Genomic DNA, 115,343 nt, shown 5'->3' with positions numbered 1-115,343 from the left:
AATCAAATTCCGACGAAGTTTTGCTTAGACCGCTTCTCATTCTTTAAATAAGAAATATTATGATTTTATCTCAACACTACCCGATACTACATCTTTGATGGGAATAACAAATTTTCCTTTTTTGGTTACCAAAGTCAAGCTATTGTTCTCTATGGCCTCTATTGTTCCTGAAGTTTCCCCAATAACTACTTTATCGCCAACAGCATACGTTCTTCTTGTGTAAAAAGAACGTAAAAGATCGGTGATGATTTCTCTAGATCCCAGCCCAAGACCTATGGCAAATGCTAACAGAAAAGAACCAAGGATAAGGGTAATATTGTTGGTGATGATGGTTGTGTCTATTCCTGCTTGGTTTAGAGCGGTGATGGAAATAAAGATTACTATGATATAGAAGAGCATATTACTGACAATATTGGACCCACTGAATTCCAATGAATCAAACAATTTTTTCACGGTTGTTTTAATAAAGTTGCCGATGTAAAGTCCTATCATCACCAATGCCAAAGCACTAAAAAGCCTAGGTAAATAGCGAAGAAGGTTCCCTATTTCCGTAGAGATGATTTCCCAGCTTAATATATCTGCCGCAACAATCAAGAATACCAATATCAATATCCATTTTACAAACCCAAGAATTACTTTAATGATGTCGATTTTAAAGTCCCCTTTGCCAAAAAGGTCCATTTCATTTATCTTATCGCTCAACGTATTGACTTTGGCAAGCTTCAAAACTTTTCCCAATAGGAAAAGGACAATTTTGGTAATCAACCATCCTATGATAAGAATGATCAAAGCCCCGATAATTTTAGGCAAGGCCAATGCCACGTCCCTACCCATAGCAGACAAGGAATTGAATGTCAATGTCTTCCACTCATTAATTGTTTCCATAATTATAGTTTTATAGTGTTGTATTAATTATTTTTTTCTGTTTTGAAAAGTTTGCGCAAGGCCGAACCGATATTAAAGGAGAAGAGTGACGCCAAATCCATAATCAATTTAGCGGCCGCTATATCGTTCATCACTTTTTTCTTCATTCCAGGGGGTACTTCCCGTAACGAAGCTTCCAGTTCTTTAAATGGGTTTCTCTTTTGCTTAGCCATCTATAACGTATCGTAGATTTCAACTAATTTCTTCTTTGCCCTTTTCAATCGCATTTTTACTGCACTATCGCCAATTTCCATTAAGGCCATGAGTTCTTTTATGGTTGCGCCATCTTGGTATTTCAACAATAAGAGTGACCTTTCTTCGGCAGACACCAGTTCCATTGCATCTTTTAGTTTGCTTGCCTTCATTTCGTAAAGACTTTGATCGGATATTTCATCCGTCAGCTTATACTCTGAATCATTGACAGGAACTGATTTATCACTCATCTTTCGTTGCTTACTTCTATTTACATAATTCACACAAAAATTATAGGTAAAAGAATATAACCAAGTGGAGAACTTGGATTTTCCCTTAAAAAGTTTCAGTTTAATGAAAAGCTGTAAAAAAACATCTTGTGTTAAATCTTCAGCTTCATCTTGTGATCTGGAAAACCCATAGCATTTATTGTAGACCATTTTAGCATAGCGGTCGTACAACTTCCCAAATAACAAAGGATTGTTGTTCAATACTATCCGCTCCACCAATTCCTCATCCGATAAATGGGCATACGGATCATCTGCCTGTGATAATTTCTTGTCCAGGTCGTTTACAAGGATAAGAAACAGCTTTTTAAAAAAAGTCACTTCCTGGGCATTTTGAGGTTCAATTGTAATTCTTTGTAGAAACGGACTACAAGATAATTTAAAATGCCATTATATTTGGAATAAATTCGCATTATGAAATTTATCTGTCTTTTTACATTCTCATTGTTTTTGATGGTTATCTCGTGTAAGACCGAATCAAAAAAAGCTGAACCGGAAACAAGCAAAGAAATCACTATCCTTGAAAAAATTGCAAATGCACATGGTTATGAAAACTGGAAATCTGTCAAAAAATTCACTTTTACATTCAATGTGGACAGGGACACGACCCATTTTGAACGGACCTGGGTCTGGAAACCGAAGCTGAACCACGTCACTGCTATTTTTCAAAATGATACGTTGACCTATGATAGAAAATCAATGGACAGTATCGCGGAAAAGACCAATGCAGGATTTATAAATGACCGGTATTGGATTTTAGCTCCGTTCAATCTTGTCTGGGATGCAAATAACTTTACCCATGAACATTTTAAGAACGAAACTTCCCCAATAAGTCAAGAACCAATGCAAAAACTGACAATCTTATATGGTAAAAAAGGAGGTTATACCCCTGGAGATGCATACGACTTCTATTTTAAAGATGACTTTATTATTCGTGAATGGGTATTTAGAAAAGCAAATCAAACTGAGCCTTCAATGACTACTACATGGGAGGATTATGTAGATATAAAAGGTTTAAAATTGGTTCGGGAACATAAAAAAGCGGAAGGCGGCTTCAGTCTTAACTTTACTAATTTGAATGTACAAATGGAATAAAGCTTCTAGGTATTTCTTTTCAAGACAAAAGTCGTCAATAAAACAAGTATTGTGCAACCCAATAGTAGAATAAAGCTAAGTTTTAGAGAAGCGGTTTCTGCAAGAAAACCGAGAATTACAGGACCAAGTAAAAAACCGGTATATCCAGTGCCTGCTATAAAAGAAACGCCTTGGGCAGAGTCAACTCCCTTTACATTTCCTCCAATCCTGAACAATTCCGGAACTATTACGGAAAATCCAAGCCCATTTAAAGCGAAACCGATTATTGCTAAAATTGTCTCTTCTGAAAGTACTAGCAAATAACCTAAAATGGCAATCAATGAGCCAAGGGCAACTATCTTTATGGAGCCTATTCTGGCGCTAATCCCGTCACCTAAAAATCTACCTAAGGTCATTGCTGTAGAGAATGCCAAAAAGCCTGATCCAATTAGAACTTCCGGTGCCAAGGTCACTTCCTTTAAATAAAGTCCGCTCCAATCAACAATAGCTCCCTCACTGCCCATTGCCATAAAACCGATGATACCCAACAGAAACAGTGGTTTAAACAATTTTAAGCTAAATGGCTCTTTATCAACAGGGGCAGAAACGATATTCTTATAGTTTTTGCAAACTAAAAGATTAATTAAGAAGATAATCGCCACGGTGACACCCATATGCAAAGCAGGATTTCCTATTATCGGAATTAAAAAACTTCCAAGACCCACTATTACGCCTCCCAAGCTAAAAAAACCATGAGCAGCAGACATAAAGTTCTGCTTATCCTCTTTCTCTATTTCCGTAACCAGTGTATTCATGGAAATATCCGTGAGACCGTTAGAAATGCCAAACAGAAAAAGAGAAACCATCAACAAGTAGTAATTGGGCACCAATAGCGGGAACAATGCAGTAATACTGCTCAAAACCACTCCCAACCAAGTAGCCTTACCTACACCAAGCTTGTTTATAATTTTTGATGCCAAAGGAAATATGGCAAAAACGCCCAAAGACAGACAGAAAATAGCAATTCCCAAATCAGCTTTGTCAATATCCAATTTATCTTTTACGGTTGGAATATATATGGCCCAAGTACCAAACCAAATATTTAAACTGGCAAAAACCCAAGCAGGGGCAAAATACCTTGGATCGGAAAAAATGAGCTTTAGTGACTTCATAAGGACTAATCTTCTTACAAATTAACTAAGTGCAGTATAGATTTTCTAGAATAAACTATTCCATAAATAAGACATTTTATTCTAATTCCAGTTATTTAAAAAACTATTTGGATAGTTTTACTATATGAAACCAATGTTAGAGGCAATCAATGTAGCCACAAATACTTCTTTTAAAATAGAGACTTATAGTGCAACCAGCTATTGTGAGTCCACTGGATGGCATATTCATCCAGAATTTGAACTGGTCTATGTTAAAAACGGATCAGGTCAACTCCATATCGGTTCAAAAAAAAGACAGTATACCAATGGTGTTCTTGTGCTGTTGGGAGGAAATATTCCACATGCAGATTTTGGCAATAAGGACTTTAAAGATAACCTAGAAGTTGTCGTTCAATTCAAAAAAGATTTTTTGGAAGAAAGATTGAAAGCTTTTCCAGAATTGGAAGGAGTCAAACAGCTGATCGAAAAATCGAGACATGTGCTAATTTTTGATGAAGAAACCAAAAATATAGTGTCGGACAAGTTTGAAAATTTTCACAATCTCGAAAACCAAGGAAAGTTGGTCAACCTGCTTTCTATTTTTGATTATTTATCCACTTATGGTGTTTCCAGAAATTTATTCGATACAATTCCCCTAAATAAGTATAGAAAAGATGAGATATGGAGATTGGAACAAGCTTTTGAATACGTAAACGGAAATTATAACAAGATAATTTCAGTCATGGAAATATCAGCTAAATTAGGCCTTACGCCCAACTCGTTCTGCAGATTTTTCAAAAAAATGACCCATCGCAATTTTATAGATTTTGTTAATGAGTTTAGAATTGAAAAAGCAATCGAACATTTTAATGCCAATAACACTGTCATTGCCGAAGCCATGTATAAGTCGGGGTTTAATGACCCCTCTTATTTTACCAGACAATTTAAGAGATACCAAGGCATTACACCTACAAACTACCTAAAATTAAAATATGGTGAAAGTTCATAGTACTGTTTGATGGCTTAAAGAACATCAAAAAAATATGGGCAAGTGTTTAATGTAAAAAAGAGGATGTTCAAAAGTAGTTTAAAGAGTCAATATTATAATGACTAAAAATGAACTGTATTCAAAACATCCCCTCTATTTTATAACCAGACAATTTGTCTTAGAGTTAACCCCAGTTATTATTAATTACATCTTGTTATAAAATTCCATCTGGTAAAATCCCTTTCGTACAAACTTCCAAAATAGGTAACTCTGTCCCCTACAGAATATCTTGTAGAACTAGACCATTCGGCCACACCGTTACAAGGGTCTGTGGGATTGGGATTCGTAGCGGGGTATAATGAATTTGTACCCTGAATGTCCAAAGCAGAAATTCTTGCCTGTCGCTGTGGCAACAAATTACCGTTTAAATCCGTGATGGTGGGCTGTCCATTTTTACTAAATGTAAAACTACCGTACATCATGGTCGAATTTATATCGAATTGACCTGTAAGGAATATGGCCGAATTACTTTTAAAAAATTGATCTTCTGCACCATTCTGGATGTTTTCAAAGTTAATAATGACAAAATCGTCCCGATCCGAGCGATTTTGCTCGTGGATATAGCCTAAGGTATGTCCAATTTCATGGATAATGACTACTGCGGTTGCCCTGGTACCCAATCGGATAAAACCTCTTGAGCCGTTCATTCCCAGTGTGGCAACACCAGAATTACTGTTGGCTCCCGAAGAAGAAATGGTCACGTAATTGGACTGATTTGTCCTTTCTTTGAAAGTGACGTTGGTTTTGCTCGTCCATTCATCAAAAGATCTTTGAAGTTCGGAACGTACCGAAGAGCTCAATCCATTGATCACGTAATACACTACACCATCGGTCCATTTTCGGACACCACCACCCAATGCCAAATCGGATTGACTTGCATCTGGTTTTGGATTTATCTCAAAAACATCTGGACTATCCGATAGTTGTTCTTCGAACAATCTTAAATCACTCCCCGCAAGACTGTAGGTTCCGTCTTCTTCGAGTTTCACTTTTACTTCGGTTCCCAAAAAGTATTTGGTGATAAAATCAGTATCCTGATCGATCGTGGACACTTCTTCATTTGGGGATGTAGCATTTTGGTCTTCATCAACATCATTTGTTTCACAGGAAACGATGGACGAAACCACGGTCATTGCTAAAACCAGCATAGTGTTCAGGCTGGTTTTTAGCCTCTTTTTTTCATTTTTAAATTTCATGTTCATATAAGTTTTTGGGGTTAAAACTTAAATATGTACGTAAGAAAAACAATTATGGTAAGTGACTACTGCATCTTTTCGATAAACCGCTTGTATTTATTTTATTGCAGTGCGATATATTGGAAGTAGTACCGTATACGTTGAAGAATATTAATTTTGATTCAAAAGAATTCCTTCTTTCAAAATCTGACCAAAATTGTACATGTCCTCAAATGAACAATAGAAGGGCGCTGGAGCCAACCGTATTACATTGGGTTCTCGCCAATCGGTAATTACACCATTTTTCATAAGATAGTCAAATAAGGACCTCCCCTCCCCATGTAAAAAAACCGAAAGTTGACATCCCCGCTCCATCGGCGTAATGATTTCAAAAGAACTTTCTACTTCTTTGTCAATTTCAGCTAAGATAAATTCAAGATAGGCTACAATTTTCCTTTGCTTATCGATCAAGGTATCCATCCCTACTTCATCAAATAATTCCAAGGAAGCTAGATAAGGTGCAATTGATAGAATAGGAGGATTGCTTAATTGCCAAGCATCAGCAGTTTCAATAGGGTCAAACTCTGGCTGCATTAAAAAACGAGTATCTTTTTTTGTACCCCACCAGCCTTCAAAACGGGGAATATCTTTTTTGTCCAGATATCTTTCGTTCACAAAGATTCCCGAAGCGTTCCCTGGTCCGCTGTTCATGTATTTGTAACTGCACCACGCCGCAAAATCGGCATTCCAATCGTGCAGCTTCAATTTCACATTACCAACAGCATGTGCCAAATCCCAACCCACAAATGCACCTACAGATTTCCCTACTCTTGTTATGGCTTCCATATCAAGCACTTGGCCATTATAATAGTTGACTCCGCCCAACAAGACCAAAGCTAGCTCGTCTCCTACTTCGTTGATTTTATCAAGGATATCCTCAGTCCTCCAAGCATGCTCTCCCTCTCTTTTTTTTACCTCGATGATAGCGTCACTTGAATCAAAACCATGAAATTTTACTTGACTTTGCAACATATATTGATCAGAGGGAAATGCTTTTTCCTCGCAGATAATCTTGTAACGCTTTTTATTTGGTCTATAAAAAGACACCATCAATAAATGAAGATTAACTGTCAACGTATTCATGACAGAAATTTCATGGGCACCTGCCCCTACAACCTTGCCCAAACCTTCTGCCAAAAGTTCGTGATATTCCCACCAAGGCTTTTCTGCATAGAAATGACCTTCTACAGCCAACTCCCGCCAATCTTTCATAACCTCATCCACAAATTTTTGGGTACGTTTGGGTTGCAATCCCAAGGAATTTCCCGTAAAATAGATTACATCCTTTTTATTTACTTGTGGGAAATGGAATTCTTGCCTGTATTTTGATAGTTTATCCTCAGCATCCAATTGCTGTGCAAATTCTAGGGAATTTTGAAAAATCATAGCTTTTCTACTTCAAAAAGTGTTATTTGTAAAGCTACTCGTTCTCTGTGGATTATTCCAAACGCATTTCCACTAAATGACTTTTAAAGCCTACTTTCCCATAGGCCCTTATAGCAGGAACATTCTCTGCGTAGACAGTCAATCGTATTTCTTTGAACCCCCTTGCATGTGACCAGTGCTTCAATTCCTCCACAATTTTGGAATTTATTCCTTTTCCCCTATGGTCAGGATGCGTGTACATAAAACCCAAATAAGCATAATATTCATGATTAAGATAATGCCTTGCTTTTTTTCGTATGGCATACCCTGATGAAATAATTTTTCCATCTGTTTCGGCGACAATAACTTTGGAATCTTCATCCAAAATCATCTTTTTTATGTCATAATAACTAATTGGGTCGTTTCCCAAAGTAACATCGAAGGGTCTTTCTGCCTTTATCAACTCTTGTTCAAATTCAAGGAGTGTCGATAAGTCTTCCAAAGTTGCATTTCTTATTATTAAATCAGATGAAGCCATGATTTGTATTTAAATGAGAACTGAAATTCTAATGTAGTTCTTTTCTATATTTTTACGAAAATTTACACATGCATTTCCTATCTGAATCCTTAGAAAATTATATAAATAATAATTCTGAAACAGAACCCGATATTTTAAGGGAATTGACCAGGGAAACCCATTTAAAAGTGGTTCAGCCCAGAATGATCACAGGACATTTTCAAGGGAGGGTCTTAAGTCTGCTTTCAAAAATAATTTCCCCAAAACATATTTTGGAAATTGGGACCTACACGGGCTACTCTGCAATCAGTTTGGCCGAGGGGCTGAAGGAAAATGGAGCATTGCATACTATAGAAATCAATGAAGAGCTCTATAAAATGCAACGGAAGTATTTTGATAAAAGTGGTTTTGGTTCGATGATAAAACAACATACTGGTGATGCGCTGGATATTGTCCCAAAATTGGATATTTATTTTGATCTAATATTTATCGATGCCCAAAAAATAAATTATGATGCCTATTTTGAAGCTGTAATCAAAAAGACAAAGCCTGGAAGTGTAATTCTTTCTGACAATGTGTTGTGGTCCGGAAAAGTTATTGAACCTGTTTCAAATTCCGATAAAGCGACTGCCGCTTTAATTGCTTACAATCAAAAATTAAAAAATGACCCGAGGGTCGAAACTGTTATTCTACCCGTGAGGGACGGGTTGACTTTAAGTAGGGTGGTATAAAACGATTGTACAGCTTATAAAAAAGCAATCCAGAAAAAATACCTACCAGCGCACCAACAATAATATCGACCGGATAATGAACGCCTACGTAAATTCTACTGGTAGCGAACAACATCGGCCAAATAAAAAACAAGACGACCCACTTCAATTTTTTCCGAAGGAAAAGAAATATAAGAACGGTTATCGAAAATGAGCTGGCCGCATGTCCTGAGAAAAAACTAAAGTCCGTAGGGCTTTTAAGTATACGAATCAGTGTATTGATTTCCTCTGTATTGTTGGGACGGAGCCTTGCAACGGCTGTTTTGGTCAAATCTGTAATGAATATAATAAAAGCCACAAGACATAAAACGGTAAGCAGTTTATACAGTGCTTCCAAAATAGGAAATTTTAAAAAAAGAAGTGCGATGAACAATATGAAGAGGGGAATCCAAGTAGTGATACTTGTTACCGTGGACCAAAAGACATCGTAATCTTCAATGCCCAAACTATTGAGATAGACGAACGTGTCCCTGTCCCATTCAAGAATTTTTTTTAACATACGCTATTTTGTACTTCTTTTTACAGCCCCGGTCACTTCATCAACATTTTTCTTTACTTCTTCCAATTCTTTCCTGATGTCTTTTGTAAAATCTGTATCAATGCCTTGTTTGTCAGCACTTTTCTGAATTTCGCGCTTAATGTCATCGGTCGCATCCCTTAATTGTCGCATCCCTTTTCCCAGGCCTTTGGCAATACCGGGAATTTTATCCGCACCAAATACCATGACCACAATAAAGAGGATGAAAAAGATTTCTGCGCCGCTTATAAATAAAAAATGCATGGACAAATATAATCAGAAGTTGGTTGGAAAATAAAAAGAGCCTGTCTAAAAAGGTATATTTTAAATAAAATGTCACATCGAGCGGAGTCGAGATGTATTCAAAATCAAGATGTTAAAGTTCTTGACTCCGCTCGAATTGACAGTGGAAACATCTTTTTAGATGGCCTCCTTAGAAACTTCACTGTATTTTTTATTCGCCCTTGATATTTTCCTTGAATTTATCAAAGTCTGATTTTTCTTCCTTCATCGGCCAAGAATTATTGGTTGTATCGATATCCGCAGTCTCCAGTTTAGGATCTATTACAATCCCCACCAACTCTTTTTGTGAAGATATAACGCGGCTTACCTCAGCATCGTTCTTTCTCCATATTTCTGCAGGATAGGTTATATTTTCCTTGCTACCATCGGCATATGTATATTCAACTATCAGCGGCATGGGCATACCTCCCGGCTTATCAAAAGTAACTTCGTAAAAGTATTTTGGTTCTTTGACCTGTGCTCTTTCTGATTCAGTCATGTTGTCCATCATAAATTCTTTCAAATTTTTAGACGTTTCTGTTGGTGATTTTCCCTTAAGTTCGGGTGTAAAATCCTCACTGTCCTCCTCTGCCAAGTATACTAAGGGCGGCATATCGGCCTCAGTTAAGTTTCTGTCGGCCATATACTTTTCCATTTCTTTGGTAGGAGTATTGGAAACATAGTATTTTTTGACTCCTTTTACACCTATATCAACGTAATCAGTAGTATAGAACCATCCCCTCCAAAACCAATCAAGGTCTACAGCGGAAGCATCTTCCATGGTTCGGAAAAAATCCTCTGGTGTAGGGTGCTTAAATTTCCAGCGCTGGGCGTAAGTTTTAAATGCATGATCAAACAGTTCCTTGCCCATCACCGTCTCACGTAGAATGTTAAGGCCGGTTGCCGGTTTTCCATAGGCATTGGGTCCCAGTTTGTATACGTTTTCTGGATTGGACATGATGGGGGACATAAAATCTTGGTCTCCGCTCATATATGGAACTATTTTTTCCGGAGCGCCTCTACGTGACGGATAATTCGCATTGGGAGCAATCACATCGGGATAATTTTTACCAAACTCTTGTTCGGCCAAATATTGCATAAAGGTATCAAGGCCCTCATCCATCCATCCCCACTGGCGTTCATCGGAATTTACGATCATTGGAAAAAAGTTATGACCGACCTCATGGATAATTACACTGATCATCCCATATTTGGTTCTGTCAGAATAGGTACCATCCTCATTGGGCCGTCCGTAATTCCAACAAATCATGGGATATTCCATACCTTGATTTTTTGCATGGACAGATATCGCTTTGTGATAAGGATAATCAAAAGTATGTTTGGAATATGTTTCCAACGTTTGTACAACAGCCTTTGTGGATTGTTCTTCCCAAAGTGGATTTCCTTCTTTTGGATATAGCGAAACCGCCATGACATCTTTACCTCCAACTTTCACGGCCTGCATGTCCCAGATAAATTTTCTGGAAGTGGCAAAACCATAATCACGCACATTCGTCGCCTTGAATTTCCATGTTTTTTTCTTATCTGAAAATCCTTTTTCAGCAGCTTCAGCTTCAGCCTGCGATACAATGATAACGGGTTTATCATAGGATTTTGAAGCTTCCTTGTAACGCTTCATCATTTCTTTTGAAAAGACCTCGTCCCTGTTCTGCAACACTCCCGTTGCATCCAAAACATGATCGGCGGGAACGGTAATGTTTACATCATAATTTCCAAACGGTAGCGCAAATTCACCACTTCCCCAGAACTGATGGTTTTGCCAACCTTCAACATCGCTGTAAACTGCCATTCTTGGAAAGAATTGTGCGATAACATAGGCACGATTACCATCTTTTGCAAAATATTCGTAACCTGAGCGGGCCCTATCCACAGTATGGTCAGGAATGTTGTACCACCACTTAATGGAAAAGGACATTTTTTCACCACTTTTTAGCGGTTGGGGAATGTTCAAACGCATCATGGTCTGGTTTATCGTGTATGATAAAGGTTTACCATTGCTATCTTTCACAAACTCAATATTGAAACCACCATCAAAAGGGCCAGTTACATATGTTTTGGCAAAATTTCCCGCAGTGTACGCAAAATTTACGCCATCGCCATTTCGCAAAAGGGATTTTGAATCTTTGGTACGTACATTTTGATCCAATTGCACCCAAAGGAATTCCAGATCATCAGGTGAATTATTGTGGTACGTAATAGTTTCCTCTCCATAGATTTTGGCATTTTTATCGTCCAATTCTATGTTCATTTTATAATCTGCCTGTTGCTGGTAGTAATCCGGTCCTGGTGCTCCAGAAGCAGAACGATAAGTGTTGGGAGTTGAAAACTCCTCGTACAACTGTTTGAATTTGCTTTGATTATAGTGGCCGGGCTTGCGCTCTTCTTTGGCTTCTCCTTCTTCCTGCGCTATGGCCATAGCACCAAAAAGGAATAATAAAGAAGCAAAACAATACTTGATTTTGTTCATTTTTGTTCGATTTTTAAAACTTTGAAAAATAACTTTTTTTTAACTAATTTTTAGGGTAGGTTATAAGTTTAACATTCCTTTATTATTCTCCCTAAAGAGCACAAAACTTCTCTTTTGCCCATTCCATTTTAAATGGACAATGTTTTGTTGTTCTTCGAACATGTCGGTTAAAATTTCATTTTGAACAGCAATAGATTCCAAATTTGAAAGTTCAATGTCCGTCATTTCCATATAACAGATGACAACATCATTATCATATTCTTTTCCCAGAAAGGTATACTTTACGGCTTCCCCGTTCAATTCCACAACAAATTTTGCCCTAAGGTATTTCTCTATATATTCATTTGCCACCTTTGTTTCGTTTTTGGTACCCAGTGCTGTAGTTACTCCATAGCGTTCTTCCAAAACTTCCTCCAAATCATCGATAAAAATGCGACTTGTTATCTGAAATGAACTATTCTTCTCGGAGTAGGCCATATTGGTAACACTTAGATAGAATTTATGGGAAGTAAAGCTTAATAATGGAAGAATAAGAAATATAATTACAATTAAACTCTTTTTCATTCTTTTAATTTTTTCTGGTCAAATGTAAACAAACCTTATGCCAATATATGACCATATTTGATATCATGATTGTTCCAAAACCGTTCGGGTTTGATCAATCCAAATTATTGACTTCTCGGTATACCCTACTTCTTGATATTAGATAGTCCAATATTTTCAGTCGGTCTTTTGAGTCGACCGTTTGTTGAAATTTCTCGTCCACTTCACAGAAATACATAAAATCATTTATTTTTTCAGCAGGAATTTTAAAAGTGGTCACAAAAAGGGAGTCAATATATACATCCTGTACCCTTTGGGTACGCGCGTAGGCTTTATCGACCTTAACTCTGTTCTTCAACATTTTTGTACGCCCCGTGATTGCATTTATTATAGGATCCAACGGAGGGGCGAGTATCATTGAAGGGTTAAACTTTCCAAAAGTTGACTGCTGTAACTTACGTTCACTTTGGGTTGGTATTTTTCTATGGGCATTGGGCAGACCCAGAGCTTCGGCACTTACATTTTTTTCAAGCTCCAATCCTCCTAAATCTTGTCCCAGATCACCGGACAGGTTAAAAGGTTTTACAACAACTTCTTTTAATTCGTTTACAAATTCTTCCAGAATAACAGTAACGGATTTGGTATTAAGGAGTTCTTCTGTAACAGGCAATAGCTTTCTTTTAAATTGAACCGCGGAAAATATCAAAGTATCGCTCAATTTTGCCAAAATGGAAAAATTTCCATCAATACCTGTTATAACAGCACTATTGGAGGTAATGTTCTGTACCACTACGCCTACAACATCTTTATCTTTGCTGTAAACTTTACCTTTTATTTCTTTTTGATTACTTTTTTGAGCATTGGATGCAAAGATTACTGCAACCGACAAGAAGAAAAAAAGCTTACTCCTCATTTAATTCCGCTAAAAAAGTTTTACTGTGTGTAACCAAAAAATCTATCAACTGGAACTCGTTCTCTTTCCGCAAAAGTGTTTGCGAGGGCACTTTATCATCACAATAAATCAAGAAGGCATCTATTTTGTCCTGGGGCAACTTTAAATCCACAACAAAAAACTGATCGTCATAAATCTGTCGTAGCACTTCACTTACTTTTAGAGGCTCCTGGTCAACTCCGTCATTTCTATTGGAATTAAACATCGCCTTGAATATATTGACAAAATTGAGCCCGTCGCGCATTCCCCTTGTCGTCTGGGATTCTGCAATATTTTCCACTTCGGTAGTTCTGTCTATTTCATACTCAAACTGCTTAAAATTCTCGTTTTTTACTTCGAGAAATTTTTTCTGGTTTTCTGGGGTAATGACCACTTCATCCAATCGGGTCACTTTTTCGGAGACCTCTACAACAAGTCTGTTATTGTTCAACATTTCCGGAGTAACCGTAATAACTTCCAATTGAAAATTTACAGCGGTAAAAACAAGCTGGTCACCTTCTTTGACCAAGATGGAAAACTGCCCATCATCATTGGTTATGGTAGCGGTTTCGGCAGTAGAATTAATTACATTTTCATTGGGCACATTGCCTCCTTTGTACAAAACCTTACCGCGTAAGACCTGTCTGTTGTCCTGTGCGAAGGATATGCTTGTAAATGCCAATAAAATTACTAATAGGATAGTGTTTTTCATGTAAAAGCTATTTAGCTTAAGTTAAAGAAAGTCTTTGATATGCACATAAAAAAATAAAGCTGTTCTAAACTTTTGTTAATTCTCTAATTTAAACTCGTCCGTTCACCATAGAACTAAGGTATTTTGACGGTAATTCTTAGAATAACCATAGGATAGACTTAGCTTTGTTATTTACACTTTTTGAAAAACCCTGAAATATCAAATACTGTGAAATCTCAAATAATATATTTGATTGTTGGCCTACTTATAATCACTTCTGCAAATGGCCAAATAAAAATCGGTGAAAATCCCCAGAATTTAGACCCAGCTTCTGTTTTGGAATTGGAAAGTACCTCTAGGGCCCTTGTCATCACCAGGGTCACAGATACACAGATGAACAATATTGTACCACTACGGGGGGCGTTGGTCTATAATACGGACCAAGAGTGCATCCACTACTACAATGGTATTGGATGGGTCAATATCTGCGAAGCATTGGACAACTCTTTTACCACCACCACAGAGGCCATTGTTAATACTGCTTCTGAAGATAACACCATTGCCATAACCCAAGTAGATGATAATTATAATTTTGAAGTAAACCAGATAAGAGGTGAAAATGTTGTACCAAGAACTTTGTTCGGAAGCAACCTTGCAATTGAATCCATCACCGATCAAGAATTGCAAAATGGATCTGTTACAAGGGCAAAATTAGCAGAAGGAAGCACAGGAATATCCGGAGAACTCCTACGTTGGGATGGTGCCGTTTGGACCTTAACTAACGAGAATTCTTTAAATATTAGTGAAGTAGATGGGGAAATAGGGAATGAAGTTACTGGTCCTGCTGATGGAACATTGGAACTTTCTGGTGGCGGCATCACTGGCAACCCTTTTCTCTTGGATGTTAGCCCAGATGGTATTACTAATGCTGAATTAGCTGATAATGCAGTAACTTCTAATAATATTTTTGATGGAACTATCCTCGATGCCGATATAGCAGCCGCCGCTGCGGTACAGGGAACCAAGATAGCACCGGATTTCGGAGCACAGAACGTGAGCACAACGGGGACATTGAACTCCGGCAGCGCAACAATCGCTGGGACGATTTCATCAACGGGAACAGCGACAGTGGGCGCCAATACGATAACGAACATTGATGGCGCCAACGGGCAGGTACTGACCACGGACGGTGCAGGGAACGCCACTTGGCAGAATACAAGTTCAGCAGCCGTGCAAACCACCACAGCTATTGACGGGAATGGTCTTGCAGCCACGCCCTTAGATTTGGCCGACAATGCAGTCACCTCTGTAAAAATAGCCGACGGAGCCATCCTCGATGCCGATATAGCAGCAGCCGCCGCGGTACAGGGAACCAAGATAGCACCGGATTTCGGAGCACAGAACGTGAGCACAACGGGGACATTGAACTCCGGCAGCGCAACAATCGCTGGGACGATTTCATCAACGGGAACAGCGACAGTGGGCGCCAATACGATAACGAACATTGATGGCGCCAACGGGCAGGTACTGACCACGGACGGTGCAGGGAACGCCACTTGGCAGAATACAAGTTCAGCAGCCGTGCAAACCACCACAGCTATTGACGGGAATGGTCTTGCAGCCACGCCCTTAGATTTGGCCGACAATGCAGTCACCTCTGTAAAAATAGCCGACGGAGCCATCCTCGATGCCGATATAGCAGCCGCCGCCGCGGTACAGGGAACCAAGATAGCACCGGATTTCGGAGCACAGAACGTGAGCACAACTGGGACATTGAACTCCGGCAGCGCAACAATCGCTGGGACGATTTCATCAACGGGAACAGCGACAGTGGGCGCCAATACGATAACGAACATTGATGGCGCCAACGGGCAGGTACTGACCACGGACGGTGCAGGGAACGCCACTTGGCAGAATACAAGTTCAGCAGCCGTGCAAACCACCACAGCTATTGACGGGAATGGTCTTGCAGCCACGCCCTTAGATTTGGCCGACAATGCAGTCACCTCTGTAAAAATAGCCGACGGAGCCATCCTCGATGCCGATATAGCAGCAGCCGCCGCGGTACAGGGAACCAAGATAGCACCGGATTTCGGAGCACAGAACGTGAGCACAACGGGGACATTGAACTCCGGCAGCGCAACAATCGCTGGGACGATTTCATCAACGGGAACAGCGACAGTGGGCGCCAATACGATAACGAACATTGATGGCGCCAACGGGCAGGTACTGACCACGGACGGTGCAGGGAACGCCACTTGGCAGAATACAAGTTCATCAACCGTGCAAACCACCACAGCTATTGACGGGAATGGTCTTGCAGCCACGCCCTTAGATTTGGCCGACAATGCCGTAACTCTTCCAAAAATAGCCGATGGTACGGCTGCTGGACAACTCATGCAATGGGACGGAATAAATTGGGTACTTATTGATGACGGAGCTCTTGATGTAACAGATGAAATAGTTTTCAAAGGAAGAGTATTGGCCGCGTCAGGCGTCACTGGAGCATATACTATAAACGACCCTACAATAACAGCAACTTCTATTATTCAACTAACAGTAGAAGAAAATCCCTCTGGAAATCCAATAATTATTCAACTTACCAATCAAGGTTTAGGAACCTTTTCTGTTCAAATTAATGAATTTACTGGACCTGGTTTTACAGAAATTAATGCAAATTGGCAATACATAGTTGTAAACCCGTAAAATGAACCCCCCCCTCTACATACCATTCCTCCTACTCTTTGGATTCACCCAAGCCCAAAACGCATTGTACAACAGTGGGAACATTCGTATTCACCCTAATGGAAATCTAGGTTTCCATACCAACTTGATCAACGATACCGCTTTTGACCAAAACGATGGCTTGGCAGGTTTCTATGGCAATGCTACCCTACAAGTGGAAGGGAGTATTTCACCAATATTCAATGATGCAGAATTTATGGTTTCCAACGATATTTTTTTACAAAATTCTGTCAATGTGCAGAATAATGTAAATTTTGTCGAGGGCAATGTGCTATCACCACTTAACGACCAGACCATTAATTTAAACTTTACGAGCAATGGATTTTTTACGGGTGAAAACGATGCTAATAAGGTAACGGGATTTGCTGCAATAACCGATCGGCAATTTTTCTCTTTTCCCGTTGGCGATGAAAATCAGTTGCGGCCTTTAATGTTGGATTCCCAAAGTGATACACCGTTGGCTTTTTGTGCCTACTTTTTTGAAAATCCTTCCAATCCTATATCTATTGCAGAAAGTTATAACGTAGAAGAAAAAGTAAGGGATATAGGAACTGTAAACAACAAAGAATTTTGGATCGTTCAAAGTGACGTTCCAGCAACCGTGACGGTAAGCTGGAACCAAAGAAGCGCACTGGGCGCAATCCCAAACACTACTTTGGATGCAATAATTCTCGTGGGATGGAGCAAACAATCAAACCAATGGGTCGCCATAGGCAATTCTGCACAGAGCGGAGATGAAAACCAAGGATTTTTGACCTCGCAAACCTTTGTTCCCAGCGATTATGAAGCCATTACTTTTGGTACGGTTCCACTGCCAACGGATACTTTTGCGGTTAATAACCCAACTTTGGGCAATTACTTTTTAAGTCCCAATGGAGATGGTACCAATGACTTTTTGGTTATTGAGGGAATGTCAGAATCACCGAATAATGCACTGCGTATATTTAATAGATTTGGACAAAAGGTTTTTGAAAAAATCAATTACGTGGATGAATTCTCTGGGTTTACAAATTCGGGGAGTTTCTTGTTGAACAAAGATATCGGACTCCCAGAGGGCATCTATTATTATCTCGCTACCTTGGATGATTTAAATTTGGAATATCAAGGTTTTATTTTTCTGGACAGATAGAGAAATCCTATTATATTTCGCTCGTTCATTTACCAAAAAAACCGCTGTTTAGAAAAAATTTTTAATTTTACTACGGTAAATGCTTGTTACACAACATTTACTTCCAGCACACCCCACGTAAACGTACTTTTGTACTGACCCCAAGAATTTAATCATACTTTGAATGAAAAAGATAATACTCTTATTCACATTATTTGCCCCTATATTAATTTTTTCGCAAGTAAAAGTCGGATCTAATCCGAACACCATTGATTTAGCATCCATTTTGGAATTGGAAAGTTCCAACAAGGCCTTGGTCTTAACAAGGCTGACGTCGGCCCAAATGCAAAGTATTGATCCTTTAAATGGTGCTTTGGTATATAATACTGAAACATCTTGTGTCCATTTTTACAATGGAATGCAGTGGATTAATCTATGTGATGGCTCCAATACTTCAAACTTCACTTTTGTAGATAATAATGATGGTACGTTTTCTATTTTCGAAAATGGGGAGCTAGTACTTACCTCATCTAATTTAACTGGACCCGAAGGGCCACAGGGAGAACAGGGAATTCAAGGAGAGATTGGACCCGACGGACCTCAAGGCGAGCAGGGAATCCAAGGAGAGATTGGACCCGAGGGACCACAGGGCGAGCAGGGAATACAAGGAGAAATTGGACCTGAAGGACCACAGGGCGAACAGGGAATACAAGGAGAACAGGGAATACAAGGTGAGATTGGACCCGAGGGACCGCAAGGACCGCAGGGCGAACAGGGCATCCAAGGCATACAGGGAGAAGTTGGACCAGAAGGGCCGCAGGGTGAGCAGGGAATCCAAGGAGAACAGGGTGAAGTCGGACCTGAAGGACCTCAAGGCGAACAGGGAATTCAAGGAATACAAGGTGAAATCGGACCAGAAGGGCCACAAGGACCCCAGGGCGAACAGGGCATCCAGGGAGAACAGGGCATTCAGGGAGAGATTGGACCAGAGGGACCGCAAGGACCCCAAGGCGAACAGGGAATCCAAGGAGAAATCGGACCCGAAGGGCCGCAGGGAGAACAGGGAATACAAGGAGAACAAGGAATACAAGGTGAAGTCGGACCCGAAGGACCCCAAGGTGAGCAGGGAATTCAAGGAATTCAGGGAGAAGTCGGACCCGAAGGACCGCAAGGACCGCAGGGCGAGCAGGGAATCCAAGGAGAACAGGGTGAAGTCGGACCTGAAGGACCTCAAGGCGAACAGGGAATTCAGGGAGAAATCGGACCCGAGGGACCACAGGGCGAGCAGGGAATCCAAGGTGAAGTTGGACCCGAGGGACCGCAAGGGCCGCAGGGCGAACAGGGCATCCAAGGCATACAGGGAGAAGTTGGACCAGAAGGGCCACAAGGCGAGCAGGGTGAACAAGGAATCCAAGGTATACAAGGTGAGATTGGGCCTGAAGGACCCCAAGGCGAACAGGGAATCCAAGGTGAAGTCGGACCCGAAGGACCGCAAGGGCCGCAGGGAATCCAAGGAGAGATAGGACCCCAGGGCGAACAGGGAATTCAAGGAGAAATCGGACCCGAGGGACCACAGGGCGAACAGGGCATCCAAGGCATACAGGGAGAAGTTGGACCAGAAGGGCCACAAGGCGAGCAGGGTGAACAAGGAATCCAAGGTATACAAGGTGAGATTGGACCTGAAGGACCCCAAGGCGAACAGGGAATTCAGGGAGAAGTCGGACCCGAAGGACCGCAAGGACCACAGGGAATACAGGGTGAAATCGGACCGCAAGGACCCCAAGGCGAACAGGGAATCCAAGGCGAGCAGGGAATACAGGGTGAAATCGGACCCGAAGGACCGCAAGGACCACAGGGCGAACAGGGCATCCAAGGAGAAGTTGGACCAGAAGGATCTCAAGGCGAACAGGGCATCCAAGGCATACAGGGAGAAGTTGGACCAGAAGGGCCACAAGGCGAGCAGGGTGAACAAGGAATCCAAGGAGAACAGGGAATCCAGGGTGAAATCGGACCCGAAGGACCACAAGGACCTCAGGGAGAACAGGGAATTCAAGGTGAGCAGGGAATCCAAGGAGAACAGGGAGAAGTCGGACCCGAAGGACCACAGGGCGAGCAGGGTATCCAAGGCGAGATCGGACCCGAAGGACCGCAAGGACCTCAGGGCGAACAGGGAATTCAGGGAGAAGTCGGGCCCGAAGGACCACAGGGCGAGCAGGGAATCCAAGGAGAACAAGGAATACAGGGTGAAGTCGGACCCGAGGGACCACAAGGGCCGCAGGGCGAACAGGGCATCCAGGGTGAAATCGGACCCGAAGGACCCCAGGGCGAACAGGGAATTCAAGGTGAAGTCGGACCCGAAGGACCGCAAGGACCCCAAGGTGAGCAGGGTATCCAAGGAGAAATTGGACCTGAAGGACCACAGGGCGAACAGGGAATACAGGGAGAGATCGGACCCGAAGGACCGCAAGGACCCCAAGGTGAGCAGGGTATCCAGGGTGAAATCGGACCCGAGGGACCGCAAGGTGAACAGGGAATCCAAGGAGAAATCGGACCACAAGGACCCCAAGGTGAGCAGGGAATCCAGGGAGAGATTGGACCCGAGGGACCGCAAGGTGAACAGGGAATTCAAGGAATACAGGGTGAAGTTGGACCCGAAGGACCACAGGGAGAACAAGGAATACAGGGTGAAGTTGGACCCGAAGGACCACAGGGAGAACAAGGAATACAAGGAGAGATTGGACCCGAGGGACCGCAAGGACCGCAGGGAGAACAGGGAATACAGGGAGAAATCGGACCTGAAGGGCCACAAGGACCCCAAGGCGAACAGGGAATCCAAGGTGAACAGGGAGAAGTCGGACCTGAAGGAGCTCAGGGAGAACAGGGAATTCAAGGAATACAGGGTGAAATTGGACCCGAGGGACCGCAAGGACCCCAAGGCGAACAGGGTATCCAAGGTGAAATTGGACCTCAGGGAGAACAGGGCATTCAGGGAGAGATTGGACCAGAGGGACCGCAAGGACCGCAGGGAGAGATTGGACCCGAAGGACCGCAAGGACCTCAGGGCGAACAGGGTATCCAAGGTATACAGGGTGAACAGGGAATCCAAGGAGAAATCGGACCCGAAGGACCGCAAGGGCCACAAGGCGAGCAGGGTGAACAAGGAATCCAAGGAGAAATCGGACCCGAAGGACCACAGGGCGAACAGGGAATCCAAGGTGAAATCGGACCCGAAGGACCACAGGGCGAACAGGGAATCCAAGGTATACAAGGTGAGATTGGACCTGAAGGACCCCATGGCGAACAGGGAATCCAAGGAGAAGTCGGACCCGAAGGGCCACAAGGGCCGCAGGGCGAACAGGGAATCCAAGGTGAAGTCGGACCACAAGGTGAACAAGGAATCCAAGGAGAAGTTGGACCCGAAGGACCTCAAGGACCCCAAGGCGAACAGGGAATCCAAGGAGAAGTCGGACCCGAAGGGCCACAAGGTGAGCAGGGCGAACAAGGTATACAAGGAATTCAGGGTGAAATCGGACCCGAAGGGCCACAAGGTGAGCAGGGCGAACAAGGACCTGTAGGCCCCCCACAAACGCTTAGTAAATCTGGAAATACGTTTTCTCTAAGTGACGGCGGAGGTTCGGTTGATGAAACAATTACCAGTTTTTCACAGAATAATACCACGGGAGTAATCACTTACTCCAACGAAGAATCTACTGATCAAACAGCAAATACAGTAGGTGCGGAAACAAACAATAGTATTTCCGTCGGGACCAATGGAGGAGCTTTTTACGAGAGCCCCATTAAAGCTTTTGGAAAAATTAGTTCTGGAGGGGGTGTAATTAGAGTAACGCCAGGGGTCACTGTCACTAAACTTGGAGGAAATGGATATTACAGGGTAAATCTTCCTTTAGGTCTGGTAAGCGATGGGAACTATATCATTCAATTAGCCCAACCAAGTCGCGATGGGTCTGGTAATGACGATCCTGGAATTTCTTATCGTAATCAAACCAGCTCAAGTTTTGAAGTTATTATCGGTGATAACGACAATGGGGGAACAGATAGAAATCGGTTCAACTCAGAATTTATGTTCACCATTTTAGATCTATAGTGCAAAAAGATGAAAAAAGTCATAATATTAGGTTTACTATTTTCATTTTTCAAAGTAGTTGCCCAAACACCAACAGCAGGAGATTTAGTGGGAATACACAATGTAACGACATTGGAAATGAATTCCATTACAAACCCTATTGAAGGATCAATGGTTTTTAATACCACTACGAGCAGCATGCACTTCTATAGTAATGCTGCTTGGGTAGAAATTCCTAATGTGGCAAATGTTTACGTCGGTGCATTTCAGATTACTGGCACAGGGAATCAGGTAATCAATGGGCTTCCTTTTGAACCCAGTAGTATTACATTTACAGCATATGCCAATGTAGAGAGTCTCAATATCAATTCAGATAATGGCACAAATAACAATAATAATGGAATTGCGAATTCCTTTGGTTCCATGAACGGTTTTGCCAGAAATGATAATGGAAGTATCTCAGAACAGGTAATTTATGTTGGAGGTAGTGGTAATTCCATCAATGATATTTCAAGGTATGCGTCCAGTTCGCATAGTATAGGTCTACGGTATGGAAATCAAAATGGTGATAATCTAGGGGTGACCTCGGCTACTGTCACAAGTTTTAACAATGATGGGTTTACGCTCAATACAGACAGTTTTGCTGACGGTATAGTGGTTTTATTTCAAGCATATAGATAAGAATGTTCAAAAACAATCAACATAGAGGATTACGGGTTTTGGGGCTCATGTTTATGATTTTCAACCTAATGTCAGGTCAGGACGCTTTCCATAATTTTGGAAATCTTCAATTTCATGGAAATACCTCCGTAGGTTTCCATATTGACTTAATCGATGATGGCGTTTTTGATGAGAATCTTGGCCTTACCGGTTTTTATAGCGAAAATCAATTAAATATTTCAGGAACATCCAATCCGGTATTCAACGATATTGAAATAGTTACTGAAAACGGATTGTATTTAAACACATGGGTGGGTATCAAAAACAATGCAAACTTTATTATCGGAAATGTGTTGACCGACAAGAGTTCATCCGGAAGTTATCTAAATTTTATTGACGATGCATTTTTTACAGGTACTGGGGAACTTACCCATGTCAATGGTTATGCAGGTGCTACAAATAAGGAGTTGATAACTTTCCCGGTCGGTGACGGGCAGCAGTTGAGATATCTGACATTGACATCCGATGCCATAAACAGTCTGGCGCGCTGCGCATATTATCGTGAAGATCCCAACAATTCAACATCTTTGGGGCAACAGTTTGATACAGCAAATAAAGAATTTGATGACCTACAGATCAGTGAATTTGAATTTTGGCGATTGGAAAGCAGTCAACCTTCTGCAATAACCTTAACCTGGAACGTCAGCAGTAATATTTCTTTATTGACTGAATCAACGGAAGGCTTGCTTGTAGTTGGGTGGAACAAAACAGAGAATAGATGGGAAAGCCTCGGCAATACATCCATAACAGGAAATCTGGAATCAGGTAATATTACTTCCAACTCATTTCTGCCAAACGATTATGAAATTGTTACACTTGGCGGAACGGAGAGTCTACTGGAAACTTTTTCAGTCTTGGAGCTTGACAATTATTTTATGACCCCGAACAATGATGGTACCAACGATTTTCTGGAGATAGATGGTATAGAAAATTTTCCCAATAATATTCTCAATATTTACAATCGCTATGGTATTCTGGTTTATTCCAAATTGAACTACAACAACGAATTTGATGGTAAATCCAATCAGAATGCTGCCATTAGTAGAAATTCAGGTCTAGCAGCAGGAGTCTATTTTTACGTTCTTACCCTAACTGATTCCAAAGAAAAGTTTCAAGGATACTTGTATCTTTCACAATAGTCAACTTATATAAAAAGTATTGAAAATATGTTCGGTTGAAAAGAAATACTTTTTAACTTGTCCAACAAATTCATTCCATGAAAAGAAGAACTTTTATTAAGAAGACATCAATTTCAGGACTTGCATGTACGTTGCCCGCTATTTATCCAATCCTTCCGAATACGGATTATTCTGTTTTGGAACTCATGGGGAAAGAAGAAATTGAACTTTTTGGAGAAGGCATCAATTTAAGAAAAGAAGCTTATGAAGCTTTTTTGAACATGAAAAAATCGGCTTATTCCGATGGGTTTGATATTAAAATGGTTTCCAGTTTCAGGGATTATTACAGACAGGAGGCAATATGGGAAAGGAAGTACCTGCGCTACACAGAAGATAATGATATGCAACCGTTGGATGCAATCGATAAGATTATAGAATATTCTACAATTCCCGGAACAAGCAGGCATCACTGGGGTACCGATATCGATATTATCAACGGGTATGCCAACGTTTCAGAAAATGTATTAGATCCACAAAAATTTGAGCAAGGAGGCCCTTTTGAAGCTTTCAAACTTTGGCTGGACGAGAATTCCGAAAAATTTGGATTCTATCTAGTTTATACCAATGAGCCCAAAAGAAGGGGTTTCAAATATGAGCCATGGCACTATAGCTATGCTCCTATTTCAATCCCAATGCTGACCGCTTTCAGAAAAATAAACATCCTTAAATTATTGCAAAAAGAAGAATTTTTGGGTTCAGAACATTTTACCACTGGGTTTCTAAAAACCTACCTTCAGGACAATATTTTGGATATTAACCAAAAGTTGTTGTAACACTTTTTGTATCTTAATTGCATAGAACACTAATACCATGAGAAGAGGAAGTTGGAAAATCCGAATTTTGATTGGACTTGCCATTGTTGCCTTTGCATTTTTTAAACGCTGCAACAACAAAGAGGAAAATCCTTATACAGGAAGGGTTCAAAATATTAATATGACCCCAGACCAAGAGATTGCCATTGGCCTACAAAGTGCTCCGGAAATGGCACAACAGCATGGGGGATTATATCCAGATGAACGAATGCAATCCCTAGTGGATGCCGTTGGTAAAAAACTTGTTAATAATAGTATAGCCAGAGAAACACCCTATGAATATGATTTTCATCTTTTAGCGGACGATAGTGCCATAAATGCTTTTGCTTTACCGGGCGGGCAATGTTTTATTACTTACGCATTGTTCTCACAGCTTACAGAAGCACAGTTGGCAGGAGTACTCGGACATGAAATAGGTCATGTTATCGGTAGACATTCAGCGGAACGTATAGCAGAAAGTAATTTTTGGCAAACGTTGACCATGGGGGCATCGGTTGGTGGTGATATGGGTGGTTTAGTAAGTGGTATAGGCCAGAATACGCTATTAAAAAATGGACGGGGAGATGAACTGGAAAGTGACGAACTCGGTGTTTTGTTTATGATTCAAGCGGGTTATGACCCTTATGAAATGATAAAGGTTATGGAAATATTAAAAACTGCTGCAGGACCAAATAGGGTGCCAGAATTTCAAAGTACACACCCCGACCCGGAAAATAGAATTGAAATGATCAAAGAAGCGATAGAAAAATATTCAGGACGATAGATTTGATACGTTCATCGATTAAAAAAATATATTCACTAGTTTTAACTACCTTTGAACAACCCCAAATCATAATTACCTTCCTTAGCCCATTTGTGTTATCTAACGAGAAAGAAGAACACATGGGAACACTATTACATTTTAAAAGTCTGTACGCGGAAGCGTTTGACGATTGCAAACCAAGCTTTATTGTAACCTTGTTAAAAGGATATGCCCTATTTTGTGCTTTATTATTGACTATGGCAGTTTATGCATTTTTATATAGAGCTTTTACAGGATTTGATTTTTAATAAAAATTTTCACTCTTTTACATGAACACTATAAGCAAGTGAAAAGAAAAGCCCATACTTTCGTATGGGCTTTCTTACTGGATGAACAAACTCCGCTTCCTTTATTTTTTCATAGCCAATTTCAAAACTTCCAATACCTCTACGGCATTGGATAGTTCCGCGTGTTTTTTTGCTGTGTATCCTTTGTCACATCTTTTTTTAACGTCCGCTCCATTAGAAATAAGCATTTCCATGATTTCCGGTTTGTTATAACGTGCCGCGTAATGAATTGGAGCCATACCTAGGGATTTTTGGTTTACATCCTCCCCTAGTTCAATTAATTTCTTGACCGTTTCCGTATCTCCCTGAACAATTGCTTTGCAAAAAGAGTTCAATTCGACCGATACAATCGAAGACTCTAAAGTTCCGTTGGAAATGGTTGCTGTTTCGTTGGCGCATACGCCTGTTACCACAACTAGAAAAGCAGCTGCGGCTGTAATGATTGTTTTTTTCATGATGAATAATTTTTGATTATGATTTACTTGATATTATAGTAGACTCCATATCAAATCAAATGTTACAAGAATTGCATTCAAATAACTAAAATTTAACAATTCCTATAAATTTTAACATAATTATTCAATCATCCATTGGATAGAAAACCTTGAAAACACTAGGACATCAATCCAATCCATTCTATTTTTGAAGTAGAATTTCATAGTATGGACAAGAAAGTGATCTTAATGATATTGGACGGCTGGGGAAAATCTCCTAATCCAAAAGTTTCCGCAATCGATCAAGCAAATACACCTTTTATCGACTCTCTTTATAAAAAATATGCAAATGCCAACTTATTAACGGATGGCATGAATGTAGGCCTCCCCGAGGGTCAGATGGGAAATAGCGAAGTAGGGCATATGAACCTAGGTGCCGGAAGAATAGTATACCAAGATTTAGCAAAAATCAATAAAGCCGTAGCAGAAAACACTTTAAAAGAAGAAAAAGTGTTACAAGATGCTTTTGAACATGCAAAAACCCATAAAAAAGCTGTACACTTCTTGGGATTGGTGAGCAATGGTGGAGTGCATAGCCATATAAATCACTTAAAGGCCCTCATCAAAGCAAGCGAGCAAAACGGAGTTAAACATTCTTTTGTACATGCATTTACGGATGGTAGGGACGTAGACCCAAAAAGCGGAAAAGGCTTTTTACAAGATATTACGGATTTTTGTTCCGATAAAAATACCAAACTGGCTTCCGTTGTTGGAAGATACTACGCTATGGACCGTGATAAAAGATGGGAACGCGTAAAAATGGCATACAATCTATTGGTGAACCATGAAGGAGAAAAAGTAAGCAATATAGCTAAGGCCATGCAAAAAAGTTATGATGAAGGAGTTACGGATGAATTTATAAAACCCTTGGTGGTGACCGATGCCGAAAATATCCCTTTAGCAAAGATAGCAGATGGGGATATAGTTATTTTCTTCAATTTTAGAACGGACAGGGGAAGGGAACTTACACAGGTCTTGAGCCAAAAAGATTTTCATGAACAAAATATGCATAAGTTGAACCTGTACTATGTTACCATGACCAACTATGACGATTCTTTTAAAGAAATCAAAGTGGTATACGATAAAGAGAACATAAAAGATACACTGGGAGAAGTTTTGGCGCGTAACGGAAAAATGCAGATTCGTATTGCAGAAACCGAAAAATACCCACATGTTACGTTCTTTTTTAATGGAGGGCGTGAAGAACCTTTTAATGGGGAACAACGTATTTTATGTCCCTCACCAAAGGTGGCTACCTATGATTTAAAGCCTGAAATGAGTGCCTATGAGATAAGGGATTCCATTATTCCCGAATTGGAAAAAGGAAATTCGAGCTTTATATGTTTAAATTTTGCAAATCCAGATATGGTCGGTCATACTGGGGTTATGGAAGCTGCCATTAAAGCTTGTGAAACAGTTGATCAATGCGCCAAAGATATTATCAATGTGGGGTTGCAGCATGGCTATTCCACTATAGTAATTGCGGATCATGGGAACTGCGATACCATGATAAATCCAGATGGGAGTCCAAACACGGCACATACAACAAATCCCGTTCCCCTAATTTTAGTGGATGATGAGCTGAAGGAAATCAAAGATGGTGTTTTAGGGGATATTGCACCTACGATTTTAAAGATGATAGGGTTACCGCAACCAGACTTAATGACACAGAAATCACTTGTTTAGAAATTGGAAATCATGAAAAAAGACATCCTTTTATTCCTGTTTTTAATACCATTGGTCATGGTAGCGCAGCGATTGAAATCGCCCAATGGTAATTTTGAGTTGGTTTTTCAACTTGAAAATGGAGTGCCAACCTATCGATTATCCATGAACAGTGAAGCACTAATTGCCAAAAGCAAGTTGGGCTTTGAACTAAAGGATATGCCTGATTTTTTGGATGGATTCAAATTAAAAACAGAAGAACAAAAATCTTTTGATGAAACTTGGGAGCCTGTTTGGGGAGAAACAAAATCCATCAGAAATAATTATAATGAATTGTTGGTAATGCTGGAGCAAACCACTACCGGTAGATTTTTAAACATCCGTTTTCGATTGTTCAACGATGGATTGGGATTTAGATATGAATTTCCAGAACAGCCCAATCTCACCTATTTTGTCATAAAAGAAGAACGAACCCAATTTGCGCTAACGGGCAATCATAAAACATTTTGGATTCCCGGTGATTACGATACCCAAGAATATGATTACACCACTTCAAAACTATCGCAAATTTCAAGTTTAATGGACAAGGCGATTACGCCGAATGCCTCGCAAAAAACCTTTTCCAAAACGGGAGTTCAAACAGCACTGATGATGAAAGCCGATGACGGAACCTATATCAATGTCCATGAGGCAGCATTGGTTGAGTATCCGTGTATGCACTTAGAGGTAGATGAAACAAATTTTATCCTAGAATCCCATTTGACACCAGATGCCATTGGGAACAAAGGTTATATGCAAGCCCCAAGAAACACACCTTGGCGTACAATTATAGCAAGCAAAAATGCTGGAGATATTCTACTTTCAAACATTACCCTAAATTTGAACGAACCAACTGAGTATGAAGATACCTCATGGATACGACCAGTAAAATATATTGGTGTATGGTGGGAGATGATTACAGGAAAAAGTTCTTGGGCCTATACTGATATTCCAAGTGTAAGATTGGGCGATACCGATTTTTCCGTAACAAAACCGAACGGCCGCCATGCTGCCAATACAGAAAATGTGAAAATGCACATTGATTTTGCGGCAGAACATGGTTTTGACCAAGTATTGGTCGAAGGTTGGAACGAAGGATGGGAAGACTGGTTTGGCAAGTCAAAAGACTTTGTTTTTGATTTTCTGACCCCTTATCCGGATTTTGATGTTGTAGGCCTTCGTGATTATGCAAAATCAAAAAATGTAAGATTAATGATGCACCATGAGACTTCGGGTGCTATCCGCAACTATGAACGTTTTATGGATAAAGCCTATCAGTTTATGGTAGATAACAATTATAATGCAGTAAAAAGCGGCTACGTAGGTGATATCATTCCAAGGGGAGAGCATCATTACGGACAATGGGCTATCAACCATTATCTATACGCAGTTACAAAAGCTGCAGAATATAAGATTATGGTCAATGCCCATGAAGCAGTACGACCAACTGGACTAAGCAGGACCTATCCAAACCTCATCGGAAATGAATCAGCTAGAGGAACAGAATATGAGGCTTTTGGAGGCAGTAATGCCGATCATACAACGATACTGCCATTTACGAGGCTTATAGGTGGCCCCATGGACTATACCCCGGGCATATTTGAGCCAGATGTAAGTAAGTACAACCCAAATAATAGGTCTTGGGTAAACACCACCATTGCACGTCAATTGGCATTGTACGTTACTATGTACAGTCCACTACAAATGGCGGCCGATTTGCCGGAAACTTACAATAAGCATCTTGATGCTTTCCAGTTTATAAAAGATGTGGCTTTGGATTGGGACAATTCGTTGGTGCTTGAAGCTGAGCCGGGTGATTTTATAACCTATGCACGGAAAGAAAAAGGAACCAACAATTGGTTTGTTGGCCGTACCAATGATGAACAACCGAGAAATTCATTTATTACATTCGATTTTTTGGATTCTGATAAAGATTACCTCGCAACAGTTTATAGTGATGCAAAAAATGCCCATTATAGAGACAATCCCAAGGCATATGAAATAAAAAAATATCATGTTACTCAAAAATCCAATTTGAAACTATATTGTGCTTCTGGCGGTGGCTATGCCATCAGTATTTTTGAAGTTAAGGACAAAAGTCAACTCAAAGGCTTAAAAAAATTGTAATCAATTTATCCTATAATCCTGTCAATAGGTGGGTTTTTGATTTCCTATTATCTTTGCATTCATGATAAAAATCAAAACTTCTGAAGAAATTGAATTAATGCGTGAAAGCGCTTTGGTCGTTTCCAAAACTTTGGGCATGTTGGCCTCAGAAATAAAACCTGGGGCGAATCCTCTTAAGTTAGATAAATTGGCAGAGGAATTTATTCAAGAACAAGGTGCAAAACCTGGGTTCCTAGGAATGTACGATTTTCCAAACACATTAAATTGGAGTCCCAATGCACAAGTCGTCCATGGCATTCCCGATAATGAACCATTAAAAGAGGGCGATATCATCTCAGTGGATTGTGGTGCATTTAAAAATGGATACTATGGTGACCATGCCTATACTTTTGAAGTTGGTGAAGTAGCAGATGAGACCCGAAAATTATTAAAAATAACCAAAGAGTCTTTATATGTTGGAATACGGGAGTTTAAAGAGGGTAATCGTGTTGGTGATGTTGGATATGCTATTCAAAAATATTGTGAAAACCATGGTTATGGTATTGTAAGGGAACTAGTTGGCCATGGCTTAGGAAAAGAGCTTCATGAGGACCCGCAAATGCCCAATTATGGGAAAAGAGGCAGAGGAAAAAAATTTGTAGAAGGAATGGTCGTAGCTATAGAACCTATGGTCAATATGGGTACTCGTAGAATTAAACAACTTAAAGACGGGTGGACAATTTTGACTGTTGATGGAAAACCAAGCGCTCATTTTGAACATGACGTGGCGCTAATTGATGGGAAACCGGAGCTGCTCTCCACATTTCAATACATCTATGATGCACTGGGCATTACAAGTGATGAAGAAGCGGAATTTAGAAGACACGAATTTCACTAATTTACCAAATTTTGTCTGACAAACTACTTTATAAAGACGAATCTTACTTCGTAATAGGATTATGCATGGATGTCCACAATGAATTAGGCAAAGGTTTTAGCGAATCCGTTTATGCCGATGCATTAGAAATTGAGCTTGGTATTAATGGAGTTCCATATCAAAAAGAAGTGAATTATAGAATCAATTATAAAGGAAAGGTTCTGAAACATCATTACTATGCTGATTTTGTAATCGATAATAAAATCATTCTGGAACTGAAAGCTATAGAAAAAATTGCCAGTGGTCATGTCAAGTAAACTTTGAATTATTTAGCTGCTTCAAAAATGAAACTAGGTATAATCGTAAATTTTGGAGAAGATAGCCTAGCGTATAAAAGAGTACTACTTTAAGAATTAGTGAAAATTAGTGAAATTCGTGTCTAGCCTATTTAAATTTTTTTTAAATCTCATTCCAAGGCCTTGGCTTATTAAAATTAGCTACTGGGCACGTCCCCTATTATCATTTCTTTTAAAAGGAAAACAATTCACTGATCCCATTGACGGTAAAAGTTTCAGAACATTTTTGCCTTACGGTTATGAGAATCCCCGTGAAAATGTACTTTCCCCTTCTACCCTTTCATTGGAAAGACATCGTCTCTTATGGCTTTATTTGAAAAATGAAACAGAATTTTTTACCAAGTCATTAAAAGTTTTGCATTTTGCACCAGAGCAAGCATTTTATAAAAGGTTTAAAAATTTATCCAATATCGAATATACCACAACAGATTTGAACTCCCCCTTGGCCGAAATAAAAGCGGATATCTGTGATCTTCCATTTGATGATAATTCTTTTGATGTTATTCTGTGCAACCATGTTTTGGAACATATTCCCAATGATACCAAGGCCATGGAAGAACTATATCGAATATTGGCCCCTGATGGTTGGGGTATTTTTCAAATTCCACAAGATTTAAAAAGAGAAAAAACTTTCGAAGATGATTCTATAATTGACAAAAAGGAAAGAACACGAATTTTTGGACAATATGACCACGTACGTATTTATGGTATAGACTATTTTGACAAATTACGCAGTATTGGTTTTAAGGTTGAAGAAGTGAACTACACAAAGCAGCTATCTCAAGAAAATGTAGAGAAGTATCGGTTGGCTAAAGGAGAAATTATTCCTCTTGTTCGTAAGTAATCTTATTTTACCACAATCTTTTCAAAACCTTTCGTCATAAAATTTTGAGAATTTCCTTGCTCATCCAAATATATAACAAACGCTTCCAAATCATCTCTTTTACTCAGTAAATCTTTGGTTTTATTTAAATCCATTGCCATAAATGCAGTGGCATAAGCATCTGCTTTAATACAAGACGCTGTGACAACAGTTGCTGAAAGAATATTTGAATTCTTTGTGTAGCCGGTTTTGGGGTTAATAGTGTGTACATATTTCTGTCCAGTTTCATCATCTATTCTAAATTTTCGATAATTGCCGGAAGATGCCAAAGCCATATCCTGTAGTTCAACTATTGCCGCCCTACCCCTTGCACTCAAATCATTGGGATCATCAATCGCAACTTTCCATGGCTTTTCATTAATTATATTCGTTCCTTTGGTCAACACTTCTCCACCTACCTCAACCAGGTAATGCTTTATTCCCTTTTCATTTAGCATTTGTCCCAAACGGTCAATAGCATAGCCCTTGGCTATTGCATTAAAATCAAAACTTATTTCCTTTTTTATTTTGACAATTCTGTAATCTTGGGTGAGTCCAATTTTCTGAAATCCTACATATTGCATCAAACTGTCAACTTTTGTGCTATCAAGTTCTATTTGTTTGCCAGGTCCAAAACCCCATGCATCTACCAAAACACCAACGGTAGGGTCAAAATATCCATTAGTCTCATAATGCACTAGCTTGCTTTGCATGAAAACATCACGGAACATTTGGTCGATTATAAGTGTTGAATCACCGCTGTTTATTTTTGAAATATCAGAATCTGGCAAATAGGTTGACATTGATTTATTGAAAGCCTGAAAAATGGAATCTATCTCTTTTTGATAGTCCAATTCATACTCTGAAATATAAATAATGGAAAATGTTGTGCCCAAAGCTTCACCAATATTTTGGTTTTTTATGAGTTTTGGTTTTGATGTACAACTGATAAAAAGTAAAAGAACAACAACTTGAATAAATCCTTTCATTCTATATTTCTATTAATCCCTCATAATCAACAATGTATTCTTCATTTAGATAAACCGGCAATGTCCTGTCGGTAGCATTGGAAAGGCCTACGCCGGCAAAATAGGTCTTCGCCTCAAATTTAATGGCATGATTTTTAATCTTTTTCATTAATTCTATATCAAAATCTTTGGGGTCGTTTGGATATTCCACATTTCTAACAACAATAAAATGAAGGTTTTTCTCCTTTAAACAAACATATTGCGGATTTTTTTTTGGCTTGCTATTAATTGCCATAAATTCAAACCCATCCGTTTCCAATTGTCTTCCAACAATATTCATGGCCAGATTGTGAAGCTCTTGTTCTGTCAGTATTCTTCTCATCGTAATTAAAAAAACCGATACGTTGTTATGTATCGGTTTACTATATTTAGATTCCCTTCTATACTGCGGGAATGATAGTTAATAATTATCCACCGAAGTCATCGAATCTGATATGCTCATCGGGGATACCAAAGTCTTCGCCCATTTTCTGAACAGCTTTGTTCATTAATGGGGGGCCACAGAAATAAAGTTCAATATCTTCGGGTGATTCATGATGGTTTAAATAGTTGTCAATCACACAATTGTGAATAAATCCAACAAAACCATCCCCTGGAGCATCAATATCTTCCTTTACTTTCCAATTATCTTCCTCCAATGGTTCTGAAAGTGCCATATAAAATTTGAAGTTTGGGAAATCTTTTTCCAATTGCTTGAAATGGTCAATATAGAACAGTTCACGCTTCGAACGTCCACCGTACCAATAAGTGACTTTTCTATTGGTTTCCAAAGTTTTGAAAAGATGGTATAAATGGGAGCGCATTGGTGCCATTCCCGCTCCTCCGCCAACGTAAAGCATCTCCGATTCCGATTCGTTGATAAAAAATTCACCAAATGGACCTGAAATAGTAACCGGGTCACCTTCTTTAAGGGCAAAAATATAGGATGAAGCCACACCTGGATTAACATCCATCCATCCATTTTTAGAACGGTCCCATGGTGGAGTTGCAATACGAACATTTAACATGATCTCTCGACCTTCTGCTGGATAAGAAGCCATGGAGTAAGCTCTTTCAACTGTTTCCGGATTCTTCATGACCAAAGGCCATAAATTAAATTTATCCCACTCTGCTTGAAATTTATCAGGTGTTTCATGCTCTTCAGGATGGGCGGTAATATCAATATCTTCATACTTGACCTCACATGGTGGAATTTCAATCTGAATATAACCCCCTGCCTTATAATTCATGTCTTCGGGAATCTCAACTACAAATTCTTTGATAAAAGATGCAACGTTGTAGTTACGGACCACTTTCGCGTCCCATTTCTTTATTCCGAATACTTCTTCAGGAATGGTTATCTCCATGTCCTGTTTTACTTTTACTTGACAAGCCAGTCTGGCACCGTGCTGTAACTCTTTCCTTGAAAAATGTGGTGTTTCTGTTGGTAATGCTTCTCCACCGCCGGAAAGTACATGGCATTCACATTGAATACATGTTCCACCGCCCCCGCATGCTGAGGGCAAAAAGACTTTTTGATTTCCCAATGTAGATAGCAAAGTTCCACCGGAAGCGACCTCAATTTGCTTTTCGCCATTGATTGTTAACGTTACAGGTCCGGAGGGGGAAAGTTTTTCTTTGGTAAACAGCAATAGTGCCACCAATAGCAATAATAAAATTAAAAATGCAACTACGGTTATTAAAATGGTACCACCAGTACTTGTCGCTAATATCATTTTTATTCGTTTATGACATCGTTATAAGAGACTGCTTTTTCATCTTCTTCAATCTCTTTTTTAATTTCTTTTTCTTCAACTTTTTCGGCTGTTGTAGGCTCTGTTCCTTCAGGTGGGTCATTATCACCGGTTAGCATACCTCCAAAACTCTGAAAGCCAATACCCATTAGTCCTGTTATGATGAACGTAATTCCTAATCCTCTCAACGGAGGAGGAACATTGGAATATCTTATTTTTTCACGAATTGCTGCAATAGCAAGAATCGCCAGGAACCATCCTATACCAGAACTTATTCCGTAATTCAGCGCAAGGCCCAAAGAAGGTATTTCCCTGGCCTGCATAAACAATGAGCCGCCCAAAATAGCACAATTTACAGCTATCAAAGGCAAAAAGATTCCTAATGAATTATATAATGATGGAGAAAATTTTTCCACAACAATCTCTACCAATTGCACCATTGTAGCAATGGTTGCGATAAACATAATAAAAGATAAAAAGCTCAAGTTATAGTCTGCATAATCGGGGCCCAACCATGCCAGTGCACCATCTTGCAATAAATACTGATCCAATAACCAGTTTAAAGGAACGGTCACCGCCAATACAAAGATTACCGCAGCACCAAGGCCAACCGCAGTGGCCACTTTTTTTGAAACCGCAAGATAGGAACACATTCCCAAAAACACGGCAAAAACCATGTTATCAATGAATATGGACTTGAAAAATAATTCTAAATGCTCTAACATAATCTTTAGTTTTAAGCTTCTTCTATTAATGCTCTGTTTCGGTAACGCTGTACCCAAATAATTACGCCGACGACAATTAAAGCTGCAGGGGGGATAATCATAAATCCATTATTCTCGTAACCAAGGGAATATAAGCCTGTCTTGGTAATTGGGTCTCCCAGTACCTGTATTCCAAACAGGGTTCCTGCGCCCAATAATTCCCTGAAAAATCCAACCATAATTAATATAACACCATAACCCAAAGCATTACCGATACCGTCCAGAAAGGAACGCCAGACGCCGTTGCCCAATGCAAAAGCTTCGAACCTACCCATTATGATACAATTGGTAATAATAAGGCCTACAAATACCGATAGCGTTTTACTGAGTTCATATTGAAACGCTTTTAATACTTGATCTACCACAATTACCAAAGTGGCAACAACGATAAGTTGTACAATAATTCTAATTTTTGAAGGAATTAGATTTCTCATCAGTGAAATGACCACGTTACCGACGCCCATTACAAAAATTACCGAGACGGACATCACCAGGGAAGCTTTCAGTTCGGCCGTAATAGCCAAAGCTGAACAGATACCCAAAACCTGAATTGTAATAGGATTATTATCCGCAAGTGGGTCTAAAATTAAATTTGTATCTTTTTTTGATAGTAATGCCATCTTAATTGGTTCTGATTGTTTCTAAATAAGGCTTATAGGCCTTTAAAGTTTCCTTTATCATAGCAGTAACTCCGTTCCCTGTGATAGTAGAGCCTGCTATTGCGTCGACCTCATTATCATCTTTCTCATTGTTCAAAGGGTCATTATTGGTTTTTGAAACCGTAACTCCTGCATAACTTCCATTGTCCAATAAAGACTCACCAATGAAGTCGTCCATAAAGAAACGTAACTTAATATTGGCTCCTAAACCTGCGGTCTCTCCTTTATGGTCAAAATAAACCCCTTGTATTACCATGTTCTTGTCTACTGAGATAAAACCCCAAATAGCATCCCAGAGTCCTTTTCCATACATAGGCAGCACATAGATTTTCTCGCCTTCCTTTTCCCCTACAAAAATGGGAAGTTTAGCCTCTTTACCGTTTTTGAAGGCAGCTAGTTGCTTCTTAACATCCAATGCAAAAGCTTGATCATCTTTTTTGACCTCACCATCAACCAGCACATATTGCTCTTTTATCCTTTCGTTGAACCTCTCTTCAACAACATCAGTAGGAATAAAATTTACGCCACTATCTGGTGTATTTTCGTTGACGCCCATTGCATAGAGAATATTCTGTTGCTTTTCAAATCTTTCATTCTCCTTGATTCTATCGCTAAGTCCCGAAGCCAAAAATGCAAGAACAGAACCTACTATTACCACCATAATTACAGCAAAAATTATCGTGTAACTATTTTTTTCTGTATTGATTGCCATATTGTTAAACTGTTTCTACTTTAAGTTCCTCTGCTTTACCATCTGAAGGTTTTGGTAGGATAGTAGCATTCTTTAATCGTTTCATTCTTCTTCTGACATTACCTTGTACCACATAATGATCAATGGTAGGTGCAAAAACGTTCATTAGTAAAATAGCCAAGAATACGCCCTCTGGATAACCGGGATTGAAAACACGGATCATTACGGAAAGGAATCCAATCAAAAATCCATAAATCCATTTCCCTTTATTTGTTTGGGAGCCGGTTACGGGGTCCGTCGCCATATAAACGATTCCGAAGGCCAGACCACCAACTATTAAATGTTTCCAATAATCAAATTGCATCAATCCGTAGAACTTACTGTAGTCGGGAATCCATCCTGCTTCCACAACACCATTGAATATAAGTCCCATGACCAGGGAGCCTGCAACGGCACTTACCATAATCCTCCAACTGGCAATTTTGGTAAAAATCAAAAATAATCCTCCAAGCAAAATTAAAAAGGTAGAGGTTTCACCGACAGACCCTGGAATAAACCCAAAGAACATCTCGGCCAAACTATATTTTTCATAGATAGCCTCAGAGTTGCCCTGCGCCAAATAACCGAGTATTGTTTCCCCTGAAATAGCATCAGCAGTTCCAGCTCGTTCAACCCCTTCGTGTACCCAGACCTTATCACCGGTCATCCAAGTGGGATATGCGAAAAATAAAAACGCACGAATGGTCAGTGCAGGGTTCAAAATATTCATTCCTGTACCTCCAAAAACTTCTTTTCCAATGACAACGCCAAAAATGACAGCTACCGCCAACATCCATAATGGTGTATCAATGGGAACGATCAAAGGCACCAGCATCCCTGTGACCAAATAACCTTCTTCAACTTCATGACCTTTTATTACTGCAAAAACGAATTCAATGGCCAAACCAACTCCGTAAGAGACAATTACCAAAGGTAAAACTGTAATGGCCCCGAGCCAAAAGTTATCCCAAGTGATAAAATGTTCCAATATTGAGAAGTTTTCCGGAAAACCGTTAACCGCTGAGTAATGCTGGTACCCAGCATTGAATATTCCAAACAATAAACAAGGAACCAAAGCCAGGATAACTGTATTCATGGTTCGCTTAAGGTCATCAACAACCCTAATATGACTTCCTGAATGTGTAGTTTCGTTCGGTGTGTACAAAAAAGTATGTAGCGCATTAAAGGCAGGAGCCATCTTTTTGCCCTGAAACTTTAATTTAATTTGATGTAATTTTTCTTTCATACCCATTTTTATCCAATTTCTTGATACATTAAATCGAGCCCTTCCCTTATTATTTGCTGGTGAGGTTGTTTTGATATACAAATAAATTCAGTCAATGAAAAATCTTCAGGAGCGACTTCATACATTCCCAACTGTTCCATCTCGTCCAGATCTTTGACCATACATGCTTTTAAAAGCTGAAGAGGATAGATATCCAAAGGAAATACTTCTTCATATTTTCCTGTCACTACAAAGGCTCGGTGTTCTCCATTGGTATTGGTATCCAAATCGTATTTCTTGTTTTTGTTCATCCATGAGAATGTCAATGCCCTCGTTGATGAGATTTTATTGAAAACAGGTTTATTCCATCCAAAGAATTCGTAATCATCTCCTTCAGGGATGGCAGTTACCGTATTATTGTAAAATCCAAGATAACCCTCAGGGGTTGTTTTTGAACCGGTAAGCACATCACCGTTTATCAATCTAAACTTGTCTTCATTTACACCACTTGCATAAACAAATGTTGAAACTTCGGCACCAATTTTTGTAATATAATATTTTGGGGCTTTAATGGATGAACCTGCCAAGGCAATGGTGCGTTCTGCATTAAATTTGCCCGTTAATAAAAATTCGCCCATTATTATAAGGTCTTGGGGAGCTACCGTCCAGACCACTTCACCCTTGTTTACGGGGTCTATTTTATTGATTTGGGTACCTACCAATCCTGCTGGATGGGGTCCAGAAATCTTGTGCAATGTAATTCCGTTAATACTCTTAAAAGGTGATGACGATGTGTCTTTTACTGAAACATGGACGGCCCCGGGAGTCATTTTTCCCAAAGCATCAATTGCTGCCTGCACTTCTTCTTCTCTGCCTTTTAATATGTAATCAACATCAGCTGCCAAAGGTGCTGTTGTGCAGCCCGAAATGAATATTGATTTTGGTGTAGCATCAGGGTTGGCTATAATGTCATAAGGACGTTGTTTAATAAAAGGCCAACAACCTGATTTTAACAACAAGCTCCTTATTGATTCACCATCGGCGGAGCTTAAGTCAATCGGATTTGTTGACTCATAGCTCTGTTCCTTGTCGGCAAGGATTTTTACCGTCAAGATGCGGCGGCGTGCACCTCTTACAATTTCAACAAGCTCACCACTTACCGGTGATACAAAACGCATGTCTTCATTGTTCTTATTGTAGAATATGGGTTCCCCTGCTTTTACTTCGGCACCTTCTTTAACCAGCATTTTTGGAGTAATCCCATGAAAGTCTTCAAGATTCAGGGCATATACATTACTTAAAGCGGCTTTTGAGGTAATTTGTTCGGCAACACCAACAAGATTGATGTTCATACCCTTCTTAATTCGAATGTCTTTTGACATATTATTGTAGACCTTTCGTTAACAAAATTGCTTGCAAATTTACTACTTATCGACATAAAATATACAAATATTAACTAGAATTTTGGCATTACAACGGGCTAAATTTGTCCGGTATACTTTTTGTTTACCTTTACCCAAAAATTACGCCCTAAATGCGCTTTTTGATTAAACAATTTTTTTTGTTGTTTTTTGTCTCTGGGATATTTGCACAAGTACAGCAAGAAGTAAACCCGCCCACCAATATAAAAACCATAATTTTTACGGGACCTACTGACGACCAGTTTCCGGTTATTAAATTAGGGGAAGCCATAACACTTGTATTTGATGACCTCACCGCAAACGAACAGGATTATTATTATAAAATAATCCATTGTGATTATGATTGGACACCGTCCCAACTTTTAAAGTCCCAATATCTTGTAGGCATGGATAATCAAAGGATTATTGACTATGAAAACAGTTACAATACCCTTCAGCCCTATTCCAATTATAGGCTCACTATCCCTAATGAAAATATACGATTGAAGGTCAGTGGTAATTATGTTTTAGAGGTTTACAACAGCTATGGAGACCTCCAATTTTCTCGTAGGTTCCTAGTTTATAAAGATTTAGTTGCTGTAGGCGGAACAGTTAAACGTTCTCGCGATTTTAATTTTTTAAATGAAAAGCAAGTAGTTCAGTTTAATATAAACACAGCGGGTTTTCCAGTAATCAATCCAAAAAAGGAAATTAAAGTGGCTATTCTTCAAAATTATTTTTGGCCTACCGCACTATACAATATAAAACCCCAGTTTACTATAGGCACAGAACTTGTTTATCGATACGATAAAGAAACGAGTTTCTTTGGCGGAAACGAATTTTTGAACTTTGATACAAAAGATCTACGCTCCCCAACATTTGCTATTTCAAAAATTGAATTCAAGGATTTGTACCACCACTATCTATTTACAAATGATTATCGCTATGATCAAGAATACACTTATTTTCCAGATATTAATGGGGATTTCCTGATTCGCACTCTGCAGGGGGAGGACGTTTCGCGAGAGGCAGAATACTCAAAGGTCCACTTTAGTCTCCCATATACAAATGAAATAGGTCTGGATAATCTGTATGTTTTTGGAAAGTTCAATAATTATGAATTAAGTGAAGAAAACAAAATGACCTTCAATTCGGAAACTGGAAAAATGGAACTTGCACTAACCATGAAGCAGGGCTTTCATAATTATAAATACGTAGTAGAGCGCCAAGACGGAACTATTGACCTAAACTACGTGAGCGGGAATTTTCATTTTACCGAAAATAATTACCTCATATTGGTCTACTATAGGGATTTTGGCGAACTTCATGATGATATTATCGGCATTGGTTCGGTGAACTCTGCGACAATTAGCAATTAATTATCTTTAGCACCAAATCCTTCAAAACAGGAATGGGCAGCAACAAACCAAGCTTGATAACCAAAGGCAGGTACCAACTTAAATTTAGGGGAACCAAATGCCTCAACTGTAATCACCTTCTGGACAAGAGCGATCGGTTTTGCCCTAATTGTTCTCAGGCCAACAGTACAAAAAAACTGGTTTTAAAAGATTTCTTTGATGAGTTTTTTTCAAGTCTCGTCAATTATGATTCCAAGCTTTTAAAAACACTGTATACCTTATTGCTCAAGCCTGGCACAATAACCAAAGACTACATACAGGGAAAACGCATTCCATATACAAATCCTTTTCGATTTCTGTTGAGTTTGGCATTTTTATATTTTTTGATGTTCACTTACGGAACTGAACTTTCAAAGTTGGATGATATGGGTTTTGATGAAAAAATTGAAGAATCTGGACCGTTCACCCTTACCGTTGACTCTGATGAAATAGATATAGATAGTACCAAGATAAAATTACAGACACAACTGGCTTTAAAACAGTTTGATTCTATCACTAAAGCGGGACATCTTAGTCCAGAAACTTTAGAGAAAATCAAAAAATTGGATTCTGATGAACTTCTCAATAAAAGTACCTTCAGCTTAAACAAAGACTCGCTTATAATGGTAAACCCAAAAGGGTACTTCGCAAGTTTGAAAAATGAATCCGGAATCAACAAGGTCTATCTAAAAATGCAGTTTTTCAACAGGCTCATAAAAAAAGATTCCATCAAGTCTTTTGAAGATGCAAAACATAAATATGCGGTAGAGGAGACATATCAAAATAAGATGGCCTTTAATGCGACAACAAGTCTTATGAGGGTTGTTAAAGAACCTGGAAGCTGGTTAAATTCCACGATTTCAAAACTTCCGCTAGTGATTTTTCTCTTCTTACCGATCTTTACTGTTTTCATTTGGGTGGTGTACATCAGAAAAAAATACACCTACACCGATCATCTTATTTTTAGTTTCCACAACCAATCCTTATTGTTTATATTGCTCATTCTTAGCCTAATAATCGACACGATTTTTAAAACGGCAAGTTCTGGTATTTTTTTACTGATTTTCGGTTTTTACCTTTACAAAGCTATGAGAAAGTTTTATGGGCAAGGAAGATTCAAAACAATTGTCAAATACATTTTTCTGAACACTGTATTTACCTTTTTAGCCTTTTTGGTGGTAATTGTGTTGTTTGCAGGGAGTGTTTTTACTTATTAATACTATGTTCACTCAAGTAACCAAAGGAATTAGAGTATCAGTGCAAACCACTTTTGAGGGCACTTTTTTTAAAAACTACAAAATGCACTACGCGTTTGGGTATACAATTACAATAGAGAACCAGACAAAAAATACCGTACAATTGACCGCAAGACACTGGGATATTTTTGATGCCCTAAAAGAAATAGAAACAGTTGACGGCGAAGGGGTTATTGGCAAAAAGCCTGTTATAAAACCAAATAAATCGCACACCTATAGTTCTGGCTGCTTGTTGGCCTCTCCCATTGGTGCGATGAAAGGTCACTATAATATGGTAAATCTAGCTTCATCAGAAGAGTTTGAGGTTAATATACCCACTTTTAAATTTGCTGCTCCCTTTGCCATAAACTAACCGCTCATCATTTTAGAATGGCCTTTCCTTTTGCTACCTTTGCAGGAATTTTAAAATTAAAATATCCAGCACTATGGGAAAAGGTTTTTTTCAAGTTCCAACCGCATATAATGAACCTATAAAAAGTTATGCTCCGGGTACTCCGGAACGTGAAGAAGTACTAAAACAATATAATCAATATTACAAAGGAAACGTAGAGGTTCCATTGTATGTAGGATCTGAAGAAATAAAAACAGGGAATACCCGATCCATGTCCCCACCGCACGAGCATAAACACGTGGTTGGAAAATTTCATTTAGCTGAGAAAAAACATGTTGAAAAAGCTATTTCCAACTGTTTGGATTCACGCGAAGCATGGGCTAACTTAACTTGGGAACAGCGAGCAGCCATTTTCTTAAAAGCCGCAGAATTAATTGCCGGTCCGTACCGAGCAAAAATAAATGCAGCAACGATGATGGCCCAATCAAAAACCATTCATCAAGCCGAAATAGACGCTGCATGTGAGTTTATAGACTTTTTACGATTCAATGTGGAGTACATGACACAAATTTATACTGAACAGCCAGAATCTGCAGAAGGTATCTGGAACCGTGTGGAGTACCGCCCATTGGAAGGCTTTGTATATGCTATAACTCCATTTAACTTTACGGCCATCGCAGGCAATTTGCCTGCAAGTGCGGCCATGATGGGCAATGTTGTTATTTGGAAGCCCAGCGACAGTCAAGTATTTTCCGCAAAAGTAATTATCGATGTTTTCAAAGAAGCGGGATTGCCGGATGGGGTTATAAACGTAGTATTCGGAGACCCCGTTATGGTTACTGAGACCGTTCTTGCCAGTCCAGATTTTTCAGGGCTTCATTTTACGGGATCAACATTTGTTTTCAAAGAACTTTGGAAACAGATTGGGAACAATATCCACACTTATAAAACTTACCCAAGAATTGTTGGTGAAACTGGTGGAAAGGATTTTATTATTGCACACCCAACAGCAAAACCAAAACAAGTTGCAACTGCCATTGTAAGGGGTGCTTTTGAATTCCAAGGCCAAAAATGTAGTGCTGCATCTAGGGTATATCTTCCAAAATCCACCGCAGATGAAATTCTGGACTTGGTAAAAGCAGATCTTGAATCGTTTAAAAAACCAGGTTCTCCTGCGGATATGGGCAACTTTGTTACCGCAGTAATCCATGAAGGTTCTTTTGACAAACTTGCAAAATACATTGATCAGGCCAAAGAGGATTCCAACGCCAAAATCATTGCTGGCGGTAATTATGATAAATCTGTTGGCTATTTTATTGAGCCTACCGTCATTCTGACCGAAGACCCAAAATATACTACAATGTGCACCGAACTTTTTGGTCCTGTGGTCACTATTTACATTTATGATGATGCAGATTGGGCAAAAACTTTGGAATTGGTCGATGGAACCTCTGAGTATGCACTCACTGGTGCCGTTTTGGCAACTGATCGTTATGCAATTGATGAAGCCACCAAGGCGTTACAGAATTGTGCAGGTAATTTTTACATCAATGACAAACCAACAGGTGCCGTAGTTGGCCAGCAACCTTTTGGTGGGGCTAGAGCTTCTGGAACCAACGATAAGGCTGGTTCCGCACAGAACCTCTTGCGCTGGGTATCACCAAGACTGATAAAGGAAACTTTTGTAACTCCTGAAGATTACAGATATCCTTTTTTGGGATAGAACCTTTTTAAATAGAATTAAAACAGCCGCTATTCAAAAATAGATTTGAGTAGCGGCTGCCTTTTGTTAAGAATCAATTCAAGCTTAAAATAGTTCTCTCTTTCCGCTAGAAAAAGAAAAATAATCAATCATTTAAAATATTTTATGTAAATTTAACGTTAATTAATTGTAAATTAATCGTAATTTAGCATCGTGAAAAATAATATTTTATATTGGAAAAGGGAGATTTTGAGTAGGTATCAAGCGTTTTGGGACTATGCAAAAACATATTCAAGAAAATGCAGGTTGGTTTATCATAACATGCGCAATATCTAAATGCCCTTAATCGATTATTTTCTCGTATTACTTCATTTGCTCAATAATCATTGAGGATTTTCCTCCAACTACTAACTCTTTGTTCAGGACTATTTTTTGATTTGAAATGACTTCAAATCCACTATCAAAACCATTTAGCATTTCTTCAAATCTGGATAAGTCCAGCATTTGTTTTTCGGGGTTATTGTTGATAACTACCATAATTCTTTCAGAATCTGTATATCTAAAAAAAGCATAGACATTGTTCTCTGGAACAAACTGAACGGTTTTTCCTTTATGGATAACAGGTTTGTCTTTTCGCCAGTTCAACACATTTTTTGTAAAATTGAAGTACTCGTTTTGTAATTCTGTGCGGCCTTCTTCAATAAATGCATTGTTTTGGTCGTCCTCCCATCCGCCAGGGAAATCTCTTCTAATATCTCCATCGCCAATTTCCTTTTTTCCTTTCATCCCAATCTCACTTCCATAATAAATTTGAGGAATTCCACGAATGGTACTCAATAGCGTCATTATAAGTTTGTAGTCTTCAACGTTGGGATAAATCTCGTTGATTCTGGGAGTATCATGATTTTCAGCAAAAACCAATAGATTGTCAATGTCTGGATAAAGAAAATCGTTGACCAGATTGTCATAAATTTTTATGGTTCCTTTGTTCCATTTGGATTCTTCACTAAATACTTCCATTAATGCGTCGTGCAGCGTAAAGTCCATCATAGTTGGGCAATAGGAATTGTAACTTTGAAGCGCTCCTATTTGGCTGTCTTTTTGCCAATAGGCAATCTGTGCTTGATTATGAAGCCAGACCTCACCAACTATGTTGAAGTTTGGATACTCATCCATAATAGCTTTGGTCCATTTGGCAATTCCCTCTTTATCATTATAAGAATAGGTATCTACCCTAAAACCGTCAAGATCTGCAAATTCTACCCACCAAATTGCATTCTGAACAAGATAATTCAACATTAATGGATTGCTTTGGTTCAGGTCCGGCATAGACTTTACAAACCATCCATCCATGCATAGCTTAGCATCAGCTTCAGAAGCATTTGGGTCATATTGGGTCGTCATCCGATAGGAAGTATTCTTATAACCGGGCCACTGATGAATCCAATCATAGGCAGGCAAATCCTTTATCATCCAATGCTCAATTCCCCAATGATTGGTGACATAATCCATAACCAGTTTCATATCGCGCTTATGAAGTTCGCTCCCCAACCGTCTGTAGTCATCATTGGTTCCAAACCGTGGGTCAATTCTGTAAACATCGCTTTGTGCATATGTATGATATGAGTATTTTTCGTCATTGTCCTCAAGCAGTGGTGTACTCCACACGGTGGTTGCACCCAGTTCATTGATGTAATCAAGATGGTCAATAATACCTTGAATATCTCCTCCGTGACGCCCTCCCTCTGAATTCCGATCAGCTTTTTCTTTCATTTCTTTACTGGAATCATTTGAGGGAACGCCATTGGCAAAACGATCCGACATAATGAGGTAGATTACGTCACTGGAATCAAATCCTTTTCGTAAGGCCGAGTTTTTCCTTCGGGATTTCAATTCATACGGATTTTTAAAAAGAAGTTTTCCTTTTTTTGAAAATTCAATATCAAACGTCCCCGCCGGTAAGTCTTTGGTATCAATGGTTATAAAAATATAATTCGGATTTTCGGTCCTGATTACATTTGTAATAAGAATATCTTTGGAAATAGTAATATCATGGTCCGCAATATTTTTTCCGTATACCATCAACTGTAAAGAAGAATGGTTCATACCGCTCCACCAAAAGGGTGGTTCAATTTTTTCAGCTTGTGAAAATAGGTTCAGGCCAAAACATAGAAGGCAAACTTGGAATAGAAATTTCATGGTGTTCTGCTTAAAAATGAAAGGTTATGGTCAAAACTAACTCACAAATTGTTGCTAAACAAGTCTCTTGGTCGTATCGCGCTCTATCAACACCGTTTCTATAAGATGGGTTGAAAAAACGGTTTGGTCCTCTTCTGTCTCAAGTCCGTCAAGAAGTATTTTTGCGGACAATTCCCCCATCTGTACCCCATTTTGTTTAACTGTAGTAAGACTTGGACGTGAGTGCAGGGATAAGATTCCATCAGAAAAACTAATGACGGAAAGATTCTCCGGGATTTTTAAACCACGCATCCCAGCTACATTTAAAACGGTAATTGCATAAATTTCATTGACGGCAAAAACTCCATCAATTTCTGGGTGGGCATCAAACTTTTTTCTGATTTCCTGGTCCAGGATAATTTGGTATTCGTCCATTCCCCCTTTGTCATCTACTTTTACGATCAATTCTTCTCTAATGGGGATATTATTTTCGCGCAAAACCTCCAAATATCCTTCTGTCCTTAATTTACCAATGGTAATATAGTCTTGTGTGGTCAATAACAAAATATTCTTACATCCTGTTGCCAGCAAAAGTTCAACAGCTTTTTTTGATGCTCTTTTATCGTCTATAATGACCTTATCACATTCCAACCCCTCCACTACTCTATCGAACATAACTATAGGTATACCTTGGCTGATGGATTCCCGAAGATGGTGATAATCTTGATGGAACAGTGTTTCCTTGGAAAGGGAAATAATAAAACCATCTATACCGCCGTCTACCAAAAGATCCATATTGATAATCTCTTTCTCCAAGGATTCGTTGGAAACGCCAATTACCACATTGTATCCTCTTGAATTCGCCACTTTCTCAATTCCGCTGATTACTTTCGCAAAGAAAAAATGTACTATTTCCGGTATGATGATGCCTATGGTCCTACTCTTGTTGTTTTTGAGGTTAAGGGCAATACTGTTGGGTCTGTAATTATATAATTTGGCAAAGGCTTGAATTTTATCCCTGTTCTCCTGGCTTATTTCCTTATTGTTATGAAGTGCCTTTGAAACTGTTGAAATAGATACCCCCAGTTCATTCGCGATTTTCTTCAAAGTCATTTTAGGTTTCATGAAAAATTATGGATTTAATAATTTAATCGTAGTAATATTTTCATTCCTATTTTTATCTAAACGTTATTTTATCTATTCTTTAAGATAAAAGTTATCAACCAGAAAACGTTGTAAGTAAGTATAGGTCAGGGATGTCATGTTTTTTAAGATAATTTTTACATACTTTTCATAGATTATTTTAAAGTAATCTAACAAAAATTATAAACTACAACTCAAAGATTCTATGAAAATACTACAAAAGTTTCTTCTAGTACTCTTATTTGGTTTTCCCATTGGGATTTTGGCACAAATTTCCGTTTCCGGTACGGTAATCGACCAAACTACGGGACTGCCCTTACCAGGAGCAAGTGTCGTTATAAAAGGAACATCCACAGGTACTACGACAGATTTTGATGGACTTTATCAGATTACCGCCAATACCGGTGATATTTTGCAATTTTCTTATGTCGGCTTCAGTGTTCTGGAACTGACCGTAGATGGACCAACATTGGACGCCGCCCTTTCGGAAGATACACAAATGTTGGATGAAATAGTGGTTATCGGTTATGGTACTACGACCAAAAAAGACGCAACAGGTGCCGTGGTCGGTGTGACCGAGGAAGAATTGAACCAAGGTTTTATCGCTTCGCCCCAAGATTTATTGATAGGTAAAGCTGCAGGTGTGAACATTACGACAAACGGTGGCGCCCCCGGTAGCGGTAGCCAGATACGAATTAGGGGAGGTTCCTCTTTGGATGCCAGCAACGATCCCCTGATTATTATCGACGGCGTTCCATTGGATAGCCCAGGATTGGACGAACAAAGAAATTCAGGTTCCAGAAACGTTTTTGATTTTGTTAATCCGAACGACATCTCTTCTTTCTCTATTCTAAAAGATGCTTCGGCAACAGCAATCTATGGGTCAAGGGCATCAAACGGTGTTATCATTATCACTACCAAAAAAGGAAAAACAGGCGAGCTCAAGTTTTCTTTGAACACTTCGGCCTCGGTAAATACATTGAGCAATACAATAGGAGTATTCAGTGCATCGGATTATCGTGAAATCATAGCGGACCGTTTTCCCAATCGAGTATCAGATTTAGGTTCTGCCGACACCAACTGGCAAGAACAAATATTTGAAACGGCCTTAGGTACAGATACCAATTTTAGTGTATCAGGTGGCATTATGGGAATTCCGTTCAGGGCCTCCGTAGGATATACACAGCAGGATGGTATCCTAAGGACAGAGGCACTTGAACGAACAACGGCATCTTTAAATATTACCCCCCGTCTTTTTGATGATAAACTAAAGATAGAATTGAATGCCAGGGGAGCTTATACTGAGAACAACTTCGCAGAGACAGGAGCTATAGGCAGTGCATTGGAATTTGACCCCACACAGCCGGTTTTTGATCCAACATTGCCTGCGGGACTTTTTGATTATTATGAGGAAAATGGATCTGCAACAACAAATACAGTTACAAATCCTGTTGCACAATTAACACTTAGGGACAACCAAGCCATTGCAAGAAGATTTGTGGGAAACGCAAAATTCGATTACAACTTGCATTTCTTCCCTGATATTACAGCTACGCTAAATTTAGGTATAGACAAATCAATTGGTGATGGTACAGATTTTCAACCTCCAACCATATCCTCACAATTGCTGGAAGGTGGTAGAACACGAAATTTTGAACAAGATGAGGAAAACAAACTGATGGACATCTATTTTAAGTATGACAAGGATCTTGATAAAATCAATTCTCGTTTGGATTTTACCGCAGGTTATTCCTACCAAAACTTTTATGAGGACCGTATGAGTGTGGACTTAAGAGGTGATGGTGTTGGTGGACCTTTGGTTATAAAAACCATCCTTGAGAGCAATATTCAATCCTTTTTTGGTCGTTTTAATTATGCATTTAACGATAAGTATCTACTTACGTTAACATACCGAAGGGATGGTTCTTCAAGATTTGGAGGAGATAATCGCTGGGGTAATTTTCCCGCTGCGGCATTCGCTTGGAACATCAGTGATGAGAATTTCCTAAAAGATTCCGAAACACTCTCCAATCTAAAATTGAGATTGGGCTGGGGTATCACAGGTCAACAAGATGTATTGCAAGGAACGGATACACAACCTTTCCTTCCACAGTTCTCACCAAGTCAAAATGGAGCTTCAGGGCAATTGGGTGGTTTTGTAACAACTTTACGTGCGCAACCATTTGATGCCAATATTAAATGGGAAGAGACAACCACCTATAATATTGGTTTGGATTATGGCCTCTTCAATAACCGAATCAGTGGTGCCCTTGAACTGTACTATAGGGAAACAGAAGATTTATTAAGTACTGTTAATGTTGCAGCAGGTAGTAACCTAACAAACCGTCTACCAACAAACATAGGAAGCCTTACCAACAAGGGTGTGGAATTCTTTTTGGATGCCGCAGTATTTAAGAACGAGGATTTCTCTTGGAATTTAGGGTTTAATTTTGCATACAATGAAAATGAAGTCGACCGCTTGTTCCAAACCGGGAACGAACCAGGAACAGGTATACCCGTTTCAGGCACATCGCTTATCGGAATTGGTGGAGATGATGGTGCGCAATGGCATATTGTTGGCCAACCTACTAGAAGTTACTTTGTTTTTGAACAAGTATACGATGAGAATGGAGTTCCGTTGGAAGGAGTCGTGAGGGATTTAAACAATGACGGACAGATCAACGATTTGGACAGGAGGGCCTATAAACAAGCTGCTCCATTGGTCACTTTGGGATTGAACAGTAGGTTCAATTACAAAGAATGGGATTTCAGCTTCTCTGCACGGGCCAATTATGGAAATTATAACTATAATGGTATCGACCTAAATAGGGGGAATTATCGAAACCTTAATATAGGACAAGATTTGAGAAACGTGGCAACTTCGGTCTTGCGCTCCAATTTTGAAGGAACCAGAGACGAAATTACCTTTTCCGATTACTATGTAAGAGATGCTTCATTTATACGAATGGACAATATGACACTCGGCTACACAGTAGATAAACTGTGGAAGGAGAATACTAGAATGCGAATATTCAGTACCCTTCAGAACGTTTTTGTTATAACCGACTATGATGGACTTGACCCAGAAATTACAAATGGTATAGATAACAACATCTACCCAAGACCCTTTACAGTACAAGTAGGTTTATCGTTGGACTTTTAATAAAAAAAGAAAATCATGAAAATTAGTAACATATATCAATTATTTTTTATCCTCATCATGAGTGCCTTTATAAATGGTTGTACTGATGATTTAGATGATATTGACACCATTAACATCAATTCTGAAAATGCCTTTGATGACCCACAGAGCTATTTACAGTTCCTGTCCAAAATCTATGCAGGATTATCCGTAACAGGCCAACAAGGACCATCTGGACAAGGAGATTTGATAGGTTTTGATGAAGGAAATTCGCAATACATGCGTACCTACTTTTATTTGAACGAAGTTACAGCTGATGCAGTAAAGTGGCGGTATGATGATGCTGGTCTTGCGGAACTTTTAGTAAATGAATGGACTGCGGACAATGATGTAATTTCCGTGGTCTATAACCGATTGATTTTTCAGGTTACACAGGCAAATGAATTTTTAAGACAGACAGAACAATCAGTTTTGGATGGTAGAAATGTTCCTGCGGACATCCAAACCGATATAGCATTTTACAGAGCGGAAGCCCGCTTTCTCAGAGCTTTGAGCTATTACCATGGATTGGAACTTTTTGGTGGCAACATCCCTTTCGTAACCGAAGAGGATTTACCGGGAGCGTTCTTTCCGGAACAGACAAACGCTGTAGATTTATTCAATTATATAGAATCTGAACTGATTGAAATTGCCGACCTTTTGGTGCCGGCAACCCAAAACGATTATGGAAGGGCCGATCAAGCAGCGGCATGGACGTTGTTGGCCAGGTTGTACCTAAATGCAGAAGTGTATATTGGAGAAAATAGATATAGTGATTGTATCAATTTTTGTGAAAGGATAATCGCAGCTGGGTATACATTAGAGCCCAATTATAATGAACTTTTTTTAGCAGACAACAATACGGCTGAAGGAATTATTTTTCCTGTTACCCACGACGGTGTAGAAACACAATCCTTTGGGTATATGTTTATTATGGTAAACGGCACTTTGGACGCAAATATTAATTCTTCAGGTGATTTTGGCGCAAATACAGGTGGATTTGCCGGACTTACGTGTAAAGAAAATTTTGTCCGTCTATTTGAGTTCCCTAACGATGACCCTTTTCAAGATAGCCCAGATATTAGAGCTTCTTTTTTCTTCAAAGACGGGCATTCACTTGAACTAACTTCGCCTCCTACAGGAAGTGATTTCCAAGAAGGATTTGGGTATACAAAATTCAGAAATCTTACTTCTGACGGAGTTCCTGGACAGGACAACAGTTATCCCGATATAGATCTTCCATTATTTCGACTTGCCGATGTTTACTTGATGTACGCCGAAGCATTTTTAAGAAATGGAGGGGGAGATGAAGGGACTGCTTTAGGTTATGTAAATGCAATAAGACAGCGAGCATACGGAGATGCTTCAGGAAATGTAGCTTCCTTGGACCTTCAATTTATACTTGACGAAAGAGGCAGGGAACTCGGTTGGGAAGGCTACCGAAGAACAGACTTGGTCCGTTTTGGACAATACACCGGGAACACCTATTTATGGGACTGGAAAGGTGGATTGGAAAATGGTACGTCCATACCAGCGCACTTTGATATTTTTCCAATACCGGCGGGAGACTTAAACGCAAACCCCAACTTAGACCAAAATCCAGATTATTAATCCTAAAAATTGTTTTTGAAGATGAAATATTTAGTAAAATTTTTGACACTAATTTTAGTTTTTTCCATCATTGGTTGCGATGATGAAGATCCAGTAACAATAGCATCCGTAGTAGCGGCACCATCAATATCTTCCGAGCTGAATGGGAGTACGGTAGTATTGACAGAAGCAACATCAAGTAATGTTGCCGTAACTTTTACATGGTCCCCGGCAGATTTTGATGTTACCACCGTGGAGAACTATGAACTTTTAATGGGGATGGCAGGAAACGAATTTGCCACAGCACATAGTTTCGGTACCACCAGTAATACATTTGTCTCTCTCACGGTAAATGAGTTTAATAACTTATTGATAGACCCGGATATTTTTAACCAAACTGTAATGCGGGACGAAAACGATAATATAATACCGGCACAAATGGAAGCAAAGGTTATAGCCTCTTTGGGAAGCCTTACCATGGAATCTGACGTTATTACTTTCAGTGTTGTTCCTTTTGAAGCAAGTGAACCAGCACCATTGGAAGACTTTTTCGTAGTAGGAAGCTTTTTGGCTGCAAGTGGATATGGAAATGATTGGACTCCGGCCGATGCAGTGCAGATTTTGGCAACTGAAGAAGACGACGTAAGTTTTGAAGGGTTTGTTTTTATGGCAGATGATGGCTCACAATATAAGTTCTTGCCAACAAACGAAAGTTTTGATGGAGATTATGGCGACACTGGGGATTCAGATGGTTCGTTCTCTGGAACCATTGAACAAGAAGATGAGGTAAATTGTGGAACACCTGATGGAACAGGAGGATATTATTTAATCCGTATGAACTCAGAAACCCTAACGTATTCCCTTGACAAAACGTCTTGGGCCGTAACAGGAGAAGCAACACCGAATGGATGGCCAGATGATAATGATCCAGAAGGTTCCGCAGATCAAGACATGACCTACGACCCAGATACAAAAACTTGGTCCATAGATGTAAACTTGACTGCTGGAGAATTCAAATTTAGGGCCAATGATGCTTGGGATTTGAACCTTGGTGGCGATGACAATGGCGATGGTTCTATGGATTTTGGAGGCGGAAACCTTAGTATTGATGCCGGAGGAAGTTATAGAATAGTGTTGGATTTAAGTAATTCAAGACAATATACTTATTCAGTAACACCAAATTAAAATTACAATGAAAAAATCGATAAATTCTTTTTTTGAATCACAGGCAAACTTTTTTCATAAAGTAATTCTAATCTCAGGCTGCGTATTATTGGCTTCATGTTCCGATGCCTTCAATCAACCCAGTGGTTTGGTCGAAGAAGCATTAACAAACGGAGATGGTCAGGTATCGGAAGGCCAAGACTTGACCAATTTTCTAAATGGAAACGGTGTAATGATGCAGGCTTTTTACTGGGATGTTGAACCACGTTTTGATTGGTGGGACCTTATTGCCGATAAAACAGATGAATGGGCATCAGTCGGGATAGACAGAATTTGGCTGCCCCCTGTTTCCAAAGGACAATCAGGAGGATTTTCCATGGGTTACGACCCCTCAGACTATTATGACTTGGGAGAATATTTTCAACAGGGCACCACCGAGACTCGTTTTGGTTCACGTGAAGAATTGGATAATCTAATCGCCAAAGCGCATGAAAACGACATAGAGGTGATTGCAGATATCGTTATGGGTCATAATAGTGGAGGTGGTCTTGAATATAATCCTTACCGCGACAAGGATACTTTCACTTTATTTAATGAAATGAATGGAAATGCCTCTGGAATGTTCAACAGAAACTTTGAGGATTACCATCCCAATAGCATTCACAACAACGATGAAGAAGCACTTTTCTTTGAAGAGCAGGATTTATGTCATTTACAGGACAATGTACAGAACTGGCTATGGAAGTTTGATAATTCCGTGGCAAAGTATTACAAGAATACCGTTGGTTTTGACGGTTGGCGTTTTGACTATGTAAAAAGCTTTAGTCCAGAATATGTTGATGCATGGGTCGATGAAGTAGGTGGATGGTCCGTAGGTGAATTCTTTGATGGCAACGCAAATTTAGTGAGGGACTGGGTGGCTGCCGCAGGCGTGAACGCTTTCGATTTTCCATGTCTTTTCCAAATGCGGGATGCCTTTCAGCAGAACAATTTGACCATTTTGCAAAATGGGGACATGCTATGGAAAACCAATCCAGCAGATGCCGTTACGTTTGTAGCAAATCATGATACGGATAGAGAACCTGTCATAGAAGAGGAATACAAGCTTTTTGCATATTCCTATATATTGACACATCCGGGATATCCCACTATTTTCTATCTGGACTATGAAAATGAGGAGTTCAAGGAAAAATTGAATCAACTTATCCTCATCAATAGAACCATCGCATCAGGTGAATTGGAAGTGTTGTTTGCTGATGAAGATGAGTACATCGCAGCAAGAAAAGGGGATGGCGATAATCCAGGGCTGGTATTGTACATTAATACAAATGGACTTGAACTGAACAGACAAGTAACCACACACTGGACCGAAAATAATTTACACGATTACACGGGAAGCATCGCTTCCTCGGTGGCTACAGATTCCAGTGGAGCGGTAACCCTAAAGGCTCCTGCCAATGGTTATGCTGTGTGGTCTATAAAATAAGTTGAGTTAGTTTTGGTGGTAATATGCACTTGCCCTTATTTTAAGGGCAAGTATACCACCTTTTTGGTTTCAAAGAATTCTTCCTTAAAATACTCGCTCAGTTCAAAAACCTGCACAGTTCTATAGTCTTTTAATTCTTCGCTTAAATCCCCACCTTTCAGATATAGAATACCATTTTTCCGCTCATGGGAAGACACTTTTTTTATCTTTCCTTTTGTCCAATGTACAAAAGTGGGCATAGCGGCAACCGCTCTACTGACTATAAAATCAAATTGACCTTCAATATCTTCAACTCTGGAGTGAACGGCGGTTACATTTTTTAATTTTGTTCCATCAATTACTTCTTGAACAACTTTTATTTTTTTTCCTATGGCATCTACCAACATAAAGTGGGTATCGGGAAATAATATGGCCAATGGAATTCCTGGAAATCCTCCTCCGGTTCCCACATCCAAAATTTTGGAGCCCTCGTTGAACTGTTGAATCTTTGCAATTCCCAAGGAATGCAGCACATGGCGCAGATACAGTTCATCAATATCTTTTCTCGAGACCACATTTATCTTCTTGTTCCAATCTTGGTAGAGCATCTCCAAGGCAAGAAAATGTTGTCTTTGTACATTGGTGAGGCTCGTAAAATAGTTGAAGATTAAATCTATGTTCATGACCAATCCTGTTAATTTAGCCAAAATTAATACTTTTAATTACCTTAACGCCGTTTTCACATTAAGGAGACTACTTGGAGGATCAATTTAACTACCTTTGTAAAAAATAGTATATGGATAAGGATACCATCCGATTTTCAAGAAAAGATTCAGCGAACTTTTTTAGAACGCTCAATAAAAGAGTAAATCAATATTTTAGTGAGAATGAAATAAAAAAAACCGGGAATTGGAAACTTCATCTTAAAACTATAGTGATGTTCGCCGTTTTTTTGACTCCCTACTTTTTAATATTGACATTGAACCTACCTTTTTGGGCCTACCTTTTATTGTCCATCACTATGGGTGTAGGTATGGCAGGTGTCGGAATGAATGTGATGCATGATGGCAACCATGGTTCATATTCCAATAAAAAATGGGTGAACAAATTAATGGGGGGCAGTATTTATATATTGGCAGGCAATGTTTACAATTGGCAGGTACAGCATAATGTCCTGCACCACACCTACACCAACATCCACGAGCATGACGAGGATATGGAAGCAGGTAGGATACTTCGTTTTTCAAAACATGCAGAATGGCAAAAACACCATAAATTTCAACATTTTTATTCTGTTTTTCTTTATGGACTATTGACTTTTAATTGGGCCATTACAACTGATTTTCAGCAAATGTACAGGTACATGAAAAGAAAGTTATCCTATGGAAAACGTCCCAGCCCTATAATCAACTGGAGTACATTGGTAATCACCAAACTGATTTATATTACAATCTGGATCGTATTGCCTTTAATTTTCGTTGACATTGCTTGGTGGCAGGTATTGCTCGGGTTTTTTATAATGCACTATGTAGCAGGGGTAATATTAAGCGTTGTTTTTCAGTTGGCACACATCGTCGACCATGCAGATACTCCATTACCGGATGAAAACGGGACCATGAAAAACACTTGGGCAATCCACCAACTGGTAACTACCGTTAATTTTGGGACTAAAAATAGAATTGTGAATTGGTTTACGGGTGGCTTGAATCACCAAGTAGAGCATCATATATTCCCTAACATCAGTCACGTTCACTACACAAAAATATCCAAAATTGTGAAACAGACCGCCAAAGAGTTTAATCTGCCTTACAACGAATATAAAACTACGAGAAAAGCGATAATTTCGCACTTCAAACATCTGAAGGAGTTAGGTAAGAATCCAGCACTTCAGTACCAGTAAAATAGCACAATCAATGAGTAATCACCTATCTGACAGGATTCAGAAAATGTCCACGTCGGCCACGTTGGCTATGGCCGCAAAAGCAAGAGAACTAAGAAAGGAAGGGAAAGATATTATAGGGTTAAGTTTGGGAGAACCCGATTTTAACATTCCCGATTTTATAAAGGAAGCCGCAAAAAAAGCCATTGACGAAAACTACAGTAGCTATACTCCCGTAGACGGTTACGCAGATTTAAAAAAGGCTATTTCGAAAAAATTTAAGCGGGACAATGATCTGGACTATACCACAAGTCAAATTGTAGTCTCTACGGGTGCCAAACAGTCGCTCTTCAATGTCGCTATGGTTGTTTTGAACCCTGGAGATGAAGTCGTCCTTCCTGCACCATATTGGGTTAGCTATAGTGATATCGTAAAATTGGCCGAAGCCGTTCCAGTTGAGGTTACCACTAGCATTGATACTGATTTTAAAATGACTCCTGAACAACTTGAAGCCGCAATCACACCAAAAACAAAAATGGTATGGTTCAGTTCTCCTTGCAATCCCAGTGGCTCTGTTTACAGCGAAACCGAATTAAAAGGTTTAGCAGAAGTTTTGAAAAAATATCCCAATATTTTTGTGGTTTCAGATGAAATCTACGAGCATATTAATTTTATGGGCGGTCATGTAAGTATTGCAGGAGTTGAAGGGATGTACGATAGAACCATTACTATCAATGGGGTGTCAAAAGCGTTTGCCATGACAGGTTGGAGAATAGGTTATATGGGTGCTCCTGAATGGATTGCCAAGGGATGTACCAAACTTCAAGGCCAAGTAACAAGTGGTGCCAATGCAATTGCGCAACGGGCCGTAATTGCTGCTCTGGAAGCTCCAAAAAGCAAGATTCAGTTTATGATCGATGAATTTCATCAACGAAGGGATTTGGTTCTTGAGCTTTTAGGTGAAATTAAAGGGTTCAAATTAAATGTTCCTGAAGGCGCTTTCTATGTTTTTCCTGACATCTCTGACTTTTTTGGGAAAACTTTGAACGGTACTAAAATTGACAATGCTTCGGATTTTGCACTATATCTATTGGAACATGCCAATGTGGCGACGGTTACGGGTGAAGCTTTTGGCAATCCTAATTGTATTCGAATATCATATGCTGCGTCCGAAAAAGAACTAAGGGAAGCTATTTCTAGAATTTCTGAAGTTGTAAACTAGTTTAGATTGTCCGAAAAATAATACCCTTCAAAATCCTTAAATTTTGAAGGGTATTATTTTTAAAATTTCTTCCAAAAATAAGGTGTCAGAATTATTAGCACAGTGAACAGTTCCAATCTACCCAAAAGCATCAAAAATCCGCACCACCATTTTCCAACATTTGGTAAACTGTTGTAATTGCTGACGGGGTTCAAACTTCCAAAGGCAGGTCCTACATTGCCCAATGAAGAAGCTGCACCACCAATGGCAGAGATAAAATCAAGGCCCAAAAAACCTAAAAAGAGAGAACCTATTATAAAAAGGAGCATATAGAGTACAAAAAATGCTATAATATTATAGACGATATGCTCTGTAACTGTTTTATTATTATAACGCACAGGAATAATTGCATTAGTATGCAAAGTTCTTTTAAACTCTAGAATACCGTTCTTAATGATCAATAAGTGACGCATTACTTTTATTCCCCCAGAGGTTGATCCAGCCGAACCCCCCAAAAACATCAGACCAAAAAAGAATATGGTCAAGAAAGGTGTCCAACCTGTAAAATCTGCAGTGACAAATCCTGTTGTTGTAATGACCGCTATTACTTGAAAAAGTGCATGTCTAAAAGAACTTTCCACCTCACCATAAACCATAGGATGAAAATCGGAAATGGGTACATTGGCCTTTACATAAACAACAATGGCGGCTATAATTGTAAATAGAACAATAAAACCTGTATAGTATTTAAACTCCTCGTCTTTTAAAACTCGCTGTACTCTACCTGTAAAAGCAAAATAACTCAATACGAAATTGCTCCCGGCCAAAAACATAAAGAGAATAATAATATATTGTATCAAAGGTTGATCGTTCCAATAGGCCAGACTTGCATTTTTTGTGGAGAAACCTCCTGTTGAGAGTGTGGCCAAGGCATGGTTCATTGCATCAAAAATGGACATTCCTGCCAATTTCAATAAAATTGCTTCAGTGACCGTATATCCAAAATAAATAAGCCACAATCTTTTTGCGGTATCCGTAATCCTTGGGTGGAGCTTGTCACCCCCTGGTCCAGGTGCTTCTGCAGAAAATAGTTGCATACCTCCTATGCCCAAGAGTGGAAGGATGGCGATAGCAAGCACTATAATCCCCATTCCACCAATCCAGTGGGTAAGGCTTCGCCAAAACAGTATGCCTTTGGGCAAAGACTCAATATCGTCCAAAATGGAAGCACCAGTGGTGGTATACCCGGATATGGTTTCAAAAAAAGCGTTGGTAACAGAAGGTATAGCTCCTGAAAACAGGTAAGGCAATGTTCCTGATATGGACATTATAATCCATCCAAAGGTGACTACTATATACCCCTCTTTTCGTTTGACTTCCTTCTTATGCCCACGCGTGTAAAACATCGCCATTACGCCTACAAGCATGGTCACTATAGCTGCCAAAGTAATGTCTAAAGTTGCGCCATCTTTGTAAATTCCGCTTACAAAAGCTGAGATGAGCATAAAAAAACCATTGCAAAGTAGCAATAGCCCCATGATGTGGACAATTATTCGGGTATTCAGGTTCATTACAAAAACAGCTTTTCTATACGTGGAATCGCTTTGGGCAGGCAACAGACCACAACCTTATCTCCTTTCATGATCTTAAAATCCCCCAATGCTATAATTCCCTTGCCGTTCCTTATAACACCTCCAATACTTGCTTCCCTAGGGAAATCCAACTCCCTTATAATTTCTCCGTTGACCAAAGAAGTTGCATTTACTTCAAATTCCAAAATCTCCGCATTTAGATTGCTCAACCTTGTTAGTGCCAGCACCTCCCCCCTTCGTATGTACCTAAAAATATTATTGGCAGCCAAAAGTTTTTTATTTATCAGTGTATCCACTCCTATTGAATGTGAAAGCTGAAAGTAGTCCATATTCTCTACAAGGGCTATGGTTTTCTTTATGTTTTTTGACTTGGCTACCAAACAGGACATAATGTTGGTTTCGGAATTTCCCGTGACCGCTATAAATGCATCCATTGACTCCAAACTTTCCTCATCCAGTAATTCAACATTTCTGCCATCTCCATTTATTACCAAGGCATAAGGTAAATCATCGGCTATGTCAAAAGCTTTCTCTTTATTCTTTTCAATAAGCTTGACATTGAATTTTTTACCACAAAGATCGCGAGCGGTCTTAAAGCCTACCTTACTACCTCCCAAAATCATAACATTTTTGATGTCCTTTCTTTCCATTCCGGTAAGCTTGTACAGTTCATCCACACCTTCTGCAGATGTAATGAAGTATACTTGGTCACCTTCTTTGAATATGGTATCACCTCTTGGGATAAGTGTATATTGGGTTCCCATGCGCTGCAAGGCAATTGGCATAAAGTGAAGTTCGGGAAAAATCCGCGCGGCCTCTTTTACCATTTTACCTACAAATGGCGCCGACTTTGGCAAAAAGACGCCAATCATGGTCAATAGTCCTTCTTCAAACTCGTAGGTGTCATTAAAAGCGGATTGATTGAGCAACAACTGTATTTCTGTTGCGGCAAGTTCTTCCGGAGAAATCAATTCATCTATGCCAAGATCCTCAAATTTTACAAGCTCTCGGTTATCTATAAACTCAGTATTGGATATTCTAGCTATGGTTTTTTTGCTGCCCAGCTGTTTTGCCAAAAAACAAAGTGTAATATTCGTAGTCTCTGAAGCAGTAACCCCAATAACAAGATCAGAGGTCTCTACCTGAGCATCCTGCAAAACTTCAATGGATGTGGCATCACCTCTAAGCACTCTAATATCCAGATGATTATCGGCATAGGATAAACTTTCCTTGTCTGTATCTATCAATGTTATTTCTTGGGCTTCATAGGACAATAGTTTTGCCAAATGAAAACCTACCTCACCTGCTCCGGCAATTATAATCTTCATTGATTAAAATAAGAAGTTCTTAACTGAATTCAATTCGTGTTTTATAAAAAGTAAAATGGCGCAATGCCAAAGTCATAAAGACGATACCTAACATAATAGGGAAAAGCTTTCCTTGATTGCGCGGTAAAATTACACAATTATTTTTGTTCATCTTCCATATACCTAAATCGTATATTTACCAAAAATTGACCACATGTCCGAAAAAGTTAAACCATACAAAGATTCTGAGCTTGGGAAAAAGGAACAAGTAAGACAGATGTTCGATACCATTTCTAAGAATTATGATGGATTGAACAGGGTCATTTCGTTTGGTATTGATTTAAAATGGAGGAAACGCATCGTTAGCCTTCTTAAAAAGAAAAATCCAAAGATCATTTTGGATATCGCCACGGGAACGGCAGATTTGGCCATTGCCATGACCGATACAGGTGCGGAAAAAATTATAGGACTGGATATTTCTCCTGGAATGCTGGAAGTTGGCGAGGCCAAAATTTCTGAAAAAAGTTTGGGAGACACCATAACCTTGGTTGTGGGCGATAGCGAAAATCTTCTTTTTGAAGATAATACTTTTGATGCGGTAACGGTAGCTTTTGGGGTACGTAACTTTGAAAACCTGGAAAAAGGGCTTCAAGAAATTTATAGGGTTTTAAGACCGGAAGGAAGTCTGGTCATCCTTGAAACGTCCGTACCCACAAAAACACCTTTTAAGCAAGGCTATAAGTTGTATACAAAATACGTCCTCACGGGAATCGGCAGAGCTTTCTCAAAAGACAGGTCTGCGTACGATTATCTAAGCGAATCCGCTTCTGTTTTTCCACATGGCAAAGAATTCAACAATATTTTATCCAAAATTGGGTTTATAGGTATAGAGAACATGCCCCAAACATTTGGGGTGGCATCTATATATGTCGCGACAAAATAATTTGATGAAAAACGTCCTTCTTCTATTTGGCCTGCTACTTGCCATTAGCCCAAATTCTATGGCTCAGTTCAATAAAGACCCTATTTTAAACCTTCAAAGCGAAGATTTAAAATTATTAAATTGGGGCTATTACCTAGGTATTAACCAATACGATTTTCAGTTTGAGTTTAAAAATGATATCGGACAGGATATCTTGGTCGATAAAAGTATTGGTTTCAATGTCGGGTTGATAGGAGAAATGCGCATCAATGAATATTTGGATGTTCGTTTTGAGCCCGGTCTACTTTATACTGGAAGAAACTTGGGCTTTCCAGGATTTACTTCGGAAGCCGATGCAATTCGTGAGGTAAAATCTACTTATATAAGGTTTCCATTACTGTTGAAAGTAAGTGCAAAACGGTTTGGTAATTGGAAACCCTACGTTACCGGAGGATTGTATACATCAATAAATCTTGGTAGCAAGGAGGACAGCTTGGATGATAATAGCAGTGGTGAATTTAGAATGAAGCAGAATGTTTATGGCTATGAACTTGGTTTCGGAATTGATATCTACACAGAATATTTCAAATTTTCACCATCAATACGTGGTGTCTTTGCCCTTACGAATGAACTGGTCCCTGATAATGACCCCAATAGCCCTTGGACAGGCAATATCAATGCCATGCGCACCCGGGGAATCTTTATCAATTTTACCTTCGAGTAACGGAACTGCCGATTTTCGTGGAGGCTATATCTCCCCTCCTTATTTCGTTCAATAGAATTGCAGTTGCCGTTGCAACGTTAAGACTCTCAGTAGTAACTTTGCCATGCTGTGGAATAGCAATGCGCTTTTTTATTAGTAATTCGATAGCATCGGATATTCCATTTCCCTCATTTCCCACTATTAAAATGCCTTTTTCAGGAAGTTGATTGTTGTAAATTGATTCGCCGTCCATAAAAGCTCCATAAATTGGAAGTTTTGTTTTCCCCAAGAAATCGGTCAAATCCAAATAGACCACATTGATTCTGGCAATAGAGCCCATAGTTGCCTGCAACACTTTTGGGTTGTAACAGTCTACGGTATCCATGGAGCAAATTAAATTTTTGATTCCGAACCAATCGCACAACCTAATAATGGTTCCAAGGTTTCCGGGGTCGCGGATAGAATCCAATGCAAGTAACCAATCATGTGTTTTTAAAGGTTTAGTATCGGGAATATGAAATACTCCCAATACCCCATTAGGATTTATTAAACTGCTCATCTGCTTTAATTCTGTATTGAGAACGAGCTCGGCACCGTCAAATTTCTTCAAGAACTTAGACTGCTCTACAAATACTTTAAAAGGTTTTATGCCTTCTTCCAAAAGTTCGGCGACCCCCTTTTCACCTTCAACAACGAATAACCCGTGTTGACTTCGGTACTTTTTTTGCTGTAAGCTCTTAACTAGCTTAATTTGGTTTTTGCTAACCATCTAAATCGTGTATTTTTGGCGTCTATGACGGGTTTTTTAAGTCCAATGTGTAACTGGGCAAAAATAGGATTATTGTTGCTTGTGTTTACCATCGTAGGTTGTAATACCCTTAAAAAGGTTGATGACGATGAGTTGTTATTGATCAAGAATACCATTTATGCAGATGATGAAAAGGTAAGCAATGATGCAGTTAAGAGTCTAATCCTTCAAAAACCAAACAGTAATGTTTTAGGTTACCCGCTGCGTTTGAACCTATATAATCTTGCAAAAGAAAATCCTGATTCATCTTTTCAAAATTGGCTGCACAGGAAGGAAAAGCGTGAAAAAAGATTAAACAAATTACTTTCTAAAAAACAAGTAAACAGGCTTAGGGAATCCTTTTTCGTAAAAGGAGCCAGTGAATTTTTAAAAAGGATTGGTGAGGCACCCGTTACCGTGGATACCCTATTGGCGGCTACTAGTATTGAACGGTTGGAGGCATATTATGATAGTAAAGGCTATTTTAATAATTCGGGGACTTTTGAAGTGGTAGAGCAAAAAAGAAAGAAAAGGGCTGAAATTGAATATAAGATTGCTTTGGAAAAACCATTTTTAGTCGATACGATAATAAAAAACATTACCTCACCGGAGTTGGACTCAATTTACCAAAAAAACAGTAAAGGAGCATTGGTCAAGAACGGAGAACAGTTCGATTTAAATAATTTCAACTCGGAGCGAGAGCGACTTACCAATCTTTTTAGAAACACGGGGGTATATAATTTTCAGGAAAGCTCTATAAATTATGATATTTTAAGAGACACCTTGCAGATAGCTGATGACCAACTTATGGATGTAAAATTGAACATTCAAAAACCAAGGAGTTCCAATGATGCTGATAGCGCCTCTACATATCGTATCCATCGACTAAAAAAGATTAATATCTATGCGGATTATTTAATTGGCGGAACAACTGATTCCCTAAAATCGATTGAACACGAAAATTACACTATATTTTACGCCAATAAACTCAGATACAAACCAAAGGCATTGACTGATGCCATTTTTTTTGAAAAAGATAGTATTTACAGGGATTTGGATAGAATTAGGACGTATAGGCAGATAACAAATCTTAATACGTTCAAATACCCCAATATTGAGTTCGTTCCAGATACCGCACAAGCAAAGCTTATATCTAATATTTATCTTGCGCCAAGGCCAAAATTTTCATTAAGTTTTGATTTTGATGTCACGCATTCCAATATACAGCGACTTGGAACAGCGTTCAGTTCATCCCTAATCACCAGAAACGTTTTTGGCGGTGCTGAAACTTTGAGTATTTCTGCAAGGGGAGCAATAGGTCTTTTGAGCGATGCATCATTATCCGATGAAACCTTTACGTCGGAAATTGGAGGCGATATCAACATTACATTTCCGCGGATTTGGCTACCTGTAAAAACCAAGAACATCATTCCATATTATATGTTACCACAAAGTAGGCTTCTTGTCGGAACAAATTTTCAGCGTAACATTGGTCTGGACAAACAATCGTTCAATACGGTCCTATCTTACAATTGGTCGCCCTCAGCAAGTTTAAAGCACAATATAGAATTATTAAATGTTGAATTTATCCGAAATGTAAACCCTGATAATTTCTATAATGTCTATCAAAACACCTTCACCAATCTTGATGAAATAGCGGACGAATTTCAAGATGACCCGCAGTATGCTTCTTTTTTTGAAGATTCGGGCGATAACGATGACCCCCTTACTTTGGACATTCCTGATGGAGCCAATGAATTTGCACAAGCTGTATTGAACAATGAGATTCCCACTACTCCAGAACAATTCAGTGAAGTGAACAGTATAGACGAGCGCCAACGGCGTCTAACGGAGAATAACCTCATTTTTGCAACTAATTATACATTTACCAAGAGCAGTAAGACAGACATTAACGACAACAGCTTTTATCAGCTTAGGGTGAGACTTGAAAGTGCAGGAAATCTTTTGTCCCTTTTGGAAGACGTAGTGCCCTACAATGAAAACGATAATGACCAACTTTTGGTTTTTGGGGTTCCCTTTTCCCAATATTTTAAAACAGAATTGGATTTCATAAGACATTGGAACGTTTCTAATACCAGTGTACTTGCTTTTAGAAGTTTTCTTGGTCTTGCAGTGCCTTACGGAAATTCTGAAAGTATTCCATTTTTACGTAGTTACTTTGCTGGTGGATCAAATGATAATAGAGCATGGAATGCTTACGAACTGGGGCCTGGAAGCACAAGAAATATAAACGACTTTAACGAGGCTAATTTAAAGATTGCCCTAAATCTGGAATATCGATTTCCAATTGCCGGTGATGTAAAAGGAGCCCTATTTGCAGATGCGGGTAATATTTGGAACGTTTTTGATAATGAAGACAATCCAGATGCAATCTTTACTGATTTTACTTCCCTCGCAGACATAGCGTTGGGTACAGGTTTGGGGTTGCGTTATGACTTTACTTATTTTGTTTTCAGACTAGATATTGGCTTCAAAACCTATAACCCGGCAGAAGAATGGTCCAGGCGTTGGTTCAGAGGTTATAACCTAAGAAATGCTGTATTCAATATAGGTATCAATTATCCTTTCTAGAGCAAATAATTTATTACTTTTGTTGCTTATTCTAACCCTAACTAACTAAAAACTATGTCCCACAATATTAAGCCAGGCGTTGCTACAGGAGATGAAGTACAAGCAATTTTTGATCATGCCAAAAAACATGGCTATGCATTGCCAGCAGTCAACGTAATAGGATCCAATACAATAAATGCAGTCCTAGAAACTGCTGCTGAGCTAAATTCGCCGGTCATAGTCCAATTTTCCAATGGTGGAGCCCAGTTTAATGCGGGTAAAGGATTATCCAATGAAAATCAAAAAGCTGCTATTTTAGGAGCTGTTGCTGGAGCAAAACATGTACATCAATTGGCGGAAGCTTATGGGGCGACCGTTATATTGCATACAGATCATTGTGCCAAAAAACTATTACCTTGGATCGATGGACTTTTAGATGCCAGTGAGCAACACTATGCTTCAACAGGAAAATCTTTGTTCAGCTCGCACATGATAGATCTTTCCGAAGAACCTATAGAAGAGAATATAGAAATCTGTAAGGGTTATTTGGAGCGAATGAGCAAAATGGATATGACCCTAGAAATAGAATTGGGGGTCACTGGAGGCGAAGAGGATGGTGTTGACAATACCGATGTCGATGATTCCAAATTGTATACACAGCCAGAAGAAGTGGCCTATGCATATGAAGAACTTTCAAAAGTAAGTCCAAAATTTACCGTAGCAGCTGCGTTTGGTAACGTACATGGTGTTTACAAGCCCGGTAATGTAAAGCTGACTCCAAAAATTCTTGAAAATTCCCAAGAATTCGTCTCAAAAAAATACGGAGTAGGTCATAATCACATTGATTTTGTTTTTCATGGAGGTTCTGGCTCAACCGTAGCGGAAATTAGGGAAGCCATTGGCTATGGTGTTATAAAAATGAATATTGATACAGATTTACAATACGCCTTCCTTTCAGGGGTTAGGGATTACGTGCAGGATAAGTCAGGATATTTACAATCCCAAATAGGCAATCCAGATGGTGAAGACCAGCCCAATAAAAAGTTTTATGACCCAAGAGTTTGGTTGCGTTCTGGAGAAAAGGCCTTTGTTGAACGCTTAAAAAAAGCATTTGAAGACCTCAATAATATCAACACGCTATAAACATTCAGAAAGCCGTTTAACTTAATTTTTGATTCTATGTCATCTTGGTTTAAAAGAAAGGAAAAAGGAATACAAACTGCTACTGAGGAAAAAAAGGATACTCCAAAGGGGCTCTGGTATAAATCCCCTACAGGAAAAATTGTTGAATCCGAGGAGTTGGCAAAAAATTATTATGTAAGCCCAGAAGACGACTATCACGTAAGAATTGGAAGCAAGGAATATTTTGAAATTCTTTTTGATGACAATAAATTTAAGGAGCTTGATGAGAACATATCCTCTAAAGACCCTTTGAAGTTTGTTGATACCAAAAAATATTCAGAACGTTTGAAAGCTGCTCAGCAAAAAACCGGTCTAACCGATGCTATTAGGACAGCAGTGGGAAAATCAATGGGAAAGGAAATCGTTATTGCCTGTATGGACTTTAGTTTTATAGGAGGTTCCATGGGAAGTGTCGTTGGAGAGAAAATTGCCAGGGCCATTGACCATGCAAAAAAGAAAAAAGTACCATTTTTAATGATTTCGAAATCAGGAGGTGCCCGTATGATGGAAGCCGCATTATCACTGATGCAATTGGCAAAAACCTCTGCAAAGTTGGCTCAATTGGCTGAGGCTAAAATACCTTATATATCGCTGTGCACAGATCCAACTACAGGGGGCACTACCGCATCCTATGCAATGCTTGGCGATATCAATATTTCTGAACCGGGTGCTTTAATAGGTTTTGCAGGACCCAGAGTTGTAAAGGATACTGTGGGGAAAGATTTACCTGAAGGTTTCCAGACATCAGAATTTGTAAAAGAGCATGGGTTTTTAGATTTCATTACCCACCGAAAGGATTTGAAAAAAAAGGTCAATTTATATATTGATTTGATACAAAATCTACCCGTGAGAGAATAAAAGGTATTGATATCAGTTCGAGCGCAGCCGAGAACTATTTGTTTATTCAACATCTCAACTACGCTCGATATGACAATAACCGCTAAGTGATTGGTTAATTTTTCAAAAACCGTCTCAAGAATACTTCCCTTTCAGTGCCATCAGCTTGTGTTAATGTTCCTTGGGCATCGCAACTTCCATCGCCAAAATCAAGACTGGCAGTATTATCGTTTCTGGAAATCTCCAAAACTCCGCTAACAATAAATCTACAAGACAACTCTCTCCTTAAAGGCGTTATAACCTCTTTTATATAAACATTGCCCAGTCTACCAATGTAAGTTCTCTTACCGGTAATCAAGAAAACATTGTCTCCCCAAAAGCCAGAACCGTATCCCTCTATCCATTCTCGGGTTCTAGTCCCTTCAAAAGAAGCGGTTTCACCTTCAGGCCAAGTTGCATTAAAAGAAGCATCGGTTGTTGCCTGTGGGTTCCCGTTCCCATTGGAACGAACACGCACGACATTCGCGGTACCTTCAACTGAAACGCCATTAAATGTAAAGTTCTCTAAGCTCAAAGCTATATTTTTTGATGCTTCTTCCATGTTTTTGGCATAGCTCAAGTTAATGATTCCACTAAGAACGTTCCCATTGGGCAATTCACAACCATTACCAAAATCAATGGTTTTCTCTCTTGTTGTATCCGTTACAATTGACGTTACAACGACACAATCCGGTAAATAGTCAGAACTATAATTCTCTTTGGAAGTCATGGAAATTTCATCAGTAGCATACACATCCTCTGCAACGATAATGATTTCTTCGGAAATCATTTCCGCTTCGTCACTAAATTGTAATTCGGTAGAAGAAATTACTTCTGAACTTGATAAATCTTCGGTTGTGGCATCATCTTTATCACATGAGACGGCACTTAATAGTAAAATCACCATAAATAAGAAGGTGATTTTTGTAGAATTTAATTGTTCGATACACTTTTTCATAATGATTGAATTTTAGAGTTTGATCCTATGACATGAACAAAATCAAAAGGTTTAATTTCCAGTTAATTTTATTTTGAAAAAAAAGTTATCTTTGCACGCTGATTAGCTGTCCTGAGCATGTTTCAGGAACTGACAATCACATACATAAAAATCATTTAAATAAATATTGGAATGTATTTAACGAAAGAAGTAAAAGCTGAAATTTTTAAGAAACACGGCGGATCTGAAGGGAACACTGGTTCTACGGAAGGGCAAATAGCTTTGTTTACACACCGTATCAACCACCTAACAACACATTTAAAAAGAAACCATAAGGACTATAATACAGAGCGTTCTTTGGTAAAATTGGTAGGTAAAAGACGTAGTCTTTTGGATTATTTAAAGAAAAAAGATATTGAAAAATACCGTTCTTTGATTAAAGAACTTGGTATTAGAAAATAAAAAAATAAAGGGGAGCATCGCTTCCCTTTGTTTTTTACCCTTAACCGTGCATTGATTTCGATGAAGGGTATACAAATCCAGATAGATGTTGTCTGGTAAACACAAAAAGCTACAATTGGTTTTTCATTGGTCAACACAACAACACAACCCGACCGTCAGGAAGGCGGCAGACCAAATGTTTAACAAGTCCTTCTAGATTGAAGGCAACACAAAATTTTATGATTCCAAAAACTTTTAAAGAGGTCATTGACCTTGGTGACGGTAGGGAGATTTCCATCGAAACCGGAAAATTGGCAAAACAGGCCCATGGTTCTGTTGTAGTTCAATCCGGCAACTGTATGTTGCTATGTACAGTTGTTTCAAACTATAAACAAAGTGATGTTGATTTTTTACCGTTAACGGTAGACTACCGTGAAAAATTTGCCGCTGCCGGGCGTTATCCCGGTGGTTTTTTTAAACGTGAAGCCAGGCCTAGCGATGGTGAAGTCTTGACCATGCGATTGGTAGACCGTGTTCTTCGTCCTTTATTTCCAAAAGACTACCATGCTGAAACTCAGGTTATGATTCAGCTTATGTCCCATGACGAAGACGTTATGCCAGATGCAATGGCAGGACTTGCCGCTTCAGCAGCAATCCAACTTTCAGATTTTCCATTTGAATGTGCAATTTCTGAAGCAAGAGTGGGTCGTGTAAATGGCGAATTCATCATTAACCCAACCAGAGCCCAATTAAAAGAATCTGACATTGATATGATGATCGGTGCTTCTGCTGATTCTGTAATGATGGTTGAAGGAGAGATGGATGAAATTTCTGAAGAAGAAATGACAGAAGCCATCAAATTTGCGCATGAGGCCATTAAAATACAATGTGCCGCTCAAATAAAATTAGCTGAAGCTTTTGGAAAGAAAGAGGTAAGAGAATACGATCCTGAAAGAGAAGATGAGGAACTTGCCAAAAAAGTACATGACCTTGCGTATGATAAAGTCTACGCTGTTGCTAAAGCAGGTTCTGCAAAACACGAGCGCAGCGCCGCTTTTGATAATATCAAAGAAGAAATAAAAGCATCATTTTCTGAAGAGGAATTGGATGATTTTGGAGATTTAGTTTCAAAGTACTTCTACAAAGCAGAAAAAGCTGCGGTAAGAGACTTAACTCTTAACGATGGTCTACGACTAGATGGTAGAAAAACGGATGAAATCAGGCCAATTTGGTGTGAAATCGATTATTTACCCTCTGTTCATGGTTCATCTATATTTACAAGAGGGGAAACTCAGGCATTGGCAACAGTAACCTTAGGAACTTCAAGAGAAGCAAATAAAGTAGATATGCCGTCTTATGAAGGCGAAGAAACCTTCTATTTACACTATAATTTTCCTCCTTTTTCCACTGGTGAGGCACGTCCAATACGTGGTACTTCCCGTAGAGAGGTTGGTCATGGAAATTTGGCGCAGCGTGCCTTAAAAGGTATGATTCCTGAGGATTGCCCATATACGGTAAGGGTCGTATCCGAAGTATTGGAATCCAATGGGTCTTCTTCAATGGCAACGGTTTGTTCAGGAACAATGGCATTGATGGACGCCGGTATTCAATTGAAAAAACCTGTATCCGGTATTGCTATGGGACTGATTTCTGATGCCGATTCAGGAAATTATGCAGTTCTTTCCGATATTTTAGGTGATGAAGATCACTTGGGAGATATGGACTTCAAAGTTACAGGTACTGCTGATGGTATTACTGCCTGCCAAATGGATATTAAAGTCAAAGGACTTTCCTATGAAATTTTGGTTAAGGCTTTAATGCAAGCCAAAGAAGGCAGATTGCATATTCTCGAAAAATTGACAGACACTATTGATGCTCCAAGAGCGGATGTGAAATCCTACGCACCAAAAATTGTTACCAAAATTATTCCTGGAGAATATATTGGTGCCGTAATCGGTTCTGGTGGAAAAGTGATTCAAGAATTGCAAAAAGAGACCAATACAACAATTGTTATCAATGAAGATCCTGATACAGAAGAAGGTATTGTTGAAATTTTGGGTACAGGCCAAGAAGGCATTGATGCCGTTATTGCCAAAATAGAGGCATTAATGTTCAAACCTGAAGTTGGTAGCGTCTATGAGGTCAAAGTAATAAAGATGCTGGACTTTGGTGCTGTAGTCGAATATGTTGATGCGCCCGGTAACGAAGTATTGCTTCATGTATCAGAACTGGCATGGGAGCGCACAGAAAATGTTTCCGATGTTGTTAACATGGGAGATGTTTTTGATGTAAAATATTTTGGTCTTGATCCAAGAACCAGAAAAGAAAAAGTTTCAAGAAAAGCTTTGCTTCCAAAACCGGAAGGTTATGTTGAACGACCACCAAGAAATGATAGAGGTGGTGATCGTAGAGGTGGCGGTGACCGCAGAGGTGGAAATCGTGATAGAAAACCGAGAAGGGATTAATAATTTGTTGACATTTAAATATCTTAAAACCCTGAGGAAAATTCTCAGGGTTTTTTGTTTGTACAAATAAAATTCGAATAAATTTTATCAAATTGTAACTTTTTACATTTTCGTACGTATAACTTAATGAGCTTCGGTTCACAAACTTAATTTGAAAGAAAATTAGATGAGACAGTTAAAAATTACAAAACAGGTTACCAATAGGGAAACTGCATCGTTGGACAAATATTTACAGGAAATTGGCAAGGTTGATTTAATAACTGCCGATGAAGAAGTAGAATTGGCACAGCGAATAAAAGCGGGAGACCAGATAGCCTTGGAAAAATTAACTAAAGCCAACCTCAGGTTTGTGGTTTCTGTTGCAAAACAATATCAAAACCAAGGACTAACACTTCCAGATTTGATTAATGAAGGAAATCTAGGATTAATAAAAGCGGCACAGCGTTTTGATGAGACCCGTGGGTTTAAATTTATATCCTATGCCGTTTGGTGGATTCGTCAATCCATTCTTCAAGCACTGGCAGAACAATCCCGTATTGTTCGTTTGCCCTTGAACAAGATTGGTTCCATCAATAAAATAAATAAGACTTTCGCCTTTTTGGAGCAAGCACACGAACGCATCCCATCTGCGGAAGAAATTGCCAAAGAATTGGATATGACCGTTGAGGACGTTAAGCAATCGTTGAAAAACTCAGGTCGTCATGTATCTATGGACGCACCTTTAATTGATGGTGAAGATTCCAACTTATATGACGTGTTGCGCAGTGGTGAATCTCCAAATCCGGATAAGGATTTATTGCATGAATCACTTCGTACAGAAATTGAGCGTGCACTGGAAACCTTGACTCCAAGAGAAGCAGATGTTATCCGCCTATATTTTGGTTTGGCAGGCCAGCATTCCATGACTCTGGAAGAAATTGGTGAAACTTTTGATTTGACAAGAGAGCGTGTCCGCCAGATAAAAGAAAAAGCGATTAGAAGACTAAAACATACTTCGAGAAGTAAAATATTAAAGACGTATTTGGGGTAATTGCACGATTATCCCATAAATTACAGTTAAACAAACCTTAAATTTGTTTTTTGGCAAGAAAATTGTAATTTGTAATCCTACAACAGTTTATCATGACTGTTCGTTTTTTGATTGATGAATAAACTCCGGCTGATTACCGGAGTTTTTTCATTTATAACATTTACTAAATACTTCACAAACCCACAGATTTACTGACTTTTGTAAAGAATATCCTAAACTATCTAGACACATAAAAAGTATTTTCCAATTTAAGATAATCAGATGAGCCTACTTTGTTATGATTATATATAGAATCCATTTATTTACAAAACGTCTAAAATTTTTACACTACAGTTCAATTCTTGTTAAAGTTTTCCAACTTCTATCCATTTTAGAATTTCTTCCGTAAATATATTCCAAGTAGACATTAATTTAAATGGTTACAATATGAGCTTTACTATAGAAGTACGATTTTTAGGTGGATTAACACAAGGGCAACAGACTATTTTTGACGATGCAGCCAGCAGATGGGCAGAAATTATTACAGGTGATTTGCCACCAGTACAATTAGCAAATGGTGATATTATTGAAAATGTACGTATTGATGCCCAAGGAACCACTATCGATGGAGCTTCAGGAATTTTAGGCCAAGCTGGGCCAACACAATTAAGATCGGGAAGTTTTCTCCCCGCGACAGGCATCATGAGGTTTGATACAGCCGATCTGGCACGACTGGAAGCTGAAAACAGTTTGGTAGATGTTATTATTCATGAAATGGGACACGTACTTGGTTTTGGTACGCTTTGGTCTACTCAGTTTTTAAATTTAATATCTGGGGAAGGTTCAGAAAATCCAACATTTACTGGAATCAATGCCATACGCGAATATAGATTTCTAACAGGTGACGATAGCCCAGATTCAGTACCCGTTGCAAATACTGGCGGACAAGGAACAAGGGATGGGCATTGGAGAGAATCAACGTTCAATAATGAACTTATGACCGGTTTTATAAACGATGGCATCAATCCGGTTAGCAAATTGTCTGTAGCTGCTTTTGAGGACATGGGCTACATTGTGGATTATAACGCTGCCAATGATTATTCATTACCGGATTTGACACAATTAACATTAAAAGAGTTGAATGAGAACAATCAATGTAAAATGTGCAGTCGCACTATTTTAAGATGTAATCCTATAATACTCCCAGAAACTGCTTATATTAACTAAAATTTAAGTTCTAAGATTAAAATTTGTATAGTGGCTATCCTTGTTCATAGCTTTCATTAAAATGTTTAATTTTAAAAACATTTACCTAATAAGCTATGGAGTTAAATAAAACTCTTCTTTTCTTTTTTAGTGCATTGGGAGCATTTAATGGCTTAATCCTTGGTTTATATTTTCTTTGGTTTGCCAAACCAAAACATATCGCTACCAAGTTTCTCGGGGTTTTATTACTAATGATGAGCATTCGGATTGGAAAATCCGTTGTTTTTTATTTTAAACCCGATTTGGCTTTTATCTACTTACAGCTTGGCCTTTCTGCCTGTTTCTTTATTGGTCCATTTCTTTATTTCTATATAAAATCTGTAGTCGATGTCAAGAGCCGTATTACAAAAACCTGGAAGTATCATATTTTAATTCTCTTGCCCGTAATCATCATTGTAGGCTACATATATCCTTTTGAAACGAATATAGATCTTTGGAGACCTTATATTATTTATGGAATTTATACGCAATGGTTTTTTTACATCGTTGCATCCGGTTGGATATTGAGGCACACCATAAAGACCGTAGTACAAAAACCAAGAAAGTCAAACTCATTTCAAATATGGGTTTTAAGTGTTTTTGGGGGCAACCTGATTATTTGGTCAGCATACTACTTTACCAGTTTTACATTTTATCTGGTCGGGGCACTTACCTTTTCGTTTCTTTTCTATCTGCTCTCGCTCCTACTTTTTTTAAACCGAAAAAAAAATGGTGTCTTTTTTATGCAACCCCAAAAGTATGCAGATAAAAAAATTGAAACTTCCCAAGCAAAAAATCTATTTGAAAAATTGGATATTCTCATGAAAGAAAATGAGCTTTATAAAAATGCCAATTTAAAATCTTCTGATGTTGCAAAGAGATTAAAAATTTCAGTTCATCAATTATCCCAGTTGTTGAATGATAATGCTGAAAAAAGTTTTCCGATTTTTATAAATGAATATCGGATTGAAAAAGCACAGCAGATGTTGGCTTCAAATAGGCACCTTACCCTAGAAACAATTGGCTATGAATGCGGGTTTAATTCAAAATCAACATTTTATTCTTCTTTTAAAAAAATAATAGGTACCACGCCTGCAAAATATAAAGAACAATTGCAAGGTAGAAATTTATAAATCCGAACTACTATTTTATAATCCAAAATCAGTTTTTGGAAAAGTGTTTGCATTTTGCCGAAAACAAATTGGCAATGAAAAGTACACTTTTAATCATTTTACTATTGATTATAGCCTCTGGTTGTGATTCTAAAGTCACAAAACAGGAAGAACTAAAAAACTCAAAAAAAGTTCAAAATTCAAGTTTACAAAGAGACAGTGTATTATTCATTGTTTCCAATCAACATACATATGGAGATACGGATATCAATACTTCCAATCACTTTGCAGAAATAGTTTTGGCCTTTGATGTCCTTAAAAAAGAAGGATATATTATAGATTTTGTAAGTCCAGAAGGAGGTGCCATCCCAATAGGTTACCTCAACACTTCAGATTCAATTCAAAAAGAATATTTGTACGACTTCGAATTTATGAAACTACTGAAGCATACAAAAAAACCAAAAGAAATAGAATCCTTTAAGTATGCAGCTGTTTATTACGGAGGAGGGGGAGCTGCCATGTTCGGTGTGCCAGAGAACAGGGAAATACAACAAATCTCAGCGAGCATCTATGAAAAAGATGGAATAGTAGCAGCAATATGCCATGGTACAGCTGGGCTGGTACACTTAAAAACCTCTGACGGAAAATATATCTATAAAAACAAAAAGGTAAACGGATTTCCTGATGCTTTTGAGAATATAGAAGCGGAGTATTACAAACAATTTCCTTTTTCTATTGAACAAATTATTGAAGAACGTGGAGGTGATTTTGTGTATTCTAAAGATGGTTGGGACAATTACACTATTACTGATGGAAGGTTAATAACTGGACAGGACCCAACAGCTGCAGCATCCGTGGCCAAAAAAATAAGTAACGCTCTAAAAAACAGAAAAAAATGAAAAATACAATTACAGCAATGCTATTATTTACAGGAATACTTTTTACGTATTCCCAATCTGAAATAGAAAATATCAATAAAACATTATACGACTATATTGAAGGTACAGCTAATGGTGAACCTGATAGATTAAAAAATGCTTTTGATAAAAATTTCAATTTATATTTTGTTAAAAATGATTCTCTCAATATATGGTCCGGGAGAAAATACATAGACAATATTAAACCTGGTCAAAAAAGTAATAGTATTGGCAGGGTGCTTTCCATAGATTTTGAAGGTGACGCAGCAGTTGCTAAAATTGAAATCCTAATGCCTGGACCAAAACGAATTTATACGGATTATCTAATGCTTTTGAAAGTGAATGGCAGCTGGAAAATAATTCATAAATCATTTACTTTTAAAAACTATCATGAATGAAGGCTCCCAAAATACTATTTATACTGTTTTTTCTATTCATCTTCCCATTCGCTCAATCACAACTTTCCGAGAAGGAAGAAAAACAAATAAACAGCATTTTTGCTGAATGGAATAAAACCAACGAGCCTGGTATGGCCGCTGGTCTTTTATATGGTGAACAGATACAATATTTGAAAGGTTTTGGTACTGCCAATTTACAAACGAAAAAGGCTATCGACCCTAGAACCAAATTTCAAATAGATCATCTATCCAGACAGTTTACAATACTGTCTGTTCTTCTCCTTGAGGAAATGGGAAAATTAAGTTTGGACGACCCAATCCAAAAATATATTCCAGAACTACCAAGCTACCAGCACAAACTTACTATACAACACTTGGTAAACCACTCCAGTGGTCTAAACGATTATGATATATTAAAATTACTCTTGGGCAAAGAAGAAAACAACATTTTCACCCATGAAGATGCAATGCATCTGATAAGCACGCAAAACACATTAAATTTTATTCCCGGTACACAATTCTCGTATTTAACTTCAAAAACGGAAACCACTCTTTTAGCTGAAATCATTGCCAAAGCATCCGGTGAATCTTTAGCGGTCTTTGCATCAAAGAATATTTTTACCCCTTTGCAAATGACCAATACCATTTTTCTTGAAGATTATAATAATATTTTGCAAAACGTAGCCTATTCCTATCAATCCGAAAATGAAATCTTTAAAAAGAAAATATTGAATTTAAGTAATATTGGCCCTACTAATTTATATACTTCCGCAGAAGATTTACTCTTATGGTACAAGAAGCTTACTCAAGTATTGGACAAAACTTCAACATTGGATAATCTCATAAAAGAATTGGATAGACCAGTTAGGTTGAATGATGGTTCCACTTATAATTCATCTTGGGGGCAAATGACTTTGGGAAGGTCTTTCTATCATCTAGAAAGAGGTTTACCTACATACTGGCAGTATGGACGGGTAGGCGGTTATGGAACTAATGTATTTAGGTTTCCGCAGCAGAATCTTACTTCTTTTGTAATGGGCAATAATGACAGCTATAATGGAATGCCAGCAATGATGATGGCAGTTCATTTTCTAGAAGATAAGTTTCCCCAGCCAAGGGAAGTTGATTTGACCAAAATAAAATCCAGAAAAATAACCACTTCCGAGCTGAAAAAATACGAAGGATATTACTGGAACGCCGAACGTGCATTGGCACGAAGATTTTTTATTGAAGCAGATACATTAAGATATTCAAGACCTGAACAAGATATAGGACTTGCAACTGTACCACTCGATAAACAAAATAGTTTTCAATTAAAAGTGGAAAGTGACGATATTATTGTCTTTACATTTTCTGAGGAAAATGGCGAGGTAGTATATGATATTAAATCAGGAATTGGTACTCCTTACAGGTACAAAAAATATAACCCTATAAAGTATTCTTTAAATGAACTCAAACAATTTACCGGAAACTTTTATATCAAAGCATTGAACTGTGTTTATAGTTTTAATATTGAAAAAGATTCCCTTACTTTACATGGACCCGGAAATCAAATAGTTTCTTTTTTTCCAGTTACAAAGGATATTTTCAGAAGTAATGCTATCCAATTTGGCAGCGTCACTTTCAAAAGAAATTCAGAAGAAAAAATAATTGGTTTTCAAATTGATACTGACGGAATTCAAAAACTCTTCCTTACAAAAATTATCGATTAAAATCACGGTATCATCATGATAATGGAATTTATAAAGTAACCATTTCATTTCGCTACTTTTGTATTCACATTTTACAAAGTAAAACATGAATACTAAGGTTATTGCCCCTTCCCTATTGGCAGCAGATTTCGCTAACATGCAACGTGATGTTGAAATGGTGAATCAAAGCGATGCAGATTGGTTTCATTTGGATATTATGGACGGCGTTTTTGTCCCTAATATTTCTTTTGGTATGCCTGTTGTCCATGCCATTGCAAAACATGCCAAAAAGACTTTGGACGTACATTTGATGATTATTGATCCTGATAGATATATTAAAACATTCGCAGAATTGGGAGCCCATAATTTAACCGTACACTACGAGGCTTGCAATCATCTGCACAGAACTTTACAAGCCATAAAAGCTGAGGGCATGAAAGCAGGAGTGGCACTGAATCCCCATACTTCAATTAATCTCTTGGAAGATACCATTCAAGATATGGATTTGGTTTGTGTAATGAGCGTAAACCCAGGTTTTGGAGGTCAATCTTTTATTGAGAACACCTACCAAAAGGTGAATGACTTAAGAAATCTAATCGAAAAGAAAAACTCTAAGGCACTCATTGAAATTGACGGCGGAGTAAATGCGAGCAATGCCAAAAAACTGATTGGTGCAGGTGCAGATATCCTTGTGGCAGGTAGTTTTGTCTTTAAAAGCGAAAATCCAACAAACACCATAAAAAATCTTAAAGAATTGATTGCCCAATGAACATATTTGATGTTGTCATTATTGGTGGAGGACCTATAGGTATTGCTTGTGGATTGGATGCAAAAAAACAAGGTCTCTCTTATCTAATCATTGAAAAAGGTCCCATTGTCAATTCACTTTTTAACTATCCCATCAACATGCAATTCTTTTCTTCTTCGGAAAAATTGGAGATTGATGAAATTCCGTTCATAAGTAAAGAGGCCAAACCAAAACGTAATGAAGCGTTGGAATATTATAGAAGGATCGTAACTTCAAATCAGTTGAATATCCATCTATTTGAAAAAGTTACTCGTGTAACGAAAAATAAAGATTCCTTTTTGGTGGAAACTGAAAAGGATAAATATGAAGCCAAACATATAATAGTAGCAACAGGTTTTTATGATTTGGCCAATACTATTGATGTTCCTGGTGAGAACCTTTCAAAAGTTTCGCACTATTATAAAGATCCCCATTTTTACGCCAGTCAAAAGTTAGCAGTTGTTGGTGCCAGTAATTCTGCAATAGATGCTGCATTGGAATGCTGGCGCAAAGGTGCGGATGTCACTTTGATCGTTCGTGGTCCAGAAGTTGGGCAAAGGGTCAAGTATTGGGTTAGACCGGATATTATCAATAGAATAGAAGAGGGAAGCATAAAAGCCTACTATAATACTACGGTCAAGGAGATAAAACCGCGAGAAATCGATATAAATACACCTGATGGAATCGTTACTTTAGAGAATGATTTTGTACTCGCGCTTACAGGATACAAACCCAATTTCAAATTTTTGGAAGCGCTTGGAATTGAACTATCAAAAGATGAAAAAAGATTGCCCAACTACAATCCAGATACTATGGAAACTAACATAAATGGGCTTTTTTTGGCAGGTGTAATCTGTGGAGGTATGGAAACGCATAAATGGTTCATCGAAAATTCAAGAATACATGCTCCCTTAATTATAAGCACAATCAAAAAAAGTATGGGGTCAAAGGCTGAATAGCAAAATCCCTTATATTTTACTGTGTTTTTTATTCCAAGCAACAATACTTACAATGTTGTTTTCATAATTTGTAAATTTCCCTCAAGAAAATTTCCATGAACAAAATAGCGATAGCATTGCACGGTGGAGCAGGTACTTTGGTAAAGGGCCAAATGACCCCATCAAAGGAATTATTGTACAGGCAAACCTTGAAACTGGCCTTAAATGAAGGATATCATATACTCCAAAACAATGGAAGTGCTATTGAAGCTGCTACGGCATCCGTAGTCGTTCTTGAGGACTCCCCTTTGTTCAATGCTGGCAAAGGCAGTGTTTTTACTGCAAACGGATCACATGAAATGGATGCATCCATTATGGAAGGCAAGAATTTGAATGCGGGTGCCGTTTCATTGATTTCAGGAATTAAGAATCCTATTCTTCTGGCAAAGGATGTGATGGAAAAAAGCGAACATGTGTTCCTTGCAGGTACAGGTGCGCAGAAATTTGCCGAACAATTGAATTATACTATTGAAAACGAGGATTATTTCTTTGATGAACTGCGATATCAGCAATGGATGGAAATAAGGGATACCGATAATTTCCAATTAGATCATTCTACAAAAAAAGATTCTAAATTTGGAACCGTTGGTGCGGTCGCATGCGATATTGATGGAAATGTTGCTGCTGCAACCTCAACAGGTGGAATGACCAACAAACGTTTTGGTCGTGTGGGAGACAGTCCTATGATAGGCTCGGGAAATTATGCCAATAACCGAACTTGCGCCGTATCCTGTACCGGTAGTGGAGAATTCTTTATCCGAGGTGTTGTAGCCTATGATGTCTCCTGCCTTATGGAATACAAAGGATTTTCATTGAAAGAAGCTACCAGGGAAGTTGTACACCATAGACTTGCCAAAATTGGGGGCGATGGCGGATTGATTGCTATCGATACCAAAGGAAATATAGCCATGCCGTTTAATACTGAAGGTATGTACAGAGCTTGTAAAACCAAGACCAGTGAAAAAATCGCTATATACGCAGATTAGACCATGGGTGAGTCCAACGGTAATACATGAAGTTTTCGCTGCCTGATATTGAACCGGTCTCCATTTGCCAAAATATGGGTCTTTAGGTTAGAAAGTGACATTGGAGCCCCTTCTGATAATATTTTCTCATTATTGTGTTTAAGATTGCTTGGATCAAAGATGATAACCATTCCAGACCCAATTACCTCAAAAGTATTGCAGTTTTTTATAACCAGACCGGTATCTTCCGCGAGACCCACACCCAATAGTTCCGGGTATTTTGCAACGGCTTCTGCCAATCTCCCAAATCTTCCTCTTCGTATAAAATGGGAGTCAATAATTAGGTTGGGTATAAATCCCATACCTTCCGCCATACCTACAGCCCCTTTTATAAAGGACTCTTTACTGCTTCCGCCCGTAATCATTTCATGTGACATGCACATGGCTCCAGCACTGGTTCCGGCAATAACGAATTTTTCATTTTGATATCTGTCCAATAAAATTTTATGGATGGTAGTCCCTCCTATTTTTCGAATGATTTCGGATTGATTTCCGCCCGAAAACATGATACAATCAGCTTTTCCTGCCAAAGCTATATTCGCATGTTCTTCGGATTCTTCACGTTTTCTAATATCCATTATCCGAACATTGGTACAACCTAATTTACCAAAGGCTTTAATATAGTTTTGACCGACCTCATCAGGAATACTTGAAGCAGTTGGCACTACTACTATAAGAGCATCCGCACCACCGCTCTCTTGCACCACTCGTGCCAAGATTCCGTCGCCGATAAACTCTAAATTGTTCCGTTCATGTGTTTCAACTCCTTTATCCTCATTCCCCCCAATTGGAATCAATATTCCTTTAACGCTCATATTTTCTTCATTTGGGCAACAAAAATACGGTTATAGTTCAAAAAAAATATTATATCTTAAGCTTTTTACGATTTCTAACCAAACTCAAAAAACTATGAAGATAAGAGAGATAAATGCCATGCGCGGACCTAATTATTGGTCTGTTCGCCGTCACAAATTAATTGTAATGGTTTTAGATCTGGAAGCTATGGAAGATTATCCCTCAAATAAGATTCCCGGTTTTGGCGATCGTTTAAAAGAAATGTTTCCAAGTATGTATTCCCACCGCTGTTCCAAAGGTTGCAAAGGTGGTTTTTTTATGCGTGTTGATGAAGGTACATGGATGGGGCACGTTATAGAGCACATTGCCTTAGAAATACAGACTATGGCAGGTATGGATACTGGTTTTGGTCGTACTCGAGGCTATGGCGAAGAAGGAGTCTACAATGTAGTTTTTTCCTATATGGAGGAAAGCGTTGGACGTTATGCCGCCAAAGCTGCCGTTGCCATCTGTGAAGCACTTATTTCCGCAAAGGATTATGATTTAGATCCCGATTTACAGCGAATGAGGGAATTGAGGGAGGCCGAAAGATTAGGCCCAAGTACAGGTTCTATAATAGAAGAAGCAGAAAGCAGGGGCATTCCATGGATCAGATTGAACAAATACTCCTTATGCCAGTTAGGTTATGGTGCCAATCAAAAGCGTATTCAAGCTACGGTAACAAGTGAAACCAGTAGTATTGGTGTAGAATTGGCATGTGATAAGGAAGATACCAAATACCTTTTGGAACAGGCCGAAGTAGCAGTGCCCCGCGGAGATATCATAAGTAGGGAAAGTAGTTTAGAGTCCTCCTGTAATTATGTGGGATATCCTCTCGTCATAAAACCCATAGACGGAAACCATGGAAGGGGAATTACCGTGGATATAAACAACTATGAAGATGCACTAGAAGCTTTTCACGCAGCAAAAGAGGTGTCCAGACGGATAATCGTGGAAAGATATATAACTGGGGAAGACCATCGACTCTTGGTCATTAACAATGTGATGGTAGCAGCTGCCAAAAGAACACCCGCCCATGTTATCGGTGATGGAAAAAGTACTATTGAAGAACTGATTTTTGAGGTCAATAAAGACCCACGCCGAGGTTACGGTCATGAAAAAGAGTTGACCGTCATCACAATAAACGATCTTACAAAGACCATAATTGCAGATGCAGGGTACAAAGTGGATTCGGTATTGCCAGATGGTGAAAAACTGATTTTAAAGGATACCGCAAATTTAAGTACGGGAGGAACAGCAGAAGATATAACGGATAGAGTCCATCCTGCAAATGTTTCTATGGTTGAGCGCATTTCAAAAATAATAGATTTGGATATTTGTGGCGTGGATATCATGACCAGCGATATAAGCCAGCCATTATCGGAAACTGGGGGAGCAGTTTTGGAAGTCAATGCAGGACCAGGTTTTCGTATGCACTTGGCCCCAACTACAGGACTACCCAGAAATGTCGCAGCTCCAGTTGTGGACAAATTGTTTCCACAAAAGAGCAACGCAGGGAGAATTCCAATTGTGGCCATAACAGGCACGAACGGTAAGACAACCACAAGTAGATTGATTTCACATATTGCCAAGATGAGTGGTTACCGCGTTGGTTACACCACAAGTGACGGTGTTTATATTCAAAATAGATTGTTGATGACGGGGGATTGTACCGGGCCGACAAGCGCAGAATTCGTGTTGAAAGATCCAACGGTAAATTTTGCTGTTTTGGAATGTGCACGAGGTGGATTACTTAGGGCAGGACTTGGATTTTCCAACTGTGATATAGGAATAGTCACCAACGTTTCCGCAGACCATTTAGGCTTAAAGGGCATCAATACCATAGAGCAATTGGCAAGGGTAAAAGGGGTTATCCCAGAAACCGTACTGCCCGAGGGGTACGCTATATTGAACGCTGATGATGATTTGGTATACGATATGCGCAAAGGAATCACCTCTAATCTAGCGTTGTTCTCCATGGACGAAAACAATCCTAGAATAAGAGCCTTACAAAGAAAAGGTGGTATTACCGCGGTTTATGAAAACGGATATGTAACTCTTTGCAGGGGTACTTGGAAAATGCGAATCATGAAAGCTGAAAACATACCTTTGACCTATGGTGGAAAAGCAAAATTCATGATTCAGAATATTTTGCCTGCCGTAATAACAGCGAATGTAAAAGGTATTAGTATTGAGGATATGAAGGCCGCTTTGGAAACCTTTGTACCTTCAGCCTCACAAACACCGGGAAGGTTGAATTTATTTAAATTCGAAAAGTTTCAGATTCTTTTGGACTATGCACACAATCCTGCTGGAATGCGTGCTCTTAAAAAGTTTACAGATGAAATCGATTCGAACTTAAAGGTTGGAATAGTTGCAGGTATAGGGGACAGGCGTGAAGAGGACAATAATGAAATTGGTGCCGTAGCGGCGGAAATGTTTGATGAAATCATTATAAGGCAAGATAAACACCTACGTGGCAAAACGGAAGAAGAGCTTATAAAAATGCTGAAGGATGGAATTCTGAAAAAATTCCCTGACAAAAAAATCACTGTTATTCCTTCAGAGGACGAAGCAATTCGTTATGCAGTTAAGAATGCTGGAGAAGGAACGTTGATTGTCCTGTGTAGCGATGTTGTTCCGGACGCACTTAATCTCGTTAAGGAATTAAAAGAACAGGAGGCCAAAGGAGAACTGATACTTGATACCTAAAGTTTATAAGATGCGTTTAAATCCAATATAGGATTTTCTCGACTATCTTAATCAGCTTTCATATATTTCCCGTTTTCCATTCTAAGGATTTTTAATGGATTTCCATCCTTTAATTCATCTGGGAGAAGTACATCGGGAAAATTCTGAAAACATATAGGCCTGGTAAACCTGGTAATGGCTGCTGTACCCACAGAAGTCATTCGGGAATCTGTGGTCGCTGGAAAAGGCCCACCATGAACCATGGAATGGCATACCTCTACCCCCGTAGGAAAACCGTTGATCAGTAATCTGCCTACTTTTCGTTCCAAAATTTTCAATAAATCGACATTGGCCTGTAAATCTTCTTCGGTGCCGTGTATAGTTGCGGTAAGATGTCCGTGCAAACTTTTCGCAATTTTCAACATCTCTTCCCCATCTTGAGCATGTACCAAAAGCGTTGATGGTCCAAAAACTTCTTCTTCCAAAGTATTTTCACTCAAAAAATCCTTAGCAGATACCGAGAGAATTTCTGGAACACCCTGATTGTGCCCTTCTTTTTGTTCTCCTTTGGAAAGGGATGTTATGATTTCATTGGATTTTAATCTTTTTAGTCCAGTTTCATATCCTTCCTGAATAGAAGCTGATAACATTGTTGCCGATTCAGAATTGGAAATACAATTGTTTAGTTCTTCCTTGAAAAGAGATGTCTCATTTATATTTGGCACAATGGTAATGCCAGGGTTTGTACAAAACTGGCCAACGCCCATTTGAACTGAATCGGATAATCCTTTAGCAATGGTTTTATACTGCTCTTTTAAGGCATTGGAAAGAATGAATATCGGATTTACACTCCCCATTTCAGCATATACGGGAATCGGTTCCTTACGTCTTACCGCTTTATCATACAAAGCCTTACCACCTTTAAAAGATCCCGTGAATCCAATTGCTTTTATCAAAGGATGTTGGACAATGGCTTCCCCAACAGTGTTGGAAACTCCATGAAGCATAGAGAAAATACCGTCAGGCATATTGGATTTTTTGGCGGCTTCATTAATGGCCATCGCGACCAGCTCCGAAGTTCCCGGGTGCGATGGATGTGCTTTGACTACAATGCTACATCCTGCTGCCAAAGCGGATGCCGTATCACCGCCAGCCACAGAAAAAGCCAATGGGAAATTACTGGCCCCAAAAATTCCAACGGGGCCTAGAGATTTTTGCATATACCTAATATCCGGTCTTGGACTTGGTTTTCTATCAGGAACTGCAAAATCTATCCTTGCATCTACCCATGAGCCTTCTCGTAATACCGAAGCAAATAACCTTAATTGGCCCATAGTTCGTCCCAATTCTCCTTTCAACCTACCCTCTGGAAGTCCAGTTTCCTGAACACATAAACCGACTAAACCTTCTTCAAGTTGTGCTAATTCCTCAGCTATAGCTTCCAAAAAAGAAGCCTTTTCCTGTCCCGTTTTCTCACGATAGCCTGTAAATGCTTTTTCCGCTAACTCTATTGCTTGATTTACCTCATCAAGTGTGGCTTCATAATATGAGGTAATCAAACCTTCCCCTGTTGAAGGATTTTTGGCTTGGAAAGTAGTATCCCCTTTACTTGATCGATTATATCCTATAAAATTCCTGCCGCTAATATTAAATTTAAACATAGTGATTGTTTATTGAAGAAATTCTTTTCAAGATAAAATCTATTAATCTTGATTATATCCGCAATATAGTAATTGTAAATGCTAGAGAAATCAATAAGCAAGATTTGAAACCAATTAAAAAGCGCAGGGGAAATCAATGATTTCCCCTGCGTTTTTCTGCAATTCTAAGATTAACACTCATTTTTAGTGCTTTTTCTCAAGACCTATTTATTGCTAAAAAAGATTTTGAAGGTAGTGCCCTCCCCTAGCGTGCTTTCCACACTTATCTTTCCGTTCATGAGTTCTACCTGATATTTGGCAAGGTAAAGACCCATTCCTCTTGACTCCTTGTTGGCACTGAGGGTTTTGCCCAGCTCAAACAATTTATTTTTATTCCCTTTTAGATCCATTCCCATTCCATTATCCTCTATTGCTAAAATTGTATAATCATCGGTAACTTCAGCACTGAATATTACAACGGGATTTTTGCCTTCTCGTCTAAATTTAATTGAATTGGAAAGGCAATTGTTTAGTATACTTTCAAAATAAACAGGTATGGCCTTAACTTTTAAGTGATCAGGAATTTCATTTATAATTTTAGCTTTCTCTTCTTTAATGATTCCTGTTAAACCTTGTTCAACTTTGTAGATATAGTCATTAATGACCAAAGCTTCTTTTTTGATTTTGTTATTATTGCGAATAGAAACAATTTCACGAAGTCCCTTTATAGTACCCGTTAAGTTTTCCGTACTTTCTCTCATAATAGTGACAAGTTCGGATTGCTCTTTGCGTAATGTCTCTTTGTCTAGAAAATTTAATAATAAGGAAAAGTTGGCAGCATGCCCTTTAAGGTTATGACTTACCATATGTGTAAAGTTCACCAACTTCTCAATATTTGCGTTGGCTTCAGTTACTTGGTTTTTTAAATGTGCGATTTGTTTTTTGGTATTGGTAACATTCTCTACTATAGTCAAAACCCTAGTATTGTTTTCAGTGGATTGAATTAATTTACCTTTTAATTCAACAATGGATGATTTTCCTTTTTTATCTGTAAAATCAACAGTAAATGCACTGTAAGACTGTTTATTTTTTAGTTGTTTTATTATGGATGATTTTCTTCCTAAGCTTTCAAAGATGTTGAATGCACTGTGCAACTTTCCCAGTAATTCTTCTTTACCAAAACCTGTAAATATCGTTAAAGCATCATTTACATCTAAAATCCTTCCTGTTCTATAATCCGTTATTACCATTCCTACAGGAGAATATTGAAAAATATCGCTGTAATCCATTTTCTCGTTGGAGTCTCCATGAATATCCTCTTTAAATAAAACTTTATCTGTAATGTCTTGGATTGTTCCTATAATACGTGCACATTTGCCATCTTTGAACTTTGGCCTACCTATGGTATTTACCCAAAAAGTTTGGTTGTCTCTATCGCTCAGCTGAAGGTTTTCGTTCCATGAAGAACCATTTTCAATAGATTCTTCAATCAAAGTTTTTATACGATTTCTAGAATCTCCCCTTTTATAAAATAGAAGTGCTTGCTTTAAGTTCAATCTTTCCTTTGTGGAAACCCCAAAAATATCCTCAACAACGGAAGATAAAATGACCTCCCCGCTTTGAAGATTGTATTCCCAGCTCCCAATTCTTGCAATCTTTCCTTTTTCGTTCAAAAGATTTTTGGTCCTGTTCAATTCTAATTGCAGTTCCTTTGTCTTTGTGGCATCTTTAACCTTCACTACCACACCCAATCCTTTTCCATAACCATCTTTCCATGGACTTAAGTACCAGATAAAATTCTTCATCCCACCATTTTCAATCCTCACTTCATCCATTATCTGAATATCGTTCAAGCCTTCTTTTGCATACTGTAATTTTGTGTTCCAATCATCCGATAGACCAGGAAAAATATCGGAAAGAGTTTTACCCTTAATAAGATTTTCTTTCAACCCAAATCTTTTGAGCCAATTTTCTGTGGCATCTACTATTCTGGAATCTAAATCTAATAAAACAATTGAAGAAGGTAATTGTTTTAACCAATCACTATTTATTGGAGCATTGGGTATAGAAGTCGGATTATTGTCAATCATTAGGAGTATTTTCTCACAATTTATTTAAAAATTTATATGTTAATAGTATAATTTGTTGTGAATTTTATGCATCCTGTTGTAAAAAATAGTGTTTTGTGATGTCTGATCGATGAAATAATTCATTTTTTACTACGCAAATTACGGGAAGTATTTATGTACTATTGCAGCAATTGATTCGGTAGATAACGGTTTTTGCAGTATCTCATTTATAGCTTCGATCTTCTCAGCTTTTTCATTGTCCGATGGGCTCATTGAAGTTGATAAAAGAATTATGATGATATCATTCAATCCTTCTCTTCTTAGCATATTAAACTCTCTTAAAAATTCCCAAGCATCCATTATTGGCATATTTATATCCATGAACAAAATTTCGGGGAGGGTGTTTTCTGGAGCTTTTAAATAGGATAGAACATCAGGACCACTTTGAAAATCGAGTATATCATCTGTACATTCCGTTTTGGCAATAAATTTTTTATGTATAAAATTTGTTGCTGCGTTATCATCTAGCAACATAACTAGCTTCAGTTTTTTCCCCATTCTTTAGCAATATATTTTTAATCTAAAATCCAAAAGCTTTACACAGTTGCAAATTTGAATTGAACAGGCCATATAAAATCTAAGTAGATGTAAATTCAACTTTGGGTAAAAGTAAAAGAAGATTTGAAAGCAGTATTTTTCTTGTTAAAAATAATAAATATTATATATTCAATCAAAATTAAATCTTATATACATCTGAGTTTTTATTACTATGGTAGCAAATAATGAAATCCATAGTACGTAAAGACCAACCAAGTAATCAGTTATAGAAATTTTCAAAAAAAAAGATTACCTGAAAAGAAAGGTATACTCAAGTATTGTTTGAATCAATATTTTTGTTTTTAAGGCTATTGGAAAACAGAAAGTTATCAGATATTGCGGCATAACTTAAAAACTTTAATAATGTCCTTACTAACAATAATCTTAAATATTCTCTTGCCACCTTTAGCCGTATTTCTTAAACATGGCTTGGGTTCCACATTCCTTATAAGCGTTTTGTTGACATTACTGGCTTGGCTTCCAGGGGTTATCCACGCATTTATAGTGAATCAATAAGTATAAGTCAAGAAAACTTAAATTCTATTTAAATAATAAAATAGTATTATAATATCCCCATCAGTTTATTTTCCCCTTTGAAACCATCTTAATTTTAAGATGGTTTCATCATTTATAAAGTTTCATAATTATAATTAATCTTCATTAACAAACAGTCTCTTAGCAAGGTTGTTATATTGAAAATCATCTAAAAGAGACAGCTATTATTTTATTTACGTGGTGTTCTCTAGAAAAAATTGGGAAAACATGGTAGAAACAATTACGCCTGAAAAATAGACTTAAGTCTATTTTTAATATGATTGATTAAAATAAGGAACGGGATGTCATTGACATCCCGTTCCTTTATTAAATTAAAAAAGCAATTTAAGATATTGCCTTTCTATTCAGCCTATCTTCTGCCATATCGGTAAGCTTTTCATCAGCTTCATATTCCTCATCGAGCGTCGTGCTCAATATTTCCGCTACCTGATCTAATTCCAATTCCTTGGCAAACCTGACCGCTGTTCCATAACCGGAAATTTCATAATGTTCAATTCTCTGTGCCTCTGCAATTAATCCGGCATCCCTTACATCTTCTGACGCATCTTCTTTTAGAAAATGCTCTGCTTCATTAATCAGGCCCTTCATTGCCTTGCATTCTTCACCTGTTGGACTTATTCCCAGCTTATCACAAACCTCCACGATCCGATCACGTTGTTGATTGGTCTCAATAAGATGACTTTCAAAAGCATCCTTTAGTTTTGAATCATTGGCAGCATCACGCATTTTGGGCAAAGCTTTCAATAACTGATCTTCAGCACTATATAAATCTTTGATTTGATGTTCCAATAAATCTCTCAATGTTTTCATTTTTTTAAATTTTTGATTAAAATTTAATCTACTAAATCTTCCAAGGTCTTTATTTCAAGTAGCCCGTCTTCTATTTTAAGAAGCTGTTCTTCTAATATTTTGACCGTAGCAATGGGTAGGTCATGTTTAAGGACTTCTCTATATTCCTCAACGGCAGATTTCTCACCTCTTATGGATTCCTCCAGCATAGATTCATCATCAGCTGCTGAAAACAATGCCTTAACATCCATCCATGTTCTGTGGGCGGTTCCTGTCAAGCTGCCGCTATCTTCGGCATCCTCTCCCATATAGTTCACCTCTTGTTTTAGATCATGAGTAAATTTCTGCCTTTCTGTTGCTTTTTCCTTAAAATAATTTTTTAGCCCATTAGAATCAGCGTTTTCTGCCGCTTTTTCAAAACCTTTTTGTGCATCGATATTTTTTTCGATGATGTCGTTCAACTTGTCCGTGATCTCTTCTGTGTAATTGCTCATCTTTTTTCTTTTAAATTAATGGTCTCAATATGAGGTTTCATTAAAATTACGATTGCAGCTTCCCAAGAATTAACGCTATGGGACAAGAACTTGACCCAATTAAAAATCACATACATATTTAACCTTAGCTTAACAACCTGAACTTAAATAATTTGACGATGGCATCACCTATAAAGCACTTCACTAAACTGATGACGATCTCCGATCAATTATTTTTAATTTAAATTCGAACAAAATAGATTTTATGGAAAAGTGGTTCAATGCTTCACTTCAAGAATTAACGGCAATAAGCCTAACGGCAATAGGTATATATTTAGCTGTAATGCTACTGACCCGTATTTCGGGAAAGCGTAGTTTTTCAAAAATGTCAAGTTTTGATTTTGCAATGACCGTTTCCATAGGTTCAATCGTAGCTACGGCTATAATCTCTAAATCTGTGAGCCTGCTATCAGCGATTATGGGATTGACAATGGTCTATGCGCTCCAATTGTTTGTTGCAACATTAAGAAACGTAGAATTTATTAGGAATATGGTTGACAATAAACCCCTTTTATTGATGGATGGAAATAAAATCTTGGAAGAAAATCTTAAAAAGGCCAAAGTCACCAAATCTGATTTAATTGCTAAGCTTAGGGAAGCCAACGTGCTGCAGTTTAAGCATGTAAAAGCGGTGATATTTGAATCGACCGGGGATATATCGGTCCTTCATTCAGAATCTGATACCCAACTTCACGATGTATTACTGGAAGGCGTCAATAGAGATTAAAGACCTTGGATTTAATATTTATTTTGATAAATACTGAAAAAGTGTTCAAAATAAAAATATTGATTTTCAAGATTTGAAAAGTCCATATCTCAACTTAATCTGTTGGGATACGGACTTTTATCAATTGATGATATTAAAGGGAGATTAATAATCCTTCATTTTTTCCTTTCTTTTTCTTAGCTGCCTTTCCAAATCATTGACAGATTCGGAAATAGAACTCTCAAAGTTATCATGGGAAGCCTCCGCAAAGAGCCTTGGGCCTGGAAGGCTCAATCTAATATTGCAAATTTTCCCGGTTTCATCCGAAGAGGTATTTTCTTCTTTAAAAAAAACATCTCCCCTATGCACCATCTGATATTTATCCTGAAGTTTTTCCAATTTTTCCTTTGCGATTGATTCCAATCTATCGCTCTGCGCTATATCGTGATACTCAAATATTATCTGCATTTGTTCAAATTATATTTTACTGTTTACCATCCAATTGATTCCAAAGTGATCCGTACATCTTCCAAAGTATCCCCATTCCCTTTCTCTAAAGTTGTGGTGTACCTGACCATTTTCAGAAAGCTTTTTAAAAAGTGATTCGGCTTCGTCCCTGTCATCAACATCCACGCTCATATGTATCTGGTTTCCATGGTTTATTGGTGTATCAGGAGCCGCGTCATACGCCATAAATGAAACACCCTTACCCTTTAATTCGGCATGTTGCAATCTTTTTCGATACGATGAAGGAACATCAATTTTTTTATCCTCATAGGTTTGTCTGTTATTGATCGATGCATCGAACAGGTTGGCATAAAAATTAAGTGCTTCCTGGCAGTTGCCATCAAATGCCAAATATGCTTGTACTCTCATATATCTTCTTTTTTTTTAAATTTTAAGTATAAATCTATTTTGTTGTCCGTAAAAACATGATCAAATTTTAATCTTCAACATACTTTCACTATCTCAAATTAAAGGATTATTCTTTCGAAGCAGTGACGTAATTAAAGTATTGTTTGATGCATTTACCCTCCTGGGAAATCATATAAAAAATATGCATAAAATGATTGATAATTCATATACGGATATTCTTTAAGTCAAAATGAGAAAATAAATAAACCCGTATCTTAACCGCTAGATTAAAAACAACATAATATCTTCCAAATACAATTCATCCTCATGAAACGAAACAAAACACGCACAAACTTATTTTTTTACTCCGTAATATTCTTTTGTTGTATTACGGGCATTTCCCTTAATGCCCAAATGGAGACCAAACTCATGCACCAACCTGCATTGAGCGATACCCATATTGCATTTATTTATGCCGAAGATCTTTGGATTGCCAATAGGGATGGTTCCAATCCAAAACGTCTTACTATAGATGAAGGGATCGAGTCCAATCCCATATTCTCGCCAGATGGCAGCATGATCGCATTTAATGCGGAATATGATGGCAATATGGATGTGTTCATCATACCATCAAAAGGTGGTATACCAAAAAGATTGACCTGGCATCCGTATAACGATTTTGTACGGGATTTTACTCCAGATGGGAAAAAAGTCCTCTTTGCATCACAACGAAATTCACATACAAACAGATATCTTCAACTTTACACGGTACCAATAGGTGGAGGTGCCACCTCACAACTTGATATTCCCAATGCATTCTGGGCCACGTATTCCGATGATGGTAGCCATATGGCCTACACGCCCATTTTTGATGCCTTTAACCAATGGAAGCATTATCGGGGCGGGCGTATATCACGAATTTGGGTCTACAATACCGAGAATCATAAAGTGGACGAAATTCCGAAGCCCAATGGAGGAAGCAACGATACCCAACCCCAGTGGATAGGCGAAAACGTGTACTTTAGAAGCGACCGTGATGGAGAGTTTAACCTATACAGTTATAGTACCGGCACCAAAACAGTCAAAAAACATACTGATTACAAAGATTTTCCTGTCATCAATCCCAAAGCGTACAAAACTGACATTATCTATGAACATGCGGGAACGTTACATATTTTTGACACGGCTTCTGGAACCGACAAAAAACTGACCATAACCATTACCACCGACCTTTTGGAATTGCGTGAGCGTTTTGTTTCCGGTAAGGAGTATGTCCGCTCAGCTACGGTTTCCCCTTCTGGTGCAAGAGTGGTTGTCGACTTTAGAGGAGATATCGTTACCGTTCCCGCAGAAAAGGGAGATGTTGACAACATTACACAAACGACCGGAACGCACGAAAAATTCCCAAAATGGTCCCCAGATGGTAAATCCATAGCCTATTTTTCCGATGCTTCAGGCGAATATGCCATGCATGTACAAAATGTAGATAACGGTTCTGTTAAAGAAATTCAATTACAAGGAACGGGATTTTATGCAAACATACACTGGTCTCCAAACAGTAAGAAAGTAAGCTATGTGGATAATGGGCGTAATTTATTCATTACCGATATAGCTTCTAAAAAAACCATAAAAATCGCTCAGGACGACCTCTTTGTTCCTGGTGATATAAGGGATCTCTTTAGCGATTGGTCCTTTGATTCCAATTGGATTGCCTATACAAAGGTAATAGCCACCAATTTTGAGAAGGCCTTTCTATATTCCTTATCGGAAAACAAATCCTATGAGCTTACGGACGGACTTTCCAACGTAACGAGCCCCATTTTTGACCCAAGCGGCAAATACGTTTATCTTTTAGCGTCGACCGATGCGGGACCCGTGGTCAATTGGTTCGATCAATCCAATATCGATAAGGTATTAACAACATCCATATATGCAATAACGCTTCAAAAAGAGGTAGTATCCCCTTTGAAGAAACAGAACGACATCGAAAAAGGTGAAGAAAAAGAAGAAACCAAAGAAAAGGATAGCTCAAAAAAAAATAAACAAAAAGTCGAAGCCCCTAAAACATTATTTATCGATTGGGAAAACATTGAGAATAGAATGATTGCCCTTCCCGTAAAAGCAGGGGATTACAGTAAACTTGGCTCGGTCAAAGAAGGGGAACTCTACTATATATCTTCTTCATTTGACACTTCAGAATCATACCTCAACAAATTCACCTTCGATAAAAGAGAATCAGAGGAATTGATGCCGCTAAACAGCTATCAAATTGCTGCGGGCGGAAAAAAGATGTTCTACAACAATAAAGGTTCTTGGTTTGTTTCGGATATCGGTAAAAAATCTGAAGAAGCCCCTATCAATTTAGATGCCATTTCCATAAAAATTAATCCTGTTGACGAATGGAAAAACATCTTTCACGAAGCATGGCGCGTAAACAGGGATTACTTCTATGACCCTGGAATGCACGGGGTTGATTGGAACGCCATGAAAACAAAATATGAGCCTTTCATACAACATGCGGCCAGCAAACAAGATCTGTATCGTGTAATGCAATGGATGTTCAGTGAATTGGCAGTAGGGCATCATCGTTTTGGTAGCCGTGGGGACGAAATGAACGAACCGGAAGAGATTCCTGGGGGACTTTTGGGCGCCAACTATACCATTAAGAACAATCGCTATCAGATAAGCAAGATCTATGGTGGACTCAATTGGACACCTGATTTAAGGTCGCCACTTACTGAACCGGGCATTGACGTAAACGTAGGTGACTATATCATCGCAGTGAATGGGAAAAATGTAACGGGCACGGACAATCTTTACAGCTTTTTTGAAAATACGGCAAATACATTGGTTGATTTAAAAGTGAGCAAAAATGCGGACGGCACAAATTCCAGAACATTCAAAGTAACTCCCTTGGCCACCGAATGGGCTATCAGAAATCGGGACTGGGTGGAAGGCAATATGAAAAAAGTGCACGAGGCTTCCAATGGAGATGTTGCTTATGTGTACGTTCCAAATACCACCACAGCTGGATTTGAATATTTTAAGCGCTACTTTTTTCCTCAAGCAGATAAAAAAGCTATCATAATTGATGAACGTTATAATGGTGGAGGCTCTTTGGCAGATTATTATATCGATATCTTAAAACGTCCTGAACAGGCATACTGGAACTTTAGGTATGGACAGGATTTGAAATCACCAAGCGCGTCCATTCAAGGCCCAAAAGTGATGATTACAGATGAAACCGCTGGTTCTGGAGGCGATTATCTTCCTTGGATGTTCAGAAAATTCAAAGTTGGGACCATTGTAGGGAAACGTACCTGGGGCGGTCTTGTTGGTGTATTGGGGTATCCAGAATTTATAGATGGCGGTGTAGTCACAGCACCAAACCTGGCATTTTATACCAAAGATGGATTTAGAGTGGAAAATGAAGGTGTAGCCCCGGATATTGAAGTGGAACAACTACCTGAACTTGTTATAAAAGGTCAAGATCCCCAGCTGGAAAAGGCGATTGAAATTGTTTTAAAACAATTAAAGGAAAATCCACCAAAGCAAATGGAGCGACCTGCTTATCCAATTAAAACAAAATCTTAAAAGTGAATAACTTCTAAAATAAATGGCCTGAAAACATAATGTTTTCAGGCCTTATTTCTATTCGTGACCACGGTAGGATTCAAACCTACGACCGCTGGAGCCGAAATCCAGTGCTCTATTCAGCTGAGCTACGTGGCCTTAATCTTATGAACTCAATTTAGTCCTTACTATCGTTGAAATGGTCTTTCCATCCGCCTGACCGGCCAATTCTTTGGAAACGATTCCCATCACTTTTCCCATGTCCTGCATTCCGGAAGCTCCGATATTGTCAATAGTCTGTACAACAACCTTCTCGATTTCTTCCTCGGTAAGCTGTTCGGGCAAAAACTTCTCAATTACCGCAACCTGAGCCAATTCTGGAGCGGCCAGGTCATCTCTTCCCTGTTCTGAGAAAATTGCTGCACTATCCTTTCGTTGTTTTACGAGTTTTTGTACCAATTTTACTTCATCCTCTTCAGAAAGTTCTCCTCCACTCCCTTTATCGGTCTTTGCCAATAATATAGCGGATTTTATGGCACGTAATGATTCCAATGCAACGGTATCTTTCGCTTTCATTGCAGCTTTCATCTCTGTCATTACCTGTTCCTGCAAACTCATTTTCTTTTTATTTTGGGCTGCGAAGATAAAAAAATAAACCCGAAAGTCTTAACTAACGGGTTTAAGCTTCCATCTAAAATGGATTTCTATTTAAACACTACTAATCAACATTATCGTGCAAAAAGGAATTGTTGGAACGCAGTTGCAAGTCATCATTACTGTCCTCGCTAAGGGTTGTTCTAGAGACTTTTTGTTCTTGTGGAGTATCGTCCAAATCAACACCTTGCCTTTTATAAGCCGGTTGCTTTTCTATTTCCTCAATATTATTTCTATTGTTCTGAAACTTATAGTTGAAGTTTTTAAGTTTTTTTCTTCTCTCGTCAGCTCGATCTTTTAATAAATCATTTATAGAGCTGTTGAAAGGATCTATACTATCTACAGAATTTTCGCCTCCTGTATTGGCCTCTACATCAATTGTTTTCTTTTCAAAGACCAGTTCATCTTCTACTACTTTGGGCTCGTGGGTTTCAGCTACGGACCTGGCTCCTGTCAATTTAGTTTCCAGCTCCATGTATTCTTCAAGATTGTAGCGTGTTTCATTTTCCTTGCTATATTCCAGTACAGGTTTTACCTCAACATATTCTTTTACATCCATATCGCGCACATCTTCATCCAAATCAAAAGTAATGGTGTGTTCTTTTTCATCGGATGTTTCGGTGTTGTTCAAAGGCATGTCGAAAGTAAGGGCAAACTGATCTTCTTCAGCTTTTGCAGAAACCTCTTCTGGATCTATCACATCCATATCATTGATTACTTTCTTCGCTTCTATGATAACAAAATCATCCTGAATACCTTCGGGAACTACTTCTTCATAGAAAATATTGAAATTTCTTATATAGTTCGTAGTTGGGATTAGGTCAATCTCTTCTATTGGAACTTGCACTACTTCCTCTACTTCTTCCATATTAAGTGTGTGCTTTACTATTTCAGGTTCTGTTTCCACAATGTTCTTTTCAACATTGATTTCTTGAATCAATGTTGTATCGGTATCCAGTTCCTGCTCGGCAGTCTGCTCATCTTCAAGCGTGTAAAAAACTTTTTTTGTTTCTGTATTTACAATATCGTCCTGTTGATCTATGTTAAAACCTGTGGCAATTACGGTAACTGCAATGGCATCGCCCAGATTTTCATCTTCACCCACACCCATAATGATATTGGCTCCATGACCTGCTTCAATTTGAATATAATCATTGATTTCCCCAATTTCATCAATGGTGATTTCTTGAGTACCGGAAACAATAAGTAACAATACGTTCTTGGCCCCATTTATTTTATTATCGTTCAATAATGGTGAATCCAATGCTTTCATGATTGCCTCTCCCGCTCTTGCCGAACCGGATGCAGCGGATGAGCCCATGATTGCCGTTCCACTGTCTGACAATACGGTTTTGGCATCCCTAAGATCAATGTTTTGAGTGTAGTGATGTGTTATTACTTCTGCAATACCCCTAGCAGCAGTCGCCAAGACTTCATCAGCTTTTGAGAAGCCAGCTTTAAACCCGAGATTACCATAGACTTCCCTTAGCTTATTGTTATTGATTACAATCAACGAGTCCACATTGGAACGCAGTTTTTCTATTCCCAGTTGTGCTTGCTTATTACGCATAGCACCTTCAAATTGAAAAGGAATAGTGACGATCCCTACGGTAAGCACATCCATCTCCCTTGCAATTTTGGCAATTACTGGAGCTGCCCCTGTTCCGGTTCCACCACCCATACCGGCAGTAATAAAAACCATTTTTGTAGTTTGCTCCAACATGGTCTTCAACTCTTCCATGCTCTCTATAGCGGCCTGTTCACCTACTTCGGGATTTGCACCTGCGCCAAGTCCTTCGGTAAGGGATACGCCCAACTGAATTTTATTGGGCACAGGACTATTCTGCAAGGCTTGGGCATCGGTATTGCAGATTACAAAATCCACTCCATTGATACCAGCTTGAAACATGTGATTGATGGCATTGCTGCCACCACCGCCAACTCCTATTACTTTTATTACGTTGCTCTTGTTTTTGGGAAGATCAAAAGAAATGTTGTCAAATTCGGTGTTTTTACTCATGATTCTATTTGTTACTTATTAGGGTATGCTTTAAATTTTATTCTGCGTTGTCCAAAAATTCTTTTAATTTTTCGGACCATTTATCAAAAATTGATTTCCTTTCTTTAGTGGACATCTTGGTACGTTGGCTAGTCACATTTTCTTGTCCTACCAAGACCTGTTCTTCTTCGGGAATCTCTTCTTTTAAAACAGGTTCAACAGATTCGGTTTCTAGGGCGTTCATCAAAAGACCTACAGCAGTTGCATATAAAGGACTAGCGATTTCTTCTTCTGAATCTCCCGCCAAGTGTTCATTGGGGTATCCAATACGGGTATCCATGCCGGTAATGTATTCAACCAACTGTTTTAAATGCTTTAGCTGGCTTCCTCCGCCAGTTAGGACAATCCCTGCAATGAGTTTCTTCTTTTGATCTTCATGACCATAGTTTTTAATCTCCACATAGACCTGCTCCACAATTTCCACAACTCTAGCGTGAATGATCTTGGAGAGATTTTTTAATGTGATCTCTTTTGGTTCCCTGCCTCGCAGCCCTGGTATTGAAACAATCTCATTATCTTTATTTTCACCTGGCCATGCCGAACCAAATTTTATTTTCAACAATTCGGCTTGCTTTTCTATAATGGAACAGCCTTCTTTGATATCCTCGGTAATTACATTGCCGCCAAAAGGTATTACAGAAGTATGACGAATTATACCATCCTTAAAAATGGCCAAATCCGTGGTTCCGCCACCTATATCAATTAGTGCGACACCAGCCTCTTTCTCTTCTTGGCTCAAGACAGCCTCAGCGGACGCTAATGGCTCCAGGGTAATATTTGCAAGGTCCAATCCAGCACTTTTAATGCATCTACCAATATTTTTTATGGATGATACCTGCCCAACAACTACATGGAAATTGGCTTCCAAACGTCCGCCGTACATTCCTTTGGGCTCTTTGATTTCAGCTTGGCCATCCACTCGGTATTCTTGGGGCAGAACATGAATGATTTCTTCCCCTGGAAGCATGACAAGTTTGTATACTTGATTACAAAGTTTTTCCAGATCATCATCATTGATCACCTCTTCAGAATCTGGTCTGGTAATGTAATCACTGTGCTGAAGGCTTCTTATATGCTGCCCTGCAATACCCACAACTACGGAGCCAATCTTTAGACCAGCATCCAACTCCGCCTGTTCTACAGCTTGCTGAATAGAGGAAATGGTTTGCGTAATATTGTTTACCACGCCCCTATGTACCCCCAAGCTTTTGGATTTTCCCGTTCCTAAAATCTCAATTTTGCCATACTCGTTTTCTTTACCAATGATCGCCACGATCTTGGTGGTTCCGATGTCCAATCCAATTGAATAATTACCCTGTTCCATATGTTATATTTTGGTGCAAACCACTTGATTGTCAAATTCCAAACTCACTACTGCGTAATCCTCCAAAGAATTATCTTTAACGGCTTTCGCATAAAAGGCCATAAAATTTTTAAATTTCTCGTTCAGGTTATCAACGCCGCCCAGATTCACTACAAAGTTTTCCAAACGGAACTTTAGTTGATACTTTCCCTCTTCTTCAATATGTATTCCGATGACGTTTTTCCTAAGAAAATCATCTTCGTTGATATAATTTAAAATCGTGTAGGCATCCTCAAGGCTCTTGCCCGTGATTTTACCCGTTATTATCGGAACTCGTGCCGAGTGATTTTTGGATAAAGGCATACGTTCACCCAAGTCATCCAAATAAAATTTAGAGACTCCTTCTACTCTTCCAATTGGTTTACGCTGAACGATCTTTGTGATAAGCTCTCCATTTACAGTAAGATAGACCTGGGCGTTTTTAACCATATCGTTGGACAGAACGACTTCCTCTATGGTATTCAAAACTAATTCTTCTTTAGTCCTGTTTTTTACTGTACCATAATTTTGTATTAACAATTTATTAACTGACGTTTCTGTTAGATATAAGTTATTGTCTCCCAAAAACTTAATCGAAACATCGACCACTTTTTTATTTTTACTTCTAAAATCTGCAAAACCATAAAGCCCTACTATGGCTATGGCCAGAAAAGATAGTTTTATGTAATTCCAGTTAACTCGCATAAGCCAATTCTCTTTTTATTTTGGGAACTTCCAGACCAATATCACCTGCTCCCATCGTTACCAATACTTCTGCTTTACATTTTTTGATTTCGGCTATCAATTCTGATTTGGAAATCAACTTTTTTCTTTTGTTATCTATTTTATCCAGTAACCAATCAGAAGTAATTCCCTCAATTGGTTCTTCCCTTGCAGGATATATCTCAAGCAATAAAATCATATCAAATTGTGAAAGACTATCCGCAAAATCCTCGGCAAAATCTCTCGTTCTGGAAAACAGATGAGGTTGAAAGACCGCTGTTATCGACTTTTTAGGATGCATTTCTTTTATAGCTTGATATACAGCGTTGATTTCTGTTGGATGGTGTGCATAATCATCGATGAAAACAAAGTCTTTTTCTTTAATTTGGTATGAAAACCTTCGTTGTACTCCCATAAATGTTCCCAAAGCATTGGCCAACTCCTGCATTGGAAAATTTGCCTCTGCGGCCATTGCAAAAGCTACCAATCCATTGAGTAGGTTATGTCTTCCAGGCTTGTTGAAGCAAACCTCTTTAAGAACTCCTTTTGGAGTAACCAGATTAAAAATGTAAGTGCCATTTTCAACTGAAATGTCTTCGGCACGAAAATCTGAATCATCTTCAATTCCGTATGTGACACCCTCCAAAGCCAATCCATTTTTGATAAATAGAACTCCTTCCGGTTTTAGCCTTTTTGTGAAATCCTTGAATGATTTTTCCAATTCCTCACCATTACCATATATATCCAAATGATCGGCATCCAAAGAAGTTATGCATGCAACATTCGGTGAAAGCTGAAGAAATGAGCGGTCAAACTCATCTGCCTCTACCACTGAATATTTTGTACCTTTAAGTACAAAATTGCTATTGAAATCTTCAGAAATCCCTCCTAAAAAAGCGGTAAAAGGAACGTCACATTCTTTGAGCAAATGTGCCAAAATGCAAGAGGTTGTAGTTTTGCCATGAGTTCCTGCCACCGCAAAACAAAAGGAATCTTTAGTTATGATTCCTAATACTTCAGACCGTTTTTTGATTTCAAATCCTTCGTTCAGGAAAAAATTCAGTTCAGAATGTGTAGAAGGTACCGCAGGTGTATAAACCACCAAAGTATTTTCTTTTCGTTTGAAATTTTCTGGAATTGAATCCATTGAGTCTTCAAAATGAACCAATATTTTATTCTTGATAAGTTCGTCCGTTATTGGTGAGCTTGTTCTATCGTAACCGGAAACATTCTTGTTGATGAATTTAAAATAGCGTGCCAATGCGGACATACCTATACCTCCTATACCTATAAAATAGACGTTATGTATATCCTTCAAATTCATTTTAACAGCTTTTCAATTTCATCTACTATATGTTCTGTTGCCTTTGGCATAGCCAACTTCTTGATATTTACACTCAATTCATTCTGAAGTTCCTCGAAAATCATTAAATCAATAAAAGTCTTTTCGAATTCTGCATCCAACATAACTTCCTTAATCATTAATGCCGCTTTCTCAGAAACCAAAGCTTCAGCATTTTTTGTTTGATGATCTTCAGCAACGTTTGGTGAAGGGATAAAGAGAACCGGTTTTCCCACAATACAGAGTTCCGATACGGATCCTGCCCCAGCTCTGGAGATAATCAAATCCGCAGCAGTGTAGGCGTAATCCATGCGATTTAAAAATGCCAATACCTTCACTGAACCAGAATCGTGTATTTTATACGCTTCAAAATAAAGCTTGCCACATTGCCAGATAATTTGAACATCTTGATCTTTAAAAAAGTCCAACTCTTTTTCAATCAATTGGTTCACCCTTCTTGCCCCTAAACTTCCACCTATTACGAGCACTGTTTTTTTATCTTCTTGCAAGCCAAAGAAATCATTTGCTTCCTTCTTACCTACATTTAAGTCTACCAAATCAGAGCGAACGGGATTACCCGTTTTGACTATTTTATCCTTTGGAAAAAAGCGTTCCATACCATCATAGGCTACGCAAATACGGTTTGCTTTTTTGGCCAACAACTTATTTGTAATGCCCGCAAAAGAATTTTGTTCCTGCAACACGTACGGAACGTTTGAATTTGAAGCCACTTTCAACAATGGTCCACTGGCAAACCCACCCGTGCCAATAGCAACATCAGGGTTAAATTGTTTCAATATTTTTCTCGCTCTTAACAAACTACTTATCACTTTTGATGGGAACATCAAATTGCCCAATGTCAGCCTACGTTGTAATCCACTTATCCAAAGTCCTTCTATTTTATACCCAGCCTGTGGCACTTTTTCCATTTCCATCCTATCCTTTGCTCCAACAAACAAAAAATCTGCGTTCGGAAACCGTTTTTTCAGCTCATTGGCTATAGCAATAGCTGGATATATATGCCCTCCAGTGCCTCCTCCAGAAAGTATGAATCTATAGTTGTCCACTCAATACTTCTAAAGGATTACTTTCATCTATATTATAGGATTCCTCCTCTAAATTTTCTTTTTTGTTGCTTGCGCTCAATATTATCCCGATTGCCATACAAGTCATCCAAATTGATGTTCCACCCATACTGATCAAAGGCAATGGCTGGCCCGTTACCGGAAATAATTGTACCACAACTGCCATATTGATAAAGGCTTGAAATACAATGGGCAGACCCACGCCAATAACCAACAGTTTCGAAAAAACGGTTTTTGCGGAATTGGCAACTACCACAATCCGGAAAAGCAACAATAGATAGAAGAACAATAGTGCTCCGCCGCCCAAAAGACCATATTCTTCTATAATAATGGCAAAAATGAAATCTGAAGTACTTTGTGACAACATGTTCTTTATTACACTTTTACCTGCACCCTTACCTACGATTCCACCTTCTGCAATGGCGATTTTTGCTAGCGTTAGTTGATGCAAATCATCTTTCCCAGCTTTTTCCGGACTCCAAAACGTTTCTATTCTTGATTTCCAGGTCCCTGCTCTTTGCGGTAATATTTCTGGGGCCTTGAAAAGCACGAACAAAAACATTCCAGAGATTACTATCCCTGTTCCTACCATGGCAAACAAATATTTTAACGGATATCCTCCAAGAAAACAAAGCACCATCACTAAGAAGCAAATGATTGCAGCAGTGGAAAAATTCTCCGGTAGAATTAACAAAACGACCAAAGCTGTCGGTAACCACAAAGGCAATATGCTTTCCTTGAATGTTATGGATACGTCCTTGATTTTTGTGAGGTACCGTGCAATCCAAAGCATCAATACCACAGATGCCAAGGTCGAGGTTTGGAAGTTCACCCCTACAAAAGGAATCTTAATCCACCGGTTTGCCGTTACTCCTCCAATTCTAGTTTCAACTGTTAAGGTATAGGCTAAAAGAATTAAAACAATCGGTAATGCGATTATGGAAAGCCCCTTAAAATAATGCGTAGGTATACGATGTACGGCATAAATGATTCCGAAACCTAAAAACAACAATACAGCATGTTTGACCAAATGTCCAAACGTAGTGCCATCATCGTTCACATAAACCAGATTGGTACTGGCACTATATACCGGCAAAAAAGAGAAAAGTGCCAAAAGGGCCACTACGCCCCATATGGCTTTATCACCTTTCAAATTTTTAAATAGTGCCAACATTGCTTACAAGTTTTTGATTGCTCTTTTAAATTGATTTCCTCGATCTTCATAGTTTTCAAAAAGATCAAAGCTTGCACAAGCCGGGGACAATAACACTGAATCGCCTCTTTCAGAAATCTTATACGCGACTTTCACAGCTTCTTCCATCGAATAGGTTTCCACAATTAAATCGATTACATTTCCAAAGGCCTCCTTTATTTTGGAGTTATCCATTCCCAGACATACTATGGCCTTTACTTTCTCTCTCACCATCGGCATTAATTCTTTGTAATCATTGCCCTTATCAACTCCACCGACTATCCAAACAATAGGTTTTTTTATGCCATCCAGTGCGTAATAGGTTGCATTTACATTGGTTGCTTTGGAGTCATTTATGTATTCCACATGATTAATTTTCAACACCTTTTCCAATCTATGCGGAACTCCTTGGAAGGTTTGAATACTCTGGCGAATAGTTTCCTTTCTAACATTGACCAATAAGGCTGCAAGACTTGCCGCCATGGTATTTTTTACGTTGTGTTGGCCTTCAAGTGCCAATATATCTCTATTCATTTCCAAGGTTTTATTTTCTATGTTCATTTTAATCGTTTCATTTTCGAGCCATGCTCCTTCTTTTTGTTTTTCCTTTAGTGAAAAAGGAACCAATTTGGATTGAACCGGATGTTCTTTCAGCCAGTTTTGAATCACTTTATCATCAGCATCATAAATTAAATAGTCGTTCTCATCTTGGTTCATCGCTATACGAAACTTTGATGCGATATAGTTTTCAAACTTATAATCGTAACGATCTAAATGATCTGGCGTAATGTTGGTAATCATGGCTACATGTGGTTTAAAGTCCACAATGCCATCTAATTGAAAACTGCTGATTTCCAGTGTATACACATCATATTCCCGCTCAGCTACCATTTTAGCATAGCTATCACCAATATTACCTGCTACGGCAACGTTCAACCCACCTTCCTTCATGATGTGGTAGGCCAATGTCGTTGTCGTCGTCTTCCCGTTGCTTCCAGTAATGCCTACAATTGTTGCATCTGTATATTTTGATGCAAATTCAATCTCAGAAATGACCGGAATCCCTTTTGCCATCAATTTTTCAACCAAAGGAATCTTATCAGGTATCCCTGGGCTTTTCATGACAACATCTGCGTTAAAAATCTTAGCCTCCGTATGCTGGGCGGACTCCCATTCAATCTCAAAATGTTCAAGAACTTTTATATATGCTGGTTTTATTTCTCCTTTATCAGAAACAAAAACTTCAAATCCCTTCTTCTGTCCCAAAATGGCCGTTCCTACGCCACTTTCTCCTCCTCCAAGAATTACCAAGCGATCCATCTATCTCACTTTTAAGGTGACAATGCTTATAATCGCCAGCATAATCCCAATAATCCAAAATCGAGTTACTATCTTACTTTCGTGGTACATTCTCTTCTGATAATGATGATGCAACGGTGCCATTAGGAATATGCGTTTTCCTTCTCCATATTTCTTTTTTGTATGTTTAAAATATCCCACTTGCAACATCACTGAAAGTGATTCGGCAAAAAAGATTCCGCATAAAAGCGGTATCAACAATTCTTTTCTTACGATTATTGCGATTACAGCGATTACCCCTCCAATAGTGAGGCTACCGGTATCACCCATAAAAACCTGAGCGGGATATGCATTGTACCACAAGAACCCAACCAGTGCACCAACGAATGCAGCGATAAATACCAAAAGTTCCCCTACTCTCGGGATATAAAAAATATCGAGGTAATCTGAAAATTGAATATTTCCCGAAACGAGGGCAAAAATTCCCAAGGTCAAAACAATGATCGCTGAAGATCCTGCTGCTAGGCCATCTATTCCGTCTGTTAGATTAGCACCATTCGAAACAGCAGTTACGATTAAAATAACCACTGGGATAAAAATTAACCATGCGTAGTCTTCAAGCCCATCTCCTGCCCAAGAAATCCATTCGGTGTAATCAAGCTCGTTGTTTTTAAAAAATGGTACATTGGTACGCAATGCTTTGGTTTCTTGCCCAAAGACCGTCTCCACTTTAAAATTTTCATTTATTCTGGTGGTATCTTTATCTTTTATAGTCACATCAGGATGGAAATAGAGAACAGCCCCTACTATTAATCCCAATACAACTTGCCCCAGTATTTTAAATTTTCCCTTTAAGCCTTGCTTGTTCTTTTTAAATATTTTAATGTAATCATCCACAAACCCAATGATTCCCATCCAAATGGTTGTAATGATAAGGAGAATGATATAGATATTTTTGATATCGGCAAAGAGCAATACCGGTAAAAGTGTTGACATGATAATTATAAGCCCTCCCATTGTTGGCGTTCCGGCTTTCTGCTGTTGACCCTCCAATCCTAAATCACGAATGCTTTCCCCAATTTGCTTTTTCTGTAGAAATAGGATAATCCGCTTTCCATATACCATGGCTATCAATAAAGAGAACAGTACAGCCATACCAGACCTAAATGTCTGGAACTGGAACAATGATGCTCCTGGCAATTGGTACTGTTTTTCTAAAAACTCGAACAAGTAGTATAACATTCTTCTTTTTAGCTATGAGATTTTAGAATTGGGATTTTAGAATCTGGAAACAGGTCTAGGCCTTTGGGCCCTATACAATCCTGTTCAGTGATTTTAACTTCTAATCCCATTCCCTGTTATTATTTATTTAAGCTGGCCAAAGCCTCTTTTACTTCTTTATAATCATCAAAATCCACTCTGACACCATTTGTTTCTTGATAGGTTTCGTGACCTTTTCCTGCAACCAAAATGATATCATTTGATACCGCTAACTTGCATGCAGCTTTTATGGCTTGCTTTCTATTTTCTACAGATAATATTTTCTTCGTGTTTTGGGGCTCTACTCCAGCCTCCATTTCTTCAATAATGGCTGATGGAGACTCCGTCCTAGGATTGTCCGAAGTAAATATGGCCTGATTGCTCATTTCTGAAGCGATATGACCCATAACCGGACGCTTTGACTTATCTCGGTCACCACCACACCCCACTACGGTGATGACGTTTTCATTTCCAGTCCTCAATGTATTAATGGTCTTTAATACATTTTTTAGTGCATCCGGCGTATGGGCATAATCAACTATTGCCGTTATCTTTTCCTTTGATATAAAATATTGAAATCTGCCATCTACATTCTCCAGTTCGCTAATAAGTTGGAGCGTTTCTATTTTTTCCAATCCCAAAATATCCGCGGTTGCATAAATAGCCAGTAAATTGTAGGCGTTAAAATCACCTATCAATTTAGACCACAGTTCGTTCTCATCTATTTTGAGCAATTGACCATTAAATTGTTTTTCCAGTATTTGCGCTCTATAATCTGCATATGATTTTAGTGCGTAAGTATATTTTTTTGCTTTTGTATTTTGTAACATGACCAATCCATTCTTATCATCTATATTGCTCAGGGCAAAAGCAGTTTTTGGAAGGTCATCAAAAAGCTTTTTCTTGGTATCCCGATATTCTGCGAAAGTTTTGTGATAATCTAGGTGATCGTGTGAAAGGTTCGTAAAAATAGCACCCTCAAAATGTAACCCTTCTGACCTTTTTTGATGTATTCCATGGGAACTAACCTCCATAAAACAATACTCCACACCTTCTTCGTTCATATTGAAAAGGTGTCGGTTTATGGTCATTGTATCGGGAGTGGTATGGCTTGTCGGATATTCTTTATCGTTTACCAAAACCTTGATAGTGGAAATTAAACCTACCTTGAAGCCTGCTTTTTTAAATAAATTGTAAAGCAAGGTACTGACCGTTGTTTTGCCATTGGTACCCGTAATGCCAACCAGCTTCAAGTTTTTTGAAGGGTTGCTATAATAATTGGCGGCAATGACCGCCAATGCACTATTGGAGTTGGTAACTTTCAGATATGTGACGCCGTTCACCAACAGTTTGGGAAGTTCCTCACATACGACAGCTTTGGCACCGAGCTCTACTGCTTTTTTTATGTATTTGTGTCCATCTGTGGACAACCCTCTAATTGCTACAAAAACATCATCCATCCCAACCTTTCTAGAGTCAAAATGAACATTATTGACCATTACATTGGTATTGCCACTTACGGCAGAAAGGCTAACGCCATACAATATGTCCTTCAGTAAAATCATGAAAGCTCTAATACTATTTTTTCAACTTGATTAATATCCGTTCCTTGATCAATGGACTGTTTCCTCACTTTTCCATTGCCCTTAAACTCTACTTTTAATCCCATATTTTCTAGCAATGAAACGGCGTCCATTCCACTCATACCCTTCACATTTGGGACTTTTGTATGTTCTTTTTGCGCTTCCGCATAATATTTCGCATAATTCTCCTTCAAGTTTTTGTCATCAAAACTTTTGCCTTCTACTTCATCTATGATCGGAGAGGTTGTATAGATTTTTTGTGCCATGGACTTAAATACAGGTCCTGATACATCGGCACCGTAGTAGCCCACACTCTTATCCGGCTCGTGAATAATTACGATACAAGAATATTTTGGGTCATCTGCTGGAAAGTATCCAGCAAAAGAAGAGATATATGCTAATTTATCTGGGTCTTTGGCTACGTAGTTTTTTTGTGTAGTACCTGTTTTTCCTGCCATGGAAAAGTTTTTGGAATACAGCCTATGACCGGTCCCATATTCCTTTTCAACTACATCCTTTAATAGTTGTTGTGCCTTTCTCACTGTTTCCTTGGAGCAGATAGATGAATTGGCAACCTCCTTATCAAATTTTTTGATGACTTTGCTTCCTTCCCTTACCTCTTTTATCAATCTAGGTTTCACGAATTCCCCATCGTTTGCTATTGCATTGTAAAAGGCTAAAGTCTGAATGGGGGTCAGGGATACTTCGTAGCCGTGGGACATCCATCCCAATGAGATTCCGGACCACCCTTTATCGCCCGGATATCGGATTACAGGGTCTCCTTCACCAATTATTGGCAGGTCCAATTTTTTGTGAAGCCCCATGTTCATGAGGCGGTTTACAAATTTCCCTGGTTTTTCTTTATAATTCTCATGAATCATTTTAGCAAAAGCAGTATTTGAAGAAACCGCAAAAGCTTTGGAGAGGGATATTTTACCATAGCCACCCCATTTTGTGTCTTTTACGACCCTATCATAAATTTTGTACCTTCCTTTTCCCGTATCAATTACAGTACTAGTATCAATGACTTTGTCTTCAAGGGCGGCAATCATCGACATTAATTTAAAGGTAGAGCCTGGTTCGTGGGATTCGCCTACGGCATAATTTAGCTTTTCATAGTATTTGCCTTCGGATGTTATTCCTAAATTTGAAATTGCCTTTATTTCCCCCGTTGCGGTTTCCATAACCACAACGCAACCATGATCTGCTTGATATTTTTCCAATTGTGCCAAAAGCTCATGATGTGCTATATCTTGAATATTGATATCTATGGTGGAAACTACATCCAACCCATCTTGTGGCTCTACAATATTATCCAACCCAACAGGTTTCCATTGTCCTTTTGCAATTTTTTGCTTTAATCGCTTTCCTTCTTTACCTCTTAAATAGCGTTCTCCAAAAGCCCCGTCCAAACCCACTCTTGTATAATATCCGTTCTCGTCAACTTTTTCATAGCCTATGCTTCTGGCTGCCATTTTTCCCAAAGGATATTCCCTGACCACTCTATGGGTTTCAATAAATCCACCTTTGTAAGGACCGAGTTTAAAAAGTGGAAATTGTTTTATGCGTACATAGTCCAGATAATTCACGTTTCTGGCAATCAACTTATAGCGATTGTTGTTTGCTCTGGCTTTTCTGAAAAGTTTCCGGTAATAAGAAGAAGGCCTATCAAAAAGTTTTCCCAGAGAATCGGAAAGTGCTGCCACATTATTTTGAAAGTTTTCTTCGGACACGGTTTTTGCATCAAAACGTATCTCATATTTTGGGACCGAAGCTGCCAACAAACTCCCATCATCTGAATAAAGGTTACCTCTGTTAGGTTCAATGGTAAACATTTTTTCAGTTTTGTTAAGGGCGAGTTCCTTATAATCTTCACCCTTTATCATCTGAATATCCACCAACTTTACAATAACCAGAATAGAGAAAACGACAAGACACCCCGCTACGAGGTAAAGTCTGTTCATGATATTTTTCTCTGTTATCGCCACTATTCTTCTGATTTTACTTTTATTTTCTGCGGCGGGTTCTTAGAAGGTTCAAGCCCCTCAACTGAAACAACTTCGCGCAATGTTGATTCGAGTTTTAACTGTTGTACAGTAGATCTATGTTCAAAAAATTCACTTTTGAGCTTTCTAACCTCTTCACTAAGGGCCGCTATCTCATGGACTTTTTTGTCCGCCCTATGACTACTGGAAATCATGACTGCGGCCAAAAAAGATGCAAAGAACAGGAACATCCAATTTTTGGGAGCATCTCCGCTTACCAAAAATTTTCCTTTTAAAATATCCAACAATCCTTTTTTCATGTCCCAGTTTTTATTATTCAGCAAAAGCGAAATTTTTTTTATAATAGATTCAACTGTTTTATAATCGTTCCGCAATACGAAGCTTTGCACTTCTTGCTCTATTGTTGTTAGCTATTTCGTCAGCTGAAGGAATTACTAAACCACCTACTTTTTTAAGGGGTACGTTAATATTTCCATAGAAATCCTTTTCCGCCCCACCTTCAAACCGACCATCTCTTATAAATCGTTTTACAAGTCTATCCTCCAAAGAGTGGTAACTGATCAGACTCACTCTTCCTCCTTTGTCCAACATTTCAGGCACTTGCAATAAAAATGTTTTTAATACTTCTATTTCTTGATTCACCTCTATTCTTATAGCTTGGTATATCTGAGCCAAAATCTTATTCTCTCTCATCTTTGGCAAGAAATGCTTTAAAACCATTTTTAGCTGATCGGTAGTTTTTATAGGAGTTTCCAATCTCGACTCAACAATAGTTTTTGCCATGGCGTTCGCATTTCGCAATTCTCCATATTGAAATAAAACCGATGCTAAATTTTCTTGGGAGTATTTGTTTACCACTTCAAAAGCGGACAGCTCGCTATTCTTATTCATCCGCATATCCAAATCTGCATTGAAACGAATGGAGAAACCCCGTTCTGCTTCATCAAACTGGTGGGAAGAAACTCCAAAATCTGCCAAGATTCCATCAACTTTCCGAATGCCATAGAACTTTAAAAACTGCTTGATAAATTGAAAATTCTGATTGATCAACTGAAATCTTCCATCATTGATCGTATTGGCAAGTGCATCTTCATCTTGATCAAAAGCGAAAAGCTTACCATGTTGCCCCAATCTCTTCAAAATCTCTTTGGAATGTCCTCCACCACCAAAGGTCACATCCACATAAATTCCATTTTGCCTTATGTTCAATCCGTCTACCGACTCCTTGAGCAGTACTGGATTATGGTATGGGCTAGTCATCGTCAGCAAAAATCTCTTCCGCCAAATCGGCATAGTCTTTTTCACTATCAGCCAAGACTATCTCATATTTATCTTTGTTCCAGATTTCTATTTTATCAAAAACAGCATTTAGCACTACTTCTTTTCCTATTTCTGCGTACTCCACCAAATTTTTCGGTATCTGCAATCTACCTGTATCACCATCTATGGTTACCTCTTTCATGCCAGCAACAAAATTTCTCACAAAGGCATCATACTTTCTATTGATCTTGCTTTTTTTAAGCACTTTTTGCATCAATACATCAAACTCATTTTTCGGATAGAGCTCCAAACATTGCTGAAAAACTGATCTTTTAATAACAAAGCTTTCGTTGATTACGGGCAACAGTTGATTTTTCAAAGAAATTGGCAATATTACCCTTCCTTTGGTATCAGCTTTACAATCATGTTGTCCTATAATATGTGTCACTAGAAATCAATTGGTTAGTAACTATAACTCAAATATATAGATTTTATTTCCACATTTCCCCACTTAAAAACACATTTGTTAATAAATTCCCCACTTTTAGTTCGAAAAGTAAGTTTTTACCTAAAAAGGATGCTGCATCTGAATTCATACATTAATCCAATACTACTTTTTGAGACAAAACTTGATTTTTTGACAATAAGAGTGAAAAATATGTATGGTTTGAAATGCCTATATTTGCTCACCCAGACCAACTAAATTTTTAGATGGAAGAGCAAATAATTGAAGAAGGCAAATACCGATATATTGAAATGGGTGATGGTACTCCTATGATTATTTTGCATGGTCTTATGGGAGGATTGAGCAACTTTCAAGGTGTTTCTGAATATTTTCCCTCTAAAGGTTATAAGGTATTGATTCCCGAACTTCCTATATATCATATGCCGATGCTCAAAACCACGGTAAAGAATTTTGCCAAATTCTTAGAAGGGTTTATCGAGTTCAAAGATTTAAAAGATGTTATTTTATTGGGTAATTCGCTGGGCGGCCATATTGGATTGCTACATACCAAAATGTTCCCGCAAATGGTAAAAGCTTTGGTAATAACAGGCAGTTCCGGGCTCTATGAAAGTGCTATGGGGGACGGGTATCCTAAGAGAGGGGATTATGAGTTCATAAAGAAAAAGGCTGAAGATGTTTTTTATGACCCTAAAGTAGCTACAAAAGAGATTGTGGATGAAGTATTTGCCACAGTAAACGACCGAATGAAATTGGTGAAAACACTTGCGATCGCAAAAAGTGCCATCCGCCATAATATGTCCAAGGACTTACCTAGCATGAATACTCCCACTTGTATTATTTGGGGAGAAAATGATACTGTTACGCCGCCCAATGTTGCAAAAGAGTTTCATGAATTGCTTCCTGATTCTGATTTGTATTGGATAGAAAAATGTGGTCACGCCCCCATGATGGAGCACCCACGGGAATTCAATAAAATACTTGAAGCTTGGTTGGATAAAAGGAGGTTTTGAAGTTAGCTTTGAGAAGCTGGATTTTAGATTTGATATTTAACTCAAAATTTTAAGCTTTTACGATTAAAATAAAGCCTCTTACTTTATCCCACGATAAGTTTAGTTTTTAATGCTGATCCAATCATTTAAAGTCAATAGCCCCAATTTTACATAAAAAAATCAAACAGAACCCTATAGCCACTTAATAAGATATGAAAAATCAAATCTCTTATATCTAGTTTCTAACCTCTTGCAACCATGAAAATATCTTCCGCAGAATTTGTTATGAGCAATTCCAATGTTGCAAAATGCCCAAATGAGCCTTTGCCCGAATATGCTTTTATAGGACGTTCCAACGTTGGAAAATCTTCATTGATAAATATGCTCATGGAGCGCAAAAGTCTGGCAAAAACTTCTGGAAGACCAGGAAAAACCCAACTCATTAATCACTTTAAAGTAAACGGAAATTGGTTTTTGGTGGATTTGCCAGGTTATGGTTATGCAAGGGTTTCCAAAAAGGACAAAAAGACTTTTCAAAAATACATTACCGAATATTTTGAGAAACGGAAACAATTGGTTTGCGCGTTCGTGTTAGTGGATATTAGACATGACCCGCAACCAGTAGATCTAGAATTTATGGAGTGGCTGGGCATCCACCAAGTTCCCTTTACAATAATTTTTACAAAGGCCGATAAATTAAAGCCTGCGGTTATTGAAAAAAAGGCCGATACTTATCTACAAAAGCTTTTGGACGGTGCATGGGAAGAAACCCCGCCACATTTTATAACTTCTTCAACGGACCGAACCGGTAGAGAAGATGTATTGGGCTATATCCAAAATATAAACCAAGACTTTTTTAAACAAAATTCCTAGCATACGATAAGCCAGTCTCAATCTGGTTTTTCAGTCCAAATTATATATTTCGCTGCTTTATCAGTCTTATTAAAGCGTGAGAAGTTTTTAGTTGGTTCAATTCTTTAGTAGCAATAAATACCTCGAGTCCGTTTTTGCCCTCTACGAGCACAATGGGAAAGCTAAATTTGTACCCAAACTTGGATGCGTACATCTTGGCAAATTCATTTTTATGTAAAAAAACCATGTCGTATTCGCTATCCTGCCTAAACCTTTTCCATGTCCTATTTTCGGAAACAACACCATAGGTAATATCACATAATTTGCAATCATATGTTGTTGGGCTGAACACTTTGTGCATACTATCCAAAATTGCATTGCGTTTTCCTGAATCCGCATTGTACACAAAAACAAGTTTTGGTGATTTTTTCTTCTTCATACTGTCACAAAAATACTTTTGTTTTATCGTTAAGTAAGTGGTTTTGATAATTAAATTCTATGTTTAACCCAATACACATAAAATCCAATCCAAAATTGTTTCTTTTTCTCATCTGGATTTTTACAGGAATTTATAGTCGTGGCCAGAATAATGAAACCCTACAATTTTCAAAAGAACTGCAAGAACTCAAAAACTATTTTCATATTCCTGGACTGGCAGTATTGGTAGAGAAAAACGGAGAAATTCAATACGAAGATTATTTTGGATATGCGAATATTGAGAACAAAGTCAAGTTGGATTCCACAACACTGTTTCCCATAGCATCATTGACAAAGATGTTTTCAGGAGCTTTAATTTTCAAACTTGTGGAACAGGGTAAATTATCGCTTAATGACCCAATGAACGCTTATTTATCCAAAAAAGTTTTCAACGATTCTATTAAAATAAAACATGTGTTGTCCCATACGTCACAAGGCGATATTGGAAAGAACTTTTATTATAGCAATAGATTTGGAATACTAACCACTGTTATTGAAAAAGCATCGGGCCAGGCATTAGAAGATGTTATGAATGACCTAATTTTCAAACCATTGGAACTTAAGAATACATCACTTTTAAAGGATTCGCTTCAAATTGTACAAAACGACCTGAAAATTGCCTCACCCTATATTTTTAATGGCTCAACTCAACCTGGTTATATTGATTTTGGTTTTTCAACCTCTGCAGGGATAATTTCCAACCTTCAAGATCTTTTGATTTTTAGCAAGGCTTTGGGCAACGATCTTTTAATTTCCGAAGCGTCCAAGAAA

101 protein-coding genes and 1 tRNA gene (1 of these 102 only partly in view) are annotated in these 115,343 nt (G+C 38.6%); 49 read left to right on the top strand and 53 right to left on the bottom strand.

All coding sequences use genetic code 11. The features are described 5' to 3' along the window. Positions 1 to 57 precede the first annotated feature (57 nt). The 3 genes from HME9304_RS11725 to HME9304_RS11715 are packed head-to-tail and all read right to left on the bottom strand — an operon-like array spanning position 58 to position 1,724. Complete coding sequence (locus tag HME9304_RS11725; RefSeq protein WP_112378779.1) at positions 58 to 885, bottom strand: mechanosensitive ion channel family protein; 828 nt, start codon at positions 883 to 885, stop codon at positions 58 to 60. 23 nt (positions 886 to 908) lie between these two features. Next, positions 909 to 1,097: a hypothetical protein gene (locus HME9304_RS11720; protein ID WP_112378778.1), complete on the bottom strand. Its 189-nt coding sequence runs from the start codon at positions 1,095 to 1,097 to the stop codon at positions 909 to 911. After that, positions 1,098 to 1,724: an RNA polymerase sigma factor gene (locus tag HME9304_RS11715; protein ID WP_112378777.1), complete on the bottom strand. Its 627-nt coding sequence runs from the start codon at positions 1,722 to 1,724 to the stop codon at positions 1,098 to 1,100. 93 nt (positions 1,725 to 1,817) lie between these two features. Here HME9304_RS11715 and HME9304_RS11710 point away from each other — a divergent pair, with 93 nt between their 5' ends. Continuing rightward, on the top strand, positions 1,818 to 2,498 hold the full coding sequence (locus tag HME9304_RS11710) for a hypothetical protein (protein ID WP_112378776.1): 681 nt from the start codon (positions 1,818 to 1,820) through the stop codon (positions 2,496 to 2,498). A 5-nt stretch (positions 2,499 to 2,503) separates the two neighbouring features. On the opposite strand, the gene HME9304_RS11705 is transcribed toward HME9304_RS11710, so the two are convergent. After that, positions 2,504 to 3,649, bottom strand: coding sequence for an MFS transporter (locus tag HME9304_RS11705; protein ID WP_112378775.1), 1,146 nt, complete (start codon positions 3,647 to 3,649; stop codon positions 2,504 to 2,506). Positions 3,650 to 3,773: 124 nt separating this feature from the next. Between HME9304_RS11705 and HME9304_RS11700 the strand changes: the two genes are divergently transcribed. Continuing rightward, on the top strand, positions 3,774 to 4,637 hold the full coding sequence (locus HME9304_RS11700; protein ID WP_112378774.1) for an AraC family transcriptional regulator: 864 nt from the start codon (positions 3,774 to 3,776) through the stop codon (positions 4,635 to 4,637). A 179-nt stretch (positions 4,638 to 4,816) separates the two neighbouring features. Here the strand turns inward: HME9304_RS11700 and HME9304_RS11695 are convergent, their stop codons facing one another. The 3 genes from HME9304_RS11695 to HME9304_RS11685 form a co-directional block, all read right to left on the bottom strand. Then, entirely contained in the window at positions 4,817 to 5,872 is a 1,056-nt protein-coding gene (locus HME9304_RS11695) for a M12 family metallopeptidase (protein ID WP_164674839.1), read from the bottom strand. A gap of 150 nt (positions 5,873 to 6,022) precedes the next feature. Next, positions 6,023 to 7,297, bottom strand: coding sequence for a kynureninase (gene kynU / locus HME9304_RS11690; protein WP_112378772.1), 1,275 nt, complete (start codon positions 7,295 to 7,297; stop codon positions 6,023 to 6,025). A gap of 52 nt (positions 7,298 to 7,349) precedes the next feature. Continuing rightward, positions 7,350 to 7,814, bottom strand: a complete 465-nt coding sequence (locus tag HME9304_RS11685) for a GNAT family N-acetyltransferase (RefSeq protein WP_112378771.1) — start codon at positions 7,812 to 7,814, stop codon at positions 7,350 to 7,352. Between the two features lie 68 nt (positions 7,815 to 7,882). Between HME9304_RS11685 and HME9304_RS11680 the strand changes: the two genes are divergently transcribed. Further along, positions 7,883 to 8,524, top strand: a complete 642-nt coding sequence (locus tag HME9304_RS11680; RefSeq protein WP_112378770.1) for an O-methyltransferase — start codon at positions 7,883 to 7,885, stop codon at positions 8,522 to 8,524. Here HME9304_RS11680 and HME9304_RS11675 read toward each other — a convergent pair. The 6 genes from HME9304_RS11675 to HME9304_RS11650 form a co-directional block, all read right to left on the bottom strand. Beyond that, the gene (locus HME9304_RS11675) at positions 8,478 to 9,062 is read right to left on the bottom strand and encodes a phosphatase PAP2 family protein (protein WP_112378769.1); all 585 of its coding nucleotides are present in this window, start codon (positions 9,060 to 9,062) and stop codon (positions 8,478 to 8,480) included. The genes HME9304_RS11680 and HME9304_RS11675 overlap by 47 nt on opposite strands. 3 nt (positions 9,063 to 9,065) lie before the next feature. Further along, positions 9,066 to 9,344, bottom strand: a complete 279-nt coding sequence (locus HME9304_RS11670; RefSeq protein WP_112378768.1) for a Sec-independent protein translocase subunit TatA/TatB — start codon at positions 9,342 to 9,344, stop codon at positions 9,066 to 9,068. A 190-nt stretch (positions 9,345 to 9,534) separates the two neighbouring features. Further along, a complete protein-coding gene (locus HME9304_RS11665) occupies positions 9,535 to 11,850 on the bottom strand; it encodes a M1 family metallopeptidase (protein WP_112378767.1) in 2,316 nt (771 codons plus the stop codon). A 60-nt stretch (positions 11,851 to 11,910) separates the two neighbouring features. Beyond that, positions 11,911 to 12,414, bottom strand: a complete 504-nt coding sequence (locus HME9304_RS11660) for a DUF6702 family protein (RefSeq protein WP_239023262.1) — start codon at positions 12,412 to 12,414, stop codon at positions 11,911 to 11,913. 94 nt (positions 12,415 to 12,508) lie between these two features. Then, the gene (locus HME9304_RS11655) at positions 12,509 to 13,306 is read right to left on the bottom strand and encodes a carboxypeptidase-like regulatory domain-containing protein (protein WP_112378765.1); all 798 of its coding nucleotides are present in this window, start codon (positions 13,304 to 13,306) and stop codon (positions 12,509 to 12,511) included. Then, the gene (locus HME9304_RS11650; protein WP_112378764.1) at positions 13,296 to 14,036 is read right to left on the bottom strand and encodes a carboxypeptidase-like regulatory domain-containing protein; all 741 of its coding nucleotides are present in this window, start codon (positions 14,034 to 14,036) and stop codon (positions 13,296 to 13,298) included. The genes HME9304_RS11655 and HME9304_RS11650 overlap by 11 nt, the downstream gene beginning before the upstream one ends. Before the next feature lie 207 nt (positions 14,037 to 14,243). Here HME9304_RS11650 and HME9304_RS11645 point away from each other — a divergent pair, with 207 nt between their 5' ends. The 8 genes from HME9304_RS11645 (at position 14,244) to HME9304_RS17000 (ending at position 25,712) form a co-directional block, all read left to right on the top strand. Then, positions 14,244 to 16,721 carry a beta strand repeat-containing protein gene (locus HME9304_RS11645; RefSeq protein WP_123877468.1) on the top strand — a complete coding sequence of 826 codons (2,478 nt, stop codon included), beginning with the start codon at positions 14,244 to 14,246 and terminating at the stop codon, positions 16,719 to 16,721. A gap of 1 nt (position 16,722) precedes the next feature. Then, entirely contained in the window at positions 16,723 to 17,889 is a 1,167-nt protein-coding gene (locus tag HME9304_RS11640; RefSeq protein WP_112378762.1) for a gliding motility-associated C-terminal domain-containing protein, read from the top strand. 163 nt (positions 17,890 to 18,052) lie between these two features. Then, entirely contained in the window at positions 18,053 to 21,973 is a 3,921-nt protein-coding gene (locus HME9304_RS11635; RefSeq protein ID WP_206170465.1) for a hypothetical protein, read from the top strand. A 9-nt stretch (positions 21,974 to 21,982) separates the two neighbouring features. Next, positions 21,983 to 22,633 (top strand): hypothetical protein, encoded by a 651-nt coding sequence (locus HME9304_RS11630; protein ID WP_112378761.1) that lies wholly within the window; start codon positions 21,983 to 21,985, stop codon positions 22,631 to 22,633. A gap of 2 nt (positions 22,634 to 22,635) precedes the next feature. Beyond that, positions 22,636 to 23,811, top strand: coding sequence for a gliding motility-associated C-terminal domain-containing protein (locus HME9304_RS11625; RefSeq protein WP_239023260.1), 1,176 nt, complete (start codon positions 22,636 to 22,638; stop codon positions 23,809 to 23,811). Positions 23,812 to 23,888: 77 nt separating this feature from the next. Beyond that, positions 23,889 to 24,623: a M15 family metallopeptidase gene (locus HME9304_RS11620; protein ID WP_112378760.1), complete on the top strand. Its 735-nt coding sequence runs from the start codon at positions 23,889 to 23,891 to the stop codon at positions 24,621 to 24,623. Between the two features lie 37 nt (positions 24,624 to 24,660). After that, positions 24,661 to 25,425, top strand: a complete 765-nt coding sequence (locus HME9304_RS11615) for a M48 family metalloprotease (protein ID WP_112378759.1) — start codon at positions 24,661 to 24,663, stop codon at positions 25,423 to 25,425. A 119-nt stretch (positions 25,426 to 25,544) separates the two neighbouring features. Beyond that, positions 25,545 to 25,712, top strand: coding sequence for a DUF6747 family protein (locus tag HME9304_RS17000; protein ID WP_164674838.1), 168 nt, complete (start codon positions 25,545 to 25,547; stop codon positions 25,710 to 25,712). Positions 25,713 to 25,813: 101 nt separating this feature from the next. On the opposite strand, the gene HME9304_RS11610 is transcribed toward HME9304_RS17000, so the two are convergent. Beyond that, entirely contained in the window at positions 25,814 to 26,206 is a 393-nt protein-coding gene (locus tag HME9304_RS11610) for an ankyrin repeat domain-containing protein (protein WP_112378758.1), read from the bottom strand. A 207-nt stretch (positions 26,207 to 26,413) separates the two neighbouring features. Here HME9304_RS11610 and gpmI point away from each other — a divergent pair, with 207 nt between their 5' ends. The 5 genes from gpmI to HME9304_RS11585 all read left to right on the top strand — a co-directional run bounded on the left by gpmI (position 26,414) and on the right by HME9304_RS11585 (position 32,132). After that, positions 26,414 to 27,931 carry a 2,3-bisphosphoglycerate-independent phosphoglycerate mutase gene (gpmI, locus tag HME9304_RS11605; protein ID WP_112378757.1) on the top strand — a complete coding sequence of 506 codons (1,518 nt, stop codon included), beginning with the start codon at positions 26,414 to 26,416 and terminating at the stop codon, positions 27,929 to 27,931. 12 nt (positions 27,932 to 27,943) lie between these two features. Next, positions 27,944 to 30,076: a glycoside hydrolase family 97 protein gene (locus tag HME9304_RS11600; RefSeq protein ID WP_112378756.1), complete on the top strand. Its 2,133-nt coding sequence runs from the start codon at positions 27,944 to 27,946 to the stop codon at positions 30,074 to 30,076. Positions 30,077 to 30,137: 61 nt separating this feature from the next. Further along, the gene (gene map / locus HME9304_RS11595) at positions 30,138 to 30,953 is read left to right on the top strand and encodes a type I methionyl aminopeptidase (protein ID WP_112378755.1); all 816 of its coding nucleotides are present in this window, start codon (positions 30,138 to 30,140) and stop codon (positions 30,951 to 30,953) included. 11 nt (positions 30,954 to 30,964) lie between these two features. Continuing rightward, positions 30,965 to 31,249 carry a GxxExxY protein gene (locus HME9304_RS11590; RefSeq protein WP_239023258.1) on the top strand — a complete coding sequence of 95 codons (285 nt, stop codon included), beginning with the start codon at positions 30,965 to 30,967 and terminating at the stop codon, positions 31,247 to 31,249. A 118-nt stretch (positions 31,250 to 31,367) separates the two neighbouring features. Beyond that, positions 31,368 to 32,132 carry a class I SAM-dependent methyltransferase gene (locus HME9304_RS11585; RefSeq protein WP_112378754.1) on the top strand — a complete coding sequence of 255 codons (765 nt, stop codon included), beginning with the start codon at positions 31,368 to 31,370 and terminating at the stop codon, positions 32,130 to 32,132. A 2-nt stretch (positions 32,133 to 32,134) separates the two neighbouring features. Here the strand turns inward: HME9304_RS11585 and HME9304_RS11580 are convergent, their stop codons facing one another. From HME9304_RS11580 to HME9304_RS11545, 8 genes are all read right to left on the bottom strand, one after another. Further along, positions 32,135 to 33,139, bottom strand: a complete 1,005-nt coding sequence (locus HME9304_RS11580; protein WP_112378753.1) for an FAD:protein FMN transferase — start codon at positions 33,137 to 33,139, stop codon at positions 32,135 to 32,137. 1 nt (position 33,140) lies between these two features. After that, on the bottom strand, positions 33,141 to 33,500 hold the full coding sequence (locus HME9304_RS11575) for a Na(+)-translocating NADH-quinone reductase subunit F (RefSeq protein WP_112378752.1): 360 nt from the start codon (positions 33,498 to 33,500) through the stop codon (positions 33,141 to 33,143). Positions 33,501 to 33,585: 85 nt separating this feature from the next. After that, on the bottom strand, positions 33,586 to 34,893 hold the full coding sequence (gene nqrF, locus HME9304_RS11570) for an NADH:ubiquinone reductase (Na(+)-transporting) subunit F (RefSeq protein ID WP_112378751.1): 1,308 nt from the start codon (positions 34,891 to 34,893) through the stop codon (positions 33,586 to 33,588). A gap of 2 nt (positions 34,894 to 34,895) precedes the next feature. After that, entirely contained in the window at positions 34,896 to 35,636 is a 741-nt protein-coding gene (gene nqrE, locus HME9304_RS11565; RefSeq protein WP_112378750.1) for an NADH:ubiquinone reductase (Na(+)-transporting) subunit E, read from the bottom strand. Between the two features lie 11 nt (positions 35,637 to 35,647). After that, the gene (locus HME9304_RS11560; protein WP_112378749.1) at positions 35,648 to 36,295 is read right to left on the bottom strand and encodes an NADH:ubiquinone reductase (Na(+)-transporting) subunit D; all 648 of its coding nucleotides are present in this window, start codon (positions 36,293 to 36,295) and stop codon (positions 35,648 to 35,650) included. A gap of 1 nt (position 36,296) precedes the next feature. Continuing rightward, on the bottom strand, positions 36,297 to 37,046 hold the full coding sequence (locus tag HME9304_RS11555) for a Na(+)-translocating NADH-quinone reductase subunit C (RefSeq protein ID WP_112378748.1): 750 nt from the start codon (positions 37,044 to 37,046) through the stop codon (positions 36,297 to 36,299). 4 nt (positions 37,047 to 37,050) lie between these two features. Continuing rightward, positions 37,051 to 38,316, bottom strand: coding sequence for an NADH:ubiquinone reductase (Na(+)-transporting) subunit B (locus tag HME9304_RS11550; RefSeq protein WP_112378747.1), 1,266 nt, complete (start codon positions 38,314 to 38,316; stop codon positions 37,051 to 37,053). A 2-nt stretch (positions 38,317 to 38,318) separates the two neighbouring features. Further along, entirely contained in the window at positions 38,319 to 39,671 is a 1,353-nt protein-coding gene (locus HME9304_RS11545) for a Na(+)-translocating NADH-quinone reductase subunit A (protein ID WP_112378746.1), read from the bottom strand. Between the two features lie 152 nt (positions 39,672 to 39,823). Between HME9304_RS11545 and HME9304_RS11540 the strand changes: the two genes are divergently transcribed. From HME9304_RS11540 to pruA, 4 genes are all read left to right on the top strand, one after another. Next, positions 39,824 to 41,068, top strand: a complete 1,245-nt coding sequence (locus HME9304_RS11540) for a type IX secretion system plug protein (RefSeq protein WP_112378745.1) — start codon at positions 39,824 to 39,826, stop codon at positions 41,066 to 41,068. 32 nt (positions 41,069 to 41,100) lie between these two features. Then, on the top strand, positions 41,101 to 42,303 hold the full coding sequence (locus HME9304_RS11535; protein ID WP_112378744.1) for a DUF3667 domain-containing protein: 1,203 nt from the start codon (positions 41,101 to 41,103) through the stop codon (positions 42,301 to 42,303). Between the two features lie 4 nt (positions 42,304 to 42,307). Next, a complete protein-coding gene (apaG, locus tag HME9304_RS11530; protein ID WP_112379803.1) occupies positions 42,308 to 42,694 on the top strand; it encodes a Co2+/Mg2+ efflux protein ApaG in 387 nt (128 codons plus the stop codon). 73 nt (positions 42,695 to 42,767) lie between these two features. Further along, a complete protein-coding gene (gene pruA, locus HME9304_RS11525; RefSeq protein ID WP_112378743.1) occupies positions 42,768 to 44,396 on the top strand; it encodes an L-glutamate gamma-semialdehyde dehydrogenase in 1,629 nt (542 codons plus the stop codon). 342 nt (positions 44,397 to 44,738) lie between these two features. On the opposite strand, the gene HME9304_RS11520 is transcribed toward pruA, so the two are convergent. Beyond that, entirely contained in the window at positions 44,739 to 46,574 is a 1,836-nt protein-coding gene (locus HME9304_RS11520; RefSeq protein ID WP_112378742.1) for a glycoside hydrolase family 13 protein, read from the bottom strand. Between the two features lie 54 nt (positions 46,575 to 46,628). Then, positions 46,629 to 47,678 carry a LacI family DNA-binding transcriptional regulator gene (locus HME9304_RS11515; RefSeq protein WP_112378741.1) on the bottom strand — a complete coding sequence of 350 codons (1,050 nt, stop codon included), beginning with the start codon at positions 47,676 to 47,678 and terminating at the stop codon, positions 46,629 to 46,631. A gap of 223 nt (positions 47,679 to 47,901) precedes the next feature. On the opposite strand from HME9304_RS11515, the gene HME9304_RS11510 reads away from it, so the two are divergent. The 4 genes from HME9304_RS11510 to HME9304_RS11495 are packed head-to-tail and all read left to right on the top strand — an operon-like array spanning position 47,902 to position 55,117. After that, complete coding sequence (locus HME9304_RS11510) at positions 47,902 to 50,859, top strand: SusC/RagA family TonB-linked outer membrane protein (protein WP_112378740.1); 2,958 nt, start codon at positions 47,902 to 47,904, stop codon at positions 50,857 to 50,859. Positions 50,860 to 50,874: 15 nt separating this feature from the next. Then, on the top strand, positions 50,875 to 52,488 hold the full coding sequence (locus tag HME9304_RS11505) for a RagB/SusD family nutrient uptake outer membrane protein (protein ID WP_112378739.1): 1,614 nt from the start codon (positions 50,875 to 50,877) through the stop codon (positions 52,486 to 52,488). A 21-nt stretch (positions 52,489 to 52,509) separates the two neighbouring features. After that, positions 52,510 to 53,652 (top strand): SusE domain-containing protein, encoded by a 1,143-nt coding sequence (locus HME9304_RS11500; RefSeq protein ID WP_112378738.1) that lies wholly within the window; start codon positions 52,510 to 52,512, stop codon positions 53,650 to 53,652. A 7-nt stretch (positions 53,653 to 53,659) separates the two neighbouring features. Then, positions 53,660 to 55,117, top strand: coding sequence for an alpha-amylase (locus tag HME9304_RS11495; RefSeq protein WP_112378737.1), 1,458 nt, complete (start codon positions 53,660 to 53,662; stop codon positions 55,115 to 55,117). A 35-nt stretch (positions 55,118 to 55,152) separates the two neighbouring features. Here the strand turns inward: HME9304_RS11495 and rsmG are convergent, their stop codons facing one another. Further along, positions 55,153 to 55,779 (bottom strand): 16S rRNA (guanine(527)-N(7))-methyltransferase RsmG, encoded by a 627-nt coding sequence (rsmG, locus tag HME9304_RS11490; RefSeq protein ID WP_112378736.1) that lies wholly within the window; start codon positions 55,777 to 55,779, stop codon positions 55,153 to 55,155. Between the two features lie 113 nt (positions 55,780 to 55,892). Between rsmG and HME9304_RS11485 the strand changes: the two genes are divergently transcribed. Both HME9304_RS11485 and HME9304_RS11480 read left to right on the top strand, forming a co-directional pair. Beyond that, complete coding sequence (locus tag HME9304_RS11485; RefSeq protein WP_112378735.1) at positions 55,893 to 56,996, top strand: fatty acid desaturase family protein; 1,104 nt, start codon at positions 55,893 to 55,895, stop codon at positions 56,994 to 56,996. Between the two features lie 13 nt (positions 56,997 to 57,009). Next, on the top strand, positions 57,010 to 58,197 hold the full coding sequence (locus tag HME9304_RS11480) for a pyridoxal phosphate-dependent aminotransferase (protein ID WP_112378734.1): 1,188 nt from the start codon (positions 57,010 to 57,012) through the stop codon (positions 58,195 to 58,197). 59 nt (positions 58,198 to 58,256) lie between these two features. Here the strand turns inward: HME9304_RS11480 and HME9304_RS11475 are convergent, their stop codons facing one another. Together HME9304_RS11475 and trkA are read right to left on the bottom strand one after the other, a co-directional pair. After that, positions 58,257 to 59,747 (bottom strand): TrkH family potassium uptake protein, encoded by a 1,491-nt coding sequence (locus tag HME9304_RS11475; RefSeq protein WP_112378733.1) that lies wholly within the window; start codon positions 59,745 to 59,747, stop codon positions 58,257 to 58,259. Next, positions 59,747 to 61,096, bottom strand: a complete 1,350-nt coding sequence (gene trkA / locus HME9304_RS11470) for a Trk system potassium transporter TrkA (RefSeq protein ID WP_112378732.1) — start codon at positions 61,094 to 61,096, stop codon at positions 59,747 to 59,749. Before trkA ends, HME9304_RS11475 begins: the two co-directional genes overlap by 1 nt. Before the next feature lie 193 nt (positions 61,097 to 61,289). Here trkA and ubiE point away from each other — a divergent pair, with 193 nt between their 5' ends. Together ubiE and porT are read left to right on the top strand one after the other, a co-directional pair. Continuing rightward, positions 61,290 to 62,018, top strand: coding sequence for a bifunctional demethylmenaquinone methyltransferase/2-methoxy-6-polyprenyl-1,4-benzoquinol methylase UbiE (ubiE, locus tag HME9304_RS11465; protein WP_112378731.1), 729 nt, complete (start codon positions 61,290 to 61,292; stop codon positions 62,016 to 62,018). A 4-nt stretch (positions 62,019 to 62,022) separates the two neighbouring features. Beyond that, positions 62,023 to 62,721, top strand: coding sequence for a type IX secretion/gliding motility protein PorT/SprT (gene porT / locus HME9304_RS11460; protein WP_112379802.1), 699 nt, complete (start codon positions 62,023 to 62,025; stop codon positions 62,719 to 62,721). Here the strand turns inward: porT and HME9304_RS11455 are convergent. Further along, on the bottom strand, positions 62,708 to 63,469 hold the full coding sequence (locus tag HME9304_RS11455) for a TrmH family RNA methyltransferase (protein WP_112378730.1): 762 nt from the start codon (positions 63,467 to 63,469) through the stop codon (positions 62,708 to 62,710). The genes porT and HME9304_RS11455 overlap by 14 nt on opposite strands. A 24-nt stretch (positions 63,470 to 63,493) precedes the next feature. Here HME9304_RS11455 and tamL point away from each other — a divergent pair, with 24 nt between their 5' ends. Genes tamL through accD form a run of 3 tightly spaced genes read left to right on the top strand, consistent with a single transcriptional unit; the run spans position 63,494 to position 68,098 of the window. Beyond that, positions 63,494 to 66,079 (top strand): translocation and assembly module lipoprotein TamL, encoded by a 2,586-nt coding sequence (gene tamL / locus HME9304_RS11450; RefSeq protein WP_112378729.1) that lies wholly within the window; start codon positions 63,494 to 63,496, stop codon positions 66,077 to 66,079. A 54-nt stretch (positions 66,080 to 66,133) separates the two neighbouring features. Further along, positions 66,134 to 67,201 carry a class II fructose-bisphosphate aldolase gene (fbaA, locus tag HME9304_RS11445; protein WP_112378728.1) on the top strand — a complete coding sequence of 356 codons (1,068 nt, stop codon included), beginning with the start codon at positions 66,134 to 66,136 and terminating at the stop codon, positions 67,199 to 67,201. Between the two features lie 36 nt (positions 67,202 to 67,237). Further along, positions 67,238 to 68,098, top strand: coding sequence for an acetyl-CoA carboxylase, carboxyltransferase subunit beta (accD, locus tag HME9304_RS11440; protein ID WP_112378727.1), 861 nt, complete (start codon positions 67,238 to 67,240; stop codon positions 68,096 to 68,098). Positions 68,099 to 68,192: 94 nt separating this feature from the next. Here the strand turns inward: accD and HME9304_RS11435 are convergent, their stop codons facing one another. Continuing rightward, entirely contained in the window at positions 68,193 to 69,074 is an 882-nt protein-coding gene (locus HME9304_RS11435; protein WP_112378726.1) for a hypothetical protein, read from the bottom strand. Positions 69,075 to 69,245: 171 nt separating this feature from the next. Between HME9304_RS11435 and rpsO the strand changes: the two genes are divergently transcribed. The 11 genes from rpsO (at position 69,246) to HME9304_RS11380 (ending at position 81,102) form a co-directional block, all read left to right on the top strand. Next, entirely contained in the window at positions 69,246 to 69,515 is a 270-nt protein-coding gene (gene rpsO, locus HME9304_RS11430; protein ID WP_112378725.1) for a 30S ribosomal protein S15, read from the top strand. Between the two features lie 218 nt (positions 69,516 to 69,733). Continuing rightward, positions 69,734 to 71,959: a polyribonucleotide nucleotidyltransferase gene (locus HME9304_RS11425; protein ID WP_112378724.1), complete on the top strand. Its 2,226-nt coding sequence runs from the start codon at positions 69,734 to 69,736 to the stop codon at positions 71,957 to 71,959. A gap of 166 nt (positions 71,960 to 72,125) precedes the next feature. Next, positions 72,126 to 72,989: a sigma-70 family RNA polymerase sigma factor gene (locus HME9304_RS11420; protein ID WP_055393867.1), complete on the top strand. Its 864-nt coding sequence runs from the start codon at positions 72,126 to 72,128 to the stop codon at positions 72,987 to 72,989. A gap of 426 nt (positions 72,990 to 73,415) precedes the next feature. Further along, on the top strand, positions 73,416 to 74,195 hold the full coding sequence (locus HME9304_RS11415) for a leishmanolysin-related zinc metalloendopeptidase (RefSeq protein ID WP_112378723.1): 780 nt from the start codon (positions 73,416 to 73,418) through the stop codon (positions 74,193 to 74,195). Positions 74,196 to 74,290: 95 nt separating this feature from the next. Beyond that, the gene (locus HME9304_RS11410) at positions 74,291 to 75,346 is read left to right on the top strand and encodes a helix-turn-helix domain-containing protein (RefSeq protein ID WP_112378722.1); all 1,056 of its coding nucleotides are present in this window, start codon (positions 74,291 to 74,293) and stop codon (positions 75,344 to 75,346) included. 35 nt (positions 75,347 to 75,381) lie between these two features. Beyond that, positions 75,382 to 76,224 carry a type 1 glutamine amidotransferase domain-containing protein gene (locus HME9304_RS11405; RefSeq protein ID WP_112378721.1) on the top strand — a complete coding sequence of 281 codons (843 nt, stop codon included), beginning with the start codon at positions 75,382 to 75,384 and terminating at the stop codon, positions 76,222 to 76,224. After that, positions 76,221 to 76,640, top strand: coding sequence for a nuclear transport factor 2 family protein (locus tag HME9304_RS11400; RefSeq protein WP_239023256.1), 420 nt, complete (start codon positions 76,221 to 76,223; stop codon positions 76,638 to 76,640). The genes HME9304_RS11405 and HME9304_RS11400 overlap by 4 nt, the downstream gene beginning before the upstream one ends. Beyond that, positions 76,637 to 78,352 carry a serine hydrolase domain-containing protein gene (locus tag HME9304_RS11395; protein WP_112378720.1) on the top strand — a complete coding sequence of 572 codons (1,716 nt, stop codon included), beginning with the start codon at positions 76,637 to 76,639 and terminating at the stop codon, positions 78,350 to 78,352. The genes HME9304_RS11400 and HME9304_RS11395 overlap by 4 nt, the downstream gene beginning before the upstream one ends. 85 nt (positions 78,353 to 78,437) lie before the next feature. Next, complete coding sequence (rpe, locus tag HME9304_RS11390; protein ID WP_112378719.1) at positions 78,438 to 79,100, top strand: ribulose-phosphate 3-epimerase; 663 nt, start codon at positions 78,438 to 78,440, stop codon at positions 79,098 to 79,100. Beyond that, positions 79,097 to 80,077: a YpdA family putative bacillithiol disulfide reductase gene (locus tag HME9304_RS11385; RefSeq protein ID WP_112378718.1), complete on the top strand. Its 981-nt coding sequence runs from the start codon at positions 79,097 to 79,099 to the stop codon at positions 80,075 to 80,077. Before rpe ends, HME9304_RS11385 begins: the two co-directional genes overlap by 4 nt. Before the next feature lie 95 nt (positions 80,078 to 80,172). Then, the gene (locus HME9304_RS11380) at positions 80,173 to 81,102 is read left to right on the top strand and encodes an isoaspartyl peptidase/L-asparaginase family protein (protein ID WP_112378717.1); all 930 of its coding nucleotides are present in this window, start codon (positions 80,173 to 80,175) and stop codon (positions 81,100 to 81,102) included. Here the strand turns inward: HME9304_RS11380 and HME9304_RS11375 are convergent. Beyond that, positions 81,099 to 81,956, bottom strand: coding sequence for a cyanophycinase (locus HME9304_RS11375; RefSeq protein WP_112378716.1), 858 nt, complete (start codon positions 81,954 to 81,956; stop codon positions 81,099 to 81,101). The two genes, HME9304_RS11380 and HME9304_RS11375, sit on opposite strands and share 4 nt — an antisense overlap. A 94-nt stretch (positions 81,957 to 82,050) precedes the next feature. Between HME9304_RS11375 and cphA the strand changes: the two genes are divergently transcribed. Further along, positions 82,051 to 84,687 carry a cyanophycin synthetase gene (gene cphA, locus HME9304_RS11370; RefSeq protein ID WP_112378715.1) on the top strand — a complete coding sequence of 879 codons (2,637 nt, stop codon included), beginning with the start codon at positions 82,051 to 82,053 and terminating at the stop codon, positions 84,685 to 84,687. A 47-nt stretch (positions 84,688 to 84,734) separates the two neighbouring features. Here cphA and HME9304_RS11365 read toward each other — a convergent pair whose 3' ends face one another. From HME9304_RS11365 to HME9304_RS11355, 3 genes are all read right to left on the bottom strand, one after another. Continuing rightward, positions 84,735 to 86,327 carry an aldehyde dehydrogenase (NADP(+)) gene (locus HME9304_RS11365; protein WP_112378714.1) on the bottom strand — a complete coding sequence of 531 codons (1,593 nt, stop codon included), beginning with the start codon at positions 86,325 to 86,327 and terminating at the stop codon, positions 84,735 to 84,737. A gap of 203 nt (positions 86,328 to 86,530) precedes the next feature. Beyond that, entirely contained in the window at positions 86,531 to 88,396 is a 1,866-nt protein-coding gene (locus tag HME9304_RS11360; protein WP_112378713.1) for a PAS domain S-box protein, read from the bottom strand. A 138-nt stretch (positions 88,397 to 88,534) separates the two neighbouring features. Beyond that, positions 88,535 to 88,933, bottom strand: a complete 399-nt coding sequence (locus HME9304_RS11355; RefSeq protein WP_112378712.1) for a response regulator — start codon at positions 88,931 to 88,933, stop codon at positions 88,535 to 88,537. 402 nt (positions 88,934 to 89,335) lie between these two features. Here HME9304_RS11355 and HME9304_RS11350 point away from each other — a divergent pair, with 402 nt between their 5' ends. Then, positions 89,336 to 89,488, top strand: coding sequence for a YqaE/Pmp3 family membrane protein (locus HME9304_RS11350; RefSeq protein ID WP_112378711.1), 153 nt, complete (start codon positions 89,336 to 89,338; stop codon positions 89,486 to 89,488). A gap of 363 nt (positions 89,489 to 89,851) precedes the next feature. Here the strand turns inward: HME9304_RS11350 and HME9304_RS11345 are convergent, their stop codons facing one another. Together HME9304_RS11345 and HME9304_RS11340 are read right to left on the bottom strand one after the other, a co-directional pair. Then, entirely contained in the window at positions 89,852 to 90,337 is a 486-nt protein-coding gene (locus HME9304_RS11345) for a YciE/YciF ferroxidase family protein (RefSeq protein ID WP_112378710.1), read from the bottom strand. A 23-nt stretch (positions 90,338 to 90,360) separates the two neighbouring features. Beyond that, a complete protein-coding gene (locus HME9304_RS11340; protein ID WP_112378709.1) occupies positions 90,361 to 90,810 on the bottom strand; it encodes a ferritin-like domain-containing protein in 450 nt (149 codons plus the stop codon). Between the two features lie 244 nt (positions 90,811 to 91,054). On the opposite strand from HME9304_RS11340, the gene HME9304_RS11335 reads away from it, so the two are divergent. Continuing rightward, positions 91,055 to 91,576, top strand: a complete 522-nt coding sequence (locus tag HME9304_RS11335) for a DUF421 domain-containing protein (protein WP_112378708.1) — start codon at positions 91,055 to 91,057, stop codon at positions 91,574 to 91,576. A gap of 144 nt (positions 91,577 to 91,720) precedes the next feature. Here the strand turns inward: HME9304_RS11335 and hpf are convergent, their stop codons facing one another. Beyond that, a complete protein-coding gene (gene hpf / locus HME9304_RS11330; protein ID WP_112378707.1) occupies positions 91,721 to 92,023 on the bottom strand; it encodes a ribosome hibernation-promoting factor, HPF/YfiA family in 303 nt (100 codons plus the stop codon). Between the two features lie 9 nt (positions 92,024 to 92,032). Then, positions 92,033 to 92,431 (bottom strand): VOC family protein, encoded by a 399-nt coding sequence (locus HME9304_RS11325; protein WP_112378706.1) that lies wholly within the window; start codon positions 92,429 to 92,431, stop codon positions 92,033 to 92,035. A gap of 306 nt (positions 92,432 to 92,737) precedes the next feature. Here HME9304_RS11325 and HME9304_RS11320 point away from each other — a divergent pair, with 306 nt between their 5' ends. Continuing rightward, positions 92,738 to 96,004 carry a S41 family peptidase gene (locus HME9304_RS11320; RefSeq protein ID WP_112378705.1) on the top strand — a complete coding sequence of 1,089 codons (3,267 nt, stop codon included), beginning with the start codon at positions 92,738 to 92,740 and terminating at the stop codon, positions 96,002 to 96,004. Between the two features lie 64 nt (positions 96,005 to 96,068). Here HME9304_RS11320 and HME9304_RS11315 read toward each other — a convergent pair. From HME9304_RS11315 to HME9304_RS11245, 15 genes are all read right to left on the bottom strand, one after another. Beyond that, positions 96,069 to 96,142 (bottom strand) — tRNA-Arg (locus HME9304_RS11315). Between the two features lie 6 nt (positions 96,143 to 96,148). Further along, positions 96,149 to 96,601, bottom strand: coding sequence for a GatB/YqeY domain-containing protein (locus HME9304_RS11310; protein WP_112378704.1), 453 nt, complete (start codon positions 96,599 to 96,601; stop codon positions 96,149 to 96,151). 100 nt (positions 96,602 to 96,701) lie between these two features. After that, positions 96,702 to 98,657 carry a cell division protein FtsZ gene (gene ftsZ / locus HME9304_RS11305; RefSeq protein WP_112378703.1) on the bottom strand — a complete coding sequence of 652 codons (1,956 nt, stop codon included), beginning with the start codon at positions 98,655 to 98,657 and terminating at the stop codon, positions 96,702 to 96,704. A 37-nt stretch (positions 98,658 to 98,694) separates the two neighbouring features. Then, positions 98,695 to 100,020 (bottom strand): cell division protein FtsA, encoded by a 1,326-nt coding sequence (ftsA, locus tag HME9304_RS11300; RefSeq protein WP_112378702.1) that lies wholly within the window; start codon positions 100,018 to 100,020, stop codon positions 98,695 to 98,697. 3 nt (positions 100,021 to 100,023) lie between these two features. Next, positions 100,024 to 100,743, bottom strand: coding sequence for a cell division protein FtsQ/DivIB (locus tag HME9304_RS11295; RefSeq protein ID WP_112378701.1), 720 nt, complete (start codon positions 100,741 to 100,743; stop codon positions 100,024 to 100,026). Then, positions 100,733 to 102,085 (bottom strand): UDP-N-acetylmuramate--L-alanine ligase, encoded by a 1,353-nt coding sequence (murC, locus tag HME9304_RS11290; protein ID WP_112378700.1) that lies wholly within the window; start codon positions 102,083 to 102,085, stop codon positions 100,733 to 100,735. The genes HME9304_RS11295 and murC overlap by 11 nt, the downstream gene beginning before the upstream one ends. Further along, on the bottom strand, positions 102,082 to 103,170 hold the full coding sequence (gene murG, locus HME9304_RS11285) for an undecaprenyldiphospho-muramoylpentapeptide beta-N-acetylglucosaminyltransferase (protein WP_112378699.1): 1,089 nt from the start codon (positions 103,168 to 103,170) through the stop codon (positions 102,082 to 102,084). The genes murC and murG overlap by 4 nt, the downstream gene beginning before the upstream one ends. Beyond that, entirely contained in the window at positions 103,157 to 104,362 is a 1,206-nt protein-coding gene (locus tag HME9304_RS11280; RefSeq protein ID WP_112378698.1) for an FtsW/RodA/SpoVE family cell cycle protein, read from the bottom strand. Before HME9304_RS11280 ends, murG begins: the two co-directional genes overlap by 14 nt. Before the next feature lie 3 nt (positions 104,363 to 104,365). Next, positions 104,366 to 105,700, bottom strand: coding sequence for a UDP-N-acetylmuramoyl-L-alanine--D-glutamate ligase (gene murD / locus HME9304_RS11275; protein WP_112378697.1), 1,335 nt, complete (start codon positions 105,698 to 105,700; stop codon positions 104,366 to 104,368). Continuing rightward, positions 105,701 to 106,921 carry a phospho-N-acetylmuramoyl-pentapeptide-transferase gene (gene mraY / locus HME9304_RS11270; RefSeq protein ID WP_112378696.1) on the bottom strand — a complete coding sequence of 407 codons (1,221 nt, stop codon included), beginning with the start codon at positions 106,919 to 106,921 and terminating at the stop codon, positions 105,701 to 105,703. A gap of 119 nt (positions 106,922 to 107,040) precedes the next feature. After that, the gene (locus HME9304_RS11265) at positions 107,041 to 108,504 is read right to left on the bottom strand and encodes a UDP-N-acetylmuramoyl-L-alanyl-D-glutamate--2,6-diaminopimelate ligase (protein WP_112378695.1); all 1,464 of its coding nucleotides are present in this window, start codon (positions 108,502 to 108,504) and stop codon (positions 107,041 to 107,043) included. After that, on the bottom strand, positions 108,501 to 110,510 hold the full coding sequence (locus HME9304_RS11260; RefSeq protein WP_112378694.1) for a penicillin-binding protein: 2,010 nt from the start codon (positions 110,508 to 110,510) through the stop codon (positions 108,501 to 108,503). Before HME9304_RS11260 ends, HME9304_RS11265 begins: the two co-directional genes overlap by 4 nt. Continuing rightward, positions 110,510 to 110,827: an FtsL-like putative cell division protein gene (locus tag HME9304_RS11255; protein WP_112378693.1), complete on the bottom strand. Its 318-nt coding sequence runs from the start codon at positions 110,825 to 110,827 to the stop codon at positions 110,510 to 110,512. Before HME9304_RS11255 ends, HME9304_RS11260 begins: the two co-directional genes overlap by 1 nt. A gap of 58 nt (positions 110,828 to 110,885) precedes the next feature. After that, on the bottom strand, positions 110,886 to 111,788 hold the full coding sequence (rsmH, locus tag HME9304_RS11250) for a 16S rRNA (cytosine(1402)-N(4))-methyltransferase RsmH (RefSeq protein ID WP_112378692.1): 903 nt from the start codon (positions 111,786 to 111,788) through the stop codon (positions 110,886 to 110,888). Further along, positions 111,781 to 112,236, bottom strand: coding sequence for a division/cell wall cluster transcriptional repressor MraZ (locus HME9304_RS11245; RefSeq protein WP_112378691.1), 456 nt, complete (start codon positions 112,234 to 112,236; stop codon positions 111,781 to 111,783). Before HME9304_RS11245 ends, rsmH begins: the two co-directional genes overlap by 8 nt. A 263-nt stretch (positions 112,237 to 112,499) precedes the next feature. Between HME9304_RS11245 and HME9304_RS11240 the strand changes: the two genes are divergently transcribed. Further along, positions 112,500 to 113,264 (top strand): alpha/beta fold hydrolase, encoded by a 765-nt coding sequence (locus HME9304_RS11240; RefSeq protein WP_112378690.1) that lies wholly within the window; start codon positions 112,500 to 112,502, stop codon positions 113,262 to 113,264. 237 nt (positions 113,265 to 113,501) lie between these two features. Continuing rightward, on the top strand, positions 113,502 to 114,116 hold the full coding sequence (yihA, locus tag HME9304_RS11235; protein WP_112378689.1) for a ribosome biogenesis GTP-binding protein YihA/YsxC: 615 nt from the start codon (positions 113,502 to 113,504) through the stop codon (positions 114,114 to 114,116). Between the two features lie 40 nt (positions 114,117 to 114,156). Here the strand turns inward: yihA and HME9304_RS11230 are convergent, their stop codons facing one another. After that, positions 114,157 to 114,534 carry a GTPase gene (locus HME9304_RS11230; protein ID WP_112378688.1) on the bottom strand — a complete coding sequence of 126 codons (378 nt, stop codon included), beginning with the start codon at positions 114,532 to 114,534 and terminating at the stop codon, positions 114,157 to 114,159. Positions 114,535 to 114,593: 59 nt separating this feature from the next. On the opposite strand from HME9304_RS11230, the gene HME9304_RS11225 reads away from it, so the two are divergent. Further along, positions 114,594 to 115,343 carry the 5' portion of a serine hydrolase domain-containing protein gene (locus HME9304_RS11225; RefSeq protein ID WP_112378687.1) on the top strand. 744 nt of this gene lie beyond the right edge of the window, so the window shows 750 of its 1,494 coding nt (coding positions 1–750); it begins with the start codon at positions 114,594 to 114,596; the stop codon falls past the right edge of the window.

This window comes from Flagellimonas maritima (assembly GCF_003269425.1).
Lineage (GTDB): Bacteria > Bacteroidota > Bacteroidia > Flavobacteriales > Flavobacteriaceae > Flagellimonas > Flagellimonas maritima.
This window is presented reverse-complemented; position numbering and strand designations above follow the sequence as displayed.

What these genes read in the sequence shown, in the direction of transcription:
- HME9304_RS11725 (WP_112378779.1), bottom strand. Translation starts at nt 885, where the DNA reads ATGGAAACAATTAATGAGTGGAAGACATTGACATTCAATTCCTTGTCT.
- HME9304_RS11720 (WP_112378778.1), bottom strand. Translation starts at nt 1,097, where the DNA reads ATGGCTAAGCAAAAGAGAAACCCATTTAAAGAACTGGAAGCTTCGTTA.
- HME9304_RS11710 (WP_112378776.1), top strand. Translation starts at nt 1,818, where the DNA reads ATGAAATTTATCTGTCTTTTTACATTCTCATTGTTTTTGATGGTTATC.
- HME9304_RS11705 (WP_112378775.1), bottom strand. Translation starts at nt 3,649, where the DNA reads ATGAAGTCACTAAAGCTCATTTTTTCCGATCCAAGGTATTTTGCCCCT.
- HME9304_RS11700 (WP_112378774.1), top strand. Translation starts at nt 3,774, where the DNA reads ATGAAACCAATGTTAGAGGCAATCAATGTAGCCACAAATACTTCTTTT.
- HME9304_RS11695 (WP_164674839.1), bottom strand. Translation starts at nt 5,872, where the DNA reads ATGAAATTTAAAAATGAAAAAAAGAGGCTAAAAACCAGCCTGAACACT.
- kynU (WP_112378772.1), bottom strand. Translation starts at nt 7,297, where the DNA reads ATGATTTTTCAAAATTCCCTAGAATTTGCACAGCAATTGGATGCTGAG.
- HME9304_RS11685 (WP_112378771.1), bottom strand. Translation starts at nt 7,814, where the DNA reads ATGGCTTCATCTGATTTAATAATAAGAAATGCAACTTTGGAAGACTTA.
- HME9304_RS11680 (WP_112378770.1), top strand. Translation starts at nt 7,883, where the DNA reads ATGCATTTCCTATCTGAATCCTTAGAAAATTATATAAATAATAATTCT.
- HME9304_RS11675 (WP_112378769.1), bottom strand. Translation starts at nt 9,062, where the DNA reads ATGTTAAAAAAAATTCTTGAATGGGACAGGGACACGTTCGTCTATCTC.
- HME9304_RS11670 (WP_112378768.1), bottom strand. Translation starts at nt 9,344, where the DNA reads ATGCATTTTTTATTTATAAGCGGCGCAGAAATCTTTTTCATCCTCTTT.
- HME9304_RS11665 (WP_112378767.1), bottom strand. Translation starts at nt 11,850, where the DNA reads ATGAACAAAATCAAGTATTGTTTTGCTTCTTTATTATTCCTTTTTGGT.
- HME9304_RS11660 (WP_239023262.1), bottom strand. Translation starts at nt 12,414, where the DNA reads ATGAAAAAGAGTTTAATTGTAATTATATTTCTTATTCTTCCATTATTA.
- HME9304_RS11655 (WP_112378765.1), bottom strand. Translation starts at nt 13,306, where the DNA reads ATGAGGAGTAAGCTTTTTTTCTTCTTGTCGGTTGCAGTAATCTTTGCA.
- HME9304_RS11650 (WP_112378764.1), bottom strand. Translation starts at nt 14,036, where the DNA reads ATGAAAAACACTATCCTATTAGTAATTTTATTGGCATTTACAAGCATA.
- HME9304_RS11640 (WP_112378762.1), top strand. Translation starts at nt 16,723, where the DNA reads ATGAACCCCCCCCTCTACATACCATTCCTCCTACTCTTTGGATTCACC.
- HME9304_RS11635 (WP_206170465.1), top strand. Translation starts at nt 18,053, where the DNA reads ATGAAAAAGATAATACTCTTATTCACATTATTTGCCCCTATATTAATT.
- HME9304_RS11630 (WP_112378761.1), top strand. Translation starts at nt 21,983, where the DNA reads ATGAAAAAAGTCATAATATTAGGTTTACTATTTTCATTTTTCAAAGTA.
- HME9304_RS11625 (WP_239023260.1), top strand. Translation starts at nt 22,636, where the DNA reads ATGTTCAAAAACAATCAACATAGAGGATTACGGGTTTTGGGGCTCATG.
- HME9304_RS11620 (WP_112378760.1), top strand. Translation starts at nt 23,889, where the DNA reads ATGAAAAGAAGAACTTTTATTAAGAAGACATCAATTTCAGGACTTGCA.
- HME9304_RS11615 (WP_112378759.1), top strand. Translation starts at nt 24,661, where the DNA reads ATGAGAAGAGGAAGTTGGAAAATCCGAATTTTGATTGGACTTGCCATT.
- HME9304_RS17000 (WP_164674838.1), top strand. Translation starts at nt 25,545, where the DNA reads ATGGGAACACTATTACATTTTAAAAGTCTGTACGCGGAAGCGTTTGAC.
- HME9304_RS11610 (WP_112378758.1), bottom strand. Translation starts at nt 26,206, where the DNA reads ATGAAAAAAACAATCATTACAGCCGCAGCTGCTTTTCTAGTTGTGGTA.
- gpmI (WP_112378757.1), top strand. Translation starts at nt 26,414, where the DNA reads ATGGACAAGAAAGTGATCTTAATGATATTGGACGGCTGGGGAAAATCT.
- HME9304_RS11600 (WP_112378756.1), top strand. Translation starts at nt 27,944, where the DNA reads ATGAAAAAAGACATCCTTTTATTCCTGTTTTTAATACCATTGGTCATG.
- map (WP_112378755.1), top strand. Translation starts at nt 30,138, where the DNA reads ATGATAAAAATCAAAACTTCTGAAGAAATTGAATTAATGCGTGAAAGC.
- HME9304_RS11580 (WP_112378753.1), bottom strand. Translation starts at nt 33,139, where the DNA reads ATGAAAGGATTTATTCAAGTTGTTGTTCTTTTACTTTTTATCAGTTGT.
- HME9304_RS11575 (WP_112378752.1), bottom strand. Translation starts at nt 33,500, where the DNA reads ATGAGAAGAATACTGACAGAACAAGAGCTTCACAATCTGGCCATGAAT.
- nqrF (WP_112378751.1), bottom strand. Translation starts at nt 34,893, where the DNA reads ATGATATTAGCGACAAGTACTGGTGGTACCATTTTAATAACCGTAGTT.
- nqrE (WP_112378750.1), bottom strand. Translation starts at nt 35,636, where the DNA reads ATGTTAGAGCATTTAGAATTATTTTTCAAGTCCATATTCATTGATAAC.
- HME9304_RS11560 (WP_112378749.1), bottom strand. Translation starts at nt 36,295, where the DNA reads ATGGCATTACTATCAAAAAAAGATACAAATTTAATTTTAGACCCACTT.
- HME9304_RS11555 (WP_112378748.1), bottom strand. Translation starts at nt 37,046, where the DNA reads ATGGCAATCAATACAGAAAAAAATAGTTACACGATAATTTTTGCTGTA.
- HME9304_RS11550 (WP_112378747.1), bottom strand. Translation starts at nt 38,316, where the DNA reads ATGGGTATGAAAGAAAAATTACATCAAATTAAATTAAAGTTTCAGGGC.
- HME9304_RS11545 (WP_112378746.1), bottom strand. Translation starts at nt 39,671, where the DNA reads ATGTCAAAAGACATTCGAATTAAGAAGGGTATGAACATCAATCTTGTT.
- HME9304_RS11540 (WP_112378745.1), top strand. Translation starts at nt 39,824, where the DNA reads ATGCGCTTTTTGATTAAACAATTTTTTTTGTTGTTTTTTGTCTCTGGG.
- HME9304_RS11535 (WP_112378744.1), top strand. Translation starts at nt 41,101, where the DNA reads ATGGGCAGCAACAAACCAAGCTTGATAACCAAAGGCAGGTACCAACTT.
- apaG (WP_112379803.1), top strand. Translation starts at nt 42,308, where the DNA reads ATGTTCACTCAAGTAACCAAAGGAATTAGAGTATCAGTGCAAACCACT.
- pruA (WP_112378743.1), top strand. Translation starts at nt 42,768, where the DNA reads ATGGGAAAAGGTTTTTTTCAAGTTCCAACCGCATATAATGAACCTATA.
- HME9304_RS11520 (WP_112378742.1), bottom strand. Translation starts at nt 46,574, where the DNA reads ATGAAATTTCTATTCCAAGTTTGCCTTCTATGTTTTGGCCTGAACCTA.
- HME9304_RS11515 (WP_112378741.1), bottom strand. Translation starts at nt 47,678, where the DNA reads ATGAAACCTAAAATGACTTTGAAGAAAATCGCGAATGAACTGGGGGTA.
- HME9304_RS11510 (WP_112378740.1), top strand. Translation starts at nt 47,902, where the DNA reads ATGAAAATACTACAAAAGTTTCTTCTAGTACTCTTATTTGGTTTTCCC.
- HME9304_RS11505 (WP_112378739.1), top strand. Translation starts at nt 50,875, where the DNA reads ATGAAAATTAGTAACATATATCAATTATTTTTTATCCTCATCATGAGT.
- HME9304_RS11500 (WP_112378738.1), top strand. Translation starts at nt 52,510, where the DNA reads ATGAAATATTTAGTAAAATTTTTGACACTAATTTTAGTTTTTTCCATC.
- HME9304_RS11495 (WP_112378737.1), top strand. Translation starts at nt 53,660, where the DNA reads ATGAAAAAATCGATAAATTCTTTTTTTGAATCACAGGCAAACTTTTTT.
- rsmG (WP_112378736.1), bottom strand. Translation starts at nt 55,779, where the DNA reads ATGAACATAGATTTAATCTTCAACTATTTTACGAGCCTCACCAATGTA.
- HME9304_RS11485 (WP_112378735.1), top strand. Translation starts at nt 55,893, where the DNA reads ATGGATAAGGATACCATCCGATTTTCAAGAAAAGATTCAGCGAACTTT.
- HME9304_RS11480 (WP_112378734.1), top strand. Translation starts at nt 57,010, where the DNA reads ATGAGTAATCACCTATCTGACAGGATTCAGAAAATGTCCACGTCGGCC.
- HME9304_RS11475 (WP_112378733.1), bottom strand. Translation starts at nt 59,747, where the DNA reads ATGAACCTGAATACCCGAATAATTGTCCACATCATGGGGCTATTGCTA.
- trkA (WP_112378732.1), bottom strand. Translation starts at nt 61,096, where the DNA reads ATGAAGATTATAATTGCCGGAGCAGGTGAGGTAGGTTTTCATTTGGCA.
- ubiE (WP_112378731.1), top strand. Translation starts at nt 61,290, where the DNA reads ATGTCCGAAAAAGTTAAACCATACAAAGATTCTGAGCTTGGGAAAAAG.
- porT (WP_112379802.1), top strand. Translation starts at nt 62,023, where the DNA reads ATGAAAAACGTCCTTCTTCTATTTGGCCTGCTACTTGCCATTAGCCCA.
- HME9304_RS11455 (WP_112378730.1), bottom strand. Translation starts at nt 63,469, where the DNA reads ATGGTTAGCAAAAACCAAATTAAGCTAGTTAAGAGCTTACAGCAAAAA.
- tamL (WP_112378729.1), top strand. Translation starts at nt 63,494, where the DNA reads ATGACGGGTTTTTTAAGTCCAATGTGTAACTGGGCAAAAATAGGATTA.
- fbaA (WP_112378728.1), top strand. Translation starts at nt 66,134, where the DNA reads ATGTCCCACAATATTAAGCCAGGCGTTGCTACAGGAGATGAAGTACAA.
- accD (WP_112378727.1), top strand. Translation starts at nt 67,238, where the DNA reads ATGTCATCTTGGTTTAAAAGAAAGGAAAAAGGAATACAAACTGCTACT.
- HME9304_RS11435 (WP_112378726.1), bottom strand. Translation starts at nt 69,074, where the DNA reads ATGAAAAAGTGTATCGAACAATTAAATTCTACAAAAATCACCTTCTTA.
- rpsO (WP_112378725.1), top strand. Translation starts at nt 69,246, where the DNA reads ATGTATTTAACGAAAGAAGTAAAAGCTGAAATTTTTAAGAAACACGGC.
- HME9304_RS11425 (WP_112378724.1), top strand. Translation starts at nt 69,734, where the DNA reads ATGATTCCAAAAACTTTTAAAGAGGTCATTGACCTTGGTGACGGTAGG.
- HME9304_RS11420 (WP_055393867.1), top strand. Translation starts at nt 72,126, where the DNA reads ATGAGACAGTTAAAAATTACAAAACAGGTTACCAATAGGGAAACTGCA.
- HME9304_RS11415 (WP_112378723.1), top strand. Translation starts at nt 73,416, where the DNA reads ATGAGCTTTACTATAGAAGTACGATTTTTAGGTGGATTAACACAAGGG.
- HME9304_RS11410 (WP_112378722.1), top strand. Translation starts at nt 74,291, where the DNA reads ATGGAGTTAAATAAAACTCTTCTTTTCTTTTTTAGTGCATTGGGAGCA.
- HME9304_RS11400 (WP_239023256.1), top strand. Translation starts at nt 76,221, where the DNA reads ATGAAAAATACAATTACAGCAATGCTATTATTTACAGGAATACTTTTT.
- HME9304_RS11395 (WP_112378720.1), top strand. Translation starts at nt 76,637, where the DNA reads ATGAAGGCTCCCAAAATACTATTTATACTGTTTTTTCTATTCATCTTC.
- rpe (WP_112378719.1), top strand. Translation starts at nt 78,438, where the DNA reads ATGAATACTAAGGTTATTGCCCCTTCCCTATTGGCAGCAGATTTCGCT.
- HME9304_RS11385 (WP_112378718.1), top strand. Translation starts at nt 79,097, where the DNA reads ATGAACATATTTGATGTTGTCATTATTGGTGGAGGACCTATAGGTATT.
- HME9304_RS11380 (WP_112378717.1), top strand. Translation starts at nt 80,173, where the DNA reads ATGAACAAAATAGCGATAGCATTGCACGGTGGAGCAGGTACTTTGGTA.
- HME9304_RS11375 (WP_112378716.1), bottom strand. Translation starts at nt 81,956, where the DNA reads ATGAGCGTTAAAGGAATATTGATTCCAATTGGGGGGAATGAGGATAAA.
- cphA (WP_112378715.1), top strand. Translation starts at nt 82,051, where the DNA reads ATGAAGATAAGAGAGATAAATGCCATGCGCGGACCTAATTATTGGTCT.
- HME9304_RS11365 (WP_112378714.1), bottom strand. Translation starts at nt 86,327, where the DNA reads ATGTTTAAATTTAATATTAGCGGCAGGAATTTTATAGGATATAATCGA.
- HME9304_RS11360 (WP_112378713.1), bottom strand. Translation starts at nt 88,396, where the DNA reads ATGATTGACAATAATCCGACTTCTATACCCAATGCTCCAATAAATAGT.
- HME9304_RS11355 (WP_112378712.1), bottom strand. Translation starts at nt 88,933, where the DNA reads ATGGGGAAAAAACTGAAGCTAGTTATGTTGCTAGATGATAACGCAGCA.
- HME9304_RS11350 (WP_112378711.1), top strand. Translation starts at nt 89,336, where the DNA reads ATGTCCTTACTAACAATAATCTTAAATATTCTCTTGCCACCTTTAGCC.
- HME9304_RS11345 (WP_112378710.1), bottom strand. Translation starts at nt 90,337, where the DNA reads ATGAAAACATTGAGAGATTTATTGGAACATCAAATCAAAGATTTATAT.
- HME9304_RS11340 (WP_112378709.1), bottom strand. Translation starts at nt 90,810, where the DNA reads ATGAGCAATTACACAGAAGAGATCACGGACAAGTTGAACGACATCATC.
- HME9304_RS11335 (WP_112378708.1), top strand. Translation starts at nt 91,055, where the DNA reads ATGGAAAAGTGGTTCAATGCTTCACTTCAAGAATTAACGGCAATAAGC.
- hpf (WP_112378707.1), bottom strand. Translation starts at nt 92,023, where the DNA reads ATGCAGATAATATTTGAGTATCACGATATAGCGCAGAGCGATAGATTG.
- HME9304_RS11325 (WP_112378706.1), bottom strand. Translation starts at nt 92,431, where the DNA reads ATGAGAGTACAAGCATATTTGGCATTTGATGGCAACTGCCAGGAAGCA.
- HME9304_RS11320 (WP_112378705.1), top strand. Translation starts at nt 92,738, where the DNA reads ATGAAACGAAACAAAACACGCACAAACTTATTTTTTTACTCCGTAATA.
- HME9304_RS11310 (WP_112378704.1), bottom strand. Translation starts at nt 96,601, where the DNA reads ATGAGTTTGCAGGAACAGGTAATGACAGAGATGAAAGCTGCAATGAAA.
- ftsZ (WP_112378703.1), bottom strand. Translation starts at nt 98,657, where the DNA reads ATGAGTAAAAACACCGAATTTGACAACATTTCTTTTGATCTTCCCAAA.
- ftsA (WP_112378702.1), bottom strand. Translation starts at nt 100,020, where the DNA reads ATGGAACAGGGTAATTATTCAATTGGATTGGACATCGGAACCACCAAG.
- HME9304_RS11295 (WP_112378701.1), bottom strand. Translation starts at nt 100,743, where the DNA reads ATGCGAGTTAACTGGAATTACATAAAACTATCTTTTCTGGCCATAGCC.
- murC (WP_112378700.1), bottom strand. Translation starts at nt 102,085, where the DNA reads ATGAATTTGAAGGATATACATAACGTCTATTTTATAGGTATAGGAGGT.
- HME9304_RS11280 (WP_112378698.1), bottom strand. Translation starts at nt 104,362, where the DNA reads ATGTTGGCACTATTTAAAAATTTGAAAGGTGATAAAGCCATATGGGGC.
- murD (WP_112378697.1), bottom strand. Translation starts at nt 105,700, where the DNA reads ATGGATCGCTTGGTAATTCTTGGAGGAGGAGAAAGTGGCGTAGGAACG.
- mraY (WP_112378696.1), bottom strand. Translation starts at nt 106,921, where the DNA reads ATGTTATACTACTTGTTCGAGTTTTTAGAAAAACAGTACCAATTGCCA.
- HME9304_RS11265 (WP_112378695.1), bottom strand. Translation starts at nt 108,504, where the DNA reads ATGATTTTACTGAAGGACATATTGTATGGCGTTAGCCTTTCTGCCGTA.
- HME9304_RS11255 (WP_112378693.1), bottom strand. Translation starts at nt 110,827, where the DNA reads ATGAAAAAAGGATTGTTGGATATTTTAAAAGGAAAATTTTTGGTAAGC.
- rsmH (WP_112378692.1), bottom strand. Translation starts at nt 111,788, where the DNA reads ATGACTAGCCCATACCATAATCCAGTACTGCTCAAGGAGTCGGTAGAC.
- HME9304_RS11240 (WP_112378690.1), top strand. Translation starts at nt 112,500, where the DNA reads ATGGAAGAGCAAATAATTGAAGAAGGCAAATACCGATATATTGAAATG.
- yihA (WP_112378689.1), top strand. Translation starts at nt 113,502, where the DNA reads ATGAAAATATCTTCCGCAGAATTTGTTATGAGCAATTCCAATGTTGCA.
- HME9304_RS11230 (WP_112378688.1), bottom strand. Translation starts at nt 114,534, where the DNA reads ATGAAGAAGAAAAAATCACCAAAACTTGTTTTTGTGTACAATGCGGAT.